Source organism: Serratia sp. 2723, assembly GCF_050434425.1.
GTDB lineage: Bacteria > Pseudomonadota > Gammaproteobacteria > Enterobacterales > Enterobacteriaceae > Chania.
Genome location: NZ_JBNDIN010000004.1, coordinates 1 through 115343 on the forward strand (window position 1 = coordinate 1; position 115343 = coordinate 115343).

A 115343-nucleotide genomic window follows, 5' to 3' on the forward strand; every position below is an offset into this window, starting at 1 on the left:
ATCCCTGAATAATCTGACGCCGGAAGAATATCGGCTGATGGCTGAGAAACCGGAAATCTCAAAAAGTGTGTGGAACTAAAGCTGGGATACTTACAGCAACAACCCACCATCCTTTACTATTACATTGATTTTATTAAAAAATAACACCAATCATTATGACAACAAGTTTTAACTCACCAAGACAAAGCATTGTTATTTAATTCATTATCTTTAAAGGACTGTTAATTAAGAATAATCTCTCACCTGGTTTTTATTCTGTATGGTGACGAAATCTCACCACCCCTGAGAATCTACCGTGCTGATGTTAAAGAAAAAGATATTTACAATAGGAAAATTCGCAGGTTATGACTATGATTTAATCGTAAGTCGGTTGGTAACGTTATCCTTTAATTACGTAATACTTTATTTGACTCAGTGTCAGTAAGGAAAACCATGACGAGCTCATCAACGAATAAATTGTCCCTATGGTCACTCACCGCACTGGTTGTAGGCTCCATGATAGGGGCCGGTATATTTTCTTTGCCAGCTACCTTTGGGCGTGCTACGGGAGGGTTTGGTGCCATTATCGCCTGGTGTATTGCAGGCGGCGGGATGTTAATGCTGGCCTTTGTATTTCAAACGCTGGCACAACGTAAACCCGATCTCGATTCCGGCGTGTTTATCTATGCCAAAGCCGGATTCGGTGATTATCTGGGATTTGCCTCTGCACTTGGCTTCTGGGCCGGGACCTGTATTGGTAACGTCTCTTACTTTGTGCTGATCAAATCCACCCTGGGGGCCTTCTTCCCGATATTTGGCGACGGCAATACCATTCCTGCGGTGTTGTTTGCCTCGGTTATTCTTTGGGGATTCCACATTCTGGTATTGCGTGGGGTTAAAAGCGCTGCGGCTATCAACACCATTGCCACCATCGCCAAAATCCTGCCGATCCTCATCTTTATCATTGTGCTGATCTTTGCCTTTAAAAGTGATGTGTTTGCACTCAACTTCTGGGGAACACCAGAGACCGCAGCCTCTTTGGCAAGCGTGGGCGATCTCTCTCATCTTAACGACTACGGCTATGTAGGTCATGCCGCCGCCGCCATTGTCCCGACCGCGGAACCCGAATCCCTGTTCAGCCAGGTGCGCAGCACCATGCTGGTAACGGTATTCGTATTCCTGGGGATTGAAGGTGCCAGCGTCTATTCCCGCTATGCCAAAGAACGCAGCCACGTGGGGATTGCCACGGTGCTGGGGTTCATCGGGGTGCTGTGTCTGTTGGTGCTGATCACCATGCTGTCTTACGGCGTGCTGCTCCGTCCCGACCTGGCGGCGTTGCGCCAACCTTCGATGGCGGGTGTGTTGGAGGCTATAGTTGGGCGCTGGGGGGCTATCTTCATCAGCGTGGGCTTGATTGTTTCGGTACTGGGCGCTTATCTCTCCTGGTCTTTGCTGGCGGCAGAAGTACTGTTTTCCGCCGCGAAAAGCAAGAGTATGCCGAAGGTGTTCGCCACCGAAAACAGCAATGCGGTGCCCTCTTCCGCCGTCTGGCTGACCAACATCACCATTCAGGTGTTTTTGATCCTGACGCTGTTTAGCGATTACGCCTTCCAACTGGCGTTAGAACTGACCAGTTCGCTGACCCTGATCCCCTACCTGCTGGTGGGTGCCTATGGGCTGAAACTGGCCTTGACCGGCGAAACCTACGAAACCGATAAACGCGATCATAAAAAGGATCTGATCTTCGCGCTGATCGCCACCTTCTACGCGCTGCTGATGCTGTACGCCGGTGGTATGAAATATCTGCTGCTCTCCGCCATCATCTATGGCCCAGGCACGCTGCTATACATTATGGCCAAACGTGAACAGCAGGCAAAAGTGTTCACCCCGGCCGAAATGGGGCTCTTTGTAATCGTTATGGTCGCCGCCGTTGCTGCAATCTACAGCATTGCCACTGGCGTTATCACAATCTGATCGAGGCAAGTCATTATGTCGACTAAGAAAAAGACGCAGTCCAAGTTTGGTGTTCATTCAGAAGTAGGGAAATTGCATAAAGTCATGGTCTGTGCCCCTGGCAAGGCACATAACCGGCTGACGCCAAGTAATTGTGATGAGCTGTTGTTTGATGACGTGCTGTGGGTTGAGCGCGCCAAGCGTGACCATTTTGACTTTATGACCAAGATGCGCGAACACGGCGTGGACGTGGTCGAAATGCACAACCTGCTGGCCGAAACCCTGGCGCTGCCCGAAGCCAGAAAGTGGATCCTGGACCAGCAGATTGTGCCCAATGAAGTGTCGCTGGGGATCTTGAATGAAACCCGCAGCTTCCTGGATGGCCTGGCACCACGGGCTTTGGCTGAGGTGTTGATCGGTGGCCTTTCCACTACCGAGCTGGCCAAAGAAGGCTATGCCGATCACGAAGAGCTGAAGCTGATCCGTGAAGCGGTGGGCATTACCGAATACCTGCTGCCACCGCTGCCGAATACTCTGTATACCCGTGATACCACCTGCTGGATCTACGGCGGTGTGACCTTGAACCCACTGTATTGGCCAGCCCGTCACGAAGAAACCATTCTGACCACGGCGATCTATAAGTTCCACCCAGACTTTGGCGAAGCCAATGTTAACGTCTGGTGGGGCGACCCAACGGTGCACCACGGTACCGCCACGCTCGAAGGTGGTGACGTGATGCCGATCGGCAACAAAACGGTGCTGATTGGGATGAGTGAGCGTACTTCACATCAGGCGATCACCCAACTGGCCGCCGCGTTGTTTGCCAACAAGCATTCCGGCGTTGAGCGGGTGATGATTGCCGCCATGCCGAAACTGCGTGCCGCCATGCACCTGGATACGGTATTTACCTTCTGCGACCGCGATGTGGTTACGCTCTACCCGGCGATCGTCAATCAGATCAAAACCTTCTCACTGCGCCCGGATGCTGGCCCAACCGGCATGAAGCTGAGCCGCGATAAAGGCACCTTTGTCGAGGCTATTGCCGGAGCACTGAACCTGAAAAAACTGCGGGTGGTGGAAACCGAAGGCAACGACTACGACACCGAACGCCAACAGTGGGATAGCGGCAACAACATGGTGGCGCTCTCTCCTGGGGTAGTGCTGGCATACGATCGTAATACCAAAACCAATACCCAGCTGCGCAAAGAAGGGGTTGAAGTGATTGAGATTGTCGGTAGTGAGCTGGGCCGTGGCCGTGGCGGCGGCCACTGTATGACCTGCCCGATTATCCGCGATGCCATTGATTATTAATCATCAAGCGTGATCAGAAAAGGCCGGATTTCCGGCCTTTTCTATGCTGACAAAATCACTGCGCGTCTACGCGGTGAATATCCCTGATTCAAAGACCTTCGGTGACAATTTTAGCCGCCGCAGCCAAGACGTCTTTGCGGGCTTCGGCATTCTGCTGTGGCTGGGTGAAATAAGTCACCAACACCAACGGTGCGTGGTTCGCTGGCCAAATCACGGCGATATCGTTAGTGGTACCGTAATCGCCGCTGCCGGTTTTATCACCAACCACCCACGTGGTGGGCAGACCTGCACGAATGCTGGCTCCGCCGGTAGTGTTCCCCTTCATCCATTCAACCAGTTGAGCACGCTGTGGTTCACCCAGCGCCTTGCCCAAGGTCAGGTTTTGCAGGCTTTTTGCCATCGCCAGCGGCGAGGTGGTGTCGCGCTTATCACCCGGAATAGCGGTATTTAAAGTGGGTTCGGTACGATCGAGACGGAAGGTTTTATCGCCAATAGTACGCGCAAACTCTGTAACCTTTGCCGGGCCGCCAAGATGCTCAAGGATCTTGTTCATCGCCGTGTTGTCACTGTACTGGATGGTGGCGGCGCTGAACTCGGCCAGGGTCATCCCGGTATCCAGATGCTTTTCGGCGATCGGGTTGTAGTTGACCAGATCGGATGGCTTGATCTCCATCCGCTTAGCCAAAAGATTTTTATCCGTCTCACTCTGTTTTAACAACGCCGACACCGCCATCACCTTGCTGGTGCTGCACATGGCAAAACGTTCATCCCCGCGATACAGGATCTGCGAATCATCGGCGGTATCGATCAGCGCCACGCCCAGGCGGCCACCAGAGCTTTTCTCCAGATCGGACAGTTGCTGCTGAATATTCTTCTGGGTATTAGCGGGTTGCGCCCATAGCGTTGCGCTACCGAACAGCAACGGCATCATCGTAGCAACCATCAGGGTGGTTTGACGTAATGTATTTTTAACCATGTTTTGCCTCACTTAAAATGGATTAACGCAGCGGGTCATCCTGCAGATGGCGGAAAATATCCTCTGTTAGGCCGTGATTGACAAGCGACAAGAATTTTCTCTAGCATAAAGAAAATCTTTTGGATAATACCTATGCGCTCTAATCTTCCTCTGAATGCCCTGCGTGCTTTCGAAGCCTCTGCCAGACATTTGAGTTTCACACGGGCAGCGCTGGAGCTCTATGTTACCCAGGCCGCCGTTAGCCAACAGGTTCGGCTGCTTGAAGAGCGCCTGGGTATGGTGCTGTTTAAACGCTTACCCCGTGGTTTAGAAATGACGGAGGAATCGCGGGCGCTGTTTGCCGTGTTAACCGATGCCTTTGGCCATATTGAAAAAGCCTTCAGGCAGTTTGAAGGGGGGCAGTTCCAGGAGGTGCTCACCGTCGCCACCGTTGGCACCTTTGCCGTAGGCTGGCTGTTGCCCCGTCTTGATCGGTTCAGACAGGAGCATCCCTTTGTCGAGCTGCGGTTGCGCACCAACAATAACGTCGTCAATCTGGCCGCCGAAGGGCTGGATTTTGCCATCCGTTTTGGCACGGGTTTGTGGCCATCAACCCAGAACGAGATGCTGTTTGATGCTCCGCTGACCGTGTTGTGTACACCCACTACGGCTAAGCGGCTCGTTACCCCTACCGATCTGCTGCATGAGGATCTGCTGCGTTCTTACCGTGCTGAAGAATGGGAAAACTGGTTTGCTGCCGCTGGCCTGCAGGCGGTGAGAGTTAATGGCGCGATCTTTGATTCATCCCGTCTGATGATCGAGAGCGCTATCCATTCCGGTGGTGTGGCATTAGCCCCACCGAAAATGTTTGCCCGGGAACTCGCCACCGCGCAACTGGTGCGCCCGTTTGCTACCGAAATCAACATGGGCAGTTACTGGTTAACCCATTTAAAATCGAAGGCAATGACCCCGGCGATGGAAATATTTAGCGAATGGTTACTGAAGGAAGCGGCAGAAGATAATTCGTAGGGGCACAGCATGCTGCGCCCCTTGAGTTTCCAGACTTATTGCAGCTCCTCACGGATCCGTTTGGCCGTGCTCTGCAACAGCTTGTAGGCCGCATAGCGGTTGGCGTGCAACTGGCAGAAATCCGCATTCGGTTGATATTGGCTATCCAACTCGGAAAACTGCGCCATCGCCTGCTCTACCGAGGCGGCAACCTTCCCGGCCACGGCCCCCAGGACCGCCGACCCCAGCAATACCGGCTCTTCCGCCTTGGTTGTCAGCACGGCGCAGCCACAGCTATCCGCCAGCAACTGCCGCACCAACGGATGACGGCCAGCCCCACCGCTGATCACGATCTGCTCAACGGTGACACCCATCTGGGACTGGGCATCGAGGATTTGCCTGAGCCCATAGCCAATCCCGCAAATGCCGGCAACATACAGAGCCACCAGGTTATCAAGGTTGCTCTCCATACCCAGCCCGGATACCACAGCACGGGAATGGGGATCGGCAAAGGGTGCACGGTTGCCAAGGAACTCGGGAACCACGTGCAGGCCATTGGCGAGTATTGCCGCTTCCGATGCAGAAACCATTTTGGTCAGCGCCAAATCGGCCAGCAAGGTGGGCAGTGAAACGCCCAGCGCCTTAGCCTGCTCCGCCGCCTCTGGTGCCGCCGGGTGGAACGAGAGCAGCTGCTTGATCGCCGCCCCCGCCGCGCTTTGCCCACCTTCATTAAGCCAGAACCCAGGCACCATCGCAGAGTAATAGGGCCCCCAAACGCCTGGAACAAAGGCCGGGTTTTGCGTGGTGGTCATCGTGCAGGACGACGTGCCAAACACGTAAGCCAGGTTATTGGTGACACCACCGCCAACACCGACGGTACCAATTCCGCCAGCATGGGCATCAATCAAGCCTACGGCGACAGGCGTCCCCGCCACTAGTCCCATTTCTTTGGCAGCTTCTGTCGTCAAGCCGTTGCCACAAGGCGTACCAGGTTCTTTGATATGTTCCCCAATGCGGCGGAACGCTTCGTCTGCCAACTCTTCAAGGCCAATGGTGCGGAAATAGTCTGGATCCCAACGTTTCTCATGGGCCAGATAGGTCCATTTGCAGGTCACCGTACAGACGGAACGAGCCAGATCCCCGGTGGCGCGCCAGGTCAGGAAATCCGCCAGATCGAAGAACTGCCAGGCGCTATCGTAAACCGCACGACGGTTCTCCTTCAGCCAAAGCAGCTTGGGCGTCTCCATTTCTGGGGAGATTTTTCCGCCAACGTAGTTAAGTACCGGATGCCCGGTGGCGTTGATCCGCTCGGCCTGCTCCGTTGCCCGATGGTCCATCCACACGATAATGTTGCGGTCGGGATCTTCGGATGGCCCTACCGCCAGAGGTTTGCCGTCTGCATCGAGTACCACCAGGGAGCAGGTGGCATCAAAGCCGATGCCTGCCACGTTGTCTGGGGCAATGCCGGATGCGGCAACCACCTGCCTGATACTGGCACACACCGCTTGCCATATCTCACGGCTGGATTGTTCAACATGATTTTCCGGGCCGCGGAACAGGGTGATCTCTTGGCTGGCATGCGCCAACATAGTTCCGGAGAGATCAAAAACCCCTGCCCGAGCGCTGCCTGAACCCACATCGACACCAATAACCACCTGCTGTTGATTGCTCATCATTTTCACCTATCTATTGTAGTTCCGGCACCGTCTACAGCTACGCACCAGCGCCCCGTCACACCCTTTGCACATCACGCTCAATCGATTGAGCATCATTGCGACTTTTTATTTTTACTGTCAAGATATAGAAAATTGGGGAGCGAAATTTGTGACTGGGTTCAAAGCAAAAAAAACGACGATTTACGATCTGGCCGAACTGGCCGGAGCCTCCTCAAGCGCGGTCAGCGCCGTGCTCAATGGCAGCTGGAAAAAGCGCCGTATCAGCGCCCAACTGGCAGAAAAAATCCTGCGCCTCGCCGAAGAACAAGGTTATACCGTCAATCAGCAGGCCAGCCTGTTGCGCCGCCGCAAATCGACGATGATCGGCATGATCGTCCCCAAGTATGACAACCGTTATTTCGGTTCGATAGTCGAGCTGTTCGAATCGATGGCCCGTGAACGCGGCCTGTTCCCGGTGATCACCTGTACCAGCCGCGATCCTCAACTGGAAATCGAAGCGGCGCGCACCATGCTTTCCTATCAGGTTGACTGGATCATCTCCACCGGTGCCACCGCTCCCGACAATATCACCGAGATCTGCGCCGCCTCCGGTATTTCAACGCTGAATCTCGATCTGCCAGGCACCCTCGCTCCTTCGGTGATCACCGATAACTATGCCGGTGCCAAAGAGCTGACCTTACGGATCCTGGCCAACTGTAAAAAACGGCTGGGCTACCTCAAGCCGTTGATCTTCGTGGGGGGACGCGGGGTTGACCATAACACCACGGAACGCCTGCGTGGCTTCAGAGATGCCCACCGGCAGTCAGGCGTTGAAGTCATCGAAGAGAACCTGTTGGCCTGTGGTTATTCCCCAGACAAAGCCGAGCTGGCACTAAAAACGTTTATTGCTCAAGGCGGCGATCTGCAAACCGGGCTGTTCGTCAACTCGACGATCTCGCTCGAAGGCGTAATGCGCTGGCTGGTGGCGTCTGGTTTTCGCGGTGATAAGCAGCCGGTGATGGGCTGTTTTGACTGGGACCCTTTCGTGCTGCTGTTAGGCCATGACATTGTGATGGTGAGGCAGGACGTCAACAAGATGTTGCAGGCGGCGTTTGCGTTGATCGATGCCAACTCGCAAGAAAAGCAACGGATTGAAATACCGCCGATCTTCCCAGAGATGATCTAAACGGGCGCAGCAGGGTTATGACGCCGCTGGGGGGCCAGCCGATTACCTCTGCATGGACTTGGATTTCTTGATCCGGTACATGGTGGAGTCCCCCGCTGCCAGCAAGGTTTCCAGGCTATGGGGCGCGGCGGGATCAAACTCGACGATGCCGTAAGAGAACGCCAGTTGGTAAGGTGTGATCTGTGAGGCATTATGTTCATCCACGTAGCGTTGCAGGGCTAAAATCCCCTGTTCGGCTTCGCTTTTGGTACGGCTGCCCATCAGCGCGACAAACTCGTCCCCGCCCAACCGGGCTATCACGTCAAAGTAGCCAAACACCCGTTTCATCAGCTCGGAAAAGTAGACCAGCGCCCGGTCACCTTCCCCATGGCCATAGGTATCGTTAATCATCTTGAATTTGTCGAGATCGATAAATACCAGGCTGGCCTTGACCTCTTTCTCCTGACAATGTTGCAACATATGGCGTGCCAGGGAGATAAAGCCACGGCGATTGGATATTTGCGTCAGTTCGTCAGAGGTCGATGCCTGAAAGGCGCGTAGCTCATCCTCCACCATTGAGGCCAGATCGCGCAGCGTCACCGCATCCTCGGCATCGAACAACCGGGGTTTGTCATCGATCAGGCACAGGGTGCCCATTTTAAGATCGCCGGAGTAGCTCAATGGACAACCGGCGTAGAAACGGATGTGTGGTGAATCTTTGACCAGCGGATTATCCGCAAAGCGCTCGTCCTGTAACGTATCGGGGATGAACAAAATATCGTCGCCCAGGATGGCATGACCACACAACGAGATATCCCTTGGCGTTTCCGTAGCCGCCCCCAGCCCACAGTTGGACTTGAACCATTGGCGGTTTTCGTCGACCAGACTCACCAAGGCAATAGGTACGCCGAACAGCCGACGGGCCATGCGTGTCACCCGATCGAAGCGCTCTTCTGGCAGAGTTTCCAACAGATGCAGGGAACGCAGAGCCTTCAATCGCTGTACTTCATTCTCAGGTATCTCTGGCATTTTCATCGCTACGTTCACTCCAATGGAAAGTATAAGTATAGATCTTGAAAGCAAAACAGACTGTTGCAGGATAATCTCGTTCGCTACTGCTAGCAATCCGATGCACAAAACAGATGCCACTTTGCCCCTGTTTTCAGCCGTTTGATTTATCCGTTGCCCCCTAAACTAAGTATTTAGCTTAAAAGCAAGGCATCCGGTGTGGCAAAACCCTTTTTACGCAGTGGCAATCTAGATGACGTTCTTACATTGGGCGAAAATGGGCAACCTGTTTATGCATTGGCGTCGCAGTTACGTGAGGCATTGCGTCTCCAGCAACAGCCAGCGGTAGCGGATTGCCTGGCGATCCCGATCCCCAATGCGCAAGGCGACCGCATTGACTGGTATGCGCCAATCGTCGGACGGGCAATCTCCTGGCAGGCGGCCGATGACGACGCACGGGCAGCCGCCTTGCCGTTGCTGGAACATTTCCAGACCACCGCAGAAGCCATCAACCTGCGCGCTCGCCACAGCGGTAAAGCCAACCTGCAAATGTTTGCGGCACTGCTCAGCAAAGCCATGCAATTCCCGGATCAGAACGCAGTTTTCCTGGTGGATGGTAAACCGGTGATCACCTTCTGGGGCTGCGTGAAAGCCGATGGCCAGATCCGCAACGCGCCTTTGGATTGCCTGCGCCCGAAAGATCGCCCTGCGCGCCCCATCGACCCACCCATCGACCCACCCATCGTTGAACCCATCGTTGAACCTATCGTTCAGCCCATTGCTGAACCCATTGCTGAACCGCAACCGCCCGCACCTGTGCCACCCGTGGCGGATGACCAGCCTCACCACGCATGGTGGTTGCTGCTACTACCTGCTGCTTTCATTCTGGCCGCCGCGATCTGGCTGTTGCTCCCTAAACCAGCCCCCCAACCAGCAATAGAAATGGCTGAGCCAGCCAAGGTAAAACCCAAGCCGGTTATGACTCCCGCCGCACTACAGTTGCCATTAGGCTATGCGGAGGTACTGCCCCCGCCGGTCATCACGCCGGTAGTGGTCGATAAACTGGCGCTGACGCTACCCGCCGAAGCGGTAAAGGCCGGCTCCACTGCCTTCCTCAACGGCAAATGGCGTGTCACCTTGGCGATCAAGGATCCGCTGACCGGCAAACCGCCGAGCCTGCTGTATCAGTTTAATCGTGGCAAGGGCACTGCCAGGATCGTTCAGGGTGACAAAGTCACCTGCCGGGTCGAGGTCAACGCCGGCCTGATGCAGTCCGGCAATCTGGTGATCAACAGCCGTACCAAGGCCCGTTGCAGCGACGGTTCCCGTTATCAAATGCCGGAGCTGGTATGTAAGCAAGGTGACGCTGGTGCCGCCGCAGAATGCAGCGGGCGTTATGGCAACAATGAAACGGTATTCCCTATGACGATCAAGCGCGAGAGTAAATAATGTTGGCGACCCCCACCGCATATCCGCAGCGCGTTACGCTGATACCCAACAGCGGGATCCAGTTTCTGGACTTCTCCCTTACGCCGGTGTTGGATGCCGAGCGTCCAGGCAAATTTGTCCGCCAGACCGCCAATGGCCCACTGCTGCGGCTGAACTACCATCAGGCCAAGGATCGCTATTTCCTGCCGGTAGCACCCGGCGAACCGGCCGAAATGGTGCGCCCCGAATTCAGCTTTCCTTTAGAGCAGTCATTGCAATTGCTCGATCGTGTCTGGTTACCGCTGCCGTTCATGCGCTTCAACCCGCCAAACAGTTTTCTCAGCGGGCCGGACAACTGGGCACGACTGCAAATCAGACGCTTGGATCAGCCGGATCGGCAAGGCCATACGTTGCGCATCACGTTGGCATTTGATACCCAAGTCTATCCAGTTGGGCATGAAAACCAACAGTTGGCCCCTAACCAGCAGGACATTGCCACCGGGCTGAGCTTTGCACTGGCACACCATAGCCAGGATCTGGGGGATTTCCTGGATGCCACCTGGGTTGACGGTTGGCTGCGCGAGGTCTTCACCCAACAGGCCATCGCCCTGGAGCAGCGCCCAGAGCGCAATATCAATGCTTCGCTGCGTGAGTTTGAATACCAGGCGCATTACCTGAACCTGCTGGAGCTGCTGGCCAGCCAGCTAAACGTGCCGAATATCACGCTAGGCAGCGATGTGCAGCAACCCGCAGTGAATGTGGATCTGATCCTCGATGTCGGCAATTCCCATACCTGCGGCATCCTGGTAGAAGATCACCCGGCGGAACGCAACGGCTTGAAACACAGCTATGAACTGCAACTGCGCGATCTCAGCGAACCGCATTATCTGCACCAGGGCCTGTTTTCCAGCCGTACAGAGTTTGCCCCCGCCAACTTTGGCAAGGCGAATTACTCGTTTGAAAGTGGCCGCGATGATGCTTTTCTCTGGCCTTCCCTGACCCGAGTGGGCCACGAAGCCTGCCGGTTGGCACTACAACGGCAAGGCGATACGGCATCTACCGGCCTGTCCAGTCCACGGCGCTATCTGTGGGATGAGGAGAGTTATGCCCCCGGCTGGCGCTTCAACCGCACGGCAGAGCATAGCCTGCAGGAACCGCCTGCTTTTGCAACGCCGCTGGCTCAGTTGATCAATGACCAAGGCCAGCCGTTATCCAGCCTGCCACCGGAAGAGCGCCTGCCGGTTTTCACCCCCAACTACAGCCGCAGTTCGCTGATGGCCCTGATGCTGAGCGAACTGTTGGCCCAGGCGCTGATGCAGATCAACAGCGTGGCCCAGCGCCTCACCTTGCGTGACGGCGCAGCACCTCGCCGTTTGCGTAATATCATTCTGACCCTGCCCTCCGCTATGCCGGTACCGGAACGTGAAATCTTTCGCCAGCGGATGCATGAGGCAATCGCGCTGGTGTGGCAAGGTATGGGCTGGCATTCGGCAGATGAAGATTTGATCGGCATAGCCAGTTCAGTACCGGTCCCCTCCGTGCAGATGGAGTGGGATGAGGCCACCTGCGGTCAGATGGTCTATCTGTATAACGAAATCCAGGTCAACTTCGCGGGCCAGGCTGAGGCGTTTTTTAGCGCCATGGCACGTCCGGACTCCGCTGAACCGGGGAAAACGTTGCGTATTGCCTCGGTGGATATCGGCGGCGGCACCACCGATCTGGCGATCACCCAGTACCGCCTGGAAGAAACGGCTGGTAATAACGTCAAGGTGACTCCGCATCTGTTATTCCGCGAAGGGTTCAAGGTGGCAGGCGATGACATTCTGCTGGAAGTGATCCGCCTGTATCTGTTACCCGCCCTGCAGGCCGAATTCAAACGCGTCGGCGTGGCAGAACCGGCAGCCCTGATGGCCGAACTGTTTGGCCAGGAAGAGAGCCCGGTGCTGCAGCAACAAGTGACACTGCAACTTTTCATCCCACTCGCTCAGGCGATCCTGGAACGCTATGAAAGCTTCACCCCGGTGCAGACTCGCAGCGAGATCGACGCCGTGCTGGGCGAGCTGTTGACGCAAAGGCCCACCGATAACGTGTTGAAATATATCAATGCTGCGGTGCAACGCGGTCTACCGGCAGAGGCGGAACTGTTCGATGTTTTACAAACGCCGCTCATCCTGCGACTAAGCCAATTACATGCCGAATTTCTTGCACCGCGCATGGCGCTTACCCGCAATCTGCGGTTGCTGACCGAGGTGATCGCCCTGCATAACTGCGACGTGCTGCTGCTCACTGGTCGTCCTTCTCGTTTCCCCGGCATTCAGGCCCTGTTCCGGCAGCTACAGCCGGTGCCGATCAACCGCATCGTTTCGCTGGATGGTTATCACACCAGCGGCTGGTATCCTTTCAGCCAGCAAGGGCGGATCGACAATCCCAAATCCACTGCGGCGGTGGGCGCCATGCTGTGTCTGTTGGCGTTGGAGTTGCGCCTGCCGGGCGTTTACTTCAAAGCGGCCGATTTCCGCCCTTATTCAACGGTACGTTATCTGGGACGGCTGGATGGGGATAACCGCCTGCCTGCCAATCAGGTTTTCTATGCCGACCTCGATCTGGACACCCCGGATGGCGGCTTGGACAGTAGCGTCAGCTTTGCCCTCAACGGCACGTTGTGCCTGGGTTTCCGCCAGTTGGATAACGAGCACTGGCCCGCCGCCCCGCTGTTTACCCTGACGATAATCGATCCGCAGCTGGCGCGTAACCTGGCTGGCGATAACCTGCTACGGGTTAAAATTGCTCCGCAGCCGGACTCTCCCGCTCGCTGGAGCATCACCAGCGCCGAACTGGAAGACGGTAGCCCGGTGCCCACCGAACATCTGCAACTCAAATTGAATACGCTGATCGACAGTGCCACCGGGGCTACCCACTATTGGATCGACAGCGGGAGCGTTTTTGCATGAAGTCAGCCATTCCCCCAATCTCCCCGCTTACCCAGCGCTGGCCGTTATTAAATCAAGGTATCGCTCAGGCGCTGGTCTGGGCGGATAATACCCGCCTGCAGACGCCCCGTTTTGCGCTGGAAACGCCAACCTTAATGCTTAACCTGCGCCGTTGCCGCATCCGGCTTCAGCAGTTGGCCGTTGCCACCACTCAGCGCGGTGCACTGGGCTTTTATGGCCGTTCGCAAGCGGCAAAACATCATCTGATCGCCTCGCTGGCCACGGCAGAACCGGGCTGTCTGGCTACCACCTTCGCCGGTAAAACGCTGGATTACCTGACGCATATCCGCCCAGGGTACTCTGCCGCCGGGATAGCGATCCGCTTTAGCCATGCAGTACCTCAACAAGACTCTGATTATCCAGTGCAGCTTCAACTGCTGACGGCGGCGGAGTTAGTGTGCATGCTGGCGCGCTGTCATACGCAACTGACAATAGAAAAACCAGAGATCGAAGAACTCATCGCCTCTTTGACAAAACGTTGCCAACCTCAGGCTGTACCAGGTATCGGTGCCGATGATATTGTCACCCTCTGGGATAGCCTGCGCACAGACGATCCACAGTTACAACAGCGCTGGGACAGTGAATACTGGCCAAACGCCTTGGCCATCGCCCCCTATCTGTCAATTGACGATCGGGCGCAGCTGTTTGCTCCGCTGTGGGGGAAAGAAGCGGCATTAACCGCATGTTATCGCCGTCTGGCTTACCGGCTGGAGCAACTGGAGGGCGCAGCAAGCGTGCTGGCTCCGCTCAGCCTGCTGACGGATGAAAATCAGCAGCCCAGCTATGGCATCCTTACGCCAGCAAACCTGGAAGAGACCGATGACAAGGTTCAGCTCAAACTCGATAATGGCGTGATAACGATGCCCGTGGCAGAGCTGAGGTTATTGGTCGCAGAATTGCTGATCCCATTACAAAGCCCCCCTGCCCATAGCGGCTTTGCGCCAACCGATTATCTGGATCTGCCCGCTTATAGGACAGACGACGAGAGCCTGTCACCTGCCAATCGGCGTCTGCAACAGGCCAAGAGCCTCACGCTGCTGCAACGCTATGGCGACCAACAGGCCATGCAAGTCCTGATCGTCTGCCATGCGGCAGCCTGCCGTGAAGAAGTAACTCTGGTCGGCCGGGCGTTGGATCAGTGGGTACAACAGCATCAGGAAGCCGGCAGCCGTGGCCATCCCGGGTTGATCTGGGCATTTACCCCGTACGATCGGCGGTCGTCGCCCCATTTTGACCAGGCCGTACAACGTTACGTTGGCCATCCCGGTGAGGTTTGGGGAACGCTGCTGGCGATGAATGAAGATGAAATCCGACGTATGAGCGACTATCTGCTCACGTCGGTGAATGTCGCAGCCCGCCATAACCGCCTGCAACAACGTTTCGAGCGGCTTGAGCAAGAGTTACGGCATAACCTGCTTGGCCGCTGGCTCAGCGTGGAAACCGAGGATAAAGCGCCTCTCGCCAAAGCCACGGTAAAAGCGTTGCAAGACCGCACGACGCTGCATGGCGAACTGCTGGAGCACCTGTTGCCAGACCGCAACGCCCTGCAACCACTGTTTTGCCAGCAACAGCAAGAGCGCCCGCATAATGACGATCCTTTGGCGATCGCGTTAGATCTGTTTGACGAGCGACCTACAGCGGTATTTCCTCAAGGCTCTTGCGCTGACGTAGTTTTACAGGTGCAACAGCTATGGATCACTCAACTGCGTAATCTGGTTGATAATCGTGCATTAATCAGCCTGCTGGCGGTTGAAACAACCACCTTGTCCACGCTGGCCGACGAGTTGATCACCGCCAGTTTCCGGCTGGATATCTGGCAACGATTAGGGAATGCCCTGGCTGAACCGGGACATGCGGGCCACAGCAGGGAAAATCACGTCGAGCGGCAAATCGCCTGTACCTTGACGGTGTTGGGGGATTTTGTCGCCTGGCTTGGCTTCCAGCTGCGTCCGCAGGCGCAACGGCCAGAAAGCCGCATTAACCGTGGCCATAAGATCTTTACCAAACCCAGCCAGAGCGCCGAGCTACGCATGACCGCGTTACCGGCAGAAACGCTCAACAACACGGCGCTGTATATCTACGACTGGCTGGTGGGGTTATATCAATTAATCGCTGAGAATGCGGGCCACGGCGGTGCGCAAGCGCTGAGTGAACAGCAGCGTGAACGCTTGGGACAAATTATTCAGGGGATGGCTTAGTTCAGTAACCTCTCTCCCAATGGGGAGAGAGGTAATTCAATTAAAAACGGTCAATCTGCACAATCTCATCAACCGGCAGCTTACCAATGCGTGGATAAGGCTGACCAATGCCCTTGCCAATCGCCACCATCAACGCAATCTGATAATGCTCTGGCTTATTGATGATTTTGCCCACGGCGTCAAAATCAAAGCCGTCCATTGGGCAGGAGTCATAACCTTGAGCCTTGGCCGCCAGCATCAAAGTCTGAGCAAACAGGCCGCTGCTGCGCATCACTTCATCACGCTGCACCTGGGCCTTACCCCGGTAATATTGGTCGACTGCGGGCAGCATAAACTGTTGCACCGGTTCCGCCGCTTCACGCCAAATGTTTTTCACCTGGGATTCCCAGCTGGACAGATCGCCACAGAGCACGATCAGCATGGAGGCATCGGTCACCTGCGCCTGGCCCCAGGCCACCTCGCGGATATGCTCACGCTGGGCACGATCTTCGATCAGCAACGGGCGCCAATGTTGCAGATTGAAAGCACTGGGGGTGTTTTGCAGGGCAATGCTGAGCAGCGCTTTCTTTTCATCCAACGTCATCACATGTTGAGCATCGAACTGTTTGGTCGCACGGCGTTGCTCAATAGCGTCAAGTGTATGCATTACTTCATGTCCTTTGGTTAAGTTAACCCGTTTATTGTCGCTTTTTCCCGGCGGCTGTCCATCGGGATTTGTGATCTCTTCGGCTCGAGCATCCCCTGCCGCCGTCAAGTAAATAGCTACTCAATTGCTGCCAGTGAGCGAGCAGGATTTACCAGATGCAATGCACACATAAAAATGCGTGGTATGTTCTTAAATGCTAATTGATATGAGCCATCATCGTTAATCATCATGAAGTTAGCATATTCCTCCTCACGGCCACCGCCAGAATACGGTGTTGTCCATGTTGAAACTAACGTAACAGCTAACTTTGTCTTATTCAGAGGATATTACGCTGGGTATATATATCCCCCTTGGTTAACTCCTTACCAGGATTGTCTTCACTATTATTACTTTCTTTGGGAAAATCCCACAGAGTAACTTTAGAATATTTGCCACCATCCTTTCTTAATTTCACCAATCAGTGTCCATTAATTAACCCTGGTATTTATTATTATCATTAATAAATAAAATTAACTCATAGATAAAATCCATATAAAAACAGGATAATACCCACCCAAAATTAAGTAAACACCATGAATATATTAAAAAAAATCATTCACATTGACTCTATGGTCGCCCAGTCATTAGAATCAAACAGGAGTGCACTTACATTTAACACTCATAAGCAATGGAAATTGTTATATTCCATTTAAAAATCGCCACAAATATAATGGCAAGGAGATTACCATGGTAAAGATCACTACAGTAAAAGCATCAGGTATTATTGGCGGGTATTTTACTATTACAGGTGGTATGTATGATCCCTGTATCCAAAGATATGCAAAAGAAACCGTTGGTAATGTAACCACCTGTTATAAAGAAACCCATTGCGCCGATAAGTTTGGCGGCTTATCAATCATCCGTGAAGTTATTGCTCCAAAAAATTGTGATTCATTGAAATAATACATCACACTATCCATTAGGGTACGGCGCACATCGTGCTGTACCCTTTTTGTCTATAGACCCCCAGCTAAATAGCTGCGCCTGATTAATATTGCCTTTTATATGACAGATACCTATCTTCGGTATTCAGTGTCGAGATACGTGGAGGCGCGACATGCGCCCCCACGATGACACCTATTTCATCGTTTTGGCCTGGTTATTGACATACACCTGATGGCGTTTGCGCATTTCCAGCGCGTCGTTATAGTTGTTATACAAGGTCTGATAGCGTTCCAGACAGTAAACGACCAGTAGCGGCGACAATGCACAGAGGTAAAACGGGATAAATTGCGGAGTGATCTGCAATGCTGCAAAAATCAGACAGATCGCGATGCTCCACAGCTGCGAGGCCAGTAACCAGATCAGGCCACGGCGCCACGGCGTAAGCCTGCCGGTAAATGACCAGGGAGCACAGGGCGTGGAGTTGGCGTCCAGCGTGCCATTGAGCAACTCCCCAAACAGCACATAGCGCCGCGACCGACCGACGAGCACCAGCATAAACAGCGTCACCACCCCCATCAGGATCATAAATGCGACGATAAAGGCAGGATCGGCATAGCCTTGAGCCAGGCTAAACGCAGGCTTACGGGCAATCGGCAAGACCAGGGTGACATTGGTTATCAGGTTCAATAGCAAATCTTCGGCCACCAATCTTGGCAAGCTGCGCTGCCGAGGGCGGTAGGTTTCTGGCTCACTATAGGATTTCAAAGCCAGCAGAACATTGAACTGAGCTGATTTGTCTAGCTGAACCAGTATCAATACTGGCAATACCAAAACGCCAAGCAGCGCAATCAAGGGATAATGCCAGTCTGGGCCGCATAGCCATACCAGTCCGCTCAGTACCACCACCAGGCACAGTATGACCAAAGACGCCCAGCCAGGCTGGTACAGCAATTTATTCATCCCTTCTGTTTTACGCTCTTTATACTGGCTCTCGCTTGCGATCTCGCTCGCGATCGCAAGTGCTTGCGGGTTTTTAAACACCCGAAAGGTAAATACGCTGTACGACCAGTAACCTTGACCATCGCGCATCATACTCCAGACAATCGACAGACAGATCGCCCCCAACCCGGCTATCATCTCCGGCAGAGTAATGTCAATGATGTTGCGGATCAGTGACGCGGTCAGAGTAGCGGAGACCAACACCACTGGGAATGCGGTTTCTCGCATATATCTTTGGCTGAACATCCTACCGCCCTTATTCCACATGCTTAATACTGCTGCCAACGATATGGTAATAGTGTTGGATATGGTAATCCTCATCAGCCCCGTAGTGTTCCGCCAACAGATGGCTGAGGATTTTCTTGTTGCTGATCTCCAGATAACGACGATGTCCAATCTGGGCCCAGCGATCCATGCTTTCACGCCAGCGCACGGTATGGATAAGGTGCAACGCCAGATTTTCCTTGATCTGCGCCACATCATATTCCGCTTTGCCACTGCTGTTCATGATCAGCGGACAGACCGGTGAAGAGAATGGCAGATCGACCAATGCCTGGCGCATCTGTGCCACCCCATCCAGCATCAACGGTGAATGCCAGGCGCCATTGACGCCCAACTTGATGGTATTTACCCCATTACGCGCCAGATGATTAACCAGGGTTTTAACCGCGCTCAGTTCCCCCCCCACCACTTGTTGCTGACGCCCATTGTCACAGCACACGTTCAGTACGCTTCCCAGCCCAAGATTGTCGATCTGCTCGCGCAGCGCATCATGGCTACAGGGCTTGACCACATACATCGCCCCTTTGCGCTTTTCGGCCAGGTTTTGCATGATGGTAGCGCGCAGCGTTATCGCGCGGAACAGCGTTTCCAGATCCATCACCCCGGCGGCATAAAGCGCGGTATATTCCCCTGCGCTATGCCCGCCGTACCCGGTTTCCAACACGGGGGCCCGTTCGCGTAACAACGTCAGCATGGCGGCGTTAACGGTGGTGACGGCCAACTGCTGATAAAGGGTTTTGGTCAGGCGAGTCATCGGCCCTTTCTGACACAGCTTGCGTACATCCAGCCCCGAAACATCGCTGGCACAATCCCACACCGCCTTAGTACCCGTTGAAACATCACAGACATCGCTGCCCATGCCGATCGCCGGGGATCCTTGCCCTGGGAAAACCATCATCCAACCGTCCGCGACGTTAGTTGCGGCCCGTGTATTACCAATTGATTCGCATACCTGCATAGATATTTCCTTTTTCTCCGAAGGTGCCAAACTCACTTTCTTTACTGCCGAAGCTGGCGGCAACACCGGTATAAGCCTCAATGTTGTTTTTGAGCGGCGTGCTCAGGTGCAGATTCAGCACATTACTGCCATCCACCAGGTTGACCATGCCGGAGACCGACCAGTCGATACTGCCGATCTGCTCTTTATTGGTGCGCGTATAGAGGGTGAGATAGTGTTTGCCGAGCAGGTCGCCGCCGCGCCCTACGTTGTCGGTCTCTGCCGCCATCATGCGGGAGTACTGCTGATAGCCGTCACGGATATCCGCCATGAACGATGGCGGTAGCGGTGGCAATGACTTACCGTACCCCCCATTGACGAAGCGAATGGTGTCGAAGTTGTCCTGCCACTCACTGCGGCTGTAGCCCTGGCTCTGACCATAATATTCCGCGCCGTATTCACTGAGATCGCCAGTGGTGTAACGCAGGCCAACGCCGATATCCGCTTGCGCACCATTGGCGCGCATCTTGTACGGCTCCTGCACATTGGCCAGTTGGCGCATGGCACGCGCTGAAGCCATGTCCAGATGACGCCAGGTCTGCCCATGGGAAATCGACCCCTCAACGCTGAGGATCAGCATATCCGTCAGGTTGCCACTCGTGCCCAACGCCACGGTTTTCCGATCGCCAGTCAGTAGCGAAAAAGTCGGGTTGAACTCCTTCAGACCGGTAGCGGTGTAACTGGCATAATATCTGTCGGTACTGTTGGTGCGCAGGATCGCATCCCACTCCGAGGCCGCTTCCTTACGCTGGTTGTTGCGCTTGAGGCGCGGAAAGGCCGCTAACGTGAAGGTACCTTCGTTGCGGTACCATGAGCTGCTGATGCCATATGCCCCTTCATCGTAGAAATTGCGCCCCCCCTGGCCAAACACCCGCACGCTACGCATATTGCCGCTGATATTGCGCAACAGGTCGAGCGGCGCAACCGAGAACAGATAACCACTGGTTTTACGTACCTTACCGGCATCGATATACCCGCTGTCGCTGACCGCCCAACTGGCAGTGGCCTCGTTGAGTATGCCCAGCCCCTGGCGGCGTTGATCCTCCAGGGCTCCCGGCTGACGTGCCTGGAATGCGTACTCCCCGCTGGCCTGTGCCTTGACGCTGAAGGTCTCGGTCAACGTGCAGCGGGCCACGCCGGAAAGGTACAGATTGGCAATAGCGTTGTTACGAAATGCCGGGTCGTCAAACTGCCATAGTGAGCCCGAGGAATGGGACGATATCCCCTCCATACCCGCGTAACCGCGTTGGATAAGACAGTCAACCGCCCAGCCGCTGCTGCTATAAGCGCCCACCAGCAGCAGAACCCCGCTAATCGGGAATCGCCTGCTGACCATCAACCGTTCAACCTCAGCAGATACTCTTTCTGGAAGTTGCTTTCCGGCAACGATTCCAACCTGATGTCGCTGTAGCGCATGGTGGTGTAATTATCCTTGCGCAGTGCGTCTTCCACCACAATGGTGGTTGGCCGCATCTGGCCCAACACCCGTTGATAATCGCGGTAGTACGAACGCTTGATCGGCACACCATCGGCGGAAAGGAAGTCGGCCCGGCTAGGGAAACCAGTGTCTTTTTCCACCCAATAATTGATAGCTGGATAAGTGACATATGGCCAACGACGCTGTAACGAAAGTTTGTAGCAGATCGTCTGGCCACAGGGCTCTTCACCAACCAGCCGGGAGATATAGGAGTAATCAAAGTCTGCGGCAACCACATCACCGTTGGAAATCTGCCCCACCAAGCGTTGCTGGCGGGAAATCGGGATCGGACGCCGCAGATCTGGTGCGTAATACCACATCTTGTCCAGATCGGAGAGCAAGGCTTTACCTTTGTCGCGTACCGGGGAGATAAAGCGCACCAGTGCACGCGCATCCCCTTTCTCTACCTGCTCCGAAGGTTTATAGAAGCGCATGGAAACATCCAGCACCTGCTGGTTCTCCGTGACATCACGCCCACCCTTATGTTCAAGCAGTGTCAGCGTATAGCGGAAAGGTTGATCGGGCCCCCTCACCCGGTCAGCGCGACGGATAATCTCACGGGCCCGCTGATCTTCCTGGGTCAGGCTGTCCAGTAGTTGACGATCCAAGGGTTCTATCGCCTGCGTCAGCCCCGGCAGGCCCAATAAAAGCAGGAATCCAACTAGTTGATATTTCATAGATACGATCCTTGTCTAGGGGACTATATGTCTAGCATCATGCCAAGATCCGGCAATAGGGTTTAAACAAAGCGGAACGCTTGTGCTATAACCAGCTTCGATGCCCGGCGTGCTGGGATAATGGATGCTATCAATGCCGTCACCAGCGGCAACGCACAGGCGAACCAGAACAGATTGAAGTCCTGATCCCACATCACAAAGGCCAGATAGCCCTGGGTATAACCAGGTGAAGGCGGCATCGGTATACCATTGATATTGATAAGCGCAGCGATAAGAATGCCGAAGCTGACGCTCAGCGCCGAGCCAATAATGCCAATGATGATCCCTTCCAACACAAACAAACGGCCGATATAGGCTTGGTTAAGACCGAGTGCGCGCAGCGTAGCGATTTCGCGGGTACGCTCAATGACGTTCATCATCAACGTGTTGCCAATCATGAACACCACGATGACGCTGACGATGGATTTGATAAACAGGAAGATCCCTTCAAACAGATTGACCACCTGATGATAGAAAATGGCCAACTCATCCCAGGTGCGCGCTTCCAGCTTGAGCTGATGCTGGTCAATTAACTGGTTGATCCGCGCCAATACTTCCTCGGTTTGATCGGTGTCCTGCAGCAGAATGATGATTTTACTGACATCCTGGGTCTGCAACAGACGCTGAGCCGTTTGCAGTGGCATCTTGATCGCCGTATCGTCATATTCTTTGATGCCGGACTTGAAGACCCCACGCACCTGAGAAGACATGGCGTTTTGCCCGCCTTGCGGGTCGACCACCAACATGTCGACCCAGTCGTCATAACCCGCCGACAAGGCATTGGCGATACCCGAACCCATGGTGATGTCCTGCTGCTCAACCCGCGACAGGTCACTGCCAGAAATGATTGTATCCAGCGAGCCCAGAACCAACGAGGTTAGAGGTTCGATCCCCACGCCGGTAAAGAAGGTGGAAGCCCCCTTGTCATACTGGGAGATGATGCCGGTAAACGCCAGTTGCCCGGTAATGGTAGCGATCTTCGGTGCAATCACCGGATCGGTCTGCAGCAGCTTTTTCACCTCATCGTAGTTATCGATGGTGTACTGCAGCGAATTGTTGGCTCCACTGCTGAGGTAGCCTTGCTGATAAAGTTGAATATGCCCCAGGTTGGTGCGGATGGTTTGTTCACGCAGCGCCCAGAACGAGTAATCGACAAACCCGCCAAAGATAAACACCGCCACCCCTCCCAGGGTGATCGCCAGTAGCGTCACCCCGGAACGACGGCGCTGGCGAAACAGGTTAAGGAAGGTGTAACGGATATCGGTAGGTTTACGGATCGCCGTCACGATCACCACCAACAAGGCATAAATGATAATAATGTTGGCAACCCAGAACAGGATATTCATCATAGCGGCCCCTCCGTCAGCGGCAGGATGATGGCTTTCAGTTCAGCAGGCGTCCATTCAGATGCCGTGCTGTCGCTGTGCTCGGACAGACGTTTTCCCTCCTCGCCCTGCTGTGCCAGCGCCGCCCAGGCCGCCTTGGCATCGGCCACACGATGGCAATTGGTCAGCGCACGCGCGGACATCAGCGTGATCATCGGTTGCAAATCAGCGGGTACCGCCGAGTTCTGCTGCAAATAGTCCAGGTCCTTCAAGGCGACGACGCAACGGCCATGGATAGCTGGAACAAATGCATCCATCCGCACACGCAGAAAGCGCATCTGCCAGTCGTTCTCTTCGCTTTCCGCCGCTTCATCTACGTAGAAAAAACCCAGTTTTGAGGTTTCTGCTGCTCGCATATAATTCTTCTTGGCCAGAAAATCCGTGGCCATAAACAGTTGTGCATAGCCATAAAACATTTTGGCAATGCGGCTCTCCGGGTGCTGTTGATATAAGGTTTGCAACTGGCTGGCCGCACTGGCCAACGTGCTCATCGGCGCTTGGGAATTAACCGCCAGGATCGTCTGTAAGCTGGGATTGCCCTGCGTTTCCGGCAAACCGGTGGCCTGCGATAGGCCACTGATCAACAACAATAAAGTGACAGTGTAACGCTTAAGCGGTAAGAAAATCATTTTCCAACTCCCCATCCCTGATTTCCAGCACCCGTTTGGCCCGATCGCGCAGCGTCAATGAATGGGTGGAAATAACAAACGTGGTTTTCAGTTCCTGATTCATGGTAAGCAGCAGATCGACGATCTCCTGCCCGGTACGGGTATCCAGATTACCGGTGGGTTCATCGGCAACGATCAAACGTGGGCGTTTCACCAGCGCACGGGCAATCGCCACGCGCTGTTGCTGCCCGCCGGAAAGCTCGCCGGGCGTACGTTTGTAGTGTGCCGCCAACCCCACTTTTTCGATCATGTCCATCACCTGATCTTGCGCCACGCGGCGGCTGAAGCCGTTTAGCATCAGTGGGTAATAAACGTTATCGAACACGCTCAGTACCGGCAGCAGGTTAAAGAACTGAAATACGAAACCGATGGCATCAGCACGTAGGCGAGCGGTTTGTTGGTCATTGAGCGTGGAAAGATCGTTACCCAGCAAATAGACATGACCACTGGTGGGATAATCGATACCAGCCATCAGATTGAGCAACGTACTTTTACCACTGCCGGATGGCCCACATAACGCGATAAACTCGCCGTCATGGATTTCAGTAGTAATCGAGCCCAGTGCCACAATGGTCCCCGGCCCTTTACCAAAGCGTTTGCCAGCCTGTTGCATCGACACCACAGGCAGAGGTTGTGCAGTATGTAGGGTGGTCATGATTTTCCCCGATGGTTTGACGGTAAGTGACAGGCTTGCGGTACCCAGTTTTCCAGCAACCAGGCACCTCCCTCACCGTCGAGCACACTCAACAGGCTGTGCCCGGTGATATTGCTTTGCAGTAGATACTGCCAGGCCAACGCCGGATTCATGCAGCCACTGTCGCCGTAGAGTTCACTGAGCGAGACGCAGGCCAAACCGGCAGGCAACTGTTCAAACGCTTGCCGCTGTAGAGCGCGAAATGACAGTGCCTGCGGTGTTACGCCCAACACGGCCTGGGTATCCGTAGCCAGATACCGCTTACAGTGGTCGGCCAGCTGCTGCGCGCGCTGCTGGGTGGAACCTGACAAGGGTTGATAATCACTCAAATGTAGAGCAACACCCTGGCCTGGTTGTTTCTTGAGGATCAGGCAACCGACACGCTCAACGCTGAACTGACTGTTGGCAGGGATCGGCCCCCGTTTGCCGGACGAAGGGAAGTGCTCAGTCTCAGAGAAAACCAACACCGGGAAACTGCGGAATTGACCACAGATGATGACATTATCGGCCATATTACTGTTCAGGCAGTCTTGTGCCATCCGCAAGGCATTCACCAGGCCGTTACGCTCACCGCGCAATTTGCAGGTGAAATCCTTGATGCCGTAATCCCGCACGATACCTTTGGGCAGAATATCGACGCTCAATGAGTCGCGCCAGCTGTTGACTCCTTCAAATATCGATGTCGCCCCCCAAGAATCACAATAAATCAATGCATTACGCTCATTTCGCAGGCGAAACTCCCCCTTGCTCCCCAACTGCGCCACCGCCTGACTACAGGCCACACTCATGCCGTTCAGCCAGTCACGATAATTGGCTTTACGCAACGCCTCTTCAGGCAGCATTTCACTGTCAATGCCGAAACGGCGGAACAACCACTGGTCGCTGCCCGCTTTGGCATTGGCTTTTTTATGCAACCAGGCTTCCCACACGTTGTACCAGCTAGGAAAAAACCGCTGCATCGGCGTGCTGGGTTCCAGCAGGGAAAACCCCACCAGATTGATGGCCGCCGCCGGTATCACTTGTTTAACCCTGTTCATCAGCATCCTCTCTGTGAGCGGTGATCACCATGGCGATGGCAGAACCATCCAGCCCGACGCCAGACTTGAGGATGTGCTGACGTTCCAGTGCCAACGGTGGGCTATCGGCATGAACATGAATTTGCAGACTGTCGTTAATCGGGTAACGCGTGGTCAGCGCCAGCAGACGACGTTGTTGTAACGCATCCGCCGCCAGCATCAGGTCCAGCAACCCACAACAGCTCTCCATGTAACCGACCTGCCCCTTGTAACTGACCACCGGAACCCCGCATTTCCCCCAGATTTTTTGCAGCGCCATGGCTTCTGCCTTGTCACTGGCGATCACCCCATTGGCATGAGGGAAAACGCAGGCGATATCCTGCGCAGTGAGCCCGGCTTCCAGTAGTGCCTGTTCAATCGTCTGAGCAATGGTGCGGAAATCAGCAGTGAAAGAACTGCTGCCCCTGGCACCGCCGCTCTGGCAAAACACTGAGCTGCGCAATTTGACAGGCGAAGTAAAGTTGCGCTGACGAGCGTGTTGCTCGCTTTCCACGATCAGCGCCACGACACCGTTGGCGGGTAGAATGCAACTGTTATGGCTGCTAAACGGTTGTGAGCCCTCTCCCCCCAGCATGTCCTGGCCGCCCAGGAAGATAATGTCCTGCGTCAACGTTTCAAGCCAGCCAACGACCAGCACCAAATCAACCTCATTGGCAGCAATGACCGAATGGGCCAAATGGACCGCCGCTAAAGAAGAGTTGCTGGCGCAATACATCGAAACCGGTGGCCAACTGAGCTGATAGCTCTGCATCAGCTGTTGCGCCAGCCGATCCTGGCCGTAACTCTTGGCATGCAGCCGTTTGATTTTTGGGAATGACCGCAGTTCTTCCTGATCGTTACGCTCCTGATACTCCAAAAAATCATCAATGTCGGGGCGCTCACCATGGCCTACCAGATAAACTCGAACCCGTTTTCCCTGCAATTGAGCCGTTGTCATCCCTGCTCCGGCAAGCGCCTGATTGATAACCGGTTGCAGACGGGTAAATACCGTACCGCCCGGCTGATGGTCGGCAACATGGTGTGGATTGCAACTCAAACGCAGATCCTGCCATTCACTGTCGGTTGCAAACCAGGGCTGCGGGCTGGCCAACCTTTTTTCGCTCAGGCCCTGGATCAGCGCCGGAAAATCCGGCGCATAAGCACTGGTGACGCCCCAACCACTCAGGACGACATTCTGAATCACGCCATACTCCTCAACACCACGGCATAGTGATTACCGCCTTCCGTTGCGCCGAGTACCAGAGCGTTACGGACGGTTTTCTTCAGCGGTTGGGTGACAAAGGCGATATCCTCCGCACAGAAGTTTTCGGTGTAAGGGATCGGCAGGATTTCACCCCGCTTCATAATTTCCGTGACCACTGCGATATTGAGGATACCGATGCAGGACTCCACCAGACCAAACCAGGCGTTATAGTTAACAAATGGCAGGTTACGGCGAGCTTCACCGAAGGCGCTACGGATCGCCCCAATCTCAACGGCATCACCGGCGGCAGTACCATCACTGGTACCACAGATCAGATCCACCTCTCCCGGTTCCATGTCGGCTTCGTGCAATGCCTGACGAATGGCCACCGCCATGGACTCGATCCTGGCTGGCATATCATCCCTGGCAAAGTAGCAGCCATCGTTGGACTTGCCATAACCGACAATCTCGGCGTGAATGTGGGCACCACGATCCTGTGCATTCTGTAAATCTTCAATCAGCAGCATGCCCGCACCTTCACCCGGGATATAGCCTGTGCTGTTCTTGCTGTAGATCTGGAAATCGGCCGGATCGTGTGTCACTAGCAGATCGCTGTTCAGCGCCTGCAGGCAGATGGCGAAGGTGTTCATATTCTCATCCGCCCCCCCTACAATCATCTGCGGTTGCAAATCCTGGCGGACCAACTCGTAGCCGTAAGTCAATGCGCCCAATCCGGCATTGATACCTGTGGCCAGGGAGGTGTTATAGCCCTTGAGCCCTTCGGAAATGGAACAGAAGGTCGAAATGGCATTCATCAGCGCACCTGGAAATTCGGAGGTCCGCACTTTGGTTGGGTCCGGATGCAGGCTTTGCAGGTAACGATCCACCGTCGAATGCGGCCCTTTGGACATGCCAAGGATCATGCCGATCGTCTGACCGTCCCGTTTGATCTTACGCCCGGCGTCGGTCATGGCTTGGGTAAGGGCTAGCAAGGCAAAGGTACTGATGGTATTGGCTTTACGCGGATCAAAGCGGCGTAGTGCCTTACGGGCATCCAACCCTTGCACCCGATGCACCCCACCCGGTTTGTTCATATCATATGCCGCATTCTGTTCGCCGAAGCGATCACGAATGTAGGCTGCCACTTCCTGGTTTTGCAGCATGACATCGAGTATTTCACGAAATCCCTGGCGGGCATCGTCATCGAGCGTCGGTGAGAAAAGTTGTGACAGTGGCTCTTGCCCCTGCGCCCACATTTTTTCCAGCATGCTTTGCAAGGTGTGGCCCACGGAACTGACCGCCCCCATGCCGGTGATCGCGACTCGTTTGGGTTGATAATGCGTTACCGGGCTCTGCTCTGGCTTGACGCTGGCAACCACACAGCAGTTGTTACCGCCAAAGGCATAGTTGTTCTTCATGAACATCTTGACTTCGGCTTCCTGGAACTCGTTAGGCACGTAGTTGAGATCGCAGTTCGGGCGCGGCGTAGTGAAGTTGAGCGTTGGCAGGATCTTGTTATCCGGCAATGTCAGGAAGCAGGCGGTCAGCTCAATGATCCCGGCGGCACCGATATTGTGTCCCACATAAGCCTTGGTTGAACTCACCGGAATATCCATGATATTCGGGAAGACCTTCTTCATGGCCAGCGTTTCGCAACGATCGTTAGCGTCCGTGCCAGTACCGTGGGCGTTGATATAATCAATATCCTGCGGCCCGATCCCTGCATTCTGCATCGCATGGCGCATCACCTGTACTGCCCCTTCGGCCCGTGGGTCTGGGGCCGTTTCGTGATAGGCATCACAAGAGGTGGCGTAAGAGACCATCTCGCCATAGATCGTCGCGCCACGAGCGACGGCATGTTCGTATTCCTCCAGCAACAAAGCGCCTGCACCTTCGCCAACCGACATCCCTGGGGAGCCGGAGAACGGGCTGGACGGCGTACGTTTCATGGCATGGAGCGCGTAAAATCCGGCAAAGGTCGGCATATAGACAGGCTCGGTGCCAACCACCAGAACCGTGGCATTCTTGCCGTTCTGGATCTGGTCAAAGCCAATCCCCATCGCGTTAGTACTGGCCGTACAGGCGGTAGCGACCAGTTCAAAGCCCCCTTTCAGCCCCAGCAGAGAAGAGACAATGGCGCTACAGGAAGAGAAATTGCCGGAGACCATGGCCTTCTTCAACGAGAAGCGTTCCGTCTGACGTTCGATCAGCGGCATAAATGGCTCGGTACCGGCAGAGGAAACGCCGATGATCAGCCCGGTTTTATCCCGTAGTTCTCCGCGTGGTAACTGCCCTTGCTGCAAAGCCTCATCGCCGACCTTATAGGCCCACAACGAAGCATTATCCAATGAGTCAACGATATCAGCAGGGAGATCGGGCCAACTCAGAGGCTGTAATACCTCGGAGGCATTCGCATCCTTGAACCATTCGAGGTACTTTTTGCTGGGCTTGATCCCGCAGGTTTTATTCAGCAGTGCCTGTTTGAACTCGGCAACGTTATTAGCAATGGAAGAGAGGTGCCCCATACCGGTGATCACCACTCGTTTACGCGTGACTGTCATAGTGTCTGTCTTCCGTGTCAGCAAACCAGAAATCGAATGTGAGTGCGCCATGTTGCCATGGCGCAAAATAACGTGATGTTTTAGGATATGTTCGGCTTACCCGTTCTCTTCTCTCAGTTTTTGCCATTCAAGCTGTTGCAGCAGATCTCGCGGGCGCGAGCTGTCAACATAACTGTGTTCTGAAGGATTAATCAGGAAGCTGTAGTTATGGGCGAAAGGCACCGCCGATGTCGTCACCGCTACCGGGCCATTAGCCGTCATCACGTGATAGCCATCAATGTTTGCCCAGGCCCAGGCGTCGGTCAGGAACAAACGGCCCAGACAGGCTTGCAGATCTTCAGAGTAGTCGCAGACGATCACTTCACCGATGCAGTTACCGTCAAACATCACTTTATCGCCGCGCTGCGGGATAGCGTCCGGTTTCCCGGCAATGCTCATCCCCACGATACGGTGGCTGATGCCCTGCTCTAAGCGTTCGCTCAAACTTGCCAGGCCGGTGAAAGCTTCTTTGTCGTAACGCACTGCCCACTGCATTTGCAATGCGATCGGGCAGCCGGTGTAGGCGTTGAACATGTCAGGTTCCCAGCAAGGGTTTTCCAGGCGCACTTTCCGCTGGTAATTCAGCCCGCCGGTACGCATGTCGTACTTCTCGCCATCCTCCAGCATCTGGGTCCAAACATCGGCCAGCAGATCCTGTGGCCCCATCAGTTTGTAAGAGAACTCGCCATGCTTGCCGCAGCGCAGCAGGATCAGATCGTCCCCAACGTGCATGTGTTCCTGATATGGCAGGCCAATCACGTCCATCCCATAGACTTCAGCCAACAGTTCCCAGGCGTATGGCCCTTCAAAGTGCAATATGCCCCACTCTGGCGTCAGCGATTCGATTGAGTCGATATCCTCAAATTCGTCTTCATTGCCTGCCAGCTTGGCACGCAGCATCTCGCACAGCTTTTCACCGCTGACCCACTCCGACAGCAACAGAAAACGTTCGTCATCACAGGCGATATACAGGTCGGTAATGATATTGCCTGCATCATCGAGGATCAGGCTGTACATGGCTTGCTCATCACGGATCGATGAAACATCGCCGGAAACCAGTTGGTTGAGCAACGACCAGGCACTGTCACCGCTGATGGCCGCGATGCCAAAGTGAGAGTAGTCGGACAGCAGAATGCGTTGACGTACCGCCTTGTGCTCCTCCTCCGCTGTAAAATAACTCAGGGGAATGGCAACGCCGTTACGCTCCCCCATTACCGCCCCGTGCTGCTGATGAATGTCAGTGAGTTTAGTCATTCCTTGTCTGCTCCTGTTGCTGATCCGTTGGTGGTTTCCCCCTGATTGGCAATAACAAACGAAGTCAGGGTGTTGACGCTACGCATGTAGGACGAATCGTCACCTTCTGTTACACGGATGTCGAAAATTTCATCAAGCAACACGATGACCTCGGTGGCATCCACCGAATCCAGCTTTAACCCACTACCAAACAGTGGTGTATCATCGTCAATCTGGTTGACTTTCTGATAGAGGTTCAGGCGTTCTATTAGCCCCGTTTTGATTTTCTCCAGCACAGACTTGCGCTGTTCAATCATTTCAATAAGCGCGATGTTACTCATAGCGGCATTACTCCCTGTTAGTTAAACGTACATACCTTTGCCTTCAGCCAGAATGCGATCGGTGCGATAATTGACAATACGCCCGCTGCACGCCACATTCCGGCCAACCCGCGCCTCCACTTCGTAGTGATGGAACCCGTTCATATCGGCGAACATCAGGCGGCTGTTGACTTCAATGGTGTCGCCTGGCGCGACCATGCTTTTATATTTGACGTCCTGAGAGGCCAGCACGCCTAATACGCGTGCCCTTTCGGCGATCACTCGTGCCGTGCCTTCTGGCGTCTGCAGCGCCCGTGATACCTCCTCAAATTTCTTCAATGGTTGCTGGGTTTCACGCTCATGCAACTGGCAGAAATCGTTCAGTAGACTCAGGTATTCACTAGACTGGCCGAAGATCTCGGCGATCATCACGCCAGGCATTACCGGGTTGTCTGGAAAATGCCCCGGAATATAGGATTCATTAAAAGTGACGTGCTTGATCACGGTAATGGAACCCCTTTCTCCCGGTGAAAAGTCCACGATGCGGTCAACCATAAATATCGGTGCACGCCAAGACCCCATTTTTAGCAGCAGATTGGGCTTGACTAAGCTCTTGTTATAATTAGCCATACAACATTCCTGTCGATTAACGCATCACCAAGCCGCCATCGGCCACCAAAGTCTGACCAACGATATAGCTGGATGCGTCTGAACTTAAGAAAGCCACCACGTTGGCGATCTCGTCGATACGACCAAGACGTTTCAACGGGATAGCGGACGTAACGTCGCGCACTATTTGGCGCGGCACCTTTTTCACCATTCTGGATTCAATCATCCCCGGAGCCACGGCATTGACACGGACCCCCTTCGAGGCCATTTCGCTGGCCAAAGTGCGGGTAAAACCAATAATGCCAGCCTTGGCAGCACTGTAATTGCTCTGGCCGAAGCTGGAGGTGATGCCAGATATCGAAGATATATTCACCACCGTTGAATTGCGGGCATGACGCAATAATGGCAGCAGCCGTTTGGTCATGTTAAAGGTGCCATACAGATTGACCCTGATGACCTGATCAAACTCTTCATACGTCAGCGCAGAAAATACGTTGTCTTTGTAGATCCCGGCATTATTAATCAGCACATGCACCTCATGAGCCAGTTTCTCTAGCTCATTGGCCAGGCTGGACACCTCACTGACATCGGCAACATTGCACTGCAGGATATGCAGATTATCACCCTGCGGATGGGAGGATTTTAATTTTTCCAGACCGCTATTATCATGGTGGTAAATAGCGAAAACCTTAGCCTGCTGCTCGAGATAATTCTCACAAATAGCCAAACCAATATCACCACTGGCGCCGGTGACGACCACATTTTTACCCCCGATATCGGGATAGTGAAACATAGTTATTCCCTTATTTTATAATTAACCCAATGCCGCTGCGGCAATGGCATGTGACTGACAATGAGAAATGCTCAGCGTGGCGTGAGTCAATTTTTTTTCCTGCATCAATCTGGCAAATTCACCGCTAAAGAAATAATAAGGGCAACCCAACTCATCGTGTCTGATTTCGATGTCGTGGAATAGGATCCCCATACGGAACCCGGTACCAAGGGCTTTCACCGCAGCTTCTTTGGCCGCCCAGAAACCAGCCAGTCGTTCGACGTTTTCGCTCAAATCCCCAAGCGCCTGCTGCTCTGTCGGGGTTAACAAACGCTGTGCCAGCCTATTGCCACTACGTATTAACGCAGTGTTTACCCGTGCGATCTCAATAATATCCACACCAAGATTCATCCTTCCTGACTCCCATCGTCAAATCCATTTAAGCAGCTTCGTGTGATAGCGACATAATACGCAGTTACAATATGGCAATGATGGTAGACCCTATGATGCAATAAAATTGCAATAGGATATTGTCTGTATTGCTTGACGAGAATGTTATCGCGAAATGTTTAAAACAATCAATAATGCCTCAGTAAAAAATACCACTAACAAATAAAATAGAATATTATCCTATCTATAAGGCAAATATTCAGAATAAAAAACCAAAACGCCATTTTGGCTAGTTGTATATATCATTTTTTTATTAATTAAACGGGATTTATTTTTATAAGAAAGATCCTGCAAACCAGGATCTTTCAAAAAATCAAGGGATTTAATTGAGATTAAATTAAGAAATAACCTAATTTGAAATATTTTTACCTTTCTATGCCATTCTAAAAATGGCCATTATTTAACTTACACTACATCTTATTTATCTTGATGAACGATAAGTGCTGGATAATTTTGCATCATGTCCTACATTGAGTTGGTGCATAATATTTAAACAGGAGGAGTTTTCAATCAATAATGCACTGCTCAATAATGCACCACTAAAATTCAAATTCAGCCCGAAAAAGGACTACCGTCAAGCGAACATCACCTCTGGTGAGCCTGAGTTTCGAGAGGCTCCTCTCCCTCTTTTCCTATTGGTTACTCATTTTTTAATCATTAATCTCTTCGGCATATCAGGTCAGTCTGTTACTCTGCCGGACAGAAGCTAGGGCTCAGGTTCACCAGCAGAATCGGCCAGACTATGAAAAACACCGTATACCCCCTGAAATATAAGATATTTCCGGTTCAAATTTCGGACTATAGCGAGTTGAACTGACCATACTCTGCGGTGCAGAATGCGCGCAGATGAAATGGAGGTTCGGATGTACCAGATGGGAAATATCATTAATCAGCAGATGGCGGCTATCTCGCCCCAGGTGCTGACGGTGTTGGAACAAAAGCTGGCAACGGCTCAGGAAAAGATTGCACTGTGCCTTAACGGTATGGCTGCCTTGATCCTGCAAAACACCCGCGACTACCTGCATCGCAATGACAACACCTTCCGTTTCCGCCAACTGGTCGGTCGCACTCCCCCCCTCGAATTGCATTTTCTGGATGAAGCACTGGGTAAATTCAGCCCAGCATTGCTGACGATGGTGCTTGGCCACAAATTGAAACACCTCACCCAACTGTTTGTGAGTTTTTATATGCTGGAAAAACAGGTCGCCGAACGGCTGTTTTCCGTGGCCTCCACAGTGGTATTTGGCCTGTTGGGCCAATATCTGCGCCAACGTTCCCTGCAATCACCGTCGTTAAAAAGCTGGCTTGAGTGGCAGTTGCCGCAGATTACCGCCGCCCAGCCAACGGCGGTGCTCAACCAGCTACCTGCTCTTATCCCAGCCGATCCGGCTGTTTCCCGCACCGGATCGCTGGCGCGCCCCAAACGCCGTATCTGGCCGTGGCTAATGCTGGCGCTGCTATTGGTATCGCTACTGTTCTCACTGCGCGGTTTTAGCGTGTTACAACCCATGCAGACCAGCGATCAAAGCGATGTTACCTACCGCCGGTTGGCCGATGGCAAGCAGCTCCTGCTGTCGCAACCTAGCGTCGAGAACCAGCTGATCACCTATATTGAGAGCAATGCTCCCACTAGCGAAAAGCGTTGGTTTACACTGGATCGCCTGCGGTTCGACACCAACCGCACCGAGTTAACCCCTGCGTCACAGGAACAACTGAGGAATATCGTCGATATTCTGCGCGCTTACCCGAATGTGGAGATCCAACTGGGGGCATATACCGATCTGTCGGCCAATGAACAGATGGATCGGCGTTTATCGCAGGATCATGCCGATGCGGTACGCAGGGCGTTGGTAAAAATGGGGATTGGGGAAAGCCGTATCAGTGCAGAAGGTTTCGGCTCGGCTAACCTCTTGGTGCCTAACGATAGCGAAACCAATAGTGCCAAAAACCTCAGGATCGATCTGCGGGTGATGGAGAAGTAATGGCCCCTCACCCTAACCCTCTCCCAAAGGGAGAGGGAACCGACCGTGCTACATCTTGGCGATAGCATTCGTCCTCTACACCTGTTGGAGAGGGAATCGATTGTGCTACATCTTGGCGACAGCATTCGTCCTCTACATCAGTTACGGATTAATGCCTGTCATGAATACAACTCCGTACTAGCTTCCTCTCCCTGTGGGAGAGGGTTGGGATGAGGGCTCGGCTACCGCCACCACCTTCAACGGTTGGGCATCCGGCAAGATATTCATATGTTCCAGTACCTGGGCCATAATCTTGCCAAATACCGGCCCCGCCACCGAGCCACCAAAGTGTTTGCCTGCCTTGGGGTTATTGACCATCACCACCAGGGCCACCTGCGGATCGCTGGCCGGTGCCACGCCTGCGGTATAGTTGATATAGCCGCCATCATACTTGCCGTTTGGCCCCATCTTCTCAGCTGTACCCGTCTTGATCGCCAAGCGATAACCAGGCACTGCGGCACTGAGGCCGCTCCCCCCAGGCAACGCATCGCTCTCCATCATATGCACCACGGTTTTTACCACCTCAGCTGACATGACTTGCTGCCCCATGACCGGCGGCGTCACTTTAGTGATGGAAAGTGGACGATAAACACCGAATGAACCGATGGTGGCGTATTCACGCACCATCTGCAGCGGCGTAACGCGCAAACCGTAGCCAAAGGAGAAGGTGGCTCGCTCAATATCGGCCCAGCGTGCGCGGTGAGCGGGTAAATAGCCGCTACTTTCGTTACCCATCCCCAGATCGGTTGGCCGCCCAAGACCAAAACTGCGATAAACGTCGGGCAACACCGTGGCGGGTAGCGCCAACGCAATATGCGAAACCGCAATATCGCTGGATTTTTGCAGCACGCCGGTAATGGTCAGTTTCGACCAATGGCCCACGTCTTTGATCAGATGGCCGTTCACCGTATAAGGCGTAGTATCCAGCACGGTATCAGGCCGGATCAACTTATGATCCAACCCCACCATCACCACCACCGGTTTAACCGTCGAGCCGGGTTCAAAGCTGTCGCTGCTGCAGACATTATGTATGTCTTTCGCCGGCGTATTGGCATAGTTATTGGGGTTGAAAGAGGGATAGCTGGCCATACCGAGGATCTCACCGGTACTCACCTTCACCAGCACCGCACAGCCAGAGTCGGCCTGGTTCGCGAGCACTCCATCGCGGATTTGCGAAAACAGCACGTACTGAATAAATTTGTCGATGCTTAGCGTCACGTTCGGTGGCGGCACCGGGTCAACGTTTTTGATCACACCGATGACCGCACCGCTGCCGTCTTTCTGATAGACACGCAGGCCGTTTTTACCCTGCAACAGCGGGTTGAACCCCAGCTCAATCCCCTCCAGTCCCTGGTTATCCTGCCCCACAATGCCAATCAGCCCGGCAGCGTCTTGCCCCATGGGATAGAAACGGCTGAAGTCCTGCTCGGTGCTAACGCCGGTCAGGTGCAGCTTACTGATATAGGCCGCATTGTCATCCTCCACCTTACGTGCCAGATAGACAAAGCGCTTACGGGCGTTGGCCTGGATCAGGTGCTGAACATCAGCAAGCGGCATTTTCAACACGTTGGCCAAACTTTGCCAACGGTCGGTGCTGGTATCGGTTTGGGTATCGAGAATATGTTTGGGATCCAATACGATATCTTTGGAAGAAACGCTGACCGCCAGCGCCTCATCGTAACGATCGGTGATCATCGCACGGTTGGTGGGCACTACCTGGGTACGAATTGAACGCTGGTCAGCCTGATCGGCCAACTGTTGATGTTCCAGCAGCTGTAAATAGCCAACCCGGAACATCAATAGAAAAAAGCAGACCAAGATGCCTGCACAAATCCAGCCAAAACGCGCCGTCGAGTAGTTTTTACCGTTTTTCTTGGTTGGAGAAGCCACTGTTAAACCTGCGATTTAACTTGTTATTTATCAGCTAAGTCTAACCTGAGCCAGATTGCCAGAAGGTTGCAGTTTGTAAGAAAGTAAAAACAAACGCGTTTAATGTTGCACTTCGTCACTGTCTCCCAGCAACGTCTCTGTCCCCACGGTTCCAGACAACAGTTGATAGCCCTGACCCAGCAGCGCTTGGGTGGCCTTTGCCATATCCGCTACGCCAAATCTCCTTAGGGATTAACGACTTTGCTGCCGCAGCCGTATCGGCGTATAGCCATAGCTCGTTTTGAAACGGTGGCTGAAATGGCTGGCCGAGCTGAAACCGCAGTCCAGCGCAATCTGGGTTAGCGGCATCAGCGTGTTGCGCAGTAATTTCTCCGCCTGTTGCAAACGTACCTGCATCACATACTGATGCGGTGCCTGTCCGGTGCTGTGTTTAAACATGCGGGCAAAATGAAACTCGCTCAATTCTGCCTGAGCAGCCAAGTCTGCCAGCACCAATGGTTGATCGAGATGGTGATCGATAAACTCCTGTACCCGTTTCAGTACGCCCGGAGCCAGCCCACCACGCACGCTGGGCAGCCGCCATTGCAACTGGGTGTAGCGCTGGAGCATATGTGACATCAACAGCGTGGAAGCACTGCTCAATGCCAGCTGGTTGGCACGATCTTGCCAGTCGTGATTAAGTAAAAACTGGCGATACAGCAATGTGATCTGCGGATCTTCCGCAAACGACAGCGGCTCTACGTTGATAGACGCCGGGCTGCGATCCCAGGTCTGCTCCACCAAATGGCGCAAATGCTGGTCGGTACAATACAGATGAACAAAGGAGAGATTGCTGCGTACATCCCAGGTGGATTCGTAATGACGCGGCATGATGCAAAAGCGATCCGGGCCGCCGCCGTTCTGCCACCCCCCTGGCACCTTCTGATAGCACTCATAACCATCCGCCACATACAGGCTAAGGGTGTGGTGATCGGCACTTTCCTGGGTGATACGGTCGTTGCAGTTGGACCAGGCCGCCAATTGCACGCCAGATCCCAGCTGCACGCTGTTGTGCAACCGGGCTTTATGTTGGTGCAGTGTTTCAAATGCCAGGTATGCCATAGCTGCCCTATTCCTGTGATCCAAGCCGTTCCAGTTTAAAGAGTGGCAGCGCGGGATGCCAGTTGTCACCGGGCGCTTTTAACAAAAAAAGCGCAAGAATATGCAATTGGCCGCAAAAGGCTGAAATCGTTACGGCGCTAAAAGATGAATACTCCCGCTCTCATTACAAGGAGAAGCTATGAATACGCTGCTGTATCTTGCCGTGGTGCTGATTTGGGGCACCACCTGGATTGCGATTACCCTGCAACAAGGCACGGTTGCGATCCCCGTTTCGATCGGTTACCGCTTCCTGCTTGCTGCCGCCGTGATGTGGCTGGCCATGCTGGCGCTACGCCGTCTGCGGGCCATTAGCCTGCGGGACCACCTGTTCTGTATGTTGCAGGGCTGCTGTGTGTTTGGCTTTAACTTTTACTGTTTCTACCTGGCGGCGGCCTATATCAGCAGCGGACTGGAATCGGTGATTTTCTCGATGGCGGTGTTGTTCAACGCAGTTAACAGCATGATTTTCTTCCGCCAACGCCCTAGCCCCAACCTGCTTCCTGCGGCGCTGTTGGGCATGATCGGCATCGTGGCGCTGTTTTGGCAGGATCTGATGGCGACTCAGATGGCGCCAGAATTGCTCAAAGGGATCGGGTTGAGCGCTCTGGGTACCTACGGTTTTTCTCTGGGGAATATGCTCAGCACTCGCCATCAACGCCGTGGACTGGATATGCTTTCCACCAATACCTACGCCATGAGCTACGGCGCACTGCTGATGTTTGCCATCGCACTGGCACAGGGCGCTTCATTGCAGCTCGAGTTCACCACTCACTATCTGGGCTCGCTGTTCTATCTGGCGATCTTTGGCTCGGTGATCGCCTTTGCCGCCTATTTCACCCTGTTAGGCCGCATCGGCTCAGGCGCCGCTGCCTACAGCACCTTGCTGTTCCCGCTGGTGGCGTTAACGATCTCCACTCTGTATGAGGGTTACCAGTGGCATCTGAATGCAGCGATCGGCCTGTGCCTGATCCTACTCGGCAATCTGGTGATGTTCTCCAAACCGGGGATGTTGACGCTACATCGCAGGCGCCAAGCAGCTCGGTGATATTGTCACTTAAAAGTGGCGATATTGCTGAACTCGGAGCGGTCGAACATATGTTGACCCCGAGCTAACCGATTGATTGTCTATCTGGGCGCAGCATGCAGCGCCCCTACAGAACCCCGTTCAGGCCTGTCGCAGGAAGCTCTCTATGCTCGTTGCCAGGGCGAGCGGCACTTCATTCATTGGGTAATGGCCTGAATTCTCAAGTATTTCCAGTTCAGCCCTCGGATACCATGCAAGGTAGGTGGAACGCATCAGATCCGTGTTGAATGTCGGATCATGCTCCCCGATCAGCACCTTAACTCTGTGTGGTAAACCCTGTACCTCTGCGCTGAAATCGGTGTTACTCCATGCATTCAAGTAAGCGGCAAAAGCTGCTCTGGACGAACGCTCCATGGAATACTCAGCTTTCCAGTCGATCCACGATCGTGAAAGGCGTTGTCCAGTACTACGATTGATTATGGCCCTTCTATTCTCGATGCTATCAGCTGCGCCATTAAACAATGCTTGCCCTACAGGGTCGAAAGCCACACCACAGCAAGGGACCGGTGCTACAGGAATTAACACACGCACACGCTCAGGGGCCAGGGTCGCTACACGTTCAATTGCCATTCCGCCCATCGAGTGGCCTATCAAGCTAAACGTGTCGAATCCAAGCTCATCTGCAAGGGATAAGGTATCGATCGCAATTTCATCCATGCTATAAGTGCCAACTGCGGAGCTCATGCTCCCGTATCCACGGTAGTTCATAAAGATATAAGTAAATTCATCGCGGCTGAGGGCGTCCTCCATTGGCGCAAAAGCATGGCAATCACCAAACCACCCGTGAAGAACAATGACAGGATGCGGACCACTACCTACTCGGTGAAACGTGTTAGACATATCGACTCCTAATAAACTGAATGTGCCAGATGATTTCGTTACCGTAGCCATTGTAGGATCCGCAGTACCAGCTCGCTTTCAATATTGAGTCAATTATTATAGAGTTTGGGCCATGCGTAATACGTTACTCGACCCCTACGAAGACATTCCACGAATTGCCGTAGTCACAGCAAATGACTATCCGGCGTCTTCGATTTTTCCCTCCCATACACATCGTCGCAGCCAGTTTGCCTATGCCGCTTCCGGGACGATCAGCGTGTTTACGGCGCACGAAAACCTGGTTGTTCCACCACAGCGGGCATGCTGGATACCTGCAGGCATAGACCATGAGATGCATATGCGTGGCCCTGTGACCATGTTGAACGCATTTTTCACCCCGGACGCGGCTCGTGCCGCAGGCCTATCCAATGACTGTCGGGTAGTTGGAGTGTCTCCGCTTCTACAGAACCTGTTAGTACAGGCAGTGGATTTGCCTGCGCTCTATGACCTGAATAATAGAGAAGGCAAGATCATGTCTCTGTTGCTTGATGAAATTGCCGCTATGCCATCGCTGTTGCTAAATACTCCGTTGCCAGGCGAACCTCGTTTAGCCCGACTGTGCCGTCAACTGATTGAAAATCCCTCGCTTTCTATCGATATCAACAAAATGGCTGCTGAGGCAGGCATGAGTCGGCGCACTTTCACCAGAGTGTTCCGGACCCAAACTGGGGTGAGCTTTACTGAGTGGCGCCAACAAGCCTGTTTGCTGGCGGCTATCACCCGCCTCAACAATGGGGAATCGGTTACTCGCGTTGCGCTGGACCTTGGCTATGGGAGTTCAAGTGCCTTCACGGCACTATTCCGCCGTGTACTTGGCGTGCCACCCAGCCTATACCTTGAAAAATAGCGAAAATCAAAGTGGTAAGGTTGCCGAATGTATAGGAGGGCCGTACCGCGCCCCTAGTGACTCCGGTGACTGAATTTCTGCACTGATATCGTCACTTCACTCCGGTTGGACAAGTATCTGCGACGTCGTCAAGCCCTTCGGTTTGACGTTCGAAGCGGATCTTGTCGACAGGAGCATCGTGGTTAATGGTCAGAACATAGATACCGTCAAAATCACTACCCGACCATTTGGCCACCTGCTGGGGATCGCCTCCCTCTGCGGTGATAATATTTTTTACCACCTGTACCAGGTTGTGATGTTCCCAAGAGACATACACCACGGCATTGCGGAAACGATCGTCCAGCAGAGCCGTCTGCAAATCAGCGATGTCATCGGCGTGATACTGGATATTTACCGGCAGCGAAAGACGAATGGCCGCTGGGGTGATGGTGGTCAATGCCCGCATGGAGCTGCCCAGCTTATTTTTCTTGGGGCCAGCGGCATAAATGGCCTCAGGCTTACCGAAGCGGGAGATCAAGACCTCCGGCAGTGCCAAGGCGCGGTTAAAACCTTTGCAGGTCAGTTGACCACTGTTATTGTCTGGCTTCTCACCGTGGCGAACGAAAACCAGGGTTTGCTCACTCCAGGCTGCCCCTGCCATGCTGAACAGCAGTAACGCCAATACGCCATTTTTAAACGCTTGCTTCATGGTTCTTTCCACTCATATTTACCCTTAAGAGCACCACCAGGTAAGACCTAATGAACCAGTTAACCCATCACTAATCCCAGCACCGCCCCACCCGCCAGGACCCATAATGGATGAATACGTTTATTCATACTCAGCAGCGTCGCTAACACAATTAATATCGCTAGCCGCCAGTTGGTCGCCGAAGCCTGCGCAATCAGCACGCCGCTGGCGGCAACCAGCCCGACCGTAACTGGCACCAGCCCAACCTGAACGATACGCCTCCAGGGTTTATCTTTAAAACGCCGCCATACGCCCATCACCAGAATGGTGACAATGGACGACGGCCCAAACTTGGCTACGGAGGAAACCAACAACCCGGCCCAGCCCGCAACGTGCCAACCAATCAGCGGCACGATCATCATATTCGGCCCCGGAGCCGCCTGCGCCATGGCGAACAGTGCGCTAAATTCCTGGGCGCTCATCCATTGATGCACTTCCACCACCTGGCGCTGCATTTCCGGCAGAATGGTAAAGCCGCCGCCAAACGCCATCAGTGAAAGCTCGGTAAAAATGATCGCCAACGAGATTAGCACCGCCATCATGAAGGTTTCCTCCAGGCCAGCAGAATACTTAGCGGGGCCAGCACCAGCATGGTAGGCAGCAATGGCAAGCGTAACCAGGCAATCGCCACCAAAGCAATGGCGACAATCGCTAACGGCAACCATTTCCCCCACAGCGGCAACAACATTTTCAAAGCGGTAGAGAGCAGTAAACCCGCCGCCGCTGCGGCTAAACCGGCAAACACGTGTTGCACATGGGCATCGTTTTGGTAGCGGGCATAAATCACGCCCAGGCCGACCACAATCGCCGTTGGGGCACAGATCAGCCCGAGCAAAGCACATAGCGCGCCACGCAGTCCGCGAAACTCCATCCCCACCGCTACGGAAAGGTTAATGACGTTGCCACCCGGCAGGAGCTGGCACAATCCCAGCAGCTCGGTGAACTGCTCAGCAGTTAACCAGCGGCGTTGTTCCACCAACATGCTGCGCGCCAGCGGCAGCACCCCGCCAAAGCCGATCAGGCCAAGCATCAGAAAACCGGTAAACAGTTGAGTATTGCTTGGTGGCTTTGCCATTTCATGGCCCCGTAGCGCATTAGGATCTGACATTGTGTTTCCCACATTATCTCAGTTGTTCTCTGGCATAATGCACGCGGCCAAGCCTCGATGTCTAATGCATTTCGGAACCATTATCACCAGGTGGCAGAAACGGTGAACTCGCTGTTGAACGAGCTTAATCGTACCGATCGACAATCCGCGTCAGATGGATGACCAAATACAGTTGCTCGTCGTTGGACATCTCCATTTCCAGCAGATTTTTCACATAGTCACGGATCACCTGTGCGCAACGATAGGCCTCGGGATACTCTTTCGTCGCCTGCGAGAACAGGAAATCGTCTTTCGACTTTACCTGTTTGTTATCGATCATCCGTTGAATGAAAAACTGCATATGCAGCAAGAAACGCGAATAATTGAGCGAGTCCGTGGCAATATCGATACGGAAATGGTATTTGATGATGTTGAAGATATCCTTCAGCATCTTCACCGCCAACAACGTGTGCTCCATGCTCTGCACGTCGGTCTGGCCATTGACCAGGTGAAAGGCAATGTTCCCCGCCTCTGCCTCAGGCAACAGGATATTCAAACGCTGGTTGATCTGCGCCAGCGCCTGTAATGCCACGGCAAACTCCTGCGGATAAAAGCGTTTTACCTCATGCAACAACCGGTTCTGAATGATGATGCCTTTACGGCAGCGCTCAATAGCAAAGCTGAGATGATCCACCAGGGTGAAAAAGATCTGTTCGTTGACCCGACCACCAAGCTGGCTGTTGGCCAGCCTGAGGATCATCTGCACCAGTTCAATATGCTGCTCCGGCGTGGCTTCTATCAGGCGTAGATGGTCGTGACCGGTTTGACCGTTCTGCACCACATAGACTTTTTCTATGCTGGCCGCAGCCAGCACATCTCCCACTTTGCTGTTAAACCCGATGCCCTTGCCCATCACGATAACTTCGCGGTTATCGCTGTCGGTGGACAGCACCAGGCTGTTATTGAGCACCTTGACGACTTTCATCATTGCATTGTGTTACCCACGTTGTTGGCCGTTCGAGGCAATCAGGCGCTGATACCAGGCGAAACTGTTCTTCTTGATACGCCGCAGATCGTGCAGATCCTGCTCGCCCCGGTTGACATAGATAAAACCATAGCGCTTGGCATAGCCCTGATGCGTACTGACCAAATCGATTGCCGCCCATGGGCAATAGCCCAACAGTTCTACGCCGTCGTTAATTGCCAACTGCATCTGTTCGATATGCGCACGCATAAAATCGATGCGGTAATCATCATTGATGATATCCCCGGGCAATAGCTGGTCCGGCGCGCCGATGCCATTTTCAGTAATTAATATCGGCAGATGATAACGTTCATAAACCTTGCGCAACGTCAGCCGCAGGCCCACGGGGTCGATCACCCAACCATAGCGCGTTTTGTCGACATACGGGTTTTCCGCTGCCCGATACACGCCCGGCTCACCCAGCATGATTTGCTGATCCCCTGCACGAGCCGTGATGTCAGAAGCATCGCCACGGCTGGCAGCGATGGTGGCGGTGGAATAGTAGTTTATTGCTACATAATCCGGCTTTCCTTGCAGCAGTAACTCCGCATCCCCTTCCTCAATCAGCGGGGCCAGACCGCGATCCTGCAAATATCGCCAGGCCAACGCATTGTATCGGCCATGTACCGCAACATCCAGAAAGCTCCAGCAGCGCAGCGTTTCCCAGTTGTGGGCGGCGATGGCATCCAACGGATGGCAGGTTGCCTGATACATGGAAGTGGTATTGATCGCCGGGCCAATTTTCCCCTCAGGGCAGCGCTGATGGCACAAGGCCATGACTCGCGCCTGTGCCACCAGCATATGGTGGCTTTGTTGATAAAGCACCGACTTCGTAGGCAGTTCGCCGCCCTTTGGCACACCGATGGCTCCAGGGTGCAGGATCATGGTGTTCTGCTCGTTGATGGTCAGCCAATACTTGACCTTGTCGCCAAAGGCAGTGAACAACACGTCCGCATAGTCCACGAAGGCATCGATAGTTTGCCGGTTGCTCCAACCTCCCTGTTGTTCCAGCACATAGGGAAGATCGAAATGGTAGAGCGTGACCACCGGTTCAATGCCGTGCTTGAGCAGTTCATCGATCAGGCCACGATAAAACGCCAGGCCAGGCTGATTCACCTCGCCCGTGCCGTTGGGCAAAATACGCGTCCAGGCAACGGAGAAACGGTACGCCTTCAGCCCTAATTCGGCAAACAGCTTAACGTCCTCACGGAATCGGTGGTAATGATCGCTGGCCACCTTAAAATCCGCCGTTTCGGTCGGATGATCGAGCATATCGACAATTGAAGGGCTTTTACCATCTGCGTCCCATGCTCCTTCAACCTGATAAGCCGAGGTTGAGGCTCCCCACAGGAAGCCTGGCGGAAAATCGTTCAGCTGTTGGTAAATCATGTTGTTAGCTCCTCAATATTCAGCGCGACAATTTGCTCACCAAAGTTCACCGGGCCAGGCTGCCGGTAGCTCAGGTGCGGATACTGCTCGCTGTTGACCACCAGCACTGGGGTGATGATGTCGTAGCCCAGCGCGGTAATGGCGGCAATATCAAAACGCACCAGTTCATCACCTATGTTCACCCGATCGCCCACCTGCAGTTGAGAGCTGAAATGCTCACCGTTGAGATTGACGGTATCGATGCCGATATGCATCAGCACTTCCATACCGTTATCGGCCTTGATGCCCACGGCATGTTTCGAAGGCAGGAAAGTCACGACTTCCCCATTCACGGGGGCACACAGCACGCCTTGCTCAGGCACAATCGCCACGCCCTTACCCAACAACCCTTGCGAGAATACGTCGTCATTCACCTGCTCCAGCGCCAGCAGTTGGCCTGCTAGCGGGCTGTACAGCAACGCGTCATCACCAGACGGTGCGCTGTCTGTGACTGTTGCCTCCTCTTCATCAACCGGATCCTCAAAACCCAGGATCCAGGTCAAGGCAAAGGTCACGACGATGGCGATGACGCAGGTAATAAGAGCGTGCACGATATTCAGCGGATTTTCGCCGATAAAGGCCGGTAATGCCGCCAACCCCGGCGAAACAAAGGCATAACGCACCAAACCGCTAACACCCGCGTAAACGCCGGCACAGCCGCCGCCGATCATGGCCGCGATCAGCGGTTTACGCAGTTTCAGCGTGACACCGTACAGTGAAGGCTCGGTGATCCCCAACAGCGCGGTGAAACCGGCGGATGAGGCCAACTGACGCAGATTTTTGTTCTTGGTGCGGAACGCCACGCACAGGGTTGCCGCACCCTGGGCAATGTTGGAAGCCAACATGCCGGGGCCATTAATCATCTCAAAACCGTTTTTACTCAACTGCCCGGTGGCGATAGGCGTCATCGCCCACGCGGTGCCGGTGATCACCAGGAAAGGTTGCAGCCCGCCCATTAACATCGGGATCAACCAACTGGCCTTGCCATCGATAACCGCCGCGCCGCTGGCCACCAGGTCGTTGAGGAAAATGCCGAACGGCCCCACCGCCACCAAGGCTAGCGGCGTAGTGACCAGTAAGATGATCATCGGCTTGGTGAAGAATTTAATCATGGTCGGCGAGACTTTTTCGGCAAAGCGCTCGATATAGGACATCAGCCACACCGTGAAGATGATCGGCAGCACCGAACCGGCATAATCGGCCAACCGCACCGGGATGCCAATGAAATCGATTGGCGAACCGGCTGCCAGCATCTGGGCAAGATTCGGGTGCAGCAAGGCTCCCGCGATGGTCATGGCCAGAATAGGGTTACACTCAAACTTGATCGAGGCCCCATAAGCCAATAGCACCGGCAGGAAAAAGAAGGCGGCATCGGCGATGGTATCCAGCAAATGGTAAGTTGGGCTGGCCGCGCTGATCGCCCCAGTTAACTTGAGGATCGCCAGCAGCGCTTTGATCATCCCCGCGCCGGTGATAGCCGGGATCACCGGCGTAAAGGTGGTCGAAATCACGCTGATAATCTGCGTAAAGACACCGCCCTTGGCTTTGCTTTTCGGCTGTCCGCCCGCTTTGCCCTGCGGTTGGCCAATCGCTTTTTGCAACGCGCGGAAAGTCTGCTGCACGTTGTTGCCCACCACAATCTGGAACTGGCCACCACGCTCGACCACGCTGATCACGCCGGGCAAAGCTTCGATCGCTTTCGCCTCTACCCGACTATCGTCGTTAAACTCCATCCGCAGGCGGGTGGCGCAGTGCGTCAGCTTGCTGACGTTAGCCTTCCCCCCGACCAGTACCAATATATCCAAGCCCAACTTGTTATAATCCATAGGTTTTCCCCGGCAAAAAAAGCAAAAAAAAGACCAAAATGAAAATGCTCCCCTTCGGCAGAAGAAGTGCATTTCTATTTTGGTCTTGCCTGCTTGCGCAGTAACACGCCATCATAAAAATGATTGGTAGCTGATTAGGCTACGGCGCAAGTAATACCGCGGACACGATCGCCAGGCAACCCACAACGGTAAGCTTTGTGATTCGTATCACGATTAGCCGCAGGAAAACTCGCCAGCGATCCAACGAAAAATTATCAAACTCTCCCGCGACCTACTGTAGCCATGCCCTTCAATAGGTTAAACTTCTCTACCTCGGCGAGTTACCTCTGCCGACCGTTGCGCTTGAATAACAATGAACCAAGGAAGTCCACATGCAACAAGGCTCTAAACTGCGGCCACCACCCATTGATGTGATCACCATTCAGTCGCAGGTGGTCTACGGTAGCGTGGGGAATGGCATTGCCTACCGCACGTTGTTGAAGAAGAACCTGGAGGTGTTGCAGGTACCGAGCGTGTTGTTTGGTTGCCCGCCCTATTACGGCGCGCCGCACGGGGGAGCGATCTCCAGCGAATGGTTCAGCGGTTTTCTGGAAGATTTGATCGCCCGTGAAGTCGTGTGCCGCGCGCGGGCCATCATTATCGGTTACCTGGGTGACGTGGCGCAGTGCCATATTCTGGCAGACTGGCTACCGCGGGTGATTACCCTCAATCCGGACATCAAGATCTATATCGATCCGGTGATGGGAGACTACGGCGAAGGGGTTTACGTCGATAAACGTCTGGTTGAACGTTATCGTTCCCCTTACCTCAATCTGGCCCATGGCCTGACGCCGAACGGTTTCGAACTGGAGCAGTTGTGCGGCATGGCGTTGAGCACGCGCGAGCAAACCGAACAGGCTGCACGGGCGCTGCTCAAAGGCAATACGCAGTGGGTACTGGTCACCAGCGCACCTGGCGTGGCAAACAGCGATAAAGAAGTTGGCCTGCTGCTGGTCACCGCCGACGAGGCGCAAAGCTTCACCCATGCCAAAATCGATTCGCCGGTGAAGGGGACCGGCGACATGTTCACCGCGCTGTTAATTGCCCATTTGCTGCAAGGGGAACCTTTCGGCAAGGCAGTGCCAACGGCGATCCATGAGGTGTGTGCGGTATTGGAAGATGCGGCGCGTCACGGTTGGCAGGAGATCGGCCACCTGCGGGCTCTGAAATAACGGCAGACGGCGCAGGCAGGCCCTGCGCCACGGCCACTCAGCGTTTTTTCTTCTTGTTGAAATCCAATTCAAAAGCAAACACCGCGCTTTGAATTTTGCGTTCGGTCAGCATCCCCATCTTGAGAAAACGGCAGGACAGGCGCATGAAATGATGCGTTTGGTCCCCATCAATATCATGATCTTCATTCACGGCGATCAGTTCCATATTCACCTTGAACTTGCCGTAATCCCCCAAATCCAGCTGCGCCTTATTAAACACTAGTCCCGGCTGCATATAGTCGGGTACTGCGCCATCAATACGCAAACCAACACCACCCGGCGAAAGATCGTGGATACGCAGTTGATACGGGGTGCCATCGCTGTGTTCTCCGTTGCAGAAGAACTCACGCCAATAAGGTGTCGTGATGCGTAACTGGCGGCGGCGTTGGATATAAACCAACTGCTTCGGCAAACGCGCCTCGTAAACCGGCATGTCGTTATGCTCGGCCAGTTGCGCCTGTTCGACGGAGAATTCGATTTTTGCATCCTGATTTTCAATCACAATGCTGAATTTCCCACCGGAGATTTGCTCCGGAGCATCACAATCAAAGACGATGTTATCTGCGCCGACGCTCAATAATTGGCCGGTGAATTCATGTTGTTGATTAACGACTCGCAGCGGCGTTCTTTGCTTATAAATGTCGCGTAAGATTGCCAGTACCTCAAAACGCTCCTGCTTGATAAACCGTCCGTTATCAATATATTCCACCCGTCACTCCCAGCATTGTCCATCGACGCTAACGCTTTCCTTATACAATCATCACCGCCATCAATACTAAAGTCAAATTTCCCAGCGTCGCCATAATAATGGCAATAGCCGGGAAAAACGAGCAGCCCATGCTGCCTGGCCTGCACTATCCCCGATTAAATCCTGGCGGATCTCAATGCCGACATAGGGTAACTCATGGCGTTCCGCATGGATCGGCAGCGTGTAGTCGGTCTCATCGCTCATCGCATAGGGCTCGTTGATGCCGACCTGTAAATCCCCTTCTGCACGCAGCAACTCTGCCAGCAGCAGGGCAAATTGTGGATGACGGTTAAACAGCAACCCAACCTGCCACGGCCGCGCATCGCCTTTAAACACCGGCGTGAAACTATGCATGGCGATCACCGCGCAGGGTTGGTTATTGGCACGGCGAGCGGCTAAGGTGGTGGCGATCGCCTGATGGTAAGGCTGAAAAATTTCCTGTTCACGGGCCCCCGCTTCGGCCGCGCTGATCCCTCGGTTGCCAGGTATTGGCGTAACTTCCGATAACGGAGGGATCGAACTGGCAATACCCGGCGTTCGGTTACAGTCGATCACCAAACGTGAGTAGTGTTGATGGATTAATGTCGCATCCAACTGCTGAGCCAGCAGGCGGGAAACCGCCAGCGCACCGATATCCCAGCCAATATGCCGATCGATATCGCCACTGGCCAGACCAAGATCGCCCAGACGTTTTGGGATGGCCTGGCCCGCATGATCGCACAGCAGCAAGAAAGGCGAAGTCGCCTGTGGCCGCTCGACGCTGACGGCCGCTGGCTCGTCCGCAGACAACAAGGTTGGGGTATAGGGGTGGTACATAGGACACTCCGGCGAAAGAAACCGCTAATTTTAGGTGATCCTCTCACCGGCTACCAATTTCCCACGGGAGAATTTGGTACAGCCGCACGTTCGGTCAAAACGGAGCCGGTATGTCATGGCCCATTGATTGTATGAATGGGCACAGTCACTGAGCAAAGATGAGCGGCAATATAGCGCTGATAGCGGGCAGGCTTCAGCCGTGTCAGATCGACCAACACCAGGCCATCGATACAGTGGTTAAACGCCGGATCGGTACCGAAATCGATAAACTGCACGCCACCGGGTTCACACAGCTCGGTGTATTGCTTATACAAGGTCGGGATCGAGCAGCCAAGGTTGCTCAACAGACTTTTCAGACGCAGCAAATCTTGCTGATAATCGTCACCGGCAAATTGGGCCAATACCTGCGGCAAAGAAGCCGGATAAGGCTGCCGCGACTGGGCAATGGCAAGGTCTGAAGAGAAATAGAGGCGATAGAAGGCAATCAATAAATCGCGAGCGGCAATCGGCATACCGCCGGAAATCGACACTGGGCCGAACAGATACCGATACTGCGGATATTTGGCCAGGTAGGCCCCAATGCCAAGCCACAGGTAATCCAGGCCACGCTTCCCCCAATATGCGGGTTGAATAAAACTTCGGCCCAGCTCAATCCCCTGCTCAAGGATCGGAGTCATATCGCGATCGTAATGGAACAGGCTGTTGCTATAGATGCCTTCCAGCCCTTTGTTAGCCAGCTGCGGTGCCGTAGGAATAAAGCGATAGGCACCAACAATTTCCAGTTCCTCCTCATCCCACAGTACCAGGTGATAATAGTCGTCGTCATAGCTGTCCAAATCCCGCCGCCGCCCCGAACCTTCGCCCACGGCACGGAATGCAATCTCACGCAGGCGGCCAAGTTCCCGCAAGATCGGTGCTCGCGCTTCTCCCTGGCGGCGATAAAGGAAAATGGTTTTGCCATCCGGCGTAACGCCCAACCGTTCGCAGGCCGCCAACGCTTTTTTCAGCTCGAGGCGATCTTCCGCCAAGGCAATGGCCGATTCGCTGGTAAACAGCCCCGGTTTACCCTGACCAAGCCGATAGACATGGCGGCGGAAACGCTCGGCAAGATCGCGTGCTTGAGTATGGCCATCGTGCCAATGGGCAAACGGAATGCGCCCGCCAATGCGGATTTTGATCCGTCCACCCCGCTGCTTGAACATCTCACGCACCAACAACAAGCTGGATAACGGGCGATAAATCAGCGAGGTCAGATAGAACAGACTGCTGTTTCGGGCGCTGATATGGATCGGTACGATCGGTGCTCGCGCCTTGGCGGCCAGCCGCAGAAATCCGGTATGCCAGTGGCCATCGCGTATCCCTTTGGGACTCATGCGGGACACTTCACCCGCCGGGAACAGGATCAACACGCCCTGATTATCCAACTGGGCCTGCATGGCTGCGATCTGCTGGCGGTTGGTACGGTTGCCCAGGTTATCAACCGGCACAAACAGGTTGCGCAAGGGTTCGATACAGCTCAGTAGCTGGTTGGCCACGACCTTGACGTCTGGCCGTACCGCCGCCACCGTCCGCAACAGCACCAAGCCATCCAGCGAACCAATAGGATGGTTGGCAACCAACACCACCGGGCCCTGGCTGGGGATATTTTCCAGATCGCCATCCACCAGTTCACAGCTCAAATTAAAGTAGTCCACCACCTGCTCGATCAGATCCAACCCTTTCAGGTGCGGATAGTCGGCGGCAAACTGTTTGAATTCTTTTTCACGCAGTAAGGTTCTTAGCAGGTTACGCTGCCAGGCTGGGGGCGAATGCTGTGGGAAGACATCTTGCAGCAGGCTATCCAAAGTAAACATCGGGTCATCTCCTGGCCTAGTCGCTGCAAACTTAAGCCAGCGTCATGACCTGAACATGACCGTTTGATGACGAAAAGATGAAATCGCGCTTTTCCCTGAGCGCCGCTGACGGTTATAGCGCAGCCGCAATACGGGCATTGGCCAGTAGCCCGTCGCCATGATCCGCTGGTTACTGCCAGGGACGGAACCAGCGATGGTTTATCCCCCGGTGTATGGCGACAGCAACGGCGTTCGCGGTGCGGCACTGTTGCGCCAAAGCTGGCAATAAAAAATTTAAGGAAAGCTCACTCGCATTAATCACCGTGGGTAGCTTTCGTCCACGGCGGAATTAATCGGCCCGGCCAAGGGGATATTAGCCGGATAAATAAGGCATTACCGGTTTTCGGTTTATTTCCATGATGCTTTCAGTTTATGACCAACCGAAAGATAGCATGATAATAACCAGTTGAAATATAAGATTATATTTTAATTTTTCGATTGCGTTGCGCGGTTTCGTTTGCTGTAATTTGCAACGGAAGACTGAAAATACGCCTGTAACGGTTGCTGTGGTTCCTATGCCACGGCCGGGGTTTGCTACGTGTAAATCAGGAGTCAGCTATTCATGATCAATACCGTAAAACGGCGGGAACTCATTATCGACCAGCTATGCCTTGAGGGCACGGTGCGCGTGGAGCAATTGAGCAGCCAGTTTGCCGTCTCTACCGTCACCATTCGCAGCGATCTGCACCATCTGGAAAAAGTGGCTGCGCAGTTCGCGCTTACGGTGGTGCCATGCTCAACAAGCCGTTCGCCTTCGATCGTCCACTACAGGACAAGAGCTGTCAGGTACAGGAGCTGTTTTGTGGCGAACTCGAGAGTTGGCCGGTGGCACCGTTCGATCCCCTCTTCCTGTGGGAGAGGGTGAGGGTGAGGGTGAGGGTGAGGGGCAACCAACAGCACCGGACCACACCGCATCCACAGATATTTATCGCGCATTAACCGTTTTATTTTTTAAGGAGTTACCACTATGACAGGTTATTTTTCTTACGATGCGGACTGGCTGGAGCAACATCATGCACTGCATACCGCACGTGAGATTTGGCAGCAGCCGGACCTCTGGGCTGCCTTGCACCAGCAGCTGGTCGCCCAACAGGAACAATGCTCCGCTTTCCTGACGCCGTTGCTGCAAAACCCGCGCCTACTGATTGTGCTGTGCGGTGCTGGCAGTTCAGCCTTTGCCGGTCGGGCCTTGGCCCCGTGGCTGAGGGAAAAAACCGGCCGGGATGTTGCGGCCTATGGCACCACCGATATCGTCGCCAATCCGCAGCAATTTCTCGATCCATCACGCCCGACGCTGCTGGTCTCTTTCGCCCGCTCCGGCAACAGCCCGGAAAGCGTCGCCTCGGTAGCGCTGGCAGATCAACTGCTCCCCCAGTGCTATCACCTGATGCTGGTGTGCAACCCGGACAGCCAGTTGGCCAACTACGCGCATGGCCGTAAGAACGTCTGTGCCCTGGTGATGCCACAGGGCTCCAACGACCAGAGCTTCGCCATGACCTCCAGTTTCAGCTGCATGATGCTCAGCACCGCGCTGCTGTTAGGCCCCTATTCCCTGAGCGCCACCCAGCCCCCCCTGGCGCAGATGATCGAGCGCTGTAAAGCACTGCGTGAAACGCTGCATTCCCAAGTGAAGGCGCTGGCCAGCAGCGGCTTTCGCCGTTACATCGTACTCGGCAGTAGCTGTTTCACCGGCCTGGCGGAGGAAGCCTCGTTGAAAATGCTGGAACTGACCGCCGGGCAGATCGTCACCCGCTATGACTCGCCGCTGGGCCTGCGTCACGGCCCAAAATTTATGGTCGATCCGCAGACGCTGGTGCTGCTGATGTTCTCCTGCAACCGCTATACCGAACGTTATGAACAGGATCTATGGGACGAACTCCAGCGCGATGGTCTGGCCAAGCAGATGGTTGGCCTTGGCAACTCGCCAATGGAGAAAACGGGCCAGTCCGATTTGCATCATGCCGACGACGATATCTGGCTGTTATTCCCCTATCTGCTGTTCGCTCAGATGCTGGCGTTTGAAACCTCGCTGGCGCGCGGCCTGACGCCGGATAACCCTTGCCCAACCGGGGAAGTCAACCGCGTGGTAAAAGGCGTGACCATCTATCCCTACTCTGCTACCGAGCTGTAAGGAGCCGTTATGTACCTGATATCCAACCGTGAAATGTTGTTGAAAGCGCAAAGACAGGGCTATGCCGTGCCGGCGTTCAACGTGCACAATCTTGAAACGGTACAGGTGGTGGCAGAAACCGCCGCCGAACTGCAATCCCCGGTGATCATGGCCGGGACGCCGGGCACCTTCAGCTATGCGGGTACCGACTATCTGGTGGGAATTTGCCGTTCGGCAGCCCAGCGCTATGATCTGCCGCTGGCGCTGCATCTCGACCATCACGAAGAAATCGAGGATATCGCCACCAAGGTCAGAGCCGGGATCCGCTCGGTGATGATCGATGGCTCACACCTGCCATTTGAACAGAACATCGCGCTGGTTGCGCAGGCCGTCGCGTTATGCCATCGCTATGGGGCTAGCGTAGAAGCTGAACTGGGCCGTCTGGGTGGCCAGGAAGACGATCTGATTGTCGATGCCGCAGACGGTTTTTATACCGATCCAAAAGCCGCCCGCGAGTTTGTCACGGCTACCGGGATCGACTCCCTCGCCGTCGCCATCGGTTCGGCTCATGGGCTGTACCACGGGGAGCCAAAACTGGATTTTGACCGTCTGGCGCTGATCCGCGAACAGCTGGAGATCCCGTTGGTGCTGCACGGCGCCTCCGGTATCCCGGAAGCGATGGTCAAGCGAGCCATCTCGCTGGGGGTGTGTAAGGTGAACGTGGCTACCGAACTCAAAATCGCCTTTGCCGATGCAGTGAAGAGCTATTTCTCCCAACATCCGGAGGCCAACGATCCGCGTAAATACATCGTCCCGGGCAAACTGGCGATGAAAGAAGTGGTAGCAGAAAAGATCCGTATCTGTGGCAGCGCAGGCATGTTGTAACGCTAAAGAGTAAGATTAAGGGCCGCAGAATAACGCTGAATATGCGGCCTTAACATTGATTTCGCTATTTAAAGTCACATCCGTTATTATAAGCAGCGTCAAAAAGTAATAATTCTCACATCACCCTCTAAATTCCCCTCACTATGATCTAAATCATGGTTTTACTGCCGGGCCATCCCTACTATTAAATTCAATTAACGAACGATTGCTGTTATTATTATTTACCCAATACATTATAGTAACGTTGGAAATTAAGTTACCCGGCAATAGAAGTTTGTTTTTTAGACAAAAATCGACTTTTTTGTTAATGGATAGTTTTACTTTATGCTAATAGGAATAGCTTATGAAATCTATTATTGCGGCTTTGGCCATACTGGCAGCCTTACCACTTTCAGCCCATTCAAAACAACCAGTTAGCCATGACACCATCACTGGGAGCATCCAGTTTTCCGGAAAAATCAGCGCTCCAACCTGCGAGATTGCGCGCGATAATGGTCAATATATATCCAGTTGCTATCGTGAAACCGCCGTCAACACTAATGAGTTTATCCAAATGCCATTGGATAATATGGGTTCAGAATTAATGGGCAAACCCATTCGTGAATTGGTGTTTAATGACCCTTCTCTACAACGAATTACGTTAATTTACAATTAATCCTAATCGACGAAATTTATTGTCATACAATTAGTCATTGAAAATAATTTTGTGGTTTTATAAACATTTTCTAGCGTTTGACCTCTCAGGGTATACCTACTTGGGTGTACCCTGTTTTTCCCTATAACCCCGCCTGATCAGCATGTCCGAAATCCGCCATCACATCCGGCTTTTTCATGTAATAATCGCCTTATCAAACGCAAGGAGTGGACAACATGCAGACCTTTTTTATTGATCGTATGCCGACGCCAGTCGGTGAACTGGTGTTGATCGGGGATGAGCAAGGACGGATGCGCGCGCTGGACTGGACCGATCACGAGGCTCGCCTGATGAAACTGCTCAACAGCCATTATCGTGCCTCACCCTTCGTGATACAGAAACAAGCCAACCCGGGCGGCCTGACGGAAGTGATGCAGCGCTATTTTGCCGGCGAGTTGGCAGCCATCGATACGGTGCCGGTGATGACTGAGGGCACCGAGTTCCAGCGTACCGTCTGGCAGCAACTGCGGCAAATCCCCTGTGGGGAAATCATTACCTACGGGGAATTGGCCAAGCGTATAGGCAGGCCAACCGCTTCACGCGCAGTTGGCATGGCTAACGGTACTAACCCGATCAGTATCGTGGTTCCCTGCCACCGAGTGATCGGCTCACAGGGCGCGCTGACCGGTTATGCCGGAGGGGTGCAGCGCAAGCAATGGCTGCTGAAACATGAAGGTTTTCTGCCCCGGGACTTGATTTAATCGGCCAGCAGCGCCCACGCACTCTCCTCATCCGTCACCAGGCCGTTGATCCAGCGGCCAAACAAGGCGGCACAATGGCCTGATGCTTTCCCCCCAGCCAGAGCAATCACCGGTTTTTCCGGCCATTGGTGCAGATTGACACTGGTCAGCCGCCGATCGAGTTCGCTGGCCATTCATGCCCAAAATTGTGTTGAAATACTTACCAGTCAACCAGCGTGATCATCTCGGATGAAGGATATCTATCCGCCAACCCCCTGCAATCACTAAGACTAATCGTAAAAAGCCGATGATTCTGCAGAATTTATTCGTTTTTATATGGCGTTAGTCAATTTCAGCCTGGCTTTGCCAAAGTAGATAAATCACTAAACATCAGTATGCTACAGAATGATGAGCAACAGGTCTGTTTAAAAATCACCCAAAACATTGCCGTTCTTGTTCTTGCTGTACTTATCACCTGCCATAAAAGATGTTAAAATTGACTCATATCAATTATTGCGTGAGCTTAATCTATGATCCCGGAAAAACGCGTGATTCGTCGTATCCAGTCTGGTGGTTGTGCGATCCATTGCCAAGACTGCAGTATCAGCCAATTGTGTATTCCTTTTACGCTGAATACGCATGAACTGGACCAACTCGACAACATCATCGAGAGGAAAAAACCGATCCAGAAAGGCCAAACGCTGTTTAAAGCCGGTGACGAACTGAAATCACTGTACGCCATCCGCTCCGGGACCATCAAAAGCTACACCATCACCGAACAGGGCGACGAACAGATTACCGGCTTCCACCTGGCGGGCGATCTGGTAGGCTTTGACGCCATCGGTGGCCTGAACCACCCAAGCTTCGCACAGGCACTGGAAACCTCCATGGTCTGTGAGATCCCGTTTGAAACGCTGGACGATCTCTCGGGCAAAATGCCTAATCTGCGCCAGCAAATCATGCGGTTGATGAGCGGTGAGATCAAAGGCGACCAGGATATGATCCTGCTGCTGTCGAAGAAAAACGCCGAAGAGCGCCTGGCCGCTTTCGTGTATAACCTGTCGCACCGCTTTGCCGAACGGGGCTTCTCACCGCGTGAGTTCCGTTTAACCATGACCCGTGGCGATATCGGCAACTATCTGGGCCTGACGGTGGAAACCATCAGCCGCCTGTTGGGGCGCTTCCAGAAAAGCGAAATCCTCAGCGTGAAAGGCAAATACATCACCATCGAAAACGCAGACGCCCTGTCACAGCTGGCGGGAGCCTCACGCATCAACGTCTCCGTAAGCGCCTGATCTCTACTGGGCCAATGATTCGCTGAAATTGTTGGCCCGCCCCCTTTCTGCTGCTGTTATGTTGGGTTACTCTGTAATTGAACAGACTGTTGATCTACAGCTGTAAGGAGGCCCTATGGCAAAGTATCAGAATCTTCTGGTGGCTATTGACCCCAATCAGGACGATCAACCGGCGCTGCGCCGGGCGGTTTACCTGATCAAGCGGAACGGTGGGCGGATTAAGGCCTTCCTTCCTATCTATGATTTCTCTTACGAAATGACCACTCTGCTTTCCCCAGACGAAAGAACGGCGATGCGCCAAGGGGTGATCAGCCAACGGGCGGCGTGGATTAAAGAGCAATGCCGCTTCTATCTCGAAGACGGTGTCCCCATTGAAATCAAAGTGGTGTGGCACAATCGCCCCTATGAGGCGATCATTCAGGAAGTGCTGAGCGGCAAGCACGATTTACTGTTGAAAATGGCCCATCAGCACGACCGACTAGAATCGGTGATCTTCACCCCGACGGACTGGCATCTGCTGCGCAAATGCCCTAGCCCGGTATGGATGGTGAAAGACCAACCCTGGCCTGAAGGGGGTAAAGCGCTGGTGGCGGTTAATCTATCCAGCGAAGAGCCTTATCATGACCCACTGAATATCCGTCTGGTGAAAGAAACGCTCGAACTGGCGCAAAACGTCAATCAAACCGAAGTGCACCTGGTGGGGGCCTATCCGGTCACCCCGATCAATATCGCCATCGAACTGCCCGATTTTGACCCCAGCATCTATAACGATGCGATCCGCGGGCAGCACCTGATCGCCATGAAGGCGCTAAGGCAAAAATTCCATATCAACGAAGAATTCACCCACGTGGAGAAAGGCTTGCCGGAGGAAGTGATCCCGGATTTGGCCGAGCACTTGCAAGCGGGCGTGGTGGTGTTAGGTTCCTTGGGCCGCACCGGTATTTCTGCCGCATTTATCGGCAATACCGCGGAACAGGTGATCGATCATCTGAAGTGTGACCTGCTGGTGCTCAAACCGGATGACTTTGACTGCCCGATCGTCATGGATGAAGACGACGAGCACGACGATGAGGATTGATTTCGGTGCGTTAAAAAACAAACAGGGCCCAATTGGGCCCTGTTTGACATTCTGGGGTAGGAATTAAAGCTCTACCACGTCGAAACGCACGTCTGGATTAACGTCCGCATCATAATCCACTTCTTCCAGACCAAAACCGAACAGGCGCAGGAACTCCTGCTTGTAGCCGGTGTAATCGGTCAGCTCGCTCAGGTTTTCCGAAGTGATTGACGGCCACAGATCGCGGCAAGCCTGTTGCACATCATCACGCAGTTCCCAGTCATCCATACGGATACGGGCATGATCGTCCAGCGGCATCTCTTCGCCATACAGACGGGTGTGCATCAAACGGGAAACCTGTTCCATGCAGCCTTCGTGAATGCCCTTCTCCTTCATGATTTTGAAGGCCATAGAGATATACAGCGGCATGACCGGGATGGCCGAGGAAGCCTGAGTGACTACGGATTTCAGTACGGCAACATGTGCGGTGCCGCCCTTGGCAGCCAGATCGCCACGGATGGCAGTAGCTGCACGATCCAAGTCCTCTTTGGCGCGGCCCAGTGTCCCGTGCCAGTAGATTGGCCAGGTCAGGTCGGTACCGATATAGGAGTAGGCAACAGACTTGGCACCTTCGGCCAGCACGCCCGCTTCTTCCAGCGCCGACATCCACAGTTCCCAATCCTGGCCGCCCATGACGGTGATGGTGTTCTGGATCTCTTCTTCGCTCGCCGGTTCAACCGTGGCGGTGATGATTTGGTCTTTGTTGGTGTCGATGGCTGTGGTGGTGTAAACCTCACCGATTGGCTTCAGTGCAGAACGCACGACTTCGCCAGTTTCCGGCATTTTACGCACCGGCGAGGCCAGCGAGTAAACCACCAAATCGATCTGGCCCAGATCGGCTTTGATCAGCTCAATCACTTTGGCACGGCATTCGTTGGAGAAGGCATCACCATTGACGCTTTTTGCGTACAGCCCAGCTTCTTTAGCGGCTTTGTCAAAAGCGGCCGAGTTGTACCAGCCAGCGGTGGCGGTTTTGCCTTCGCTGCCCGCTTTCTCGAAGAACACGCCGATGGTGGCGGCGTCGCTGCCAAAGGCGGTGGCAATACGGGAAGCCAGACCATAACCGGTAGATGCACCGATCACCAGCACACGTTTAGGGCCATTGGCAATCTTGCCCTGCGCTTTGGTGTAGGCAATCTGACGACGAACATTGGCTTCACAACCGACCGGATGAGTGGTGGTACAGATAAAGCCGCGAACCTTAGGTTTGATAATCATAATGGGTCTAGGATCCGTTAAAGGGATGAAATCGGGATATAAGATACCTCATTGTGCTGCTTTATGGTGATCTGATGTGTTGGATTGCGCGTTTTTTGCACACATCTTGTTGAATTAAGCACAAATATCACCTTATTTGGCGAAAAACCACCCTTTTTTGTTTATGCCAGCCAAAAAATGTCGTTAGAGGCTAAAAACAAGTATTGAACGCCCGATCCGCATCAAGGGTGCGGTCAGCATAATCCAAGGCTCAAACTTCGATAATGAATGAGTTGTCCAATCCATGACCCTGGCCCAACTTCTGGGGGCCGATCAGAAGTTAGGAAACAGAGTACCTGTAACTCAGAAAAATACGGCTATTAATCGCCTCTCTGGTCAGTTGGTTTATAAAATAAAATGACAATAAACCAGGAATTACCTCAACACAAACCAGCCCTTTCTTATTAAGATGGTAAATCAAAACTCATCCCCGCCGCCATAATACAAGCCACTTCATTTAGGTTTCATTTAATGTTTAAGCGTGTTATCTCGCTTTAAATGATATAAGAATTAATATAATGTAGCCCGTCCGGTATAAAAACACCGCGCAACCTGCGGCTGCATACTTATAGCTAGCGTTGCATTTCAAAGATAGCACCCACTTAAATCATTCATTAAACAAATGAATGCTATCGGTATTAATCCAAAAGGGAAATAAAAAAATGGACAATATCAAGCAGAATAACGGAAGCTGTATTTACTCCCCAGTAACCTTAGGGCAAAGAGAGGTTTGGCTGATGCAACAACTGTCGCCAGACCTACCGTTTAATATTTCAGAATATGCAGAAATCAATGGGGATTTACATGTCCCTGCATTCGAAAAAGCAGTCAGCGATATTGTGGCAGAAACACCCGGATTGAAAAGTCGCTTTGCCGTTGTCGAAGGCGACTTATACCAGTTTACCGATAGCAACATCACCGGCCAGTTACAGCTCATTGAGTTCACCGATGACTCAGAGCAAAGGTTTGATTTAGATGCCTGGGTTCAGGCAGATATCACCACCCTGGTCTCCGTTGAGGATGCCGAACTGTTCAAGTTTTCATTGATTTGCTTGGCGAAAAATAAATTTATTTATTATCAGCGCTGTCACCATGTGCTGATGGATGGTCGGAGCATGGCATTAATCTCTCAGCGTATCAGTGAAAGATATGACGAATTAATCTCCGGAAAAGAACCCCAGGAGGCGTTATCCTACGGTGCTGACTTACTCGCAAGAAAAGACATCGCATATCTAGAATCAAAAAGATTATCTCTCGATGAAAAATTTTGGACTCGCTACTACAACGAATCGAACGAATCAAGTCGACTATCCTTCCTAAGCCACACTCCCTATGACAGAAACATATTAAAAGAAGAGCGATGCATCGACGATAGCATTAACGAAAAAATAGTATCCATTGCTAAAACCCACAACATCAGGGATAATCATTTATATATTTCAGCCATTGCCACTCATTTTTACACACTTACGGGAATAAAAAACCTCTCATTCAGTTTTCCGGTTGCTGGCATTGAAAGCAAAGCTCGGATTTTTAAAGGCATGACCTCAAACACCTTGCCATTTAAAATCACTATCGAACCAACTGACAATATTATTGACGTAGCTAAAACTGTCAGTAAAGAAATAACGGGCATATTGAAGCATCAGCGCTATCGCGGCGAAAATATTCAGAGGAAAAATAAACAGGATTTTGGTTTTGGGCCGTCTATTAACCTGATGCTATTTGACCGCGGCGTGCCCTTCCAACATTGTGAAACAAAATGGATCAAGGCTAAAGGTTCTCAGACTCACGGTTTTGCCATCGTGCTGGATGACAAGGGCTACGGCAAAGGATTATCCATCAGTTTTTATGGCAGTGATAAACTGCATACCCTCGAAGATATATTCGATCACCATGACAGATTTCGCTCAATCCTTGAGCTATTGGTCGCCAACCCACAACAGCCGATTGCGGTAATTGACCGCCAGATTTTGGCCTCTCGGGCCACCTGTGTACGCCGAAATCTGTTTGAAAACATCAGGGCCCCTCTCTCTGCCGCAGTGATTAACTGGGCTGTGCAGGATGCACGGCAAATTGCTCATCTTTCTCTATCATTGACCAATAAATCAGGCATCACCCCGCCAGCAACCCAATTAAAAATACTGATAAACCATCAACTCTATATAGTAAATAAAATCAATGTGTTGAATGTCAAATCAGTCTATTCTCCCGGCACGCTGGTGCAGTTGGACGACCAGAATGACGCCTGGCAGCTTTCCACCCAGACCAACGATATTATTCTCAGCGATTTCGCCACTCAGGAAGGTACGCCCCTTTCTGCGGCAATGCTGGCAAAGCAAGGCCGTCTGGCTCCCGGTAGCAGGTTGCCTACATTGACCGAGCGGCAGTCAACCGCCCTTTCTGCCGAGTTGGCCAAACTTGTCGTTCATGAACCATACTGGCTGGCTAAACTCGAGCGGTTTAATCCCGTTGCCTTCCCTTACAGGATTAGAAAAACCGAGGAATCCACCCACTTGTTAGCCAGTCAATGGCAATCATCCGCATTACTCAAGGATATTGATGACAGCAGCCTGAAAGTGGCGGCTATCTTTGCTGCTTATCTGCATAGCCTGTCCGGCGAGCAGAGCTTCCAACTTGGCTACCAGGTTATTCCTGCGCATTCTGAACTTTGTTCGCAGCTTGCTTCCTCCTGGGTTCCTTTGGATGTGGCTGACATTCACGGGCAGCGCCCCCTTGACGAGATTGAGAATAATCTCGCTATAGAAATTAAACGGTTAGAACAGTCTTATGGTTTCGCTAAAGATATTGTGCTGCGTCATGAAAAATTAAGAAAAAATGCCAGACTACAGGACAAGCCTGCATATGCACTCGCCCTGGCCATGACAAATGGTGATAGTGGCATTCATTCAGACCCAGGGATAAACCCTGACGATTTCCCATTATTGGTATTGCAAATCAACGCTAACAACGGTCATTTCCGTTGGGTTTACAATGCAGCATACTTGTCTGAAGGCCAAATCAAAGCAATAAACGATCATATCTTGCAAGGATTAAAAAGCGCCACTGAGCTCAGGAATGCATCCCTTGCCATTGATAACATTAGCTTTATTCCTAAAGAGGAAGAAACATTATTACTGGAGACACTGAATCGCACGGAATACGACAACCAGAATAATTTATGCATTCATAGCGTCTTTGAGCAACAGGTTGCAAAAACGCCTGATGCCATCGCCATTTGTCATGGTGATGAAAATTTGACCTACTTGGAATTTGACCAGATCGCTAACCGCATTGCTCATCACCTGATTGGTTTGGGGATTAAAGCAGATATGCGCGTTGCCATGTGCATGGAGCGCAGTTGCTTACAAATCGCCACGCTGTTTGGTATCTTGAAATCTGGCGGGTGTTATGTGCCGCTGGATCCAACCTACCCCAGCGAACGCTTGAACGATGTGCTGCATGACGCTAATCCCTCAGTGCTTTTGGTCGATTCAGCGGGCCAAACCATTCTTGCCGGCAGCACTGAGGCGACGGCTTACAACGTCACCAGTCTGTTAGAGAAGGAACTGCCAAATAGCACCACACCGCCGCTTAACGCGTTTTCCGTCAACCATCTGGCCTATGTGATATTCACTTCCGGCTCGACGGGTCGCCCTAAAGGCGTGATGGTTGAACATGCGCAGGTGATGAACTTGTATTACGCACTCAAAAGCGACGTCTTCTCCCATTATCCACCGCAATCCAAGGTTTGCCTGAACTCCAGCCTTTCTTTTGACGCGTCATTACAAAGTCTGCTCAGCTTGCTTGACGGCCACCAGCTGCATATCGTGCCGCAGGATGTACGGGTTGATGGCGTCAGGTTGGTACAGTTTATCCAGCAGCATGCTATCGATGTATTTGACTGCACGCCAACCCAGCTGGAAATGCTATTGCTCTCCGAGCTGCCTGAACAGATAAACTCACTGATCCTGCTGATTGGTGGCGAGGCGTTGTCATCCCAGATCTGGCAGCGCCTGTGCACAATAAAGCACTTTACTGCCTTTAACCTGTACGGCCCGACAGAGTGCACTGTTGACGCGACGGTGGCGAGAATAACTGAATCGCATCCGCTGCCAACCATTGGCCGCCCTATCGCCAATACCGCAGTTTACCTGCTGGATAATCGGTTAAAACCGGTGCCTTTCGGCGCAGTTGGCCACATGTACATTAGTGGTGATGGCGTAGCCCGTGGCTATCTCGATCACCCCGATCTGACCGCAGAGCGCTTTAGCGCCGATCCTTTCTGCAGCAAAAACTGGCGCATGTACCGCACCGGCGATTTGGCCCGCTATCTGGACGAGGGTTATCTGGAATATTTGGGCCGTGACGATCAGCAGGTCAAAATCAACGGCTACCGCATTGAACCTGGTGAAATCGAGGCGAAGCTCCTCAGCCATTCCCAGGTTAATGAAGCCGTAGTTATCGCGTATGAAACGCCATCGGGAGAGAAACAGCTTGCCAGTTATCTGGTGATGGCCGAAGGCAGTGAAACGGAAGAGCTGCCTCGCCGCCTGCGTGATTATCTGAGTAGCTTACTGCCTGAATTTATGTTGCCTATCGCCTACCAGCCCTTGGCGCAATTACCTTTGACGCCAAACGGTAAAATTGATCGCAAACGCCTGCCTCCCCCTGGTTTCAGCGCCTATGTACATCAATCCTATCAGGCACCACAGGGAGAAACCGAGCAAGCGCTGTACGTTATCTGGGCAGAAATATTGTGTGTTGACAAAATAGGCCGTAACGACAGCTTCTTTGCCATTGGCGGCGACTCGTTGATGGCCATGAAATTACTCAGCAAGGTGCAATCCCACTGGCGCAGCAAAATCACAATGAGCGCCTTTTTTGCCCAACCCACGTTGGCGCAACTGGCAGAATTGGTTTTACAGTCTACGCGACAAACCACCGGCCAGATTACTCCCTTGGCGCCAGATGCACATATTCCACTGTCCTTCGCCCAGAATCGCCTGTGGTTTATTGAGCAGTTGGGGAACAGTGATGAAAATTATAACGTTCCGTTATGGTTGAAAATGCGCGGTACGCTTAATACTGATGTTTTGCAACGCAGTCTCAATCATCTGCTCGATCGTCATGCCTCATTACGTTCGATTTTTCTCGTTCAAAACGGCGTTGGCTATTGCAAACTGCTGCCAACTGGCAGCCAGGTTACGTTGGATAAATACGATTTTTCCGCAGCAAGCCAGCCCCGCGCCGCCGTTGAACAGCTATACCAGCGTGAAATTGTCCATAAATTTGATATCGCCCAGGGCCCGCTGATGCGGGTTTCGCTGGCTCAAACCGCAACCGATGAGCACTATTTACTGCTGATTATTCATCACATCGTTACCGATGGCTGGTCGATGGAGATCCTGGCACGCGAACTGGGAATTATCTATAGCGCCTGGATTGAGGAAACGGCCAATCCGCTGCCGGCTTTACCGTTGCAGTACCCTGACTATGCCCAATGGCAGCAGCAATGGTTGCACAGTAACGAGTGGGAGACTCATGCTCAATTCTGGCTCCAGCAGTTGCAAAGCGTACCCGAGCGGCTGACCCTGCCGACCGATCGTGCACGACCTGCGCAGCAATCATTTCTGGGGGCTTCGGTTCCCATCGTGCTGGAGCCGCAGCTGGCTGACAGCCTGCGCCAACTGAGCCATAAACATCACACGACGCTGTTTATGACCTTAATCAGCGCATGGTCTATTGTGCTATCGCGCCTGGCCGGACAGCAGGATCTTACGATCGGTACACCGGTAGCTAACCGTCAGGTGGCAGAAAGCGAGGATATGGTCGGTTTCTTCGTCAATACTCTGGCAATGCGCATTGATTTATCCGCTGCCCCCACGGTGGCGGAACTGTTGTCACAGGTGCGGGAACTCACACTCAGCGCTCAGGAGCATCAGGCGCTGCCGTTCGATCAGGTGGTAGAATTAATCCAGCCGCAGCGCAGCATGGATAAAACGCCGCTCTTCCAGGTGATGTTTGCCTGGGAGAATCTCGACGCCGTTGCCCCCACGCTGGCCGGGCTGGATGTGACGTTGAACGATCCGCAAGTCACCCGCGTCAAATTCGATCTGGAGCTGAGTCTCGGCCCCCGTGATCGCAGCATCGTTGGCTCGCTGAACTACGCCACCGCGCTGTTTGATGCCAGTACCGTTGAACGTCACCAACAGTATCTGATCGCTGTACTGCAGGCCATGATACGTGACGACCAGCAACGAGTTGATCGGATCGACATACTCACCGCGCAGGAACGGCACCAACTGATCGAACAGTGGAATCAAACCGCAGAACCTTATCCGCAGGATCTCTGCGCCCATCAGCTATTCGAGCTGCAGGCAAATCTTCATCCGGATGCCATTGCCCTCACCTATCGACAGTTCAGCCTGAGCTATTCCAGTTTGAATAATCAGGCTAATTACCTGGCCAAACGGCTAATAGACCTGGGCGTTCAGGCAGAGGATCGAGTGGCCATTTGCAGCCAGCGATCGCCTGAAACGATCGTGGCCATTCTGGCAACGCTGAAAGCCGGTGCGGCCTACATCTTCATTCCGCCAGATATTGCTGCCGATCGCCTGCGCTTTATGCTGAAAGATGCCGCCCCCAAGGTTGTTCTGGCTGCCCCCGCGCTGCAGGCTCGTTTCAGTGAACATGAAACCCTATTCTGCCCACTGCCTGACGTTACTCAACGCTATGCTGACTGCCCTAACCCTTCGGTCGCTATCGCGCCGCATAATTTGGCCTATGTGATCTATACCTCCGGCTCAACGGGTAACCCGAAAGGCGTGATGGTTGAACATCGTAACCTGGTGCAATTGATCACCCGCTGGTGTAAGCGTTGGGATATTGGCTTGGGTGACAATTGTCTACAATTCTGTCACCTGACCTTTGACGCCTCGGTCTGCGAGATCTTTCCCGCCCTCACTTCCGGTGCCAACCTGGTGCTGCGGGATGACCACTGGCTGACCAGCACGGCACAGTTCTGGCAACGGTGTGAACAACATCAGGTCAGTCGTATCGTTCTGCCTTATCAATTCTGGCGTCAGTTGTGTGAAGAAAGCACTCAGCCATTGCCCACATCCCTGCGGTCTATTGTCTTTGGTGGCGAAGCTGCCGCGCCGGAATTGCTGCAACGCTGGTTGAGTCGTTATCCCGATACACCTGCTCTGATTAACTGCTACGGCCCGACTGAAACGACGGTAGCGGCTACCGTACACTTACCCACCTTAGGCGGCTCGCATAGTGATAGCATCGGCTATCCCATTGACAACTATCGGCTTTACATTTTAGATCCGCATCGCAATCCGTTACCACGGGGAGCCATTGGTGAGCTGTATATCGGTGGGCCTGGCGTGGCGCGCGGCTATCTGAATCTGCCAGAGATGAGCGCGGAACGATTCCTTGCGGATCCCTTCAGCACTCAACCAGATGCCCGCATGTATCGCAGCGGCGATCTGGCCAGTTATCTGCCTGACGGACGGGTCCTGTTCCACGGACGCAATGACCATCAGGTGAAAATCCGAGGTTTCCGCATTGAGTTAGGCGAAATCGAAACCCAGCTCAACGCTCATCCACAGGTGAAAACATCAGCGGTGGTGGCATGGGACGATGATAAAAGTGGCAAACGTCTGGTCGCCTATGTGGTCGCTGATCCAGTTCAGCCACGGCCTGATATTGTTGAATTACGTCACCATTTAGCCGCTCGATTACCGGAATATATGGTGCCCGCCGCCTACGTTCTGCTGGCTGGGATGCCGATCTCCACCAATGGCAAACTGGATCGTAACGCTTTACCCGTGCCACAAGACGACGCCTATGTGCATCGCCACTATGAAGCGCCGCTAGCCGGGATAGAAACCACGCTGGCTGAAATCTGGCAAGGGTTGCTGGACGTTGAGAAAGTGGGTCGTCATGACCATTTCTTCGAACTGGGTGGCCATTCACTGTTGGCCGTTCGGGTCATCAGCCAGTTGCAGCAAAAGCTCAATATCAGCGTGCCGCTGGCGGCGCTGTTTGATAACCCGCTGCTGTGGGAACTGGCACAGGCTATCAGCCATGCGGGTTGCCTCTGTGACGCCACCGTTCCCACCGTCATTACGCCTGCGCCACGAAACAAGCCTCTACCGCTGTCCTTCTCTCAACAACGCCTGTGGTTCCTGTCGCAACTCAACGACAGCGACTCGAACTACAACGTGCTGATGGCACTGGCATTAAATGGCCCCGCGAATGTGCCGATATTGCAGCAGAGTCTTAACGCTTTATATGCCCGCCATGAATCATTGAGAAGCAATTTTGTTTCCCATGGTCAGGAGGAACCACAGGTGATCCTGCGGGATGCCCAGTCTGGCATCCCGCTGATTGAATACGATTTACGTGAACGGAAAGACTACGCTGATCCGATGCAGGTTATTTACCAACAGGAAGAACGCTGGGTATTTGATATTTCCGCCGAACCGCTGATACGGGCCAGCTGGCTGCGTCTGGGAGATTGCGACAACGTACTGTTGCTGACGCTACACCATATTATTACCGATGGTTGGTCGATGGAAATCCTGGCGCGCGAGCTGGGGTGCCTTTACTCAGCATTACTGCAACAACAGGCCGATCCGTTGCCAGCGTTACCGATCCACTATCCAGACTATGCGGTATGGCAACAACAGTGGCTTGGTAGTCCTCTGTGGGAGGCGCAGGGGCAATTCTGGCAACGCCTGTTAGCCGGTGCACCTGAACGACTGACGCTGCCGACCGATCGACTGCGTCCTGAGCAGCAGTCCTTTATTGGTTCCAGCCTGCCGATAGTGCTGAGTAGCCAGCTTTCCGAACGGCTGCGACGCCTGAGTGCCAAACAAGGCACCTCGCTGTTTATGACGTTACTGAGCGCCTGGTCTATCGTGTTGTCTCGCCTGTCGGGTCAGGATGATGTGGTGATCGGTACACCGGTCGCCAACCGTAATCAGGCCGAGTGTGATGGGGTTGTCGGTTTCTTTGTGAACACATTGGCGTTGCGGATTAATTTATCACCTACGCTTACCGTAGCCCAGTTGCTGGCACAGGTCCGGAAAACCACTCTTGATGCGCAAGAACACCAGGCAGTACCGTTCGAACAGGTGGTTGAAATTACCCAACCGCCACGCAGTATGGATAAAACGCCGCTGTTCCAGGTGATGTTTGCTTTGGAAAACGTCGACGATATCGCCGCGAAATTGACCGGGTTAGAGGTGAAACTGCTGGAACCGCCGGTCAGCCGGGTTAAGTTTGATTTAGAACTGAGCCTGGGTGAACGCAATACAATCATCAGCGGTTCGCTCAATTATGCCAGCGCGCTGTTTGACGAAGAAACCGTTCGACGTCACCAGCAGTATCTGATCGCGGTACTCGAGGCGATGGTGAATAATAGTGCGCAACTTATCAGTCAGATTGACTTGCTCCCAGAACACGAGCGCCATCTTCTGCTGGAACAATGGAATCAGACCGCCAAACCTTACCCGTCAGAATGCTGTATCCACCAACTGTTTGAACAACATGCCAAGCATGATCCCGACGCCGTTGCGCTGGTCAATAAAACCTGCGTCATAAGCTATGGGGAACTGAATCTGCGGGCGAATGCTTTAGCCCATCAGTTGATGGCGCAAGGGGTAAAAGCAGAGGACCGCGTGGCTATCTGCGCCGATCGCAGTGCGGAAATGATTGTGGGTATTCTGGCAATACTCAAAGCTGGCTGCGCTTACCTTTCTCTACCACACGATATTGCAGCCGAACGGCTGAAGTTTATGCTGGATGATGCCAAACCGGTGATGATTCTGGCCGAACCGGCAACGCTAGCGCTATTCCAAGACTGTGGTATTACTCATCGCCTGCTTCCAGAGGTTAATACTGCGGTTATACCTGCGATGGCTAATCCACAGCCTCAACTAGCGCCGCATAATCTGGCCTATGTGATCTACACTTCCGGCTCTACCGGCAACCCGAAAGGGGTATTGGTAGAACACGGCAATCTGGTGCAACAGATGGTGACCTGGTGCCAGCAGTGGAAGCTGGGTAAACAGGACAAGGTGTTGCAGTTCTGTAATACCACCTTTGACGTTTCAGTTTCCGAGATTTTCTCGGCATTGACCTCCGGAGCCACATTGGTGCTGCGCGATGAGCGGTGGCTGGCAGGTAGCACCGATTTCTGGCAGCTATGCCAAGAATACGGCATCAGCTATCTGGATATTCCTTACCAGTTTTGGCGCAAACTCTGTGAAGAAAGCAGCGGGCCACTACCTCCTGCCCTGCGTCTGGTCTGTATCAGTGGAGAAGCCGCCGCACCGGAAATGCTCGAGCGCTGGCTGAAACAATACCCAGACAAGCCTGAGTTGGTTAACTGCTATGGCCCAACGGAAACCACCATTACCGCCACGACTCACTCACCGAAATTGGGGGTCGATCATATTGATGCTATCGGACGCCCAACGGCCAATATTCGCATTTACTTATTGGATAATGAAGGTCAGCCGGTACCGCGTGGCGTAATTGGCGAAGTTTATATCGGCGGGCCGGGTGTCACACGCGGCTACCTGAACCTTCCAGCTATGACCGCCGAACGTTTCCTGCCCGATCCTTTCAGTTCCGTTGTCGGATCACGGATGTACCGTACCGGGGATCTGGCCAGTTATTTGTCCGATGGACGGCTACAGTTCCACGGACGGAACGATCATCAGGTAAAAATCCGTGGTTTCCGTATCGAATTAGGCGAAATAGAAACTCAGCTCAATGGGCACTCACAGGTTAAAGAAGCGGCGGTGCTGGCACTGGATGACCATAAAGGCAGTAAGCGCTTGGTAGCTTATATAGTCGCTACTGCAGATGCATCGGCACCAGAACCAATGGCGCTGCGTCAATATCTGCAAAGCCGCCTTCCTGACTATATGATACCTGCCGCCTATGTATTGATGGAACGGATGCCAATCACGCCAAACGGCAAGCTGGATCGAAAAGCGCTGCCTGCACCACAGGAAAATGCGTTCCTGCATCAGCCCTATGAAATACCGTTACCGGGCTTGGAAAGCACCATTGCCGATATTTGGCAATCGCTGCTCGACGTGGATAAAGTCGGTCGCCATGACCACTTCTTCGAACTGGGTGGACACTCATTACTTGCTGTTAGCGCTGTAAATCTGACGAATCGTACTATCGACGATACGGTCAGCGTTAGCGATGTCTTTATCGCACCGACGGTTAAGCAATTGGCCAACCGGATAAAAACGCGGGTTCGTAGCAGTACCGAGATAGATTTACGGCAAAAAGCGCAGCTGCCGCAGGATATTCAGCCATTGCCAAGTGCGCGTAAGCAGAACGGTGCCATTTTACTTACCGGCGCTACCGGCTTTGTTGGCCGTTTCTTACTGCGAGAATTACTGGATACCACCCAGAGTAAAATCTATTGCCTGGTGCGCGGTCAGGATCAGGCCGACAGCCAGCAACGCCTGAAGAACATTCTGGATAAATGGTCCCTGTGGCGTGAGGGGGATGAACAACGAATCATCGCGGTTAGGGGGAATATCAAAGAGTATCGGCTGGGAATGGATGAGCAGGCTTACGCCAAGCTCAGCCAGGACGTTGGCGTGATATTCCATGCAGCCGTCAGCATGAACCACCTTGAATCATTCGATATGGCGTATCAGGCTAATATTGCCGGCTTGATTGAACTGCTACGTTTAGCCACTCAGGGGACCAATAAAATTCTGAACTTTGCCTCTACACTCAACGTGTTCAGCCCTATCGCTCAAACAGGCCATCGTGTGGTAAACGAAACTTCGTCGATTCAGGATGAACGACACATCGCGGAGCAAGGCTATGTGGCCAGTAAATGGGTTGGTGAGGAGATTGTCAATCTGGCCGTTGCCCGGGGGATTGCCTGTAATATTTTCCGCCTGGGGCTGATTACCGCCGACTCTGAGCTTGCCCGTTATGACGAGCTGCAAGCTTTTTATCGGCTGTTCAAGAGCAGTATTCAGATGGGAATGGCATTTGAAGACGCCTATGGCGATGTTCAACTGACACCAGTAGATTACACCGCCAAAGCGCTAGCGTATTTGGGCTTGTTACATGATCCTGCGGAAAACATCTTCCATCTTTCCACCATGGAGGGAATTCCACGGCGCGATTTCATTGAGCAGTTGAATGCTCATCTGCCGCAACCCATGACGGTGGTTTCACATCGTCAGTGGCTACAAGAGGCTCGTCGCCGCTATCAGCGAGGGGAAATTTTACCGATCACGCCGCTGATCCAGGACATGATGATGTCCAACGATGAAGATCTGGATAACCTCTATCAATCGATGGAGATAGCCACGATCAGTTATGATAGCAGCCACACGCAGGAGTTATTGGTTCAGGCAGAAATTACGCTGCCAGTTACTGACAGCCACTGGTATCGGTTATTTGTTGATTCACTGGAAAAATAACCAACGGCCAGATAAACAGTAATGCCTGCCGCGTTGAACACGTATTACGGGTAATCAATCGTTAAAAAAATGCCAGTCACCTCGGTGACTGGCATTGTGTTTTCTAAATCAGTTTGATTACAGCGCGCGCAGGATCGCTTCCACGCTGGCTTTGGCATCGCCAAACAGCATCTGGGTGTTCTCTTTAAAGAACAGCGGGTTCTGCACCCCAGCATAACCGGTATTCATCGAGCGTTTGAACGCGATAACGTTTTGCGCTTTCCACACTTCCAGCACTGGCATGCCCGCGATTGGGCTACGTGGATCTTCCAGTGCGGCTGGGTTCACCGTGTCGTTGGCGCCAATCACCAGCACGGTATCGGTGTCTGGGAAATCTTCATTGATTTCGTCCATCTCCAGCACCACATCGTACGGCACTTTGGCCTCAGCCAGCAGCACGTTCATGTGGCCCGGCAAACGACCCGCCACCGGGTGAATACCAAAGCGCACCTTGATGCCGCGCGCACGCAGCTTCTCGGTGATTTCTGCTACCGGATACTGCGCCTGTGCCACCGCCATGCCGTAGCCTGGGGTGATGATCACAGAGGTAGAGTTACGCAGCTGTTCGGCCACTTCTTCCGCCGTGGTTTCACGGTATTCGCCCATCTCTTCTGCGTCGCCGGTTGAGGAACCATCGGTACCAAAACCACCGGCAATCACGCTGATAAAGGAGCGGTTCATCGCCTTACACATGATGTATGACAGGATGGCACCGGAAGAACCGACCAGCGCACCGGTCACGATCAGCAGATCGTTGCTCAGCATAAAGCCTGCCGCCGCCGCAGCCCAACCGGAGTAGGAGTTCAGCATCGACACCACCACCGGCATGTCTGCCCCACCGATTGATGCTACCAGATGCCAGCCAAAGCCCAGGGCAATCACGGTCATGATCAGCAGCGCGAATACTTCCCAACCGACGCTGTTGGTACGCACAAACAGCACCATCAACAGGAAGGACACCACCAGGGCAGCCAGGTTCAGCTTGTGACGGTTAGGCAACATCAGCGGCTTGGAAGAGATGATGCCGCGCAGTTTGCCGAAAGCCACGATAGAACCGGTAAAGGTCACCGCACCGATGAAGATGCCGAGGAACACTTCGGTGAGATGGATATTTTCCATCACCGGCTCCATGGTGACCGTACCGTGATCCAGGTAGCTGTTGAAGCCGACCAGCACCGCAGCCAGCCCCACGAAACTGTGCAGTACCGCCACCAGTTCCGGCATTTCGGTCATTTCGACCTTCTTGGCCAGATACACACCGATGGAACCACCGATGATCATCGCGATAATGATCCAGCCCACGTTACCAGAATCCGGCCCGAGGATGGTGGCAATCAGCGCGATCGCCATCCCAGCCACGCCAAACAGGTTGCCCTGCTTGGATGTTTCATGACGCGAAAGACCAGCCAGGCTGAAAATAAACAGAATAGCGGCAACAATGTATGCAGCTGTAACTAATCCACCAGACATTTTTGCTACCCCTTAGTTTTTGCGGAACATCTTCAGCATGCGCTGAGTGACGGTGAATCCACCAAAAATGTTGATGCTGGCGATCAGTACCGCGACAAAGGAGAGGAAACTCACCCAGCCGCCATGACCAATCTGCAACAACGCACCGACCACGATAATCCCTGAGATCGCGTTAGTGACCGACATCAACGGGGTATGCAATGCATGGCTGACGTTCCAGACCACGTAGTAACCCACCACGCAGGCCAGCGCAAACACGGTAAAGTGAGACAGGAACTCAAGCGGTGCCGAATTGGCAAACCAGCCGAACAGGATGATCGCCAGTGCGATCAGGCCGTATTTCACCATCGGTGAGGTTGGTTTCTTTTCAATTTTCTCGATTGGCGCAGCGGCAGCCTGCTTCGGCTGAGCGGATACCTGGATCGGCGGTGCCGGCCAAGTGACTTCACCATTGCGAACCACGGTCACGCCGCGGATCACGGTGTCTTCGAAGTCGATATCGATTTCGCCGTTTTTCTCTTTCGACAACAGCTTCAGCAGGTTCACCAGGTTGGTGCCGTAAAGCTGTGAGGACTGCGTCGGCAAACGGCTTGGCAGATCGGTATAACCGATAATCTTCACGCCGTTTTCGGTGACGGTTACCTGATCGGCCACGGTCAGCTCACAGTTGCCACCGGTTTGCGCTGCCAGATCGACAATCACGCTGCCCGGCTTCATCGAAGCCACCATCTCTTTGGTAATAAGCTTTGGTGCCGGGCGGCCTGGGATCAGCGCCGTGGTCACGATAATGTCCACTTCCTCCGCCTGAGCGGCAAACAGCGCCATTTCCGCTTTGATAAAGGCTTCCGACATCACCTTGGCATAGCCATCGCCGCTGCCTGCTTCTTCCTCAAAGTCCAGCTCGAGGAATTCTGCGCCCATACTCTGCACTTGCTCTTTCACTTCCGGGCGAGTGTCGAAGGCGCGAACGATCGCCCCCAAGCTGCCAGCTGCACCGATAGCGGCCAAGCCAGCAACCCCAGCCCCGATAATCATCACTTTTGCCGGTGGCACTTTACCTGCGGCGGTGATCTGGCCGGTGAAGAAACGCCCGAACTCGTGCGCCGCCTCAACGATAGCGCGATAGCCTGCGATATTGGCCATTGAGCTCAGCGCATCCAGGGACTGCGCACGAGAAATACGTGGCACGGAATCCATGGCCATAGCGGTCACGTTGCGGGCCGCCAGCTTTGCCATCAATTCCGGATTTTGTGCCGGCCAGATAAAGCTGACCAACGTACTACCTTCACGCATTAACGCAATTTCTTCCTCTAGCGGCGCGTTAACCTTCAGGATCAGATCCGATTGCCACACATCGGCAGTATCGGTAATTGTCGCCCCTGCGGCTTGATAAGCAGCATCTTCAAAGCTTGCCAGTTTTCCCGCCGCACTTTCTATCACGACGGTAAAGCCCAGTTTCAGCAGTTGTTCTACCGTTTTCGGCGTTGCTGCAACTCGGGCTTCATTGGCCAACCGTTCTCTTGGTACACCAATACGCATAATGTTCCCTTCTCACCTGTTCTGATGATGTTTATTATCGTCTTACCCATAGCGATAGCACCGGCTGGCAAGTTTTTTATCAGCCTTGCCTGTCAGCAAATTAAGGTGCCATCTATAACCTACTGAAAATGTGATCGATGATCCATAATTGCTTACGTTTACCCGTCAGTTTTTACATAAAAATGCAGCTAAGGCTATGACAAATCTCAAATCTGGATGGAAAAACTGCCCGGAAGGCCCTTTTCAGCGCACTATTGTGCAGAGCTGGCCCTAGGCCCTTTCCTGTCAGCAGCGGGCAGTGAGCATAAAAGTTATAAAATTGTGAATAATTAACATTACTCAGCTCAAACGTTTTATTATTGAAACTTATACCCTATTGGCCCCGGCTTGGATCACCTGCCATGGCTCGGCTTTGTCGCATCACATCACATAAAATGCTGAGACACCCGGCAAGATTACATGTCATAATCTGCGGCTGAATTACACCTAAACTGTTCAGCACGTTATCAACGTTACTGCGCTTGGCGAAAGGATTTTTTATGAAGCTGAAGACCACGATCATCGCATCAGCCTTGTTATCACTCACTGCGCTGTCTGTGCATGCCGCGCAAGAGCTAACTCCTGAGAAAGCAGCGGCCATCAAGCCGTTTGATCGCATCACCATTACCGGCCGTTTCAACGCTATCAACGAAGCTGCCGATGCCGTATCCCGCCGTGCAGATAAAATGGGGGCTGACGCCTTCTATATTCAGGATATCAACAACGGTAATAACGGCGGCAACTGGCGCGTCACCGCAGACGTCTATCATAAAGATGCCCCAGAAGTCAGCAAAGAGACCAAGTACCGCGTGATTAACGGCGTGAAAGAGCTGCCAAAAGACGAAGCCTTCCTGCTTGAGCCATACGACACCGTGACCGTCAGCGGCTTCTACCGCAGCCAGCCAGACATCAACGACGCCATCACCAAAGCCGCACAGAAGAAAGGCGCGGCCTCGTTCTTTATCGTGCGTCAGGTGGATGCTAACCAGGGCGGCAACCAGTTCATTACCGCTTACATCTATAAAGCCGATGCACCGAAACGTGTGGTGCAGAGCCCGGATGCCGTGCCTGCCGATTCTGAAGCCGGCAAAGCCATGCTGGCTGCTGGTGGTGCAGAAGCCGCCAAGGTCGAGATCCCAGGCGTGGCCTCTTCTGGCTCACCAGCTCGCGACGTTGGCCGCTTCTTCGAAACCCAGTCCTCTACCGGCCAGCGTTACACTGTAACCCTGCCGAACGGGACCAAGATCCAGGAAGTGAACAACGTCACCGCCGCTCAGATGGTGCCGTTTGATTCCGTGACCTTCACTGGCCACTTCAACAGCATGACCGACGTCTCCACCGAAGTGGCGAAACGTGCGGCAGAGAAAGGCGCCAAGTACTACCACGTTACGCGCCAGTGGCAGAACAAGAGCGGCGGCAACCTGACCGTCAGCGCCGATCTGTTCAAATAATTCCTGCTGTCACCTTGCTCTAAGGGCTGCCATCGTGCAGCCTTTTTTTATGCCGCTGCTGAATAAGTTTTTATCCATCGCGCATAACCAATCATTGCATCCGCAAGCATCTCCCCTTAGAATTTGCGCCAATTTTTAGCTCCATTACCTGCCCTTGCGGTAATTGCCATGATGTTATGGCTGGTCTGCACGGAACGCATAGTTGTTTATTCTGCCTCGGGAACCATCATTGGAAAGAAAACTTGGTCTTACCGCGTTAACCGCCTTGGTGCTCAGCTCTATGCTGGGCGCAGGCGTCTTTAGCCTGCCACAAAATATGGCTGAGGTTGCCAGCCCGGCGGCCTTGCTGATTGGTTGGGCCATCACCGGCGTCGGCATTCTGTTCCTGGCCTTTGCCATGTTGCTGCTGACCCGCCTGCGCCCCGACCTGGACGGAGGGATCTTCACCTACGCCAAAGAAGGATTTGGCGTACTGGTCGGCTTCTGCTCCGCGTGGGGTTACTGGCTGTGTGCGGTGATCGCCAACGTCTCTTATCTGGTGATCGTGTTTGCCGCGCTGAGCCTGTTTACCGACCGCAGCGGCACGGTGATCCTGGGTGATGGCAACACCTGGCAGGCGCTGATCGCCGAATCCTTGTTGCTGTGGATCGTCCATGCCTTGGTATTGCGCGGCGTGCAGACGGCGGCCAGCATCAATCTGGTGGCCACCCTCGCCAAATTGCTGCCGCTCGGTCTGTTTGCCGTGCTGGCCGCTATCGCGTTCCGCATGGATACCTTCACCCTGGATTTCCACGGCGTTGCCCTTGGTACGCCAGTCTGGCAGCAGGTTAAAGACACCATGCTGATCACCCTGTGGGTGTTTATCGGTGTTGAAGGTGCGGTGGTGGTTTCCGCCCGAGCCCGGCAGAAAAAGGATGTTGGCCGTGCCACCATGCTGGCCGTGATTTCCGCTTTGGCGGTTTATCTGGTGGTCACTCTGCTGTCGCTAGGCGTGGTACCACGCAGTGAGCTGGCTGAAATGCGTAACCCGTCAATGGCGGTGCTGATGGTTGACCTGATCGGCCCTTGGGGTGATGTGATCATCGCCACTGGCCTGATCGTTTCGGTTTGCGGCGCTTACCTGAGCTGGACCATCATGGCGGCCGAAGTGCCTCTGCTGGCTGCTCAACACGGCGCATTCCCCAAAATTTTCCGTAAGCAAAACCGCAACCACGCCCCGTCCGCCTCTTTGTGGCTGACCAATGGTGCGGTGCAAATTGCGCTGGTGATTATCTGGCTGACCGGCAGCAACTACAACTCGCTGCTGACCATCGCTTCCGAGATGATCCTGGTGCCGTATTTCCTGGTGGGAGCCTTCCTGTTCAAGGTGGCCCGTCAGCGGCAGGATAAACGTTTGATCTTCGCCGCCAGCGGAGCCTGCCTGTACGGGCTATGGTTACTCTATGCTTCAGGCCTGATGCACCTGTTGATGTCGGTGCTGCTGTATGCGCCTGGCTTGCTGGTATTTATGTATGCCCGCCGCGGGCATCAGGACGTGAAATTGCTCAACCGGTTAGAGAAAAGTACCGTGATGCTGCTGTTGGCCGCAACTATCCCGGCCGGATGGTTTATGTTGCATTGATCGACCCAATTAACCGGGTGGCCTCACCCGGTTAATTGCTACCCACCGCTTGGGCGTTAATGGTGATCCGCTCGCCAACCTGCGTCACCACCACTGATTCACCACACTCTTTCTCAATGGCGACCAACTGTTGTTGCCGGGCCAGATCGATCAGGCGAATAATGTTGGCCTCATCGCTGACCTGCGTCGAAACCACCTGTAACGCCAACTCTTTTAACTGATCCTGACACGACCGAGAGTCTGCCACGCGCGATTTCGCTACCATACCAAAGATGGGCATCACGCCATAGATTGCAGCGATAAAAAATGGGTATAGTCGAAACAGACCCTCTCACTGCGCGCGACGAATGCAAGATGATCGTTGTTCATCTTCGTTACCCTTCTGGTGGCCAGTGCTGAAATGTCATCGATGGCAAGCGTTATCCGCTTTCTGACGTATAATGGCATAATTCCTTTAATGTTTGCCAGTTTGCTCAGGAGCTTTACTCGATGGTCTCTCACAACTCGGCCCCTGTGCTGATCACCGGCGGTGCCCGCAGAATTGGGCTGGCTCTGGCCAAGTCGTTCTTACAGCGGGGCGTTCCGGTCATTATTGCCTATCGCAGTGAATACCCGGCATTAGCTGAACTTAAAGACCTTGGCGCCATCTGCCTGCAGGGGGATTTCTCTGCCCACGAAGGAATTTATCGATTTGCCGATCAGGTAAAACAGGTTGCTCCAAAGCTGCGTGCCGTGATCCATAACGCCAGCGCCTGGTTGGCAGAGTCGGCAGAGACTCCACCGGAACAGGTGATGGCTTCGATGCTCCAGATCCACGTTTACACCCCCTACCTGTTAAACCAACTGCTGGAGCCCTGCCTGCTTGGGCAAGGGCAAGCCGGTGCCGATATCATCCATTTGACGGATTATGTGGTGGAGAAAGGCAGCGACAAGCACATTGCCTATGCCGCCAGCAAGGCCGCGCTGGACAATATGACCCGTTCCTTTGCCCGCAAACTGGCCCCCGATGTCAAAGTGAATGCCATCGCCCCGGCATTGATTATGTTCAACACCGGTGACGATGAAACCTATCGCCAGCAGGCGCTGACCAAATCCCTGATGCAGATCGCCCCAGGGGAAAGTGAGGTGGTCAATCTGGTGGATTATCTGATGGGCAGCCGCTACGTTACCGGCCGCACTCACGGTGTGGATGGCGGGCGACCGCTGCGTTAAATGGGCATGGCGCAACACCGAACAGCGCGCTATGCTGAACGCCGTTTTTCCTATAAATCCGCCCTATTATGACTAAAATTGTTTTTGTAGAAGACGATCCTGAGGTTGGCAAACTGATTGCCGCCTATTTGGGTAAACATGACATCGACGTCATCATCGAACCCCGTGGTGATACGGCACAGGCCTGTATTGAGCGGGAACAACCTGACCTGGTGCTGCTGGACATCATGCTGCCCGGCAAGGACGGCATGACGCTATGCCGCGATCTGCGCCCGGTTTATCCCGGCCCGATCGTATTGCTCACCTCGCTGGACAGCGATATGAATCACATCCTGTCATTGGAAATGGGTGCGCATGACTACATCCTCAAAACCACGCCGCCTGCGGTGCTGCTGGCTCGCCTGCGCTTACACCTGCGCCAACACGGTGGCAACCAGCCAAAAGAAGAACACTCACAGAACATTACCCAGCATAAGGCCGTGCATTTTGGTTTGCTGTGCATCGATCCGGTCAACCGCCAGGTGACGCTGGGGGAAGAGATCGTCACCCTTTCCACCTCGGATTTCGATCTGCTGTGGGAGCTGGCGACCCATGCCGGGCAAATCATGGCCCGTGAAGCGTTGCTGCAAAACCTGCGCGGCGTCAGCTACGATGGTATGGACCGCAGCATCGATGTGGCCATCTCACGCCTGCGCCGCAAGCTGTATGACAATGCCCTGGAGCCGTTTCGCATCAAGACCGTGCGCAACAAGGGCTATCTGTTTGCTCCTAACGCCTGGGCATCGGTGCAACAATGAGAAAACTGTTCGTGCAGTTCTTTTTACTGCTGTTCGTCTGCTTTCTGGTGATGGCGATGCTGGTTGGCCTGGTTTACAAGGTCACCGCCGAGCGTGCCGGGCGCCAATCGATGGATGACCTGATGAAGAGTTCGCTGTATCTGATGCGCAGCGAGCTGCGGGAGATCCCGCTAAAGGACTGGAACAAAACCATTGCCACCCTGGATTTAAACCTGTCGTTCAAACTGCATATCGAGCCTCTTGGTAAGCAGAACCTGAATGAAGACCTCACCAAGCGGCTGCACCTGGGGGAGATTATCGCGCTGGACGATCGCTACACCTTTATGCAGCGCATTCCCCGTAGCCACTACGTGCTGGTCGTTGGCCCCATCCCTTATCTGTTTTATCTGCACCAGATGCGCATCCTGGATTTGGTGCTGCTGATTTTTATCGGCTTATCGCTGGCCCTGCCGGTGTTCCTGTGGATGCGCCCGCATTGGCAAGACTTGCTGAAACTGGAAAATGCCGCCCAACGTCTGGGGGCCGGGCATCTCGATGAACGTACACACTTTGTACCCACCTCGAGCCTTTACCGGCTTGGCGTTGCTTTTAATCAGATGGCCGATAACGTCAACACGCTGATCGTCAGTAAAAAGCAGCTGATTGACGGTATTGCCCATGAGCTACGGACTCCGCTGGTACGCCTGCGCTACCGGTTGGCTATGAGCGATAACCTGACCGACGGCGAGCAGCAGGCGCTGAATCGGGATATCGGCCAGCTAGAATCCCTGATCGACGAGCTATTGACCTATGCGCGTCTGGATCGGCCTCAGGTAGCCTTGAATATTGAGCCTATCGATTTGCCCGGCTGGCTACAGGATAAGGTGGCCGATATCCAGTTGATCCACCCAGAGCGCGACATTGAGCTGAACATCCCGCATGTCGGTGACTTTGGCGGCGTCGATCTGCGGCTGATGGAGCGCGTATTAGACAACCTGGTCAACAATGGCCTGCGCTATAGCGAACGGCGTTTACGCGTTGGCCTGTGGTTTGACGGTGACGCCGCGTGCCTGCAGGTGGAAGACGATGGCCCAGGCATTCCGCCAGAAGAACGCGAACGGGTATTCGAACCCTTCGTCCGCCTCGATCCCAGCCGCGATCGCGCTACCGGTGGCTGCGGGCTTGGGTTGGCGATCGTGCATTCCATCGCCGTGGCCTATCAGGGCCAGGTCTTTGTGGAGGCAAGCTCTTTGGGCGGCGCCAGTTTCCGCTTCTGCTGGCCGATTAAACCCCCTTTAGATACCAAAACAGAACCGGCATAACGATCCGGCCCCGTTGGCTCAACGGACCCACTATGGAGTTGAACAAATGACATCTGCATCATCCTCTACGGCCTACGGCCAACTTCGCGCCCTATTCACCCGCCTTTCGCGTTTTGACCACCTTTCAGCCATCAGCGGCTGGGACATGCAAACCATGATGCCGCCGGGTGGCAATAAAGCGCGTTCCGAAGCCCTGGCAGAGTTGAGCGTGTTGAAGCATCAAATCCTGACGGCGCAGAAAACGGGTGAACTGCTCAACCGTGCGCAACAAGAAGCGCTGGATGAGTTTGACCGTGCCAACCTGCTCGAAATGCGCCGCCAGTACGATAATGCCGTGCTGGTGCCAGAAGCACTGGTCGAAGCCAAGTCCCTTGCGGGTGCGCGCTGCGAACATGCCTGGCGAGCACAACGCCCGGCCAACGACTGGGAAGGCTTTAGCGATAACCTACGCCAGGTGGTCAAACTGAGCCGTGAAGAAGCGCAGATCCGCGCACAGGCGGCGGGTGTCAGCCGTTATGATGCGTTGCTGAACCTGTATGAACCTGGCATGCGCAGTAGCGATCTGGACCGTATCTTTGGCGATCTGAAAACCTGGCTACCCGATTTATTGCAGAAGGTGGTCGCCAAACAACAGCAGGAACCTTGCCTGATCCCGCAAGGTCCGTTCGATGTCGACACCCAGCGCAAGCTGAGCCTGAGCGTGATGAAGCTGCTCGGCTTTGACTTTGACGGTGGCCGGGTTGACGTTAGTGTTCACCCGTTCTGCGGCGGCGTACCTGAGGACGTGCGTATCACTACGCGCTACAACGAGAAAGAGTTTCTTACCGCACTGCTTGGCATCGTGCATGAAACCGGCCACGCCCGCTACGAACAGAACCTGCCGCGTGAGTGGCTGGGCCAGCCCGTGGCGCAAGCTCGGTCGACGGCGATCCACGAATCACAAAGCCTGTTCTTTGAAATGCAACTGGCCCGTGGTAGTGACTTCCTGAAAGTCCTGCGGCCGCTGATCGTCAATCAGTTTGGCGAACAACCGGCCCTGGAAGAGAGCAACTTTATTCGCCTTAATCAGCGGGTGAAGCCTGGCCTGATCCGCGTTGATGCCGACGAGGTCAGCTACCCTGCCCATGTGATATTACGCTATGAGATCGAGCGTGCGTTGATTGAGGGCGAGATCGAGGTAGAGGACATTCCGGGGCTGTGGAATGAGAAGATGCACAGCTACCTTGGCCTGGATACCGTAGGCAATTATCGCAACGGCTGTATGCAGGACATCCACTGGACGGACGGTGCCTTTGGTTACTTCCCAACTTACACTCTTGGTGCCATGTATGCGGCCCAACTGTTCGACAGTGCGCGCACCGCAATGCCAAAGCTGAGCGAAGATATTGCCGCCGGTAATTTGAGCGCGCTATTCCATTGGTTACAGCAAAATATCTGGCGTCACGCCAGCCGTTACCCTACCGATACGTTGATCGCTAACGCGACGGGTAAGACGTTAGACCCAAGCTATTTCCGCCGGCATCTGGAAAGCCGTTACCTGTAATCTGCGAATCCTCCGTACGTTAAGGTGTTACTGGTATAGCTTAACGTACGGTTTTGAAAATCAGAGTCCGCATGACCTTAACCATCAATGTGTTACTTGAAAATCGCCTGGCTGCCGGGGCGGATAAAGCGTTAATCGCCAAAGCCGGGTTGAGCCTGTTGGTTCAGGATGAATCGGACAGCGTACTTTTTGATACCGGGCCGGACGGCAGTTTTATAAAAAATGCTGCCAAGATGAGGATTAGCCTAGACAACCTGACCGCTACCGTGCTCTCTCATGGCCATTACGATCACAGCGGTGGCGTCCCCTGGCTGGCCGATAACAGCCGAATAATTTGCCACCCCGGCGTGCAAGACGTGCGCTATGCCGCCGTTAATCTTCTGGGCCGCGTAAAGAAAATCAAACGCCTATCGCCGGAAGTGGATTACTCGCGCCACGCCATGGAGTTGAGCCGCTCTCCAGTGCACATCAGTGAGCGTTTCATCTGGTCTGGTGAAATCGAGGTACCTGCCCCCAAAGCCTACGGCATTATTGAGAATGCCCAACAGTCCCCTGATTACATCGCCGATGAAGGAGTGCTGATTTATAAATCCGATCGGGGTCTGATAATCATCACTGGCTGCGGCCACCGGGGAATCATCAATATTGTGCGGCACTGCCAGAAGATCACCGGTATCGATAAGATCCACGCGCTGATTGGTGGCTTTCACCTGAGATATGCCTCTCCGCTGCGCTTATTGCAGGTGCAGCGCTTCCTCAAACAAATCAAACCCGAGAAAGTGATGGGCTGCCATTGCACTGGCCCTTGGGGGCAGCTGTGGTTGCCGAATACGATTAGCCCGGCGACGGGGGATAGGATTACGTTAGCGTAAATCTTCCGGGGCATTGCGCCCCGAAATGCCTGCCGTAATAGTATCCTGCCCTATTTCTACCTATTAGACCTGCGGATGTTCCATAGTGTACGTTCTCTCCTACAGCACTGGTGCCACAGGGGAGAAGTTTGCACAACTATCAATGTATGTTGTAACTAATTTAACTTATTTTGATACACGCACTGCGCGGCGATGTTCAGCATCATCCGTGGCAGCAGCACAAATATGCTAGCTATCACGGCCTGCAAAGCTGCAACGCTCCCTCCCCCAGGCACTCGTACATTAGGTTACACGCCGAAACCAATCACTCACGGAAAGTAATCCTCGGTTTGCATAAGATTATTTCAACGGCCCCGCAGTGGGGTTACACACCAACAGACATTTGAGGATCTACCGATGAAAAAAGTATTAGCTTTGGTTGTTGCCGCTGCAATGGGCTTGTCATCTATCGCGTTCGCAGCTGAAGCTGCCGCTACACCAGCCACCACTACCCAGGCAGCTCCGGAAAAAACCACTCACGTGAAAAAACATCACGCGAAGAAAACCACCGAGCAAAAAGCTCAGGCGGCCAAAAAGCACCACAAAGCCAGCGGCAAAAAAGCCCCGCCCCAGAAAGCTCAGGCAGCTAAAAAACATCACAAAAAATCCAGCAAGAAAGCGGCAACTCCGGCAGCCTGATAGTCAACCGGCGTGAGGCACCCCTCACCTGTTCTGGTCAGATTGGTCCAACACCCGGCTCGCCGGGTGTTTTTTCATCGGGGGTTGTCTCTATGCTGCGTCGCTATCGGTTCGAAATCATCCTTGGCACTCTGATCGTTTGCGGATTGATCGCCAGCTTTTTTTATCTGTAATCTCCGGTTTTTCTCAGAAAATTATCGGGAAATCAATCACCGACCGTCTACACAGCGGCGAAATCAGTCTATAGTTAACATTCAGTGTGTCTATGGATGATCCGAATTTTGTCAGGCAAGAAACCTATGCGCATCTCTGTTTTGCTGTTGTTGTGCTTATTTCCTTTAGCCCTATCCCATTCTGCGCATGCTGATAGCCCTTCCGAGGACTCTGCAGCCGATCAAACCCGTCTGTTTTTTGGCAAAGACGAGCGTATTGAAGTCACCGAAACCAGCGGTTGGCCGTGGCAGGCCATTGGTCAGCTAGAAACTGCCAGTGGCAACCTGTGCACCGCTACGCTGATTTCTCCACATCTGGCGCTCACCGCAGGCCACTGCGTACTGGCCCCTCCCGGCAATCTTGATAAGGCCGTGGCGCTGCGCTTTATTTCCGGCAGCAAAGGCTGGCAATACCAGACGGAAAATATCGAAACGTTGGTCGATAAGTCATTAGGTAATAAGCTGAAGGCAGATGGCGACGGCTGGATCGTGCCACCGGCGGCGGCAGCGTATGATTTTGCGCTGATCAGGCTGAAAGACACCAAGCCGCTGGCGATTAAACCGCTGCCATTATGGCAAGGTGACGGTAAAGCGTTAACGCAAACCTTAAAGCTGGCAAAGCGCCTGGTCACCCAGGCTGGTTATCCAGAAGATCATCTGAACGATCTGTACAGCCATCAAAATTGTAAAGTCACCGGTTGGGCACAACAAGGCGTGTTATCACACCAATGCGATACATTACCCGGTGACAGCGGTTCCCCATTGATATTAAAGACCGCTGAAGGCTGGCGACTTATCGCTATCCAGAGTTCGGCACCCGCTGCGCTTGACCGCTACCTTGCCGATAACCGTGCGCTGTCAGTTACCGGCATTCGCGAGGCTTTGGAAGCACTAGCCGCCAGTAAGTAACTTCTCCGAACAGCGCAGGCCACCGTTATCCCACCGGAGGGTAATGGTGGCAGGCAAACTGTGCTGCAATACTCTATCAACGTTTGGCCCATCGGTTTGCTGATAGAAAGTGCTGGCCTGCTCCAGTGATGAGCCGCCACGCATTTTACGCTCGATCAGCCGTGCCCGCAGTTGCTGTGCTGGTGCCTGAATAAATAGCGTTAAGTCGCTGTAGCGTGCCAGGTCGCGCCAGCCTGGCTCATCAAGCAATAGCCAGTTACCTTCTACGATCGATACCGGCGCGGTCACCTCAATAGCGTTAGCACGCGATCGTAGGTAGGCCATGATGGCCGTGGTTGATCGAGTGAAGCCAACGCCAACTCAAACTGCTGCCGATCAAAGGTTTCTGGCATTCCCTTTTTGCTACGCAACCCTTGTGCATCAAGCTGTGATTCAGGTTGCATTTAATTGCTTTATAATAATCTCAATATTGTGATTTAAATCACCTTACTGGCATTGCCAATCAATCAAACCACAATCATTACTCAATAGCTCGTTCCCCACCCGCCATAAACCGCTTAGGCGTGGTGCCCGTATACTGGCGGAAAAAGGCGATAAACGCGCTGTCGCTAGAGAAGGCCAGCCGCTGCGCAACTGCGCTTACGGAAGGCAATTGCGCCAGTAACTCAATGGCGTGCATCAAACGCCATTGCTGGCACCACTGCTGATAGCTCAGCCCGGTTTCCCGCAGGAAAATTCGCGTTAACGTTTTAGGGTGTAGATTGAGCGCTTTGGCTAATACCACCAGCCCAGGTAGCTGATCAACGCCGTTTAAGCCGTCAATCCAGGCCGCTATGCGCGGATCGCTCGGCAGCATCAAGCTGGTATTTTCCTGCTCCGCCACGCTGAGTTCATTTCGCAGGACTCGCAATAAATCTTCTGCCTGGGGATGCTGCTGCGCATAGTCAAACGGCCAATGTGCGATGCGTTCTATCACCGCGGCCAGTAAAGGGTTGGCGGCCAACACGGCACAATGCGGCATTGCCACCATTGCTGCATCCGCAAAATAGAGCGAGCGGTAAGCCACCTGCCCGCGCAGTTGCACGCGGTGTCTCACGCCGCTCGGTATCCAGATAATGCGCGTAGGCGGCAGGATCAGCCAGCGTTCGGCTAACGTCACCGTCATACAACCACGTGGAGCATAGAGGATCTGGGCCCGTTGATGCTGATGTTCGCCAGAATCATGATCCGCCAGCTCGGCACTAATCCCCACCACCGGAGCGGAGTAACTATCCGGATCAAAAAGCTGATGTTGCAGAATCAGCGCCATGCCGTAGTCCCATTTTCATTGTTTTTTGTCCTGATGATTGTAATCGAACAATCGCCATCTCCCTATACTGGCGACACTTATTTGGGAGAATGCTATGTCCGTCAAAAATCTGCCTCTGCCACTGATCGTCGTGATGATCATGGCACCACAAATCCTTGAAACCCTGTATAGCCCGGCGTTAACCGCTATCCGCTTTGATTACCAGATCGATGCCACTCAGGCCAGCCACACGCTATCGGTCTATTTTTTCGCCTTCGCTTTTGGCGTAGCGTTTTGGGGAACGATCAGTGACAAATATGGCCGTAGAGCCGCCATGCTCGCCGGTTTGCTGCTGTATACGGCCGGAGCCTTGCTGGCTTTGCTGAGCGTCTCTTTCACGTTGCTCATCGTCTCGCGCGCCGTTATCGCCTTTGGTGCCGCCGTTGGTTCTGTGGTGACGCAGACCATGCTGCGCGATGTCTATCAGGGGCAAGCGTTAGGAAAGATGTTTGCGATAATTGGCATGGCATTGTCGATAAGCCCGGTGTTGGGAATGTTTAGCGGCGGAATGCTGGTGTTTTGGGGCGGTCGTATGGCCATTTTCTCCGCACAAGCAGGATTGGCGCTGTTGCTGCTGATCTGGTGCTGGCGAGCGCTGCCAGAAACCCGCCAGCACACCACCGATATCGCTTTACTCCCCTGTTTGCAGGAGATGCTGCGCGATAGGCAAATCTGGTGCTCGGCGTTGTTGGTTGCCAGCTTTAACATCATGGCGTTCAGCTACTTCAGTCTGGGCCCGTTTATTTTTGAGACCTTGGGGCTGACCAGCGAACAGTTTGGTTATTCGGGGATTGTTTTGGCCTTTGGCAGCCTGTGCGGCGCAGCTGCAAACCGCTACCTTCTGCAACAAGGGTTATGCGCTTACCGGCAGATCCAAATGGCCAGTCTGTTAGCCCTGTTGGCCGCTGTTGCTGCATGGTATTGGCAGGCAAGTCTAATGATCTTGCTGCCCTGTATGGCGGTGACCGTGGCCTTTGGCTTGGCCATTCCCAATATACTCAGCCAGGCGCTGAAGCATTACCGCAACCGGCTGGGTGCTGCCGGAGCGGTATTGGGGTTACTCTATTATCTGCTGATCGCTGGCGGCCTGGCACTGGCTGCCATCGGCCAGCACCTGCCGTTAACGCTGCTGGGATGTAGTTTGTTAAGCCTTGCCTGTTCAGCAAGGCTTAAAGGTTACGCAGAAAGCTGATCGATGGTCTGCAAGATACGCTTCTCAGAAATCGGGTAAGGCGTACCCAACTGCTGCGCGAACAGGCTGACGCGCAGCTCCTCGATCATCCAGCGTACCGCCTTCACCTCTTCATCCTGCTGGCGTTTTGGCGGCAGCTTGTTCAGCCACTGCTGCCACGCTTGTTGAACCTGCTCCACCCGGATCATCTGAGCGCGATCGCGGTGCGGATCGATCGCCAGCTTCTCCAGACGGCGCTCAATCGCTTGCAGATAACGCAAGGTGTCCGGCAGGCGGCTCCAACCGTTATTGGTGACAAAGCCCCGGTAAACCAGGCCGTTAAGCTGGGCCTTGATATCGGACAGCGCCAGCGCCAACGAGATATCAACGCGCCCTTTCAGGCGTTTGTTGATGTTGAAGACCGTCGTCAGGATCTGTTCCACCTGCTTGGCCACGCCCACCACGGTTTCGTTCAGCTCGGCCCGTACCAGCTCTTGCAGCCGGGCAAAGTTCTCTTCCGCCCACACCGGCCCGCCGTGTTCGGCAATCAGCTTGTCGATGCCGCAGGAGATACAGTCGTCGATCAGATCCAGCACTTTGCCGTACGGGTTGAAATACAGCCCAAGCTTGGCCTTGTTCGGCAACTTCTCATGCAGATATTTGATCGGCGACGGAATGTTTAACAGCAACAAACGGCGCGTACCTTGCCACATGGCCTGTTGCTGCTCCTGCTCGCTGTCAAACAGGCGAATGGCTACGCTGTCTTTTTCGTCCACCAGCGCCGGGTAAGCCTTGACCGAGTAACCGCCACGCTTCTGCTCATAAAACTCAGGCAGTTTGCCAAAGCTCCAGATATGCAGATTGCTCTGTTCCAGGCCATCATCTGCCACGGCTGACAGCGTCTCTTGCACCTTGCCTTTGAGCTGGACCCTCAGCGCAGCCAGATCTTTACCTTCACGCAGGGTTTTATGTTTCTCGCCCACCACGCGGAAGGTCATTTTCAGATGATCGGGCACCTGATCCCACTGCCAATCCTCACGTGACACCGTCACGCCAGTCATGCGGCGTAGCTCGCGTTCCAGCGAATCCAGCAGCGGCAGCTCCAACGGGGTTGCCCGGCCAAGGAAAGCCTCCGCATAGTTCGGCGCCGGCACAAAATTACGGCGCATCGGCTTGGGCAGCGATTTAATCAGCGCGATCACCAACTCACGGCGAATACCGGGGATTTGCCACTCAAAACCGGCCTCTTCCACCTGGTTGAGGATCGGCAACGGGATGTGCACAGTCACGCCATCGGCGTCGGTACCCGGCTCAAACTGATAGGTAAGGCGCAACTTGAGATTGCCCTGATACCAGTAGTTCGGATAATCCAAGGCGCTGACCTTGTTGGCCCCGTCCTTGATCAACATCTCTTTTTCGAAGTTGAGCAGCTCAGGGTTCTGCTTACCGGCGGTTTTCCACCACTGGTCAAAGTGACGCCCGGACACCACGTCGCTCGGAATACGCTGATCGTAGAAACTGAACAGGGTCTCGTCATCCACCAGAATGTCGCGGCGGCGCGATTTGTGTTCCAGCTCTTCCACTTCGGCACGCAGCTTCAGGTTGGCGGCAAAGAACGGGTGCCGCGTCTGCCAGTCACCTTCCACCAGCGCATGGCGGATAAACAGTTCACGGCACAGCAGCGGATCGATGGTGCTGTAATTCACCGGGCGAGCTGCGACGATCGGCAACCCAAACAGCGTGACCTTTTCGCTGGCCATCACCGCGCCCTGGGATTTGGACCAGTGCGGTTCGCTGTAATGGTGCTTAACCAGATGCTGAGCCATCGGCTCAATCCATTCCGGTTCGATACGCGCGGCGATGCGGCCCCACAGGCGGCTGGTTTCCACCAGTTCGGCTACCATCGTCCATTTCGGCGGCTTCTTGAACAGCCCGGAGCCAGGGAAGATGGAGAAACGGGCGTTGCGCGCACCGGTAAACTCTTGCTTATCCGCATCCTTCTGGCCAATGTGCGAAAGCAGGCCGCTCAGCAGCGCGGTATGCACGCTGCGATAATCCGAAGGCACGCTGTTGACTGGCAGGCCCAACTCTTTCACCACCTGGCGCAGTTGGGTATAGATATCCTGCCATTCGCGCACCCGCAGATAGTTGAGGAAATCGTTACGGCACAGGCGGCGGAACTGGCTGGAAGAGTTTTCCTTCTGCTGCTCTTTCAGGTAATCCCACAGGTTGACGAACGCCATAAAATCGGAGTCTTTATCGGCGAAGCGGCGGTGTTTCTCATCGGAGGCCTGCTGCTTATCCATCGGCCGCTCACGCGGATCCTGGATCGACAACGCCGAGGTGATGATCATCATCTCGCGCACGCTACCACTCTTCTGGGCTTCCAACACCATCCGTGCCAAACGTGGATCGATCGGCAACTGCGCCAACTGACGGCCCTGCGGTGTCAGCTGGTAGTGGCCGTTTTCCGCGGTTTTGATCGCTCCCAGCTCTTCCAGCAGGCGCACGCCGTCCTGAATATTGCGGTTATCCGGTGCCTCGACAAACGGGAAGGCAGCAATATCGCCCAACCCCAGTGAGGTCATCTGCAAAATGACCGAGGCCAGGTTGGTTCGCAGAATTTCCGGATCGGTAAACGCCGGGCGCGACAGGAAATCCTGCTCCGAGAACAGGCGAATACAGATACCGTCCGAGACTCGCCCACAACGGCCCTTACGCTGGTTGGCCGAAGCCTGCGACACCGGTTCGATCGGCAAACGCTGCACTTTGGTACGGAAGCTGTAACGGCTGATACGCGCCGTACCTGGGTCGATAACGTACTTGATGCCCGGCACGGTCAGCGAGGTTTCCGCGACGTTGGTCGCCAGCACGATGCGGCGGCCGTGGTGCGACTGGAACACCCGATTCTGTTCACTGTTGGACAGGCGGGCATACAGCGGCAGCACCTCGGTATGCGGCAGGTTGAGCTTGGTCAGTGCATCGGCGGTGTCACGAATTTCACGTTCACCGCTCATAAAGATCAGAATATCGCCTGGCCCTTCACGCCCCAGTTCGTCCACCGCGTCGAAGATGGCCTGAAGCTGATCGCGTTCGGTATCGTCGGCGTCGTCTACCACCGGCCGATAACGCACCTCCACTGGGTAGGTTCGGCCAGAAACCTCAATGATCGGTGCATTGTTGAAGTGGCGAGAAAAGCGCTGCGGATCTATGGTGGCCGAGGTGATGATCACCTTCAGGTCCGGGCGTTTTGGCAACAGCTCCCGCAGATAACCCAGGATGAAATCGATGTTCAGACTGCGCTCGTGCGCCTCATCGATGATCAGGGTGTCGTACTGCATCAGCAGGCGATCCTGCTGGATTTCGGCCAGCAGGATCCCGTCGGTCATCAGTTTGACCAAGGTATTTTCACCCACCTGATCGTTGAAGCGCACCTTGTAGCCAACGCTGCCACCCAGCGGGGTTTCCAGCTCATCGGCAATGCGGTTGGCAACGGTGCGCGCAGCCAGGCGGCGCGGTTGCGTGTGGCCAATCAGACCTTTGACGCCGCGCCCTAGCTCCAGGCAGATTTTCGGTAGCTGTGTGGTCTTCCCTGAGCCGGTTTCACCCGCCACGATCACCACTTGATGATCGCGGATGGCGGCAAGAATGTCCTGCTTCTTCTGGCTGACGGGCAGGCTTTCCGGGTAAGTGATTTTCGGGCACGAAGCCGCGCGAGAGCGCACCTTCTGCAAGGCTTGCTCGATATCACCCGCTATTTCTGCGGCAACAGCCTGCTGAGACTCAGGGTTTTTGACTTTGCGCGCTCCTTGCAACCGGCGTTGCAGGCGCTGCTGATCACGGAGCATCAAATCACCCAGTTGGGATGACAATGCCGCGAGCGTAGATTTCACGTTCGGTGTTCCTTGTTTCTTCGCGGCTACTAGTTAACGTCAGGGACTAGGGTTTGATGTTATAGCTGACGTGTAGGTGCCAATAACTGCGTTTTTAAATTAGGTTTATCGATTTTTGACTTAGCGATACAGAATACCACAATGGCATTTCTCCCCATAATCCATCCGCTTAGCCTGGATTTTCTTGTTCAATAAAATCGAACGTAGATCTCGAAATATTCCGCTATCCCTGTTGGAACAATATGAATAGAGTGTACCTCATACGACGGGCAACCAGCCCTGATGTCACAGTCAACACGAAAGGAATTAGCGATGAGCAAAGTATTGGTTCTAAAATCCAGCATCCTGGCAACTTATTCTCAGTCTAACCAATTGGCTGATTTCTTCGTTGAGCAGTGGGCCAATGCTCACAGCAACGATACCATCACCGTGCGTGACCTGGCAGCACAGCCGATCCCGGTGCTGGATGGCGAGCTGGTTGGCGCAATGCGTCCTTCAGATGCCCCGCTGACGCCACGCCAGAAAGAAGCGCTGGCCCTGTCAGACGAACTGATTGCCGAGCTGCAAGCCAACGATACTATCGTGATCGCCGCTCCGATGTACAACTTCAACATCCCAACTCAGTTGAAGAATTATTTTGACCTGATTGCCCGTGCCGGCGTCACCTTCCGTTACACCGAGAACGGCCCGGAAGGCTTGGTTAAGAACAAACGCGCCATTATTCTGACCAGCCGTGGCGGCATCCATAAAGGCACCCCAACCGACCTGGTAGAACCTTACCTGCGTCTGTTCCTGGGCTTTATCGGCATTACCGAGGTTGAGTTCGTCTTTGCCGAAGGGATTGCCTACGGTCCAGACGTTGCGACCAAAGCCCAGGCCGATGCCAAAGCGTTACTGGCCGAAGTGATCGCCGCTTAAATAGCGATGCCAGGGCGCAGAGATTGCGCTCTGGTAAGTCACACACATCTGCAAAATCCGTTTTACCCTCATGACAATAAGTTGTTTAAATTCCGTTGCGCGCCCTGGGGCGCGCTTTTTTATTTCTGCAACCACTGGCCGTTAATACCGCGGACATACTCCCCCGCAGGCGCTCGTGTCACCAACTTCTGCCCGGCCATCCGCGCGACTTCATCGATGGCGATATGATTGCTTGCGGCTACCTGCTGGTATTTCTCGGCGCGCCCGGCATTGATTTTTTTCACCAACGCCTGAGTCTCTGCGTCCTGCTTCACCGGAGCGATATAACCACTGAGCGTTTCGCCCACCCGTCCCTGCTGCTTGGCTTCATCCAGCGTCAACGCCTGAGCCATCCCGCTGAATAACCAACCGGCGGCAATCAACCACAGATAATGCTTTTTCATGCTGGCTCCTAGAATAGACCGCTTTGGTCTTTCAGCAGGTTCTCAACGTCCTTATCTACTTTGATATGGATCTCATGCTCAATTTTGACGTTCATATTGATGGTGATGGGATCTTTAGGCGTCGCCACCTCAATGCGCGGTACGCAACCGCTCAGCAAGGATGCGCCCAACACGGCTGCCAGCAATGGCCTGGTCGCGTTCTTCATTGTTGTACCTCGGGTTTAGAGAGCGCCTGCTCCAGCCACTCTTGTAGATTGTCGCCAAAGCGCAGGCTGCGCCACAGCTGAAATACGTTTTCCTGATGGCTATAGTTAAGGATAACCTCACGTTTGGCATTTTTCTGCGGATTTACGCCATCGATATGCGCCTTTAACGTCAGTTCGCCCAGGTTATCAAGATCGACCCGCGCCTTTGAGCGGTTGATTTCCATGTAGCGTAGCCAGTCGATGGCGGCACCGGTGGCCAGGTTATTGCTGCCAATGGCATCGGCCATATCTTTATCCAGCCGCAGCGTCATGACCCCCGCATTGGCGATCCAACCGTTTTGCACCAGCCATTTGGGGTGGTTCAGGTAGAGCGGCAACTCGCCATTGATACGGCCAGACATGGCAAACTGCTTCGGTTTGAGCGCGGTAAACAGTGCGCTGAGGTCGATTTTGTCCAGTTTGAGCACCGCCGCATCATGCTGTGGCATACGTAGTGCCGAGAGGCTGATATGACCGTTCAGCATATCCACGCCGATGTTGCTCAACGTCAACGGATACGCCTCGCTGTACGGATAGGTACCTTGTAGATCGGCGGTAATATTCTGCATTTCAAACAGCGTTTTGATGGATTTGATGCGCAGCATGATCGGGCGTTTGGCCCCAAGCTGCCACAGGTGGTTCTTAAACCGATAGGGCAAGACAAAATCCAGCCCGCTCAATTCGCCGTCTTGCAGCCACATGCCACCATTTCGCACCACCCAATGGCCACCTGCCTCGAACCCTTGCACCCGCGCCGCCGAGAATGCCGACTGGGCGTAGAACTCGCCTGCGCGCAGTTTGATGTTCAGATCGGGTGAAATCAGCGGTTGGAATGCCGTTAACGACTGTTTTGGCCACCAGCCTTCCCCACGCAGGCGTTCACCATCCCAGCGGCCTCGCAACTTGATTGGCCCAATCTGCTCGGCTTGCAACGCACCCTGCCATTGGAAACTGTCTGGCCCCGCACCTTGCAACTGCAAATCCAGTACCGAAGGCGGCAAATAACGGCCTGCACCAAAACGGGTTTGGTCAGCCACCAATTGCACACCGCCGGTAAGGCTCGGTGCTTTGACATCCCGCTGCCACTGGATCGGCTGGCTGAGCGTCAGGCGCGGCGTCGCGACCGTGACCATGCCGTATTTCAGCCGATCAAAACCGGTGGAAAGGCGATCGAGGGTGATGCTGGTATCCTGCCAGCGGCCACTGCCTGTGACATCCCAGGCGGCCTGTAACGGGGGTAACTTGCCGTTCCCCCAAGAACGCCATTGCCATTGACCATGGTCTGGCCAGAAGCTCTGTGCCTGGCCGTCCAGATGCAGCTTGAAGCGCCCCCAGTAACTTTCGCTGGCGCTGATAATCGCCTGCAAACGGCCTGTGATCCCAAGAGCTGTGACTTTTACCCCAGCCAGCGGCAGCCGAACCTCCTCCAGCTTAATGTCCGGTGCCGGGCTGCCCCAGGCGCGCAGTAAAGATCCCGGCTGTAGCACCAGCGTTGGGTTAAGGATCGAGCCGCTGATAATGCCGGGGATTGACGCCGTAAGCGAGAGATTGGCCAGGTTTGCCTGCCCGGTAAGCTGGAATCCCAGATCGCTGTTGGTCAGGCTCAGGCTGCCCGGCCCCAACGTCAGCACCGCGTTGCCCTTGCCGTTGTGCCCGGCGGTGATCACGTTCAAACGTGCGGTAATTTGGGTTTCGTCAAACCCCTTGCTCCAGTCATGCAGCGCCACATTCAAACCACCGCTGAGCGGTTGCTCCAGGTAGGGCCAGCGCCATTCCCCTTTTTCGATGCTGATCTGTTTTGGCGTTAGTGCCCAGGGGAGCGTAGCTAACGGTTGGTCGCTACCCTTTTCCGTCAGGGTCAACACCCCCTGCCGCTGTTGCCAATGCAAATCCAGCAGCAAGGGTTTTTCCAGATAGGCGGTTTGTATCTCACCTTGCAACGCCCCCTGGGTTGGTAAACTGCCCATATCCAGCGGTACGGTGACTTTGCCCGTCAGTTGTACAGGAACCGTGCTGTTGGGCGGCGTTATGCTGAGCTTGCTTAACGTCAGTTGCTGATGATCATCCAGCTGCGCCTCGGCGGTAATATTCTTCCCTTGATAGTGCAACCGTTGGCCATTGGCCACAGACGACAGCTGCAATTTACCGGCATAGGCTTGCCACGGGGCGAGCGTGAGGAGTTTGATGTTCAGGTCAAACAGCGGCAGCATCGCTTGCAGCTGGTCTAACGCTAGCGGCGCGCTGTCACCTTCAGCTGCAGGCAATTTTGACAGGCAGGCGGTATCCACATCGGCTCGTTCGCTCTGTAAATGCCAACTGCCCGTTTGGTAGGAGAGTCGCAGCTCACTGACATTGGCGATGGCACAGCCTTGGGCGCTGAACCTCAGCCCATCAAGATGCAAAGCCCCCTGCTGCCAGCGCAAAGGCCCTTGCAAAACCAGCTGGCTACCCTGCGGCAACCAGGGAGCGATCGCACGCGGCAACCAACGAGGCAAGGTTTGCCACAGCATGATGATCAACAGGATGATGCCCGCCACGATCGCTACGAATACTTTTAATCTCTTTGTCATTAAGCGCAGGTTTAGTTCCTGATAAACATCGATTAGCCAGGTGCAATGATGACACGGATCACCTGGCAGGTGAAGGTGAACCCATCTCATCATTTATAGAGCAGGTTTCACAATTTTGATATTGACCCGATGAATATAGAAAATGGCTAATACACTGATTATCAGTATAAAACCCTAAAAGCCCTCCGCCACCACCGGGCGCTAAACCATTGTCGTATTTGGCAAAATATGTTAATTTGATCACATAATCACGCGGGAGAAACCACGATGAAAATGGCGATTTACAGCACCAAACAGTATGACCGTAAGTATCTTGAATTGGTAAATCAGCAGTTTGGTTATGAGCTGGAGTTTTTCGACTTTCTGCTCAGCAAGAAAACCGCCAAAACGGCTATCGGCTGTAAGGCCGTTTGCATCTTCGTCAATGACGACGGTAGCCGGGAAGTGCTGGAAGAGCTGGCCGCGCTTGGGGTCGAGATCCTCGCCCTGCGTTGTGCCGGGTTCAATAACGTCGATCTGGATGCGGCGAAAGAGCTGGGTATCAAGGTGGTACGCGTGCCTGCTTATTCGCCTGAAGCCGTAGCCGAACACGCCGTGGGCATGATGATGTGTCTTAACCGCCGTATTCATCGTGCCTATCAACGCACCCGCGATGCCAACTTCTCGCTGGAAGGGCTGATCGGCTTCAATATGCATAACCGCATCGCCGGGGTGATTGGTACCGGTAAGATCGGCGTAGCCACCCTGCGTATCCTGAAAGGCTTTGGCATGAAGCTCTTGGCCTACGACCCCTATCCAAGCGCGCAGGCGTTAGAGCTGGGTGCCGAATATGTCGATCTTAAAACGCTGTATGCCCAGGCTGACGTGATCACCCTGCACTGCCCGCTAACGCCGGAAAACCATCACCTGCTGAATGCGGACGCGTTCTCCATGATGAAAGACGGCGTGATGGTGATTAACACCAGCCGCGGTGCCCTGATCGACTCTTCCGCCGCTATCGATGCCCTCAAACAGCAGAAGATTGGTGCCCTGGGGATGGACGTGTACGAGAATGAACGCGACCTGTTCTTTGAAGACAAATCCAACGACGTGATCCAGGACGACGTTTTCCGCCGCCTGTCCGCCTGCCATAACGTGCTGTTTACCGGCCACCAGGCGTTCCTGACGGAGGAGGCGCTGACCAGTATTTCGCAAACCACGTTGAAAAATATTGAACAGCTTGCGCGGGGTGAAGCCTGCCCTAATCAGCTTAATGCCTGATGCTTTCTTTGGGGGCGCTTCGCGCCCCTAATTCTTCCGACAAAACCTAAACAGGTTCGCAATAATGAAAAAACTGATCCCTCTTGCCATGGCATGCACGCTATTGGCTGGCTGTAATGCCGCTCAAACCAAGCAACAAACCGTAGTAGCAAGCGATCTGCTGCATCATAACTTTGTTTTGCAAAGCGTGGATGGTGTGGCCGTTGAGGCGAAACAAGGCAGCGGCCCGAGCATTGAGTTCGGCGAGAAAATGAATATTTCTGGATCTATGTGCAACCGTTTCTTCGGCCAGGGCCAGTTGGACAACGGCGTACTGACGGTGAAAAACCTCGCCACTACCCGCATGATGTGCTCGGATCCGCAACGTAACCAATGGGATAAAACCATCGGCACGCTGCTGGCTAATGGGGCAAAAGTCTCGCTTAACGGCCAACAGTTGACCCTGAGCGGCAGCGATCACCAACTGGTGTATACCCTGAAAGACTGGGTCAATTAATTTTCCCCCTCACCCCAACCCTCTCCCAAAGGGAGAGGGAGCTGGTACGGTGATGAAGGTAACAACGGTTGCCAACCTGTAGCACGCTACGTCCGGGATCAAATGGACTTATCGGGCACAGGCTCCACGGCCCAGCGCCGACTCTTCGCACTGTTTGCCGTTCGGCATCTGACACATTCTGAGCGTATCGCCATTGAGCGAATGGGCAATGGTGGTTACTCCACCCACGCTGGCACAGCTTTCGCTGGTAGGTATTGCACCAATATTGGCACTGGTGGCGATCTGCTGTGGTTCTTGGTTGTTATTGCTGCTGCAGGCAGCCAAAGAGAGTATGGCGCCGGCAAGCAGCCATTTTGCTGTGATCATTATTCGTACCCCTGAACCGAAACGATGCTGTGTAATTTTGCCATTGCTGATAACCCGCGCCACTTGAACGATGGGCCCGTTTGGTTATCTTTGATGTCCACCCGTTGAGCTTCAAGTTGCCGCCTACTCATCAACAAGCGGCAACCAGCAAGACAACTTTAGTAATCTAGCTTGTTAGCTTAATAATAGAAATACGATTAGCCATTAATTTGGCTTTTTTTTGACCTGAATGCATTTTGGTTACCGGTCAGTGCCCTGCCGATTTTGACAGCAGATTAATCACCAGTACCCCGGCAATAATCAGCCCCATACCGATCACCGCAGGCAAATCCAGCTTCTGCTGATAAAAAAATACTGCGGCAATAGACACCAGCACGATCCCCATTCCCGACCAGATGGCATAAACAATCCCTAGCGGCATGGTTTTTACCACCATCGAAAGCCCCCAAAATGCTACCACGTAGCCCAACACCACAAACACCGAGGGCCACAAACGGGTAAATCCTTCAGAGGCTTTCAGTAAGGTGGTGGCGATCACTTCGGCGATAATCGCCATGGTTAAATAGATAAATGCGGTCATTTTCAACTTCTTCTTTCTGTTTCGCGTTACATCAATATGAAACGCGGAGATTAAATTAGCGTTACATCGCGGCAACGTTTTACCATTGCACTGCAAATAGTAATTATTTTTTAACGAAATATCACCTTACATCCAGATTTTATGCGCCACACAAATGCGATAAAGTACAAATAACCGCTCTGTTAGACTTTACTGATGATTATAAAAAAGCTGACTTTTGCAGCTTTGTGAGCACAGAAAGGTACTACAGATGATTACTACCGATGGTAATAACGCTGTCGCTTCCGTGGCTTATCGCACCAGTGAAGTGATTGCCATTTACCCGATCACCCCGAGTTCGACCATGGCGGAACAAACCGCTGCCTGGTCCAGTGACGGCAGGAAAAACATTTGGGGCGACGTGCCCCACGTGGTGGAGATGCAGTCCGAAGGCGGAGCCATTGCTACCGTGCACGGCGCGTTGCAAACCGGCGCACTTTCCACCTCCTTCACCTCGTCCCAGGGATTGCTGTTGATGATCCCTACGCTGTATAAGCTGGCCGGGGAGTTGACGCCCTTTGTCCTCCACGTTGCCGCTCGCACCGTCGCAACTCATGCATTATCGATCTTTGGCGATCACTCCGACGTGATGGCCGTACGCCAGACCGGTTGCGCCATGCTGTGTGCCAGCAACGTGCAAGAGGCGCAGGACTTTGCTCTCATCTCCCAGACGGCCACGCTAAACAGTCGTCTGCCGTTTATCCATTTCTTCGATGGTTTCCGCACCTCGCATGAAATCAACAAGATCGCCCCGCTGAGCGACGAAACGCTACAGCAGATGATGCCGCAGGACGCCATCGATGCTCACCGCAGCCGGGCTCTCTCACCGGATCATCCCGTCATACGCGGCACGTCAGCCAACCCGGATACCTACTTCCAATCGCGGGAAGCGACCAATCCGTGGTACGACAATACCTACCAGCATGTGCAGCAGGCGATGGACAAGTTTGCTGCCCTCACCGGCCGCAGCTATCAGCCGTTTGAGTATTACGGCCATCCGCAGGCCGAACGCGTGGTGATCCTGATGGGCTCTGCCATCGGCACCTGTGAAGAAGCGATCGACCACCTGCTGACACGCGGTGAAAAAGTGGGCGTTCTTAAAGTCCGGCTTTATCGTCCCTTCTCCGCCAAACATCTGCTCGCGGTTCTGCCGGAAAGCGCACGAAAAATTGCGGTGCTTGACCGTACCAAAGAGCCGGGTGCTCTGGCCGAGCCTTTATACCTGGACGTGATGACCACGCTGGCAGAAGCCTTTAGCCGTGGCGAACGCGCCAGCATGCCGATGGTGATTGGCGGGCGTTATGGGTTGTCTTCCAAGGAGTTTGGCCCAGACTGCGCGTTGGCCATTTTCCGTGAGCTGATGCTGGATAAGCCTCGCCCACGCTTTACCGTGGGAATTTTCGACGATATTACCGGTCTTTCACTACCGCTCCGCGAAGAAACGCTCCCTCAGCGGGCCTCGCTGGAAGCCCTGTTCTACGGTTTGGGTAGCGATGGTTCGGTCTCTGCCACCAAAAACAACATCAAAATCATCGGCAACAGCACGCCGATGTTTGCCCAAGGCTACTTTGTCTACGACTCGAAAAAGGCCGGCGGCCTGACCGTGTCACACCTGCGGGTTAGCGAGAAGCCGATCAATTCGGCGTACCTTATCGACCGCGCCGACTTTGTCGGTTGCCACCAGTGGCAGTTTATCGACAAGTATCAAATGGTGGAGCGGCTAAAACCTGGCGGCATTTTCCTGCTCAATACCCCTTATAGCGCGGATGAAGTCTGGTCACGCCTGCCGCAGGAGGTCCAGGCGATCCTGCATCAGCGCCAGGCAAAACTGTATATCATCAACGCGGCCAAGCTGGCGCGCGAATGTCATTTGGGTGCCCGCATCAATACCGTGATGCAGATGGCCTTCTTCCATCTGACAAAGATCCTGCCGGGTGACGTGGCGTTGCAGGAGCTACAGGGAGCGATTGCCCGCAGCTACAGCAACAAGGGCCAAGAGGTGGTCGAACGTAACTGGCAGGCCTTGGGTGCCACGCTGAGTGAGCTGACGGAAATCCCGCTGCGCCCACTCGACAGCAACAGTCCGATACGTCCACCGGTGGTTTCCGACGCCGCGCCGTATTTTGTTAAAACCGTTACCGCCGTGATGCTGGCCGGGCTGGGCGATACCCTGCCGGTTTCGGCTTTCCCCCCAGACGGCACCTGGCCTGTGGGCACCACGCAGTGGGAAAAACGCAATATCGCCGAAGAAGTGCCGATCTGGCAGCCGGACCTGTGTACCCAGTGCAACCACTGCGTCGCGGCCTGTCCGCATTCGGCCATTCGTGCCAAGGTGGTTCCGCCAGAAGCCATGGAGTACGCCCCTGCCACGCTGCAATCGCTGGATGTAAAATCCCGTGATATGCGCGGTCAGAAATATGTATTGCAGGTCGCCCCTGAAGATTGCACCGGCTGTAACCTGTGCGTAGAGGTTTGCCCGGCGAAAGATCGCCAGAATCCGGAAATCAAGGCGATCAATATGGCATCTCGCCTCGATCACCTGGCAGAGGAAAAGGCTCATTATGACTTCTTCCTGCAACTGCCAGAGATCGACGCATCGCAGTTGGAACGCATCGATATCCGCACCTCGCAGCTGATTTCTCCGCTGTTTGAATATTCGGGTGCCTGTTCCGGCTGTGGCGAAACGCCATATATCAAGCTGCTGACCCAGCTGTATGGCGACCGGTTGCTGATTGCCAACGCCACCGGTTGTTCTTCTATCTATGGCGGTAACCTACCCACCACGCCTTACACCACCAACGCCGACGGCCGTGGACCAGCCTGGGCAAACTCGCTGTTTGAGGATAATGCCGAATTTGGTCTGGGCTTCCGCCTGACGGTGGATCAGCACCGCCGCCGCGTATTGCGCCTGCTCGACACCTTGGCACCGCAATTACCCGCTCAGTTGGTGGCCTCATTGCAAGCAGACGAGATCGCCACCGGCCCGCGCCGCCAGCAGATCGCCGAATTACGCAGCCTGTTGGCTAACGTGGCAGGCAACGACGCTCGTCAACTAGCCACCGATGCCGATCATCTGGTGGATAAGTCTATCTGGCTGATTGGTGGTGACGGCTGGGCTTACGATATCGGCTTCGGCGGTCTGGATCATGTGCTGAGCCTGACGGAAAACGTCAACGTGCTGGTGCTGGATACGCAATGCTACTCCAATACCGGCGGGCAGCAGTCCAAAGCCACCCCGCTGGGGGCCGTGACCAAGTTTGGTGAGCACGGCAAGCGCAAGGCCCGTAAGGACCTTGGCGTCAGCATGATGATGTACGGCCATGTGTATGTTGCGCAGATCTCGTTGGGTGCGCAGCTTAACCAGACGATGAAAGCGATTCAGGAGGCAGAAGCCTACCCTGGCCCTTCCCTGATCATCGCCTACAGCCCTTGTGAGGAACACGGTTACGATCTGGCACTCAGCCACGACCAGATGCGGCAGCTAACCGCGACCGGCTTCTGGCCGCTGTACCGCTTCGATCCACGTCGTACTGCGGAAGGCAAAGCCGCACTGGCGCTGGATTCCCGGCCACCGAACAGTGAGCTGACGGCGACCTTGAACAAGGAACAGCGTTTCCGCCGCCTCAACACGCAGCAGCCTGAAGTTGCCGCCGCGTTGTATGAGGCCGCAGAAAAAGAGCTGAAGGAGAAATACGATTTCCTTAGCTTGCTGGCTGGAAAGTCGGAGAAGGCGGGTTCGGAGTAGGTATGTTGAGGGCGCGGGAACGCGCCCTTTATCTGCTCTCTATCCTTGAATGGCTTTGAACCTTTGCCTGACATACCACAGCTCAAACGAATAATGACCAAATCCTTCCAGAGAATGCTAAACTTGCCCGCTAAAAGTGTCATACCGCCGTAGCGCACCCAAATGAGAACGAGCACGATTTAAATGTCAGAAAATCAAACAATTAGCCAAAAAGAGCAGTATAACCTCAACAAATTGCAAAAACGCCTGCGCCGCAACGTGGGTGAAGCCATCGCCGCCTACAACATGATTGAGGAAGGCGATCGCATCATGGTTTGCCTGTCCGGCGGGAAAGACAGCTACACCATGCTGGAGATCCTGCGCAATCTGCAAAAAAGCGCTCCGGTGAACTTCTCATTGGTCGCGGTGAATCTGGATCAGAAACAGCCCGGCTTCCCCGAGCATATCCTGCCTGCCTATCTGGAAAGCCTGGGGGTGGAATATAAGATCGTTGAAGAGAACACCTACAGCATCGTGAAGGATAAGATCCCGGAAGGCAAAACCACCTGCTCCCTGTGTTCACGCCTGCGCCGTGGCATCCTTTACCGTACCGCCACCGAGCTGGGTGCCACCAAGATTGCCCTTGGCCACCACCGCGACGATATCCTGCAAACGCTGTTCCTCAACATGTTCTACGGCGGCAAGCTGAAAGGTATGCCACCCAAGTTGATGAGCGACGATGGTCAACACGTGGTGATCCGCCCGCTGGCCTATTGCCGCGAGAAAGACATCGAGCGTTTCTCGGTAGCGAAAGCATTCCCGATTATCCCGTGCAACCTGTGTGGCTCGCAGCCAAACCTGCAACGTCAGGTAATTGGCGATATGCTGCGCGACTGGGACAAACGCTACCCAGGCCGCATCGAAACCATGTTCAGCGCCATGCAGAACGTGGTGCCTTCGCATCTGTGCGATACCGAACTGTTTGACTTCAAAGGTATTCACCACGGCAGCGAGGTGGTCGATGGTGGCGATTTGGCGTTTGACCGTGAAGATATTCCACTGCAACCGGTAGGTTGGCAGCCGGAAGACTCGGATGACAACGGCTCGCCCGCGTTTGAACGCCTGAACGTGCTGGAAATCAAATAGTCCTTCTCTCCGCCTGTGCCCGCAGGCGGAGGTTTTTCCCCGCTTAATTTTAGATCCTGTTCACAATTTACGCATAAAGTGCCTGACAGTGCGGTTTTTACCTTATACTGTTTATTTATACAGTCAAAGGAGACCAACGATGAATATCACCCCCTGCCTTTCCCACGTCTCGCTGGGAACCAATAATTTCGATGCCGCCGCTCAGTTTTATGACCGGGTTCTCGGCGCATTAGGCTGCCGACGCGTGCTGGAACACCCTGGCGCTATCGGCTATGGCCGAGACTATCCTGAATTTTGGTTGCAACTGCCGATAGACGGCAAACCCGCAGGCACCGCAAACGGCGTGCATGTTGGCTTCTTCGCCACCAGCAAGCAGCAGGTTGATGAGTTTTACCAGCAGGCGGTAGCCGCTGGGGCACAAGGAGACGGTGCACCGGGCTCACGGCCACATTACGGTGCCGCCTATTACGGCTGTTTCGTTCGGGATCTGGATGGCCACAAGATAGAGGCCAGCTTCTGGGACGAAAGCGCGGCTTAGCCTAATCGGGGCGGCGTGTGGTTAATTGGGCGCAGCATGCAGCGCCCTTCGGAGTGAGCCGGTTGCCTGAGTTAAGCCGAAGGGAAAAAAGCATAAAAAAATGCCGGTGATTAAACCGGCATCGTATTGAATTAAATGTGCTATGCAATAATTCTAAAAATAGTAAAGTAAAACAATTATGGAGCGCAACGCCCATCGCTTGACGTTGCATTCACCTGCGAGGGTAAGAATGCCGTAGTTCGCGTAAGCAAATGTTGATACTGCTCAACTTAACTCGCGTTTTCGCTACTATTTGTCGTTATAGCCAGCGGCTCCGTCTCAGCCACCAGGCAACGCCCCCGACCAATACCACCAGCATGAAGCAGAAAGAGGCAAACGCCAGTGGGCTACCGCTGCCCGGGATCCCCCCCAGGTTGACACCAAATAGCCCTGTCAGGAAAGTGGTTGGCAGAAACACCATCGCCATCAAGGACATGGTGTAAGTACGGCGGTTCATGGCATCGGCCATTACGGTAGTGATTTCATCGGACAGGATCGCCGTACGGGCAATGCTGCCATCCAGGTCATCTAATCCACGCCCCAGGCGATCGGCAATATCCTGCATGCGGCGGCGTTCATCGTCATTCATCCACGGCAGTCGTTCGCTGGCCAAACGCGAAAACACATCGCGCTGTGGTGCCATGTAACGACGTAGCACAATCAACTGTTTACGGATCAGCGCCAACTGCCCACGTTCCGGGGTTTGCTGCTCCAACAGCGCATCTTCCAGATCGATGATCTTGTCGTGCAGATCTTCGATGAATTCACTGGTGTGGTCGGTGAGCGCATCGGCGATTTCTACCAGCCAGTTACCGCTATTAATCGGCCCCTGGCCATTGCGCAATTCATTGACCACCTCATCGATCGAGTAGACCTTGCGATGGCGGGTGGAAATAATCATCTTATCGGTGATGTACACGCGGAACGTCACCAGTTGGTCGGGCCGTGAGTCCGTATTGAAATTGATGCCGCGCAGCGTGATCAGCGTCCCGTCGCCCAAACGGGTGACGCGTGGCCGGGTACTTTCCCCCGCCAGCGCTTGTCTTACCAGATCTGGCAGCAGCGGCGTGTTGGCAAGCCACTCGGCGCTGGCCGGATGGGCATAGTCCAGATGCAGCCAGCATGGCTCCTCGCCGGTGATCTTATCGTCATCCTCAATTGGCGTGGTGCCACCCTTGCCGTCGAGTTGATAGGCATAGACCGCGTCGGGCACCTGCAGTTCGCGCCCCTCAATGACATCCATTCAAAACCCTCTTTATTTTGCCGTTGATACAGAGTCTAGCGTTATTGCTTTAGGGAGCAAAGTGGCAACGCCATAACGGGATTTTAAAGGAAAAAGCCCCCGCGTTAGCGAGGGCTTGGTAGGCGGCTAGACTCTGAACATCAATGTTTCAGAATGTACATTTCCTGGCTATAGGCGACATCTTCTGGGTTAGTGATTGGGTAACCCTTCACCCAAGGCTTGATCAGACGCCCGTTAGTATATTGATAGATCGGGGCGATCGGGGCCTCGGATGCAATCATCTGCTCGGCCTTGTTATAATCGGCGGTTAACGCAGCAGGCCTGGTCTCGCGGCTGGCGTCGGCCAACAGACGGTCGTATTGCGGGCTGTTAAATTTGGCGATATTCCCGCTGTGTGAAGAGGTCAGCAGTGACAGGAAGGTCGAGGCCTCGTTGTAATCCCCCACCCAAGAGGCGCGAACCACGTCGAAATTACCGGTGTTACGGCTGTCGATATAGGTTTTCCACTCCTGATTTTGCAGTTTAACGTCAACGCCCAGGGTTTGCTTCCACATCGACGCCACCGCAATGGCAATCTTTTGGTGACTCTCTGAGGTGTTATACAGCAGGGTCAATTTCAGGGGATGGTTCGGACCATAACCCGCCGCCTGCATCAGCGCCTTGGCTTGCTCGTTCAACTCTTGCTGGGACTGTTGCTGTAGCAGGCTGGTTTCCGGCTTAAAGCCCGCAGTGACATCCGGCGTGAAGTGGTAGGCCGGTTTCTCGCCGGTACCCAGCACTTTCTCGGCAATGATCTTGCGATCGATAGCGTAAGACAAGGCTTTGCGCACCCGTACATCATTGGTCGGCGCACGTTGAGTATTAAACGCGTAGTAATAGGTGCCGAGTTGATCCGGCGTGTAAACCTGGTCTGGGATATCCTTCAACAGCTTCTGGTACATGTTTTTCGGGAAGGACTCGGTAATATCGATATCACCAGCCTGATAACGCTTGGTCGCGTTAGATTCCTGGTTGATCGGCACGAAAGTAACCTTGGTCAATACGGTGTGTTTATGATCCCAATAATGCTCGTTCGGCACCAGTACCAGCTTCTCGTTAACCACTCGTTCTTGCAGTTTGAATGCGCCGTTGCCTACCAGATTGCCCACTTTGGTCCAATCATTGCCGTATTGCTCAACCACGGCTTTTGGTACCGGGAACAGGCTGAAGTTCGCCGTCAGGCTGACAAAATAAGGCACCGGCTTGTTCAGTTGTACTTTTAACGTGTGGTCATCCACCGCTACCACGCCAAGCTTATCGATGGGCAGCTTACCGGCGATAATCTCTTCGGCATTCTGGATCCCGGCGAGCTGAGCAAACCAGGCAAACGGCGACAGGCTTTTCGGATCGACCAGCCGTTGCCAGCTATAAACGAAGTCTTTCGCCGTGACAGGGTCACCGTTGGACCAGCGGGCATCTTTGCGCAGCGTGAAGATATAGGTCTGGTTGTCCGAGGTCTGCCAGCGCGTGGCGACACCGGGGATCACTTTGCCATGCGCGTCCTGATTCACCAGCCCTTCAAACAGATCGCGTGCGACCTGCGCTTCTGGCAAGCCCACGGCTTTAATCGGATCGAGCGACGCCGGCTCATCTTTGATGTGCCGCACGATCTCCTGTTTTTCCGCCAGTGCGGTACCTGGGGGAACCTGAGCTGCCATCGCACCACTAATACCCGCGCTGATGGTCATTGCGCAAAGCGTTAAACGAAAACTCGCCAGAATTTTTCTTCTCGTCATGTTAGATATGCCCCAGTTAACCCCATGAATTTTTTATCATATAGCACAAAGATGCCCGCCACCTATAGCCACGCGTAACAAGAATGTAAAAAGTGGATGTTTGATCCAAAAAAGCCCGCAACCGTCATCGGCAATGCGGGCTGTTTGCTTAGGCAGGATCAGTCGTAAAGATGAATACTGGCGATCTTATAGCTGAACTCTTCACCTTCTTCTTCATCGAAGATAGTGAAATAGCCTTTCTCTACCAGTGGGTTAAGATGGATATCGGTCTTTTGCAACTGGCGTGATTCGGCATCGTCAAAACCATAGTCAAGGAAGAACTCCCCTTTCTGATGATCCACGTGCAAGGTGAACGGATAGTTGGACTCGTCCCCACGCCCATCGTCATTTTTCACTACGCCAAACCACTCACCCTGACGGATCTGGTTTTCTGCATCCACGCCGCACAGTAGGGTGATGGTGTCTTTTTCGTTTTCGCTGTAACGCGCGACTATTCTGGCAACTGGCATGTTAAATCCTCTTTATCGTTAACATTCTGCCGATAGTATACCCTATGGATTTCAAGTTGCAGCTAGGCGACAAGCTTGTTCATCCTCAGGAGCTTACTTTTGTAAGTGACCGGGGTAGACAAGTGCAGGTAACAACGCTGCAACTTGAAAGACGACGGGTATAACAATAGACATCACTTTATTCGCTTAACAGACTGGGAAAGATGAGGGAAAGCGTAATACACTCAATAACATCGCAATTATTTCTGACTTTGGCTTAAAGGGAAACCCCATGACCCAACACAGACCGCGCAGCGAGCGTGGCCAGCTGGCAGTTGCAGGTGAGACTTACGGTAAATCGATGTTAGGTGCCCCGCTGCTGTATTTCCCGGCGGCCAAAAGCGGCCCGGATACCGGGTTGGTGATTGCAGGCACTCACGGGGATGAAACTGCCGCAGTGGTGACGTTATCCTGCGCATTACGCAGTATCGCCCCCGCCCAACTGCGCCATCATGTGATCCTGGCGGTCAATCCGGATGGTTGCCAGCTTGGGTTGCGCTCCAATGCCAACGGCGTCGACCTGAACCGCAATTTCCCGGCGGCCAACTGGCGCTCTGGCGATACGGTCTACCGTTGGAACAGTGTGGCAGAGGCTCGTGACGTGCGGCTCTCCACCGGCGGCAGGCCCGGCTCCGAACCGGAAACCCAGGGATTATGCCATTTGATCCATCGCCTGAAGCCACGCTGGGTGGTGTCCTTCCATGAACCATTGGCCTGTATAGAAGATCCGGATAGTTCCGCGCTGGGCGTTTGGCTGGCGCATAAATTTGCCCTGCCGCTGGTGACCAGCGTCGGCTATGAAACGCCGGGTTCATTCGGCAGTTGGTGTGCAGACTTGTCCTTGCCCTGCATCACCGCCGAGTTCCCACCGATCTCAGCCGACGCCGCCAGTGAAAACTACCTTGCCGCCATGGTCGAGTTGCTGACCTACGCTGACTAGCGTGAAAGCTCAATAGCGCCGCACTCAAAGGCCAAACCTGGCACGACGTCTTTTGCCAACCAGGTTGGACCATCAAGATCCACAAAACGGGCGCCGGGCACCAACGGCAGCGCCGCAGTAATGGCTCTTGAGGTGCAGAGCATACAGCCGAGCATGATCTCGAAGCCCTGCGCCCGCGCCTGTGCGGCAAGCTGTAATCCTTCGGTCAGTCCGCCGGTTTTATCCAGTTTGATATTGACCATCTGATAGCGCCCCGCCAACCGGGGTAGATCGCCGCTGGTGTGGCAGCTCTCGTCGGCGCAAATCGGTAATGGATGGATGAAGTTTTCCAGGGCGCTGTCGTCGCTGGCTGATAAAGGTTGCTCCAGCATCGCCACGCCTAAATCCGCTAGCAGTTGGCAACGCGATGCCAAGCCTTCCGCCTGCCAGGATTCATTGGCATCAACGATCAACACCATCTGCGGCACCGCCGTACGGATCGCCACCAGCCTTTCGCTGATCAGGTGATCGTCGAGCTTGATTTTCAGCAACGTCGCGCCCTGTTGTTCCAGCTCTTTGGCGGCAAAGGCCATCGCTTCCGGCGAACCGATGCTGAGCGTTTGCGCCATCACTACCCGTTCAGGTGGGGTAACGCCGCTCAATTGCCACAGGTCTTTGCCAGTAAGGCGGCATTCCAAATCCCACAATGCCGAATCGACCGCGTTACGAGCCGCCCCTGCGGGCATCAGACGTTGCAACTCCTGCCGGGTTGCCCCTTGTGCGATGGCCGTTGACACCTCTGCCAACTGCTCCATCACCGAGGTTTCGCTCTCGCCATAACGCGGATATGGGGTACATTCACCGACACCGCGCATACCCTGTTGTTCTATCTCTACCACCACGACTTTGGCTTCGGTCCGACTACCGCGTGCGATCACAAAAGCGGTATGCAATGGCCAGGCTTCAGGGTAAAAACGCATGTTTCTCATAATGGCTCCCGAGCGAAAAAAGCACATAAAGTCAGTCCACTATACCTGCAGTTTACAAACTTTATCTATCCAAGGTGCGATTGTTGCCTTAAACTGCTTCGAGATTGTGAACCCGGTGTTAATCGGCTTCACATCTTTGTATAAACATCGTTGAAAGGAACCGAGCAATGACTCAGACCGTACATTTTCAAGGCAACCCTGTCACTGTAGCAGGCAAACTGCCACAGCAGGGCGAGCAGGCAAAAAGCTTTACCCTGGTTGCCAAAGACCTGTCAGACGTTGCCCTGAGCAGCTTCGTGGGTAAACGCAAAGTCCTGAACATCTTCCCAAGTATTGATACCGGCGTCTGTGCCGCATCGGTGCGTAAATTCAACCAGTTGGCGAGTGGCCTGGATAACACCATGGTCCTGTGTATCTCTTCCGACCTGCCGTTCGCCCAGTCCCGCTTCTGTGGTGCAGAAGGCCTGAACAACGTGGTTACCCTGTCTACCCTGCGCGGCGGTGATTTCAAGCAGGCGTACGGTGTAGAGATCGCCGAAGGCCCATTGGCCGGTCTGACCGCACGCGCCGTGGTGGTGCTGGATGGCCAAGACAACGTGCTGTATAGCGAGCTGGTAAACGAAATTACCACCGAGCCAGATTATGATGCCGCGCTTGCCGCGCTGAAATAAGCCTGTAGATACCAAAAAGCCCGGTTTTTTAAGCCGGGCTTTTTTCTGCCTGAAATGAGGTACTGTTATTCTTCGCTGTCGTCGGTCAGCTTGCGGTTGCTTAGCCCGTATTCCCGTAGCTTATTGGCAATTGCCGTATGCGAGACGCCCAAGCGCTTGGCCAGTTTGCGGGTGCTGGGATAAGTGCGATACAGACGAGTCAGCACCGAGCGTTCAAAACGCTTGCTGATATCATCCAGCGAGCCTTCCATCACTTCATCCCCTAACGCTATCTCCACCTCAAAATCCGGCAGAATGATATCTTGCGGGCGCAGTTCGTAGCCGTCCGTTTGGGTCAGGGCACGATAGATGGAGTTCTTCAGCTGGCGCACGTTGCCAGGCCAGCCGTACTTGCAGAGGAAGCCGTTGAGATCGTTGGCCAGTTTCGGCCTGGCGACCCCTTGCTCATCAGCAAAGCGCGCCACAAACAGCTCGGTGAGCGGCATGATATCCTGCGGGCGTTCGCGTAGCGGCGGGATGGTGATGGTCAGCACGTTCAAACGGTAATAGAGATCTTCACGGAATTCACCGCGCTGCACCAGCTCGGTCAGGTTTTTCTGTGTAGCGCAGATCACCCGTACGTCCACGTGCACTTCATGCTCTTCGCCTACCCGACGGAAGGTGCCGTCGTTGAGGAAACGCAGCAGTTTGGTTTGCATGCGTGGCGACATCTCGCCAATCTCATCAAGCAGCACCGAACCGCCGTTGGCCTGCTCAAAGAAGCCCTTCTTGCCTTCCAACGCATTCGGATAAGCCCCCGGCGCATGGCCAAACAGTTCGCTCTCTACCACATCGTCCGGCAAGGCGGCACAGTTCAGCGCCAGGAACGGCTGTTTGCCGCGTGGGCTGCGCAGGTGGCAGGCCCGCGCCAGAATATCTTTCCCCGTACCGGTATCCCCCACAATCAGCAATGGGGCATCCAGCATGGCCAGTTTACGCGCCTGCTCCAGCACGTGACGCATTTTCGGGCTGACGGCGACAATATGGTCAAACTCGGTATCGTCATTCACCGACAGGTTCTGCAACTGGCGGCCCATGCGCGCGGTGGATTTGAGCATGACCACGGCGCCCACGGGAGCATTCCGCTGTTGCTCATCTTCCAGATAGATTGGGGTGATATCCATCAGGAAATCCTGGCTGCGGATCACCACCCGCTCGGCATGCGGCTTAGTGTCTTCACTCTCCAGCCAGCGGCTGAAGTTATAGCCACCAATCAGCTGGCTTGCCGTTTGGTTGCGGATCTTGTCTTCGCTGAAGTTGAACAGCGTCTGTGCCGCCGGGTTGGCCAGTTCCACCTTGCCTTTCATATCGATGGAAAACACCGGTTCCGGCATTGACTCCAGCAACGCACGTAACGCACGGTGTTCACGCTCGGAAGGCATAAAGTTAACGGTGCGCACATCGGTCACACCGCTGATGCGCCGGATCTCCGCCATCAGCGCGCGGAAGGTATCAAAATCCAGCTGGGAAAAATTCAGGTAAATACGGCCGATAGGATCAATTTCGATGCCGCGTAGGTCAATACCGCGCGATACCAAAAGATCGAGTAATTCTCGAGTGAGACCGAGACGGTCTTCGCAAAATACTTCCAAACGCATCAGTATTGGCCTTATCTCTGCAGGTGCGGGGATGTCTGGTGATGATGATAACCTCTCCCCCTGGAAGGAAGAAGCGATCTGTCAGCAAAAGTTGACAGAGCTCCAGTTTATCACTGCTATTGGCGGTTTTAAACGCCACCCAAAAACACCATCGGCGTAATTTTAGCTTATTTCTAGAGAGTTATCACTTTCAGTATTATTTTGGCAGCGGATTATCATGAGGTTACAGGGGGATATTCTTTCGTCAATCTGAGGTTACAAACCACCAAAAGTCTCCCTCACTGGCTACAAATGATAGTAATTCTCGTCTAACTACTTTATAGTTTCGAAGCGAAACTATAACGGGAAATTGACCATGCTGAAAAAGCATACACTGGCAGCATTCTGCTGCACCACGCTGTTGTTAAGCGCACCAATCCAGGCGCTGGACCTATCCTACAAGGCGCCGGAACCCAGCATTAAACCCGCACCCGCTCCCAAAGCCGTGCCTGGACCCGCGGAGAAAACCGCCAGGTCGCCAGTGGTCTGGTCAGGTTCAGAAGATAAAACCGGCTTCAGTGCTGAACTTGAGTGCGATCATCCCAGCTGCAGCCGCCCACGCGACAAAGCGTATTCGACGCTTAATCGGCCAGTGAAAAAAACCGATCGCCGTCGCCAGTCCGATCCCTACTCCACCAATCAGGATCCTGACTACAGCGTGAACATGGGCTATAAGTGGTAATGGCGCTTTAACAGTCTCTGATAGAAGACGTGTTCAACCGCAAGATCGTGGGTGACGAAGTGGCCTGGATTACCCAAAAGAGCAGCCCCTCTCACTAAATGAGAGGGTTGCACTGGAAGGTAATTAATTGAGCGGAGCCTGGCTGGTTTCTTTGATGTACAGGAAGGCGAACAGCGATAAAACACAACCAGCAATTACGTAAAACGCCGGGGCCGTGATATTACCGGTTAGCTTGATCAGATAGGAGGCTACCGATAATGAGAAACCGCCAAAGATCCCCACGGCAACGCTATAAACCAGCGATAACCCGGTGGTTCTTACCCGCCTTGGGAATATTTCCGGCAAAATGGTGATGGAAGGTGAAGCGCCGATAATATTGATAATGCTCAGCACAATCATCACCGCAAACAGCATTTCAACACTGGGGTGGGCGCTGAGTAAATAAAAGGCCGGGTATATCAGCACAATAATCACTATTCTCGCCCAGGCAATCAACCGGACCCTGCCAACTTTATCTGACCACATCCCTGCCAGCGGCCCGCCAATCAGCGTAATCAAACCGGCAATGGCCCCGATTAACATGCTATAACTGGTATCCAGCTTTAATATGCTGATGGCGTAGTTGGGAATATAAAACATGATGATCATATGCGGGATGGTTCCCCCCATCGTCAGTAAAATTCCCGCCAAGGTTTCTTTATAGTAGGTAGTGATCACTTCCAGCAGGGGTATTTTGCTGACGCTTTCGGCGGCAGTCGGTAAGGTATGAGTGGCCGTTTCTTCCAGTTTAAAGCGAATATACAGCCCCACCGGAACGATCACGATGCCAAACAGGAAAGGGATACGCCACCCCCAGGCTTCCACACTCGCCTCTGGCATGCTGTTTACCAAAATCACCAACGTCATGGCGGCAAATACGTTGCCCGCACCTTGGCTCGCAACCTGCCATCCCCCGTAAAACCCACGATTATGGGGTTTGGCATACTCCACCAGCAGAGTAGTTGATGCGCCTAACTCACCGCCTGCGGAGAAGCCTTGCATCAGCCTGGCCAGGGTAATGACGATCGGGGCCGCAGTCCCGATGCTTTCATATGACGGGGTGATACCAATCGTCAGGGTACTGAGCCCCATCAACAGGAACGTCAGCGTCATGGCGGGCTTACGCCCTTTTTTATCGGCATAATGGCCGATGACCAGTGCCCCCAGCGGCCTGGCAAGATAACCCATCCCAAAGATCAGGAAGGTCATCGCCATGCTCACCAAAGGGTCTGTTGCGGGGAAATAAGCTTTTGCTATGTAGGTCGCAAAAAATGCGTAAAGCACCAAATCAAAAAACTCTAATCCATTCCCTAACGTGGTAGCCACAATGGCCCTAGCCGGGGACTTTCTTTCCTTGACGCTATCCATGGCCTGTCCTTAATTTAATTTGTAGGGCACCGCATGCTGCGCCCGATTAACCGCATGCGCACCCGTCCAGATAATCGATGTCAAGCCTGGGGCGAATATGTTCGAACCCGACAAATTCAGCTGCATCACCAACTTATTAAAGGCCGAGGTTTATTCCTTCAGGAATTCCTGCGTCAACGCAGACCAATAGGCGATCCCTCTAAGTATAATTGCATCATTAAAATCATAGCCGGGGTTATGCACCATGCAGCTATTTTCACCCTGGCCGTTACCTAATAATAAATAACTGCCCGGGCACTGGTTCAGCATAAAGGCAAAGTCTTCGCTGCCCATCAACGGCTCCGGGATATCAATCACCTGCTGCGGATGGCTATCACCCATTAAATTTTGTGCCACCTGCTTGGCAAAGCGGGTCATCTCCGGTTGGTTGACCAACACGGGATAGGTGTGATCATAGTCAATATCGATCCTGGCACCATATGAAGCCGCCTGAGCCGCCACTAACGTCTTGATACGCTCTTCCAATAGCTCTCTGACTTGCGGATCCAACGCACGTACACTTAGTTTTAACACCGCAGAGTCGGCGATGACATTACTGGCCATCCCTGACTGGAAAGAACCCACGGTGATCACGCCAGGTTCTTGCGCCCCCAAGTTACGCGCGACGATCGTCTGCAATGCCATCACAATACTGGCCCCGACAACTACTGCATCAACGGTGCCCTTCGGCATCGCGCCATGCCCCCCTTTGCCATGAATGGTGATAGTGACCGTATCACTGGAAGCCATAAACGCTCCCTCACCAAAGACAAACTGCCCCTGCGGGAAGCCCGGCATGTTGTGCATGGCAAAAACGGCATCACAGGGAAAGCGTTTAAACAGGCCGTCGTCAATCATCTTTTGCGCCCCGGCCAGCCCCTCTTCTGCGGGTTGAAAAATGAGGTGCAAGGTACCATCGAAAGAGGCGTGATCGGCCAGATAATGTGCCGCGCCGAGCAGCATCGCGGTGTGGCCATCATGCCCGCAGGCATGCATGATACCTTCGTGCTGGCTGCTATATGGGAGTTGCGTATTTTCCAGGATCGGCAAGGCATCCATATCTGCCCGA

89 protein-coding genes and 4 pseudogenes (1 of these 93 running past the window's edge) are annotated in these 115343 nt (G+C 53.8%); 41 read left to right on the plus strand and 52 right to left on the minus strand.

Features of this window, described 5'->3' with window-relative positions:
- The 3 genes and pseudogenes from ABIE29_RS07100 to arcA form a co-directional block, all read left to right on the plus strand.
- Positions 1-79: pseudogene (locus ABIE29_RS07100) on the plus strand (integrase); the annotation flags it as partial.
- Between the two features lie 353 nt (positions 80-432).
- Complete coding sequence (locus ABIE29_RS07105; protein WP_429617560.1) at positions 433-1953, plus strand: amino acid permease; 1521 nt, start codon at positions 433-435, stop codon at positions 1951-1953.
- A gap of 15 nt (positions 1954-1968) precedes the next feature.
- The gene (gene arcA / locus ABIE29_RS07110) at positions 1969-3243 is read left to right on the plus strand and encodes an arginine deiminase (protein WP_024530278.1); all 1275 of its coding nucleotides are present in this window, start codon (positions 1969-1971) and stop codon (positions 3241-3243) included.
- A gap of 88 nt (positions 3244-3331) precedes the next feature.
- Here arcA and blaFONA read toward each other — a convergent pair whose 3' ends face one another.
- On the minus strand, positions 3332-4219 hold the full coding sequence (gene blaFONA / locus ABIE29_RS07115; RefSeq protein WP_429617563.1) for an FONA family class A beta-lactamase: 888 nt from the start codon (positions 4217-4219) through the stop codon (positions 3332-3334).
- Positions 4220-4351: 132 nt separating this feature from the next.
- Between blaFONA and ABIE29_RS07120 the strand changes: the two genes are divergently transcribed.
- Entirely contained in the window at positions 4352-5227 is an 876-nt protein-coding gene (locus ABIE29_RS07120; RefSeq protein ID WP_429617566.1) for a LysR family transcriptional regulator, read from the plus strand.
- A 35-nt stretch (positions 5228-5262) separates the two neighbouring features.
- Here the strand turns inward: ABIE29_RS07120 and ABIE29_RS07125 are convergent, their stop codons facing one another.
- Positions 5263-6879 carry an FGGY-family carbohydrate kinase gene (locus ABIE29_RS07125; protein ID WP_429618057.1) on the minus strand — a complete coding sequence of 539 codons (1617 nt, stop codon included), beginning with the start codon at positions 6877-6879 and terminating at the stop codon, positions 5263-5265.
- Between the two features lie 151 nt (positions 6880-7030).
- On the opposite strand from ABIE29_RS07125, the gene ABIE29_RS07130 reads away from it, so the two are divergent.
- Positions 7031-8047 (plus strand): LacI family DNA-binding transcriptional regulator, encoded by a 1017-nt coding sequence (locus ABIE29_RS07130; RefSeq protein ID WP_429617569.1) that lies wholly within the window; start codon positions 7031-7033, stop codon positions 8045-8047.
- A 42-nt stretch (positions 8048-8089) separates the two neighbouring features.
- Here ABIE29_RS07130 and ABIE29_RS07135 read toward each other — a convergent pair whose 3' ends face one another.
- Positions 8090-9061 carry a diguanylate cyclase domain-containing protein gene (locus tag ABIE29_RS07135; RefSeq protein WP_429617571.1) on the minus strand — a complete coding sequence of 324 codons (972 nt, stop codon included), beginning with the start codon at positions 9059-9061 and terminating at the stop codon, positions 8090-8092.
- Positions 9062-9253: 192 nt separating this feature from the next.
- Between ABIE29_RS07135 and ABIE29_RS07140 the strand changes: the two genes are divergently transcribed.
- The 3 genes from ABIE29_RS07140 to ABIE29_RS07150 are packed head-to-tail and all read left to right on the plus strand — an operon-like array spanning position 9254 to position 15650.
- Entirely contained in the window at positions 9254-10483 is a 1230-nt protein-coding gene (locus ABIE29_RS07140; protein ID WP_429617573.1) for an SrfA family protein, read from the plus strand.
- On the plus strand, positions 10483-13413 hold the full coding sequence (locus ABIE29_RS07145) for a virulence factor SrfB (protein WP_429617576.1): 2931 nt from the start codon (positions 10483-10485) through the stop codon (positions 13411-13413). The genes ABIE29_RS07140 and ABIE29_RS07145 overlap by 1 nt, the downstream gene beginning before the upstream one ends.
- Positions 13410-15650, plus strand: a complete 2241-nt coding sequence (locus ABIE29_RS07150) for a virulence factor SrfC family protein (protein WP_429617578.1) — start codon at positions 13410-13412, stop codon at positions 15648-15650. Before ABIE29_RS07145 ends, ABIE29_RS07150 begins: the two co-directional genes overlap by 4 nt.
- Before the next feature lie 40 nt (positions 15651-15690).
- Here the strand turns inward: ABIE29_RS07150 and ABIE29_RS07155 are convergent, their stop codons facing one another.
- On the minus strand, positions 15691-16296 hold the full coding sequence (locus ABIE29_RS07155) for a nitroreductase family protein (RefSeq protein WP_429617581.1): 606 nt from the start codon (positions 16294-16296) through the stop codon (positions 15691-15693).
- Between the two features lie 726 nt (positions 16297-17022).
- Between ABIE29_RS07155 and ABIE29_RS07160 the strand changes: the two genes are divergently transcribed.
- The gene (locus tag ABIE29_RS07160) at positions 17023-17238 is read left to right on the plus strand and encodes a hypothetical protein (RefSeq protein WP_429617584.1); all 216 of its coding nucleotides are present in this window, start codon (positions 17023-17025) and stop codon (positions 17236-17238) included.
- A 174-nt stretch (positions 17239-17412) separates the two neighbouring features.
- On the opposite strand, the gene ABIE29_RS07165 is transcribed toward ABIE29_RS07160, so the two are convergent.
- From ABIE29_RS07165 to acpS, 15 genes are all read right to left on the minus strand, one after another.
- Positions 17413-18465 (minus strand): hypothetical protein, encoded by a 1053-nt coding sequence (locus tag ABIE29_RS07165; RefSeq protein ID WP_429617586.1) that lies wholly within the window; start codon positions 18463-18465, stop codon positions 17413-17415.
- Positions 18466-18475: 10 nt separating this feature from the next.
- Positions 18476-19459, minus strand: a complete 984-nt coding sequence (locus tag ABIE29_RS07170) for an ACP S-malonyltransferase (protein ID WP_429617588.1) — start codon at positions 19457-19459, stop codon at positions 18476-18478.
- Entirely contained in the window at positions 19434-20834 is a 1401-nt protein-coding gene (locus tag ABIE29_RS07175; RefSeq protein WP_429617591.1) for a hypothetical protein, read from the minus strand. The genes ABIE29_RS07170 and ABIE29_RS07175 overlap by 26 nt, the downstream gene beginning before the upstream one ends.
- Positions 20834-21652 (minus strand): outer membrane lipoprotein-sorting protein, encoded by an 819-nt coding sequence (locus tag ABIE29_RS07180; protein WP_429617593.1) that lies wholly within the window; start codon positions 21650-21652, stop codon positions 20834-20836. Before ABIE29_RS07180 ends, ABIE29_RS07175 begins: the two co-directional genes overlap by 1 nt.
- A 62-nt stretch (positions 21653-21714) precedes the next feature.
- On the minus strand, positions 21715-23040 hold the full coding sequence (locus ABIE29_RS07185) for an ABC transporter permease (RefSeq protein ID WP_429617596.1): 1326 nt from the start codon (positions 23038-23040) through the stop codon (positions 21715-21717).
- Positions 23037-23705, minus strand: a complete 669-nt coding sequence (locus ABIE29_RS07190; RefSeq protein WP_429617598.1) for a hypothetical protein — start codon at positions 23703-23705, stop codon at positions 23037-23039. Before ABIE29_RS07190 ends, ABIE29_RS07185 begins: the two co-directional genes overlap by 4 nt.
- Positions 23686-24399: an ABC transporter ATP-binding protein gene (locus ABIE29_RS07195; RefSeq protein ID WP_429617600.1), complete on the minus strand. Its 714-nt coding sequence runs from the start codon at positions 24397-24399 to the stop codon at positions 23686-23688. Before ABIE29_RS07195 ends, ABIE29_RS07190 begins: the two co-directional genes overlap by 20 nt.
- Positions 24396-25475: a hypothetical protein gene (locus tag ABIE29_RS07200; protein ID WP_429617602.1), complete on the minus strand. Its 1080-nt coding sequence runs from the start codon at positions 25473-25475 to the stop codon at positions 24396-24398. The genes ABIE29_RS07195 and ABIE29_RS07200 overlap by 4 nt, the downstream gene beginning before the upstream one ends.
- Positions 25462-26697 (minus strand): beta-ketoacyl synthase N-terminal-like domain-containing protein, encoded by a 1236-nt coding sequence (locus ABIE29_RS07205; protein WP_429617604.1) that lies wholly within the window; start codon positions 26695-26697, stop codon positions 25462-25464. The genes ABIE29_RS07200 and ABIE29_RS07205 overlap by 14 nt, the downstream gene beginning before the upstream one ends.
- Complete coding sequence (locus ABIE29_RS07210; protein ID WP_429617607.1) at positions 26694-29258, minus strand: beta-ketoacyl synthase N-terminal-like domain-containing protein; 2565 nt, start codon at positions 29256-29258, stop codon at positions 26694-26696. Before ABIE29_RS07210 ends, ABIE29_RS07205 begins: the two co-directional genes overlap by 4 nt.
- Before the next feature lie 96 nt (positions 29259-29354).
- Positions 29355-30551 (minus strand): aminomethyltransferase family protein, encoded by a 1197-nt coding sequence (locus tag ABIE29_RS07215; protein WP_429617610.1) that lies wholly within the window; start codon positions 30549-30551, stop codon positions 29355-29357.
- Positions 30548-30871, minus strand: coding sequence for an acyl carrier protein (locus ABIE29_RS07220; RefSeq protein ID WP_429617612.1), 324 nt, complete (start codon positions 30869-30871; stop codon positions 30548-30550). Before ABIE29_RS07220 ends, ABIE29_RS07215 begins: the two co-directional genes overlap by 4 nt.
- 21 nt (positions 30872-30892) lie before the next feature.
- A complete protein-coding gene (locus ABIE29_RS07225) occupies positions 30893-31480 on the minus strand; it encodes a 3-hydroxyacyl-ACP dehydratase FabZ family protein (protein ID WP_429617614.1) in 588 nt (195 codons plus the stop codon).
- 16 nt (positions 31481-31496) lie between these two features.
- Positions 31497-32252, minus strand: a complete 756-nt coding sequence (locus ABIE29_RS07230) for an SDR family oxidoreductase (RefSeq protein ID WP_429617617.1) — start codon at positions 32250-32252, stop codon at positions 31497-31499.
- 21 nt (positions 32253-32273) lie between these two features.
- Positions 32274-32630 (minus strand): holo-ACP synthase, encoded by a 357-nt coding sequence (acpS, locus tag ABIE29_RS07235; protein WP_429617619.1) that lies wholly within the window; start codon positions 32628-32630, stop codon positions 32274-32276.
- Positions 32631-33544: 914 nt separating this feature from the next.
- On the opposite strand from acpS, the gene ABIE29_RS07240 reads away from it, so the two are divergent.
- A complete protein-coding gene (locus ABIE29_RS07240; protein WP_429617622.1) occupies positions 33545-34663 on the plus strand; it encodes an OmpA family protein in 1119 nt (372 codons plus the stop codon).
- Between the two features lie 177 nt (positions 34664-34840).
- Here ABIE29_RS07240 and ABIE29_RS07245 read toward each other — a convergent pair whose 3' ends face one another.
- Positions 34841-36592, minus strand: a complete 1752-nt coding sequence (locus ABIE29_RS07245) for a penicillin-binding transpeptidase domain-containing protein (RefSeq protein ID WP_429617625.1) — start codon at positions 36590-36592, stop codon at positions 34841-34843.
- Between the two features lie 231 nt (positions 36593-36823).
- Positions 36824-37693 carry a helix-turn-helix domain-containing protein gene (locus ABIE29_RS07250; protein ID WP_429617628.1) on the minus strand — a complete coding sequence of 290 codons (870 nt, stop codon included), beginning with the start codon at positions 37691-37693 and terminating at the stop codon, positions 36824-36826.
- Positions 37694-37871: 178 nt separating this feature from the next.
- Between ABIE29_RS07250 and ABIE29_RS07255 the strand changes: the two genes are divergently transcribed.
- Complete coding sequence (locus ABIE29_RS07255; protein ID WP_429617630.1) at positions 37872-38777, plus strand: DMT family transporter; 906 nt, start codon at positions 37872-37874, stop codon at positions 38775-38777.
- Positions 38778-38897: 120 nt separating this feature from the next.
- Here the strand turns inward: ABIE29_RS07255 and ABIE29_RS07260 are convergent, their stop codons facing one another.
- A complete protein-coding gene (locus ABIE29_RS07260; protein ID WP_429617633.1) occupies positions 38898-39707 on the minus strand; it encodes an alpha/beta fold hydrolase in 810 nt (269 codons plus the stop codon).
- A 61-nt stretch (positions 39708-39768) separates the two neighbouring features.
- Here ABIE29_RS07260 and ABIE29_RS07265 point away from each other — a divergent pair, with 61 nt between their 5' ends.
- The gene (locus tag ABIE29_RS07265; RefSeq protein WP_429617636.1) at positions 39769-40542 is read left to right on the plus strand and encodes a helix-turn-helix domain-containing protein; all 774 of its coding nucleotides are present in this window, start codon (positions 39769-39771) and stop codon (positions 40540-40542) included.
- Positions 40543-40633: 91 nt separating this feature from the next.
- On the opposite strand, the gene ABIE29_RS07270 is transcribed toward ABIE29_RS07265, so the two are convergent.
- The 6 genes from ABIE29_RS07270 to ABIE29_RS07295 form a co-directional block, all read right to left on the minus strand.
- Complete coding sequence (locus ABIE29_RS07270) at positions 40634-41230, minus strand: histidine phosphatase family protein (RefSeq protein ID WP_429617639.1); 597 nt, start codon at positions 41228-41230, stop codon at positions 40634-40636.
- A 59-nt stretch (positions 41231-41289) separates the two neighbouring features.
- On the minus strand, positions 41290-41811 hold the full coding sequence (locus tag ABIE29_RS07275) for a chromate transporter (protein ID WP_429617641.1): 522 nt from the start codon (positions 41809-41811) through the stop codon (positions 41290-41292).
- Positions 41808-42377, minus strand: coding sequence for a chromate transporter (locus ABIE29_RS07280; protein WP_429617643.1), 570 nt, complete (start codon positions 42375-42377; stop codon positions 41808-41810). The genes ABIE29_RS07275 and ABIE29_RS07280 overlap by 4 nt, the downstream gene beginning before the upstream one ends.
- 124 nt (positions 42378-42501) lie before the next feature.
- Positions 42502-43341, minus strand: coding sequence for a BglG family transcription antiterminator LicT (licT, locus tag ABIE29_RS07285; protein ID WP_429618059.1), 840 nt, complete (start codon positions 43339-43341; stop codon positions 42502-42504).
- 12 nt (positions 43342-43353) lie between these two features.
- Complete coding sequence (locus ABIE29_RS07290; protein ID WP_429617645.1) at positions 43354-44769, minus strand: glycoside hydrolase family 1 protein; 1416 nt, start codon at positions 44767-44769, stop codon at positions 43354-43356.
- Positions 44766-46634: a beta-glucoside-specific PTS transporter subunit IIABC gene (locus ABIE29_RS07295; protein ID WP_429617647.1), complete on the minus strand. Its 1869-nt coding sequence runs from the start codon at positions 46632-46634 to the stop codon at positions 44766-44768. The genes ABIE29_RS07290 and ABIE29_RS07295 overlap by 4 nt, the downstream gene beginning before the upstream one ends.
- Positions 46635-47005: 371 nt before the next feature.
- On the opposite strand from ABIE29_RS07295, the gene ABIE29_RS07300 reads away from it, so the two are divergent.
- Positions 47006-47845 (plus strand): PfkB family carbohydrate kinase, encoded by an 840-nt coding sequence (locus tag ABIE29_RS07300; RefSeq protein ID WP_429617649.1) that lies wholly within the window; start codon positions 47006-47008, stop codon positions 47843-47845.
- A gap of 37 nt (positions 47846-47882) precedes the next feature.
- Here the strand turns inward: ABIE29_RS07300 and ABIE29_RS07305 are convergent, their stop codons facing one another.
- From ABIE29_RS07305 to ABIE29_RS07315, 3 genes are all read right to left on the minus strand, one after another.
- Entirely contained in the window at positions 47883-48593 is a 711-nt protein-coding gene (locus tag ABIE29_RS07305) for a flagellar brake protein (RefSeq protein WP_429617651.1), read from the minus strand.
- Positions 48594-48665: 72 nt separating this feature from the next.
- Positions 48666-49448 (minus strand): N-formylglutamate amidohydrolase, encoded by a 783-nt coding sequence (locus ABIE29_RS07310; protein WP_429617653.1) that lies wholly within the window; start codon positions 49446-49448, stop codon positions 48666-48668.
- A gap of 113 nt (positions 49449-49561) precedes the next feature.
- Positions 49562-51301, minus strand: coding sequence for a lysophospholipid acyltransferase family protein (locus ABIE29_RS07315; protein WP_429617654.1), 1740 nt, complete (start codon positions 51299-51301; stop codon positions 49562-49564).
- Positions 51302-51902: 601 nt separating this feature from the next.
- On the opposite strand from ABIE29_RS07315, the pseudogene ABIE29_RS07320 reads away from it, so the two are divergent.
- The 5 genes and pseudogenes from ABIE29_RS07320 to ogt form a co-directional block, all read left to right on the plus strand.
- A pseudogene (locus ABIE29_RS07320) lies at positions 51903-52117 on the plus strand (DeoR family transcriptional regulator); the annotation flags it as partial.
- Between the two features lie 190 nt (positions 52118-52307).
- Positions 52308-53471, plus strand: coding sequence for an SIS domain-containing protein (locus ABIE29_RS07325; protein WP_429617655.1), 1164 nt, complete (start codon positions 52308-52310; stop codon positions 53469-53471).
- 9 nt (positions 53472-53480) lie between these two features.
- Entirely contained in the window at positions 53481-54335 is an 855-nt protein-coding gene (locus ABIE29_RS07330) for a tagatose bisphosphate family class II aldolase (protein WP_429617657.1), read from the plus strand.
- A gap of 343 nt (positions 54336-54678) precedes the next feature.
- The gene (locus ABIE29_RS07335) at positions 54679-54990 is read left to right on the plus strand and encodes a hypothetical protein (protein ID WP_429617659.1); all 312 of its coding nucleotides are present in this window, start codon (positions 54679-54681) and stop codon (positions 54988-54990) included.
- 215 nt (positions 54991-55205) lie between these two features.
- Positions 55206-55730: a methylated-DNA--[protein]-cysteine S-methyltransferase gene (gene ogt, locus ABIE29_RS07340; protein ID WP_429617660.1), complete on the plus strand. Its 525-nt coding sequence runs from the start codon at positions 55206-55208 to the stop codon at positions 55728-55730.
- Here the strand turns inward: ogt and ABIE29_RS07345 are convergent.
- Positions 55727-55891 (minus strand): annotated as a pseudogene (locus ABIE29_RS07345) (sugar-binding transcriptional regulator); the annotation flags it as partial. The gene ogt and the pseudogene ABIE29_RS07345 sit on opposite strands and share 4 nt — an antisense overlap.
- Positions 55892-56239: 348 nt before the next feature.
- Between ABIE29_RS07345 and ABIE29_RS07350 the strand changes: the two are divergent.
- Both ABIE29_RS07350 and uspE read left to right on the plus strand, forming a co-directional pair.
- Positions 56240-57004 (plus strand): FNR family transcription factor, encoded by a 765-nt coding sequence (locus ABIE29_RS07350; protein ID WP_429617662.1) that lies wholly within the window; start codon positions 56240-56242, stop codon positions 57002-57004.
- 115 nt (positions 57005-57119) lie between these two features.
- Positions 57120-58082: a universal stress protein UspE gene (gene uspE, locus ABIE29_RS07355; protein WP_429617664.1), complete on the plus strand. Its 963-nt coding sequence runs from the start codon at positions 57120-57122 to the stop codon at positions 58080-58082.
- A 63-nt stretch (positions 58083-58145) separates the two neighbouring features.
- Here the strand turns inward: uspE and fabV are convergent, their stop codons facing one another.
- Positions 58146-59339: an enoyl-ACP reductase FabV gene (fabV, locus tag ABIE29_RS07360; RefSeq protein ID WP_429617665.1), complete on the minus strand. Its 1194-nt coding sequence runs from the start codon at positions 59337-59339 to the stop codon at positions 58146-58148.
- Between the two features lie 701 nt (positions 59340-60040).
- On the opposite strand from fabV, the gene ABIE29_RS07365 reads away from it, so the two are divergent.
- Positions 60041-71866 carry an amino acid adenylation domain-containing protein gene (locus ABIE29_RS07365; RefSeq protein WP_429617667.1) on the plus strand — a complete coding sequence of 3942 codons (11826 nt, stop codon included), beginning with the start codon at positions 60041-60043 and terminating at the stop codon, positions 71864-71866.
- Positions 71867-71983: 117 nt separating this feature from the next.
- Here the strand turns inward: ABIE29_RS07365 and pntB are convergent, their stop codons facing one another.
- Together pntB and pntA are read right to left on the minus strand one after the other, a co-directional pair.
- Positions 71984-73375 carry a Re/Si-specific NAD(P)(+) transhydrogenase subunit beta gene (gene pntB, locus ABIE29_RS07370; protein ID WP_429617669.1) on the minus strand — a complete coding sequence of 464 codons (1392 nt, stop codon included), beginning with the start codon at positions 73373-73375 and terminating at the stop codon, positions 71984-71986.
- A gap of 12 nt (positions 73376-73387) precedes the next feature.
- On the minus strand, positions 73388-74914 hold the full coding sequence (gene pntA, locus ABIE29_RS07375) for a Re/Si-specific NAD(P)(+) transhydrogenase subunit alpha (protein WP_429617671.1): 1527 nt from the start codon (positions 74912-74914) through the stop codon (positions 73388-73390).
- A 539-nt stretch (positions 74915-75453) separates the two neighbouring features.
- Here pntA and ydgH point away from each other — a divergent pair.
- Both ydgH and ABIE29_RS07385 read left to right on the plus strand, forming a co-directional pair.
- Positions 75454-76404, plus strand: a complete 951-nt coding sequence (gene ydgH / locus ABIE29_RS07380) for a DUF1471 family protein YdgH (protein WP_429617673.1) — start codon at positions 75454-75456, stop codon at positions 76402-76404.
- Between the two features lie 229 nt (positions 76405-76633).
- On the plus strand, positions 76634-78025 hold the full coding sequence (locus ABIE29_RS07385; RefSeq protein WP_429617674.1) for an amino acid permease: 1392 nt from the start codon (positions 76634-76636) through the stop codon (positions 78023-78025).
- Positions 78026-78056: 31 nt separating this feature from the next.
- Here ABIE29_RS07385 and ABIE29_RS07390 read toward each other — a convergent pair.
- Positions 78057-78394, minus strand: a pseudogene (locus ABIE29_RS07390) (hypothetical protein).
- Between the two features lie 120 nt (positions 78395-78514).
- Between ABIE29_RS07390 and folM the strand changes: the two are divergent.
- The 7 genes from folM (at position 78515) to ABIE29_RS07425 (ending at position 85549) form a co-directional block, all read left to right on the plus strand.
- Positions 78515-79237: a dihydromonapterin reductase gene (gene folM / locus ABIE29_RS07395; protein ID WP_429617675.1), complete on the plus strand. Its 723-nt coding sequence runs from the start codon at positions 78515-78517 to the stop codon at positions 79235-79237.
- Between the two features lie 68 nt (positions 79238-79305).
- Positions 79306-80034, plus strand: a complete 729-nt coding sequence (rstA, locus tag ABIE29_RS07400) for a two-component system response regulator RstA (protein WP_429617677.1) — start codon at positions 79306-79308, stop codon at positions 80032-80034.
- The gene (gene rstB, locus ABIE29_RS07405; RefSeq protein ID WP_065685764.1) at positions 80031-81335 is read left to right on the plus strand and encodes a two-component system sensor histidine kinase RstB; all 1305 of its coding nucleotides are present in this window, start codon (positions 80031-80033) and stop codon (positions 81333-81335) included. The genes rstA and rstB overlap by 4 nt, the downstream gene beginning before the upstream one ends.
- A gap of 46 nt (positions 81336-81381) precedes the next feature.
- Positions 81382-82878 carry a carboxypeptidase M32 gene (locus ABIE29_RS07410; RefSeq protein ID WP_429617678.1) on the plus strand — a complete coding sequence of 499 codons (1497 nt, stop codon included), beginning with the start codon at positions 81382-81384 and terminating at the stop codon, positions 82876-82878.
- Between the two features lie 71 nt (positions 82879-82949).
- On the plus strand, positions 82950-83750 hold the full coding sequence (locus ABIE29_RS07415) for an MBL fold metallo-hydrolase (RefSeq protein WP_429617680.1): 801 nt from the start codon (positions 82950-82952) through the stop codon (positions 83748-83750).
- Between the two features lie 396 nt (positions 83751-84146).
- Positions 84147-84428, plus strand: coding sequence for an acid resistance repetitive basic protein Asr (gene asr / locus ABIE29_RS07420; protein WP_429617682.1), 282 nt, complete (start codon positions 84147-84149; stop codon positions 84426-84428).
- A gap of 299 nt (positions 84429-84727) precedes the next feature.
- Positions 84728-85549 carry a trypsin-like serine peptidase gene (locus ABIE29_RS07425; RefSeq protein ID WP_429617683.1) on the plus strand — a complete coding sequence of 274 codons (822 nt, stop codon included), beginning with the start codon at positions 84728-84730 and terminating at the stop codon, positions 85547-85549.
- Here ABIE29_RS07425 and ABIE29_RS07430 read toward each other — a convergent pair.
- The 3 genes from ABIE29_RS07430 to ABIE29_RS07440 all read right to left on the minus strand — a co-directional run bounded on the left by ABIE29_RS07430 (position 85532) and on the right by ABIE29_RS07440 (position 86858).
- Positions 85532-85873 carry a hypothetical protein gene (locus ABIE29_RS07430; protein WP_429617684.1) on the minus strand — a complete coding sequence of 114 codons (342 nt, stop codon included), beginning with the start codon at positions 85871-85873 and terminating at the stop codon, positions 85532-85534. The two genes, ABIE29_RS07425 and ABIE29_RS07430, sit on opposite strands and share 18 nt — an antisense overlap.
- The gene (locus tag ABIE29_RS07435; protein WP_429617685.1) at positions 85834-85992 is read right to left on the minus strand and encodes a hypothetical protein; all 159 of its coding nucleotides are present in this window, start codon (positions 85990-85992) and stop codon (positions 85834-85836) included. The genes ABIE29_RS07430 and ABIE29_RS07435 overlap by 40 nt, the downstream gene beginning before the upstream one ends.
- Positions 85993-86069: 77 nt before the next feature.
- Entirely contained in the window at positions 86070-86858 is a 789-nt protein-coding gene (locus tag ABIE29_RS07440; protein ID WP_429617687.1) for an AraC family transcriptional regulator, read from the minus strand.
- Between the two features lie 94 nt (positions 86859-86952).
- Here ABIE29_RS07440 and ABIE29_RS07445 point away from each other — a divergent pair, with 94 nt between their 5' ends.
- Positions 86953-88089, plus strand: a complete 1137-nt coding sequence (locus tag ABIE29_RS07445; RefSeq protein WP_429617689.1) for an MFS transporter — start codon at positions 86953-86955, stop codon at positions 88087-88089.
- On the opposite strand, the gene hrpA is transcribed toward ABIE29_RS07445, so the two are convergent.
- Positions 88074-91961, minus strand: coding sequence for an ATP-dependent RNA helicase HrpA (hrpA, locus tag ABIE29_RS07450; protein WP_429617691.1), 3888 nt, complete (start codon positions 91959-91961; stop codon positions 88074-88076). The two genes, ABIE29_RS07445 and hrpA, sit on opposite strands and share 16 nt — an antisense overlap.
- Before the next feature lie 312 nt (positions 91962-92273).
- Between hrpA and azoR the strand changes: the two genes are divergently transcribed.
- Complete coding sequence (gene azoR / locus ABIE29_RS07455; protein ID WP_021177851.1) at positions 92274-92879, plus strand: FMN-dependent NADH-azoreductase; 606 nt, start codon at positions 92274-92276, stop codon at positions 92877-92879.
- A gap of 119 nt (positions 92880-92998) precedes the next feature.
- Here azoR and ABIE29_RS07460 read toward each other — a convergent pair whose 3' ends face one another.
- From ABIE29_RS07460 to ABIE29_RS07470, 3 genes are read right to left on the minus strand one after another with little or no spacing between them, the layout of a single operon-like run.
- Positions 92999-93322, minus strand: coding sequence for a YdbL family protein (locus ABIE29_RS07460; RefSeq protein WP_024486547.1), 324 nt, complete (start codon positions 93320-93322; stop codon positions 92999-93001).
- 8 nt (positions 93323-93330) lie between these two features.
- Entirely contained in the window at positions 93331-93528 is a 198-nt protein-coding gene (locus tag ABIE29_RS07465) for a YnbE family lipoprotein (protein WP_025119150.1), read from the minus strand.
- Entirely contained in the window at positions 93525-96137 is a 2613-nt protein-coding gene (locus tag ABIE29_RS07470) for a YdbH family protein (protein ID WP_429617694.1), read from the minus strand. Before ABIE29_RS07470 ends, ABIE29_RS07465 begins: the two co-directional genes overlap by 4 nt.
- Positions 96138-96404: 267 nt before the next feature.
- Here ABIE29_RS07470 and ABIE29_RS07475 point away from each other — a divergent pair, with 267 nt between their 5' ends.
- Together ABIE29_RS07475 and hslJ are read left to right on the plus strand one after the other, a co-directional pair.
- Positions 96405-97397: a 2-hydroxyacid dehydrogenase gene (locus tag ABIE29_RS07475; RefSeq protein ID WP_429617695.1), complete on the plus strand. Its 993-nt coding sequence runs from the start codon at positions 96405-96407 to the stop codon at positions 97395-97397.
- Positions 97398-97461: 64 nt separating this feature from the next.
- Positions 97462-97893 carry a heat shock protein HslJ gene (gene hslJ / locus ABIE29_RS07480; RefSeq protein WP_429617697.1) on the plus strand — a complete coding sequence of 144 codons (432 nt, stop codon included), beginning with the start codon at positions 97462-97464 and terminating at the stop codon, positions 97891-97893.
- 108 nt (positions 97894-98001) lie between these two features.
- Here hslJ and ABIE29_RS07485 read toward each other — a convergent pair whose 3' ends face one another.
- Both ABIE29_RS07485 and ABIE29_RS07490 read right to left on the minus strand, forming a co-directional pair.
- Positions 98002-98259, minus strand: a complete 258-nt coding sequence (locus ABIE29_RS07485; RefSeq protein ID WP_074029170.1) for a putative hemolysin — start codon at positions 98257-98259, stop codon at positions 98002-98004.
- 247 nt (positions 98260-98506) lie between these two features.
- Positions 98507-98839, minus strand: a complete 333-nt coding sequence (locus ABIE29_RS07490) for an SMR family transporter (protein ID WP_429617699.1) — start codon at positions 98837-98839, stop codon at positions 98507-98509.
- A 250-nt stretch (positions 98840-99089) separates the two neighbouring features.
- Here ABIE29_RS07490 and nifJ point away from each other — a divergent pair, with 250 nt between their 5' ends.
- The 3 genes from nifJ (at position 99090) to ABIE29_RS07505 (ending at position 104286) form a co-directional block, all read left to right on the plus strand.
- A complete protein-coding gene (gene nifJ, locus ABIE29_RS07495; protein WP_429617701.1) occupies positions 99090-102623 on the plus strand; it encodes a pyruvate:ferredoxin (flavodoxin) oxidoreductase in 3534 nt (1177 codons plus the stop codon).
- A 183-nt stretch (positions 102624-102806) separates the two neighbouring features.
- Complete coding sequence (gene ttcA / locus ABIE29_RS07500; RefSeq protein WP_429617702.1) at positions 102807-103748, plus strand: tRNA 2-thiocytidine(32) synthetase TtcA; 942 nt, start codon at positions 102807-102809, stop codon at positions 103746-103748.
- A 139-nt stretch (positions 103749-103887) separates the two neighbouring features.
- A complete protein-coding gene (locus ABIE29_RS07505; RefSeq protein WP_059200918.1) occupies positions 103888-104286 on the plus strand; it encodes a VOC family protein in 399 nt (132 codons plus the stop codon).
- A gap of 298 nt (positions 104287-104584) precedes the next feature.
- Here the strand turns inward: ABIE29_RS07505 and zntB are convergent, their stop codons facing one another.
- The 3 genes from zntB to ABIE29_RS07520 form a co-directional block, all read right to left on the minus strand.
- Positions 104585-105568 carry a zinc transporter ZntB gene (zntB, locus tag ABIE29_RS07510; RefSeq protein WP_429617703.1) on the minus strand — a complete coding sequence of 328 codons (984 nt, stop codon included), beginning with the start codon at positions 105566-105568 and terminating at the stop codon, positions 104585-104587.
- 140 nt (positions 105569-105708) lie between these two features.
- Positions 105709-107295, minus strand: a complete 1587-nt coding sequence (locus tag ABIE29_RS07515) for a peptide ABC transporter substrate-binding protein (RefSeq protein ID WP_429618061.1) — start codon at positions 107293-107295, stop codon at positions 105709-105711.
- Between the two features lie 206 nt (positions 107296-107501).
- Entirely contained in the window at positions 107502-107852 is a 351-nt protein-coding gene (locus tag ABIE29_RS07520; protein WP_021182239.1) for a hypothetical protein, read from the minus strand.
- 271 nt (positions 107853-108123) lie between these two features.
- Between ABIE29_RS07520 and mpaA the strand changes: the two genes are divergently transcribed.
- The gene (mpaA, locus tag ABIE29_RS07525) at positions 108124-108831 is read left to right on the plus strand and encodes a murein tripeptide amidase MpaA (RefSeq protein WP_429617705.1); all 708 of its coding nucleotides are present in this window, start codon (positions 108124-108126) and stop codon (positions 108829-108831) included.
- Here the strand turns inward: mpaA and ycjG are convergent.
- The gene (ycjG, locus tag ABIE29_RS07530) at positions 108828-109799 is read right to left on the minus strand and encodes an L-Ala-D/L-Glu epimerase (protein ID WP_429617707.1); all 972 of its coding nucleotides are present in this window, start codon (positions 109797-109799) and stop codon (positions 108828-108830) included. The two genes, mpaA and ycjG, sit on opposite strands and share 4 nt — an antisense overlap.
- Positions 109800-109966: 167 nt before the next feature.
- Between ycjG and tpx the strand changes: the two genes are divergently transcribed.
- A complete protein-coding gene (gene tpx / locus ABIE29_RS07535) occupies positions 109967-110470 on the plus strand; it encodes a thiol peroxidase (RefSeq protein WP_021806539.1) in 504 nt (167 codons plus the stop codon).
- A 65-nt stretch (positions 110471-110535) separates the two neighbouring features.
- On the opposite strand, the gene tyrR is transcribed toward tpx, so the two are convergent.
- Positions 110536-112107 (minus strand): transcriptional regulator TyrR, encoded by a 1572-nt coding sequence (gene tyrR / locus ABIE29_RS07540; protein WP_429617708.1) that lies wholly within the window; start codon positions 112105-112107, stop codon positions 110536-110538.
- 31 nt (positions 112108-112138) lie between these two features.
- Between tyrR and ABIE29_RS07545 the strand changes: the two genes are divergently transcribed.
- Together ABIE29_RS07545 and ABIE29_RS07550 are read left to right on the plus strand one after the other, a co-directional pair.
- Positions 112139-112267 carry a hypothetical protein gene (locus ABIE29_RS07545; protein ID WP_429617710.1) on the plus strand — a complete coding sequence of 43 codons (129 nt, stop codon included), beginning with the start codon at positions 112139-112141 and terminating at the stop codon, positions 112265-112267.
- A 195-nt stretch (positions 112268-112462) separates the two neighbouring features.
- Positions 112463-112828: a hypothetical protein gene (locus ABIE29_RS07550; RefSeq protein ID WP_429617712.1), complete on the plus strand. Its 366-nt coding sequence runs from the start codon at positions 112463-112465 to the stop codon at positions 112826-112828.
- A 123-nt stretch (positions 112829-112951) separates the two neighbouring features.
- Here ABIE29_RS07550 and ABIE29_RS07555 read toward each other — a convergent pair whose 3' ends face one another.
- Entirely contained in the window at positions 112952-114235 is a 1284-nt protein-coding gene (locus ABIE29_RS07555; RefSeq protein ID WP_429617714.1) for an MFS transporter, read from the minus strand.
- Positions 114236-114385: 150 nt separating this feature from the next.
- On the minus strand, positions 114386-115343 hold the 3' portion of the coding sequence (locus ABIE29_RS07560) for a M20 aminoacylase family protein (protein ID WP_429617715.1). Its footprint extends 230 nt past the window's final position; the window shows 958 of its 1188 coding nt (coding positions 231-1188); the start codon falls outside the window, past its right edge — the gene reads right to left on this strand; it ends in the stop codon at positions 114386-114388.

Coding starts and splice junctions, on each gene's coding strand:
- ABIE29_RS07290 (WP_429617645.1), bottom strand. CDS start 44,769: ATGATTTACCAACAGCTGAACGATTTTCCGCCAGGCTTCCTGTGGGGA.
- blaFONA (WP_429617563.1), bottom strand. CDS start 4,219: ATGGTTAAAAATACATTACGTCAAACCACCCTGATGGTTGCTACGATG.
- ABIE29_RS07425 (WP_429617683.1), top strand. CDS start 84,728: ATGCGCATCTCTGTTTTGCTGTTGTTGTGCTTATTTCCTTTAGCCCTA.
- tyrR (WP_429617708.1), bottom strand. CDS start 112,107: ATGCGTTTGGAAGTATTTTGCGAAGACCGTCTCGGTCTCACTCGAGAA.
- ABIE29_RS07300 (WP_429617649.1), top strand. CDS start 47,006: ATGCAACAAGGCTCTAAACTGCGGCCACCACCCATTGATGTGATCACC.
- asr (WP_429617682.1), top strand. CDS start 84,147: ATGAAAAAAGTATTAGCTTTGGTTGTTGCCGCTGCAATGGGCTTGTCA.
- ABIE29_RS07505 (WP_059200918.1), top strand. CDS start 103,888: ATGAATATCACCCCCTGCCTTTCCCACGTCTCGCTGGGAACCAATAAT.
- pntA (WP_429617671.1), bottom strand. CDS start 74,914: ATGCGTATTGGTGTACCAAGAGAACGGTTGGCCAATGAAGCCCGAGTT.
- ABIE29_RS07460 (WP_024486547.1), bottom strand. CDS start 93,322: ATGAAAAAGCATTATCTGTGGTTGATTGCCGCCGGTTGGTTATTCAGC.
- ABIE29_RS07145 (WP_429617576.1), top strand. CDS start 10,483: ATGTTGGCGACCCCCACCGCATATCCGCAGCGCGTTACGCTGATACCC.
- ABIE29_RS07465 (WP_025119150.1), bottom strand. CDS start 93,528: ATGAAGAACGCGACCAGGCCATTGCTGGCAGCCGTGTTGGGCGCATCC.
- ABIE29_RS07275 (WP_429617641.1), bottom strand. CDS start 41,811: ATGATGGCGGTGCTAATCTCGTTGGCGATCATTTTTACCGAGCTTTCA.
- azoR (WP_021177851.1), top strand. CDS start 92,274: ATGAGCAAAGTATTGGTTCTAAAATCCAGCATCCTGGCAACTTATTCT.
- ABIE29_RS07475 (WP_429617695.1), top strand. CDS start 96,405: ATGAAAATGGCGATTTACAGCACCAAACAGTATGACCGTAAGTATCTT.
- ABIE29_RS07170 (WP_429617588.1), bottom strand. CDS start 19,459: ATGCAGGTATGCGAATCAATTGGTAATACACGGGCCGCAACTAACGTC.
- ABIE29_RS07260 (WP_429617633.1), bottom strand. CDS start 39,707: ATGGCTACGGTAACGAAATCATCTGGCACATTCAGTTTATTAGGAGTC.
- arcA (WP_024530278.1), top strand. CDS start 1,969: ATGTCGACTAAGAAAAAGACGCAGTCCAAGTTTGGTGTTCATTCAGAA.
- ABIE29_RS07515 (WP_429618061.1), bottom strand. CDS start 107,295: ATGACCATCAGCGCGGGTATTAGTGGTGCGATGGCAGCTCAGGTTCCC.
- ABIE29_RS07555 (WP_429617714.1), bottom strand. CDS start 114,235: ATGGATAGCGTCAAGGAAAGAAAGTCCCCGGCTAGGGCCATTGTGGCT.
- ABIE29_RS07410 (WP_429617678.1), top strand. CDS start 81,382: ATGACATCTGCATCATCCTCTACGGCCTACGGCCAACTTCGCGCCCTA.
- ABIE29_RS07440 (WP_429617687.1), bottom strand. CDS start 86,858: ATGGCGCTGATTCTGCAACATCAGCTTTTTGATCCGGATAGTTACTCC.
- ABIE29_RS07155 (WP_429617581.1), bottom strand. CDS start 16,296: ATGCATACACTTGACGCTATTGAGCAACGCCGTGCGACCAAACAGTTC.
- licT (WP_429618059.1), bottom strand. CDS start 43,341: ATGAAAGTCGTCAAGGTGCTCAATAACAGCCTGGTGCTGTCCACCGAC.
- ydgH (WP_429617673.1), top strand. CDS start 75,454: ATGAAGCTGAAGACCACGATCATCGCATCAGCCTTGTTATCACTCACT.
- ABIE29_RS07310 (WP_429617653.1), bottom strand. CDS start 49,448: ATGTACCACCCCTATACCCCAACCTTGTTGTCTGCGGACGAGCCAGCG.
- ABIE29_RS07295 (WP_429617647.1), bottom strand. CDS start 46,634: ATGGATTATAACAAGTTGGGCTTGGATATATTGGTACTGGTCGGGGGG.
- ABIE29_RS07160 (WP_429617584.1), top strand. CDS start 17,023: ATGGTAAAGATCACTACAGTAAAAGCATCAGGTATTATTGGCGGGTAT.
- zntB (WP_429617703.1), bottom strand. CDS start 105,568: ATGGATGTCATTGAGGGGCGCGAACTGCAGGTGCCCGACGCGGTCTAT.
- ABIE29_RS07255 (WP_429617630.1), top strand. CDS start 37,872: ATGAATACGCTGCTGTATCTTGCCGTGGTGCTGATTTGGGGCACCACC.
- ABIE29_RS07150 (WP_429617578.1), top strand. CDS start 13,410: ATGAAGTCAGCCATTCCCCCAATCTCCCCGCTTACCCAGCGCTGGCCG.
- ABIE29_RS07185 (WP_429617596.1), bottom strand. CDS start 23,040: ATGATGAATATCCTGTTCTGGGTTGCCAACATTATTATCATTTATGCC.
- ABIE29_RS07240 (WP_429617622.1), top strand. CDS start 33,545: ATGTACCAGATGGGAAATATCATTAATCAGCAGATGGCGGCTATCTCG.
- tpx (WP_021806539.1), top strand. CDS start 109,967: ATGACTCAGACCGTACATTTTCAAGGCAACCCTGTCACTGTAGCAGGC.
- ABIE29_RS07220 (WP_429617612.1), bottom strand. CDS start 30,871: ATGAGTAACATCGCGCTTATTGAAATGATTGAACAGCGCAAGTCTGTG.
- ABIE29_RS07335 (WP_429617659.1), top strand. CDS start 54,679: ATGAAATCTATTATTGCGGCTTTGGCCATACTGGCAGCCTTACCACTT.
- ABIE29_RS07210 (WP_429617607.1), bottom strand. CDS start 29,258: ATGACAGTCACGCGTAAACGAGTGGTGATCACCGGTATGGGGCACCTC.
- ABIE29_RS07485 (WP_074029170.1), bottom strand. CDS start 98,259: ATGATCACAGCAAAATGGCTGCTTGCCGGCGCCATACTCTCTTTGGCT.
- ABIE29_RS07435 (WP_429617685.1), bottom strand. CDS start 85,992: ATGCAACCTGAATCACAGCTTGATGCACAAGGGTTGCGTAGCAAAAAG.
- ABIE29_RS07490 (WP_429617699.1), bottom strand. CDS start 98,839: ATGACCGCATTTATCTATTTAACCATGGCGATTATCGCCGAAGTGATC.
- hslJ (WP_429617697.1), top strand. CDS start 97,462: ATGAAAAAACTGATCCCTCTTGCCATGGCATGCACGCTATTGGCTGGC.
- ogt (WP_429617660.1), top strand. CDS start 55,206: ATGCAGACCTTTTTTATTGATCGTATGCCGACGCCAGTCGGTGAACTG.
- ABIE29_RS07195 (WP_429617600.1), bottom strand. CDS start 24,399: ATGACCACCCTACATACTGCACAACCTCTGCCTGTGGTGTCGATGCAA.
- ABIE29_RS07330 (WP_429617657.1), top strand. CDS start 53,481: ATGTACCTGATATCCAACCGTGAAATGTTGTTGAAAGCGCAAAGACAG.
- mpaA (WP_429617705.1), top strand. CDS start 108,124: ATGACCCAACACAGACCGCGCAGCGAGCGTGGCCAGCTGGCAGTTGCA.
- ABIE29_RS07520 (WP_021182239.1), bottom strand. CDS start 107,852: ATGCCAGTTGCCAGAATAGTCGCGCGTTACAGCGAAAACGAAAAAGAC.
- ABIE29_RS07270 (WP_429617639.1), bottom strand. CDS start 41,230: ATGAAGCAAGCGTTTAAAAATGGCGTATTGGCGTTACTGCTGTTCAGC.
- ABIE29_RS07445 (WP_429617689.1), top strand. CDS start 86,953: ATGTCCGTCAAAAATCTGCCTCTGCCACTGATCGTCGTGATGATCATG.
- folM (WP_429617675.1), top strand. CDS start 78,515: ATGGTCTCTCACAACTCGGCCCCTGTGCTGATCACCGGCGGTGCCCGC.
- ABIE29_RS07165 (WP_429617586.1), bottom strand. CDS start 18,465: ATGTTCAGCCAAAGATATATGCGAGAAACCGCATTCCCAGTGGTGTTG.
- ABIE29_RS07280 (WP_429617643.1), bottom strand. CDS start 42,377: ATGTCAGATCCTAATGCGCTACGGGGCCATGAAATGGCAAAGCCACCA.
- rstA (WP_429617677.1), top strand. CDS start 79,306: ATGACTAAAATTGTTTTTGTAGAAGACGATCCTGAGGTTGGCAAACTG.
- ttcA (WP_429617702.1), top strand. CDS start 102,807: ATGTCAGAAAATCAAACAATTAGCCAAAAAGAGCAGTATAACCTCAAC.
- ABIE29_RS07325 (WP_429617655.1), top strand. CDS start 52,308: ATGACAGGTTATTTTTCTTACGATGCGGACTGGCTGGAGCAACATCAT.
- ABIE29_RS07180 (WP_429617593.1), bottom strand. CDS start 21,652: ATGAAATATCAACTAGTTGGATTCCTGCTTTTATTGGGCCTGCCGGGG.
- ABIE29_RS07200 (WP_429617602.1), bottom strand. CDS start 25,475: ATGAACAGGGTTAAACAAGTGATACCGGCGGCGGCCATCAATCTGGTG.
- ABIE29_RS07550 (WP_429617712.1), top strand. CDS start 112,463: ATGCTGAAAAAGCATACACTGGCAGCATTCTGCTGCACCACGCTGTTG.
- ABIE29_RS07470 (WP_429617694.1), bottom strand. CDS start 96,137: ATGACAAAGAGATTAAAAGTATTCGTAGCGATCGTGGCGGGCATCATC.
- nifJ (WP_429617701.1), top strand. CDS start 99,090: ATGATTACTACCGATGGTAATAACGCTGTCGCTTCCGTGGCTTATCGC.
- ABIE29_RS07215 (WP_429617610.1), bottom strand. CDS start 30,551: ATGACTAAACTCACTGACATTCATCAGCAGCACGGGGCGGTAATGGGG.
- ABIE29_RS07135 (WP_429617571.1), bottom strand. CDS start 9,061: ATGAAAATGCCAGAGATACCTGAGAATGAAGTACAGCGATTGAAGGCT.
- ABIE29_RS07265 (WP_429617636.1), top strand. CDS start 39,769: ATGCGTAATACGTTACTCGACCCCTACGAAGACATTCCACGAATTGCC.
- ABIE29_RS07350 (WP_429617662.1), top strand. CDS start 56,240: ATGATCCCGGAAAAACGCGTGATTCGTCGTATCCAGTCTGGTGGTTGT.
- ABIE29_RS07250 (WP_429617628.1), bottom strand. CDS start 37,693: ATGGCATACCTGGCATTTGAAACACTGCACCAACATAAAGCCCGGTTG.
- rstB (WP_065685764.1), top strand. CDS start 80,031: ATGAGAAAACTGTTCGTGCAGTTCTTTTTACTGCTGTTCGTCTGCTTT.
- ABIE29_RS07105 (WP_429617560.1), top strand. CDS start 433: ATGACGAGCTCATCAACGAATAAATTGTCCCTATGGTCACTCACCGCA.
- ABIE29_RS07315 (WP_429617654.1), bottom strand. CDS start 51,301: ATGTTTACTTTGGATAGCCTGCTGCAAGATGTCTTCCCACAGCATTCG.
- ABIE29_RS07225 (WP_429617614.1), bottom strand. CDS start 31,480: ATGGCTAATTATAACAAGAGCTTAGTCAAGCCCAATCTGCTGCTAAAA.
- ABIE29_RS07125 (WP_429618057.1), bottom strand. CDS start 6,879: ATGAGCAATCAACAGCAGGTGGTTATTGGTGTCGATGTGGGTTCAGGC.
- ABIE29_RS07120 (WP_429617566.1), top strand. CDS start 4,352: ATGCGCTCTAATCTTCCTCTGAATGCCCTGCGTGCTTTCGAAGCCTCT.
- pntB (WP_429617669.1), bottom strand. CDS start 73,375: ATGTCTGGTGGATTAGTTACAGCTGCATACATTGTTGCCGCTATTCTG.
- ycjG (WP_429617707.1), bottom strand. CDS start 109,799: ATGAGAAACATGCGTTTTTACCCTGAAGCCTGGCCATTGCATACCGCT.
- ABIE29_RS07190 (WP_429617598.1), bottom strand. CDS start 23,705: ATGATTTTCTTACCGCTTAAGCGTTACACTGTCACTTTATTGTTGTTG.
- ABIE29_RS07365 (WP_429617667.1), top strand. CDS start 60,041: ATGGACAATATCAAGCAGAATAACGGAAGCTGTATTTACTCCCCAGTA.
- ABIE29_RS07415 (WP_429617680.1), top strand. CDS start 82,950: ATGACCTTAACCATCAATGTGTTACTTGAAAATCGCCTGGCTGCCGGG.
- fabV (WP_429617665.1), bottom strand. CDS start 59,339: ATGATTATCAAACCTAAGGTTCGCGGCTTTATCTGTACCACCACTCAT.
- ABIE29_RS07430 (WP_429617684.1), bottom strand. CDS start 85,873: ATGGCCTACCTACGATCGCGTGCTAACGCTATTGAGGTGACCGCGCCG.
- ABIE29_RS07230 (WP_429617617.1), bottom strand. CDS start 32,252: ATGTTTCACTATCCCGATATCGGGGGTAAAAATGTGGTCGTCACCGGC.
- ABIE29_RS07175 (WP_429617591.1), bottom strand. CDS start 20,834: ATGGTCAGCAGGCGATTCCCGATTAGCGGGGTTCTGCTGCTGGTGGGC.
- ABIE29_RS07545 (WP_429617710.1), top strand. CDS start 112,139: ATGTCTGGTGATGATGATAACCTCTCCCCCTGGAAGGAAGAAGCGATC.
- uspE (WP_429617664.1), top strand. CDS start 57,120: ATGGCAAAGTATCAGAATCTTCTGGTGGCTATTGACCCCAATCAGGAC.